Source organism: Streptomyces nymphaeiformis (genome assembly GCF_014203895.1).
Taxonomy (GTDB): Bacteria; Actinomycetota; Actinomycetes; order Streptomycetales; family Streptomycetaceae; genus Streptomyces; species Streptomyces nymphaeiformis.
Map to the genome: position 1 here is coordinate 56608 of NZ_JACHJY010000015.1, position 83512 is coordinate 140119.

The 83512-nt window shown below is 72.2% G+C and carries 72 protein-coding genes and 2 pseudogenes; 35 read left to right on the forward strand and 39 right to left on the reverse strand.

Going from position 1 to position 83512, the window contains the following annotated elements; translation table 11 throughout:
- Positions 1-69 precede the first annotated feature (69 nt).
- The gene (locus tag GGE06_RS38550) at positions 70-486 is read left to right on the forward strand and encodes a type II toxin-antitoxin system PemK/MazF family toxin (protein ID WP_116157612.1); all 417 of its coding nucleotides are present in this window, start codon (positions 70-72) and stop codon (positions 484-486) included.
- Between the two features lie 21 nt (positions 487-507).
- Here the strand turns inward: GGE06_RS38550 and GGE06_RS38555 are convergent, their stop codons facing one another.
- Entirely contained in the window at positions 508-1338 is an 831-nt protein-coding gene (locus GGE06_RS38555; protein WP_184933007.1) for a TIGR02452 family protein, read from the reverse strand.
- A 200-nt stretch (positions 1339-1538) separates the two neighbouring features.
- Here GGE06_RS38555 and egtA point away from each other — a divergent pair, with 200 nt between their 5' ends.
- From egtA to egtD, 4 genes are read left to right on the forward strand one after another with little or no spacing between them, the layout of a single operon-like run.
- The gene (gene egtA / locus GGE06_RS38560; protein ID WP_184933008.1) at positions 1539-2798 is read left to right on the forward strand and encodes an ergothioneine biosynthesis glutamate--cysteine ligase EgtA; all 1260 of its coding nucleotides are present in this window, start codon (positions 1539-1541) and stop codon (positions 2796-2798) included.
- Positions 2795-4120 carry an ergothioneine biosynthesis protein EgtB gene (egtB, locus tag GGE06_RS38565; RefSeq protein ID WP_116157615.1) on the forward strand — a complete coding sequence of 442 codons (1326 nt, stop codon included), beginning with the start codon at positions 2795-2797 and terminating at the stop codon, positions 4118-4120. The genes egtA and egtB overlap by 4 nt, the downstream gene beginning before the upstream one ends.
- Positions 4120-4872 carry an ergothioneine biosynthesis protein EgtC gene (gene egtC, locus GGE06_RS38570; protein ID WP_184933009.1) on the forward strand — a complete coding sequence of 251 codons (753 nt, stop codon included), beginning with the start codon at positions 4120-4122 and terminating at the stop codon, positions 4870-4872. The genes egtB and egtC overlap by 1 nt, the downstream gene beginning before the upstream one ends.
- The gene (egtD, locus tag GGE06_RS38575) at positions 4869-5834 is read left to right on the forward strand and encodes an L-histidine N(alpha)-methyltransferase (RefSeq protein WP_184933010.1); all 966 of its coding nucleotides are present in this window, start codon (positions 4869-4871) and stop codon (positions 5832-5834) included. The genes egtC and egtD overlap by 4 nt, the downstream gene beginning before the upstream one ends.
- Here egtD and GGE06_RS38580 read toward each other — a convergent pair.
- The 3 genes from GGE06_RS38580 to GGE06_RS38590 all read right to left on the reverse strand — a co-directional run bounded on the left by GGE06_RS38580 (position 5729) and on the right by GGE06_RS38590 (position 8892).
- A complete protein-coding gene (locus GGE06_RS38580; RefSeq protein WP_116157618.1) occupies positions 5729-6688 on the reverse strand; it encodes a lysophospholipid acyltransferase family protein in 960 nt (319 codons plus the stop codon). The two genes, egtD and GGE06_RS38580, sit on opposite strands and share 106 nt — an antisense overlap.
- The gene (locus GGE06_RS38585) at positions 6685-7503 is read right to left on the reverse strand and encodes a GNAT family N-acetyltransferase (protein WP_181924427.1); all 819 of its coding nucleotides are present in this window, start codon (positions 7501-7503) and stop codon (positions 6685-6687) included. The genes GGE06_RS38580 and GGE06_RS38585 overlap by 4 nt, the downstream gene beginning before the upstream one ends.
- Before the next feature lie 138 nt (positions 7504-7641).
- Positions 7642-8892 carry an extracellular solute-binding protein gene (locus GGE06_RS38590; protein ID WP_116157619.1) on the reverse strand — a complete coding sequence of 417 codons (1251 nt, stop codon included), beginning with the start codon at positions 8890-8892 and terminating at the stop codon, positions 7642-7644.
- A gap of 278 nt (positions 8893-9170) precedes the next feature.
- Here GGE06_RS38590 and GGE06_RS38595 point away from each other — a divergent pair, with 278 nt between their 5' ends.
- Complete coding sequence (locus GGE06_RS38595) at positions 9171-9386, forward strand: dodecin (RefSeq protein WP_116157620.1); 216 nt, start codon at positions 9171-9173, stop codon at positions 9384-9386.
- A gap of 16 nt (positions 9387-9402) precedes the next feature.
- Here the strand turns inward: GGE06_RS38595 and GGE06_RS38600 are convergent, their stop codons facing one another.
- Positions 9403-9891, reverse strand: coding sequence for a phosphatase domain-containing protein (locus GGE06_RS38600; RefSeq protein WP_116165190.1), 489 nt, complete (start codon positions 9889-9891; stop codon positions 9403-9405).
- A 99-nt stretch (positions 9892-9990) separates the two neighbouring features.
- Here GGE06_RS38600 and GGE06_RS38605 point away from each other — a divergent pair, with 99 nt between their 5' ends.
- From GGE06_RS38605 to GGE06_RS38615, 3 genes are all read left to right on the forward strand, one after another.
- The gene (locus GGE06_RS38605; RefSeq protein WP_116157621.1) at positions 9991-11019 is read left to right on the forward strand and encodes an MsnO8 family LLM class oxidoreductase; all 1029 of its coding nucleotides are present in this window, start codon (positions 9991-9993) and stop codon (positions 11017-11019) included.
- Positions 11020-11084: 65 nt separating this feature from the next.
- Positions 11085-13442 (forward strand): ATP-binding cassette domain-containing protein, encoded by a 2358-nt coding sequence (locus tag GGE06_RS38610; RefSeq protein WP_116157622.1) that lies wholly within the window; start codon positions 11085-11087, stop codon positions 13440-13442.
- A 44-nt stretch (positions 13443-13486) separates the two neighbouring features.
- Positions 13487-15697, forward strand: coding sequence for a serine/threonine-protein kinase (locus GGE06_RS38615; protein WP_181924428.1), 2211 nt, complete (start codon positions 13487-13489; stop codon positions 15695-15697).
- Positions 15698-15700: 3 nt separating this feature from the next.
- Here the strand turns inward: GGE06_RS38615 and GGE06_RS38620 are convergent, their stop codons facing one another.
- From GGE06_RS38620 to GGE06_RS38630, 3 genes are read right to left on the reverse strand one after another with little or no spacing between them, the layout of a single operon-like run.
- Entirely contained in the window at positions 15701-16447 is a 747-nt protein-coding gene (locus GGE06_RS38620) for a succinate dehydrogenase/fumarate reductase iron-sulfur subunit (protein ID WP_116157623.1), read from the reverse strand.
- Positions 16444-18426, reverse strand: a complete 1983-nt coding sequence (locus tag GGE06_RS38625) for a fumarate reductase/succinate dehydrogenase flavoprotein subunit (RefSeq protein WP_184933011.1) — start codon at positions 18424-18426, stop codon at positions 16444-16446. Before GGE06_RS38625 ends, GGE06_RS38620 begins: the two co-directional genes overlap by 4 nt.
- 1 nt (position 18427) lies before the next feature.
- Positions 18428-19159, reverse strand: a complete 732-nt coding sequence (locus GGE06_RS38630) for a succinate dehydrogenase (protein ID WP_184933012.1) — start codon at positions 19157-19159, stop codon at positions 18428-18430.
- 96 nt (positions 19160-19255) lie between these two features.
- On the opposite strand from GGE06_RS38630, the gene GGE06_RS38635 reads away from it, so the two are divergent.
- Positions 19256-20134, forward strand: coding sequence for a LysR family transcriptional regulator (locus GGE06_RS38635; RefSeq protein ID WP_116157626.1), 879 nt, complete (start codon positions 19256-19258; stop codon positions 20132-20134).
- Between the two features lie 164 nt (positions 20135-20298).
- Here the strand turns inward: GGE06_RS38635 and GGE06_RS38640 are convergent, their stop codons facing one another.
- Together GGE06_RS38640 and GGE06_RS38645 are read right to left on the reverse strand one after the other, a co-directional pair.
- Complete coding sequence (locus tag GGE06_RS38640) at positions 20299-22464, reverse strand: putative bifunctional diguanylate cyclase/phosphodiesterase (RefSeq protein ID WP_116157627.1); 2166 nt, start codon at positions 22462-22464, stop codon at positions 20299-20301.
- Complete coding sequence (locus GGE06_RS38645; RefSeq protein WP_116157628.1) at positions 22461-23273, reverse strand: SAM-dependent methyltransferase; 813 nt, start codon at positions 23271-23273, stop codon at positions 22461-22463. Before GGE06_RS38645 ends, GGE06_RS38640 begins: the two co-directional genes overlap by 4 nt.
- A gap of 544 nt (positions 23274-23817) precedes the next feature.
- Between GGE06_RS38645 and GGE06_RS38650 the strand changes: the two genes are divergently transcribed.
- The 3 genes from GGE06_RS38650 (at position 23818) to GGE06_RS38660 (ending at position 26071) form a co-directional block, all read left to right on the forward strand.
- Positions 23818-24534 carry a hypothetical protein gene (locus GGE06_RS38650; RefSeq protein WP_184933028.1) on the forward strand — a complete coding sequence of 239 codons (717 nt, stop codon included), beginning with the start codon at positions 23818-23820 and terminating at the stop codon, positions 24532-24534.
- Positions 24535-24584: 50 nt separating this feature from the next.
- A complete protein-coding gene (locus GGE06_RS38655) occupies positions 24585-25349 on the forward strand; it encodes a bestrophin-like domain (RefSeq protein ID WP_116157630.1) in 765 nt (254 codons plus the stop codon).
- A 164-nt stretch (positions 25350-25513) separates the two neighbouring features.
- Positions 25514-26071 (forward strand): hypothetical protein, encoded by a 558-nt coding sequence (locus GGE06_RS38660; protein WP_116157631.1) that lies wholly within the window; start codon positions 25514-25516, stop codon positions 26069-26071.
- A 139-nt stretch (positions 26072-26210) separates the two neighbouring features.
- Here the strand turns inward: GGE06_RS38660 and GGE06_RS38665 are convergent, their stop codons facing one another.
- Positions 26211-26738: a hypothetical protein gene (locus tag GGE06_RS38665; RefSeq protein ID WP_116157632.1), complete on the reverse strand. Its 528-nt coding sequence runs from the start codon at positions 26736-26738 to the stop codon at positions 26211-26213.
- A 391-nt stretch (positions 26739-27129) separates the two neighbouring features.
- On the opposite strand from GGE06_RS38665, the gene GGE06_RS38670 reads away from it, so the two are divergent.
- The gene (locus tag GGE06_RS38670) at positions 27130-27789 is read left to right on the forward strand and encodes a class F sortase (protein WP_116157633.1); all 660 of its coding nucleotides are present in this window, start codon (positions 27130-27132) and stop codon (positions 27787-27789) included.
- 65 nt (positions 27790-27854) lie between these two features.
- Here GGE06_RS38670 and GGE06_RS38675 read toward each other — a convergent pair whose 3' ends face one another.
- The gene (locus tag GGE06_RS38675; RefSeq protein ID WP_246533019.1) at positions 27855-28730 is read right to left on the reverse strand and encodes a polysaccharide deacetylase family protein; all 876 of its coding nucleotides are present in this window, start codon (positions 28728-28730) and stop codon (positions 27855-27857) included.
- 90 nt (positions 28731-28820) lie between these two features.
- Between GGE06_RS38675 and GGE06_RS38680 the strand changes: the two genes are divergently transcribed.
- The gene (locus tag GGE06_RS38680) at positions 28821-29282 is read left to right on the forward strand and encodes a universal stress protein (protein WP_116157635.1); all 462 of its coding nucleotides are present in this window, start codon (positions 28821-28823) and stop codon (positions 29280-29282) included.
- 15 nt (positions 29283-29297) lie between these two features.
- Here the strand turns inward: GGE06_RS38680 and GGE06_RS38685 are convergent, their stop codons facing one another.
- Entirely contained in the window at positions 29298-30506 is a 1209-nt protein-coding gene (locus tag GGE06_RS38685) for a CapA family protein (RefSeq protein ID WP_184933013.1), read from the reverse strand.
- A gap of 261 nt (positions 30507-30767) precedes the next feature.
- On the opposite strand from GGE06_RS38685, the gene GGE06_RS38690 reads away from it, so the two are divergent.
- From GGE06_RS38690 to GGE06_RS38700, 3 genes are all read left to right on the forward strand, one after another.
- Entirely contained in the window at positions 30768-31316 is a 549-nt protein-coding gene (locus GGE06_RS38690) for a sigma-70 family RNA polymerase sigma factor (RefSeq protein ID WP_116157637.1), read from the forward strand.
- Positions 31317-31371: 55 nt separating this feature from the next.
- On the forward strand, positions 31372-31794 hold the full coding sequence (locus GGE06_RS38695) for a PaaI family thioesterase (RefSeq protein ID WP_116157638.1): 423 nt from the start codon (positions 31372-31374) through the stop codon (positions 31792-31794).
- A 195-nt stretch (positions 31795-31989) separates the two neighbouring features.
- Positions 31990-32487, forward strand: coding sequence for a hypothetical protein (locus GGE06_RS38700; RefSeq protein ID WP_116157639.1), 498 nt, complete (start codon positions 31990-31992; stop codon positions 32485-32487).
- 6 nt (positions 32488-32493) lie between these two features.
- On the opposite strand, the gene GGE06_RS38705 is transcribed toward GGE06_RS38700, so the two are convergent.
- From GGE06_RS38705 to GGE06_RS38740, 8 genes and pseudogenes are all read right to left on the reverse strand, one after another.
- Positions 32494-33702, reverse strand: a complete 1209-nt coding sequence (locus GGE06_RS38705; RefSeq protein WP_116157640.1) for a histidine kinase — start codon at positions 33700-33702, stop codon at positions 32494-32496.
- Positions 33699-35438 carry a sodium/solute symporter gene (locus GGE06_RS38710; protein ID WP_116157641.1) on the reverse strand — a complete coding sequence of 580 codons (1740 nt, stop codon included), beginning with the start codon at positions 35436-35438 and terminating at the stop codon, positions 33699-33701. The genes GGE06_RS38705 and GGE06_RS38710 overlap by 4 nt, the downstream gene beginning before the upstream one ends.
- A 19-nt stretch (positions 35439-35457) precedes the next feature.
- Entirely contained in the window at positions 35458-35844 is a 387-nt protein-coding gene (locus GGE06_RS38715) for a DUF485 domain-containing protein (RefSeq protein WP_181924429.1), read from the reverse strand.
- 117 nt (positions 35845-35961) lie between these two features.
- Complete coding sequence (locus GGE06_RS38720; RefSeq protein WP_116157642.1) at positions 35962-36711, reverse strand: LytR/AlgR family response regulator transcription factor; 750 nt, start codon at positions 36709-36711, stop codon at positions 35962-35964.
- A 71-nt stretch (positions 36712-36782) separates the two neighbouring features.
- Positions 36783-37655, reverse strand: a pseudogene (locus GGE06_RS38725) (Fpg/Nei family DNA glycosylase).
- A gap of 36 nt (positions 37656-37691) precedes the next feature.
- A complete protein-coding gene (locus tag GGE06_RS38730) occupies positions 37692-39071 on the reverse strand; it encodes a wax ester/triacylglycerol synthase family O-acyltransferase (protein ID WP_116157643.1) in 1380 nt (459 codons plus the stop codon).
- A gap of 165 nt (positions 39072-39236) precedes the next feature.
- Positions 39237-41324 carry a SpoIIE family protein phosphatase gene (locus tag GGE06_RS38735; protein WP_116157644.1) on the reverse strand — a complete coding sequence of 696 codons (2088 nt, stop codon included), beginning with the start codon at positions 41322-41324 and terminating at the stop codon, positions 39237-39239.
- Between the two features lie 49 nt (positions 41325-41373).
- Positions 41374-42543 carry a DUF6777 domain-containing protein gene (locus tag GGE06_RS38740; RefSeq protein ID WP_221518994.1) on the reverse strand — a complete coding sequence of 390 codons (1170 nt, stop codon included), beginning with the start codon at positions 42541-42543 and terminating at the stop codon, positions 41374-41376.
- Positions 42544-42778: 235 nt separating this feature from the next.
- Between GGE06_RS38740 and GGE06_RS38745 the strand changes: the two genes are divergently transcribed.
- From GGE06_RS38745 to GGE06_RS38755, 3 genes are read left to right on the forward strand one after another with little or no spacing between them, the layout of a single operon-like run.
- The gene (locus tag GGE06_RS38745; protein ID WP_116165193.1) at positions 42779-43642 is read left to right on the forward strand and encodes a YndJ family protein; all 864 of its coding nucleotides are present in this window, start codon (positions 42779-42781) and stop codon (positions 43640-43642) included.
- Entirely contained in the window at positions 43639-44190 is a 552-nt protein-coding gene (locus GGE06_RS38750) for a DUF1990 domain-containing protein (RefSeq protein ID WP_184933014.1), read from the forward strand. Before GGE06_RS38745 ends, GGE06_RS38750 begins: the two co-directional genes overlap by 4 nt.
- A 22-nt stretch (positions 44191-44212) precedes the next feature.
- Positions 44213-45640, forward strand: coding sequence for a lipase maturation factor family protein (locus GGE06_RS38755; protein WP_184933015.1), 1428 nt, complete (start codon positions 44213-44215; stop codon positions 45638-45640).
- Positions 45641-45696: 56 nt separating this feature from the next.
- Here the strand turns inward: GGE06_RS38755 and GGE06_RS38760 are convergent, their stop codons facing one another.
- From GGE06_RS38760 to GGE06_RS38770, 3 genes are all read right to left on the reverse strand, one after another.
- Positions 45697-45867 (reverse strand): hypothetical protein, encoded by a 171-nt coding sequence (locus GGE06_RS38760; protein ID WP_181924430.1) that lies wholly within the window; start codon positions 45865-45867, stop codon positions 45697-45699.
- A gap of 286 nt (positions 45868-46153) precedes the next feature.
- Complete coding sequence (locus GGE06_RS38765; RefSeq protein WP_116157647.1) at positions 46154-47638, reverse strand: SDR family NAD(P)-dependent oxidoreductase; 1485 nt, start codon at positions 47636-47638, stop codon at positions 46154-46156.
- 60 nt (positions 47639-47698) lie between these two features.
- The gene (locus GGE06_RS38770; RefSeq protein ID WP_116157648.1) at positions 47699-48421 is read right to left on the reverse strand and encodes a (2Fe-2S)-binding protein; all 723 of its coding nucleotides are present in this window, start codon (positions 48419-48421) and stop codon (positions 47699-47701) included.
- Positions 48422-48657: 236 nt separating this feature from the next.
- Between GGE06_RS38770 and GGE06_RS38775 the strand changes: the two genes are divergently transcribed.
- Complete coding sequence (locus tag GGE06_RS38775; protein WP_184933016.1) at positions 48658-49656, forward strand: DMT family transporter; 999 nt, start codon at positions 48658-48660, stop codon at positions 49654-49656.
- Here the strand turns inward: GGE06_RS38775 and GGE06_RS38780 are convergent.
- Positions 49537-50910: a transglycosylase family protein gene (locus GGE06_RS38780; protein WP_116157650.1), complete on the reverse strand. Its 1374-nt coding sequence runs from the start codon at positions 50908-50910 to the stop codon at positions 49537-49539. The two genes, GGE06_RS38775 and GGE06_RS38780, sit on opposite strands and share 120 nt — an antisense overlap.
- 415 nt (positions 50911-51325) lie before the next feature.
- Complete coding sequence (gene panD / locus GGE06_RS38785; protein WP_116157652.1) at positions 51326-51751, reverse strand: aspartate 1-decarboxylase; 426 nt, start codon at positions 51749-51751, stop codon at positions 51326-51328.
- Between the two features lie 835 nt (positions 51752-52586).
- Here panD and GGE06_RS43595 point away from each other — a divergent pair.
- From GGE06_RS43595 to GGE06_RS38795, 3 genes are all read left to right on the forward strand, one after another.
- Entirely contained in the window at positions 52587-52718 is a 132-nt protein-coding gene (locus GGE06_RS43595; protein ID WP_281402414.1) for a hypothetical protein, read from the forward strand.
- A 1355-nt stretch (positions 52719-54073) separates the two neighbouring features.
- The gene (locus tag GGE06_RS38790) at positions 54074-54916 is read left to right on the forward strand and encodes a PP2C family protein-serine/threonine phosphatase (RefSeq protein ID WP_116157654.1); all 843 of its coding nucleotides are present in this window, start codon (positions 54074-54076) and stop codon (positions 54914-54916) included.
- 117 nt (positions 54917-55033) lie between these two features.
- Positions 55034-56053, forward strand: coding sequence for an MASE1 domain-containing protein (locus tag GGE06_RS38795; RefSeq protein WP_116157655.1), 1020 nt, complete (start codon positions 55034-55036; stop codon positions 56051-56053).
- 139 nt (positions 56054-56192) lie between these two features.
- On the opposite strand, the pseudogene GGE06_RS38800 reads toward GGE06_RS38795, so the two are convergent.
- Positions 56193-57215 (reverse strand): annotated as a pseudogene (locus tag GGE06_RS38800) (transposase); the annotation flags it as partial.
- Positions 57216-57866: 651 nt separating this feature from the next.
- Between GGE06_RS38800 and GGE06_RS38810 the strand changes: the two are divergent.
- Positions 57867-59255: a hypothetical protein gene (locus GGE06_RS38810; RefSeq protein ID WP_116157656.1), complete on the forward strand. Its 1389-nt coding sequence runs from the start codon at positions 57867-57869 to the stop codon at positions 59253-59255.
- Positions 59256-59324: 69 nt separating this feature from the next.
- On the opposite strand, the gene GGE06_RS38815 is transcribed toward GGE06_RS38810, so the two are convergent.
- The 3 genes from GGE06_RS38815 to GGE06_RS38825 all read right to left on the reverse strand — a co-directional run bounded on the left by GGE06_RS38815 (position 59325) and on the right by GGE06_RS38825 (position 62814).
- Positions 59325-59762, reverse strand: a complete 438-nt coding sequence (locus tag GGE06_RS38815) for an NUDIX hydrolase (RefSeq protein WP_184933017.1) — start codon at positions 59760-59762, stop codon at positions 59325-59327.
- A gap of 30 nt (positions 59763-59792) precedes the next feature.
- Positions 59793-60413, reverse strand: coding sequence for an SDR family oxidoreductase (locus tag GGE06_RS43185; RefSeq protein WP_246533020.1), 621 nt, complete (start codon positions 60411-60413; stop codon positions 59793-59795).
- A gap of 337 nt (positions 60414-60750) precedes the next feature.
- Complete coding sequence (locus GGE06_RS38825; protein WP_184933018.1) at positions 60751-62814, reverse strand: SpoIIE family protein phosphatase; 2064 nt, start codon at positions 62812-62814, stop codon at positions 60751-60753.
- A gap of 548 nt (positions 62815-63362) precedes the next feature.
- Between GGE06_RS38825 and GGE06_RS38830 the strand changes: the two genes are divergently transcribed.
- The gene (locus GGE06_RS38830; RefSeq protein WP_116157659.1) at positions 63363-66029 is read left to right on the forward strand and encodes a SpoIIE family protein phosphatase; all 2667 of its coding nucleotides are present in this window, start codon (positions 63363-63365) and stop codon (positions 66027-66029) included.
- A gap of 122 nt (positions 66030-66151) precedes the next feature.
- Positions 66152-67294 carry an ABC transporter substrate-binding protein gene (locus GGE06_RS38835; protein WP_116157660.1) on the forward strand — a complete coding sequence of 381 codons (1143 nt, stop codon included), beginning with the start codon at positions 66152-66154 and terminating at the stop codon, positions 67292-67294.
- Between the two features lie 308 nt (positions 67295-67602).
- On the opposite strand, the gene GGE06_RS38840 is transcribed toward GGE06_RS38835, so the two are convergent.
- From GGE06_RS38840 to GGE06_RS38855, 4 genes are all read right to left on the reverse strand, one after another.
- Positions 67603-67893 carry a hypothetical protein gene (locus GGE06_RS38840; RefSeq protein ID WP_147321051.1) on the reverse strand — a complete coding sequence of 97 codons (291 nt, stop codon included), beginning with the start codon at positions 67891-67893 and terminating at the stop codon, positions 67603-67605.
- A gap of 281 nt (positions 67894-68174) precedes the next feature.
- Positions 68175-70319: a ribosome-inactivating family protein gene (locus tag GGE06_RS38845; protein WP_184933019.1), complete on the reverse strand. Its 2145-nt coding sequence runs from the start codon at positions 70317-70319 to the stop codon at positions 68175-68177.
- On the reverse strand, positions 70313-70807 hold the full coding sequence (locus GGE06_RS38850) for a hypothetical protein (RefSeq protein WP_184933020.1): 495 nt from the start codon (positions 70805-70807) through the stop codon (positions 70313-70315). The genes GGE06_RS38845 and GGE06_RS38850 overlap by 7 nt, the downstream gene beginning before the upstream one ends.
- Before the next feature lie 82 nt (positions 70808-70889).
- Positions 70890-71393 carry a hypothetical protein gene (locus tag GGE06_RS38855; RefSeq protein ID WP_116157663.1) on the reverse strand — a complete coding sequence of 168 codons (504 nt, stop codon included), beginning with the start codon at positions 71391-71393 and terminating at the stop codon, positions 70890-70892.
- A gap of 758 nt (positions 71394-72151) precedes the next feature.
- Here GGE06_RS38855 and GGE06_RS44190 point away from each other — a divergent pair.
- The 5 genes from GGE06_RS44190 to GGE06_RS38880 all read left to right on the forward strand — a co-directional run bounded on the left by GGE06_RS44190 (position 72152) and on the right by GGE06_RS38880 (position 76344).
- A complete protein-coding gene (locus GGE06_RS44190; RefSeq protein WP_116157664.1) occupies positions 72152-72538 on the forward strand; it encodes an SUMF1/EgtB/PvdO family nonheme iron enzyme in 387 nt (128 codons plus the stop codon).
- 226 nt (positions 72539-72764) lie between these two features.
- A complete protein-coding gene (locus GGE06_RS38865) occupies positions 72765-73601 on the forward strand; it encodes an SAM hydroxide adenosyltransferase (RefSeq protein ID WP_184933021.1) in 837 nt (278 codons plus the stop codon).
- A gap of 208 nt (positions 73602-73809) precedes the next feature.
- Positions 73810-74685, forward strand: coding sequence for an ABC transporter substrate-binding protein (locus GGE06_RS38870; protein WP_116157666.1), 876 nt, complete (start codon positions 73810-73812; stop codon positions 74683-74685).
- A 10-nt stretch (positions 74686-74695) separates the two neighbouring features.
- Entirely contained in the window at positions 74696-75604 is a 909-nt protein-coding gene (locus GGE06_RS38875; protein ID WP_312883461.1) for an amino acid ABC transporter permease, read from the forward strand.
- Positions 75601-76344 carry an amino acid ABC transporter ATP-binding protein gene (locus GGE06_RS38880; protein WP_116157668.1) on the forward strand — a complete coding sequence of 248 codons (744 nt, stop codon included), beginning with the start codon at positions 75601-75603 and terminating at the stop codon, positions 76342-76344. The genes GGE06_RS38875 and GGE06_RS38880 overlap by 4 nt, the downstream gene beginning before the upstream one ends.
- A gap of 67 nt (positions 76345-76411) precedes the next feature.
- Here GGE06_RS38880 and GGE06_RS38885 read toward each other — a convergent pair whose 3' ends face one another.
- Together GGE06_RS38885 and GGE06_RS43915 are read right to left on the reverse strand one after the other, a co-directional pair.
- Positions 76412-76663 carry a hypothetical protein gene (locus tag GGE06_RS38885; RefSeq protein ID WP_181924432.1) on the reverse strand — a complete coding sequence of 84 codons (252 nt, stop codon included), beginning with the start codon at positions 76661-76663 and terminating at the stop codon, positions 76412-76414.
- Between the two features lie 192 nt (positions 76664-76855).
- Positions 76856-77347 carry a tyrosine-type recombinase/integrase gene (locus GGE06_RS43915; RefSeq protein ID WP_312883462.1) on the reverse strand — a complete coding sequence of 164 codons (492 nt, stop codon included), beginning with the start codon at positions 77345-77347 and terminating at the stop codon, positions 76856-76858.
- A gap of 798 nt (positions 77348-78145) precedes the next feature.
- On the opposite strand from GGE06_RS43915, the gene GGE06_RS38895 reads away from it, so the two are divergent.
- Complete coding sequence (locus GGE06_RS38895; RefSeq protein ID WP_221518996.1) at positions 78146-78802, forward strand: VOC family protein; 657 nt, start codon at positions 78146-78148, stop codon at positions 78800-78802.
- Positions 78803-79225: 423 nt separating this feature from the next.
- On the opposite strand, the gene GGE06_RS38900 is transcribed toward GGE06_RS38895, so the two are convergent.
- Entirely contained in the window at positions 79226-79750 is a 525-nt protein-coding gene (locus GGE06_RS38900; protein ID WP_246533021.1) for a peptidylprolyl isomerase, read from the reverse strand.
- 443 nt (positions 79751-80193) lie between these two features.
- Here GGE06_RS38900 and GGE06_RS38905 point away from each other — a divergent pair, with 443 nt between their 5' ends.
- The gene (locus GGE06_RS38905) at positions 80194-81465 is read left to right on the forward strand and encodes a competence protein CoiA family protein (RefSeq protein ID WP_184933023.1); all 1272 of its coding nucleotides are present in this window, start codon (positions 80194-80196) and stop codon (positions 81463-81465) included.
- A 374-nt stretch (positions 81466-81839) separates the two neighbouring features.
- On the opposite strand, the gene GGE06_RS38910 is transcribed toward GGE06_RS38905, so the two are convergent.
- Together GGE06_RS38910 and GGE06_RS38915 are read right to left on the reverse strand one after the other, a co-directional pair.
- Entirely contained in the window at positions 81840-83333 is a 1494-nt protein-coding gene (locus GGE06_RS38910) for a peptide MFS transporter (protein ID WP_116157672.1), read from the reverse strand.
- A gap of 11 nt (positions 83334-83344) precedes the next feature.
- Positions 83345-83512, reverse strand: a 168-nt coding sequence (locus GGE06_RS38915) for an adenosylhomocysteinase (protein ID WP_184933024.1), incomplete at its 5' end; no start/stop codon positions are given.

Here is an 83512-nt window from a genome sequence, read left to right on the forward strand (position 1 = left end):
GGGCCGGAGAGCCGCACGTCAGAGGGGGAGCGCGCGGGAGCGGTCCCCGCAGGCCCTACGGTGACCCCCATGACGACGTATCCGCACTCCACGACCGAGGCCGATCCGCACCTCATCGGGCCCGTCCGCACCTCCTACGCGCCGGACTGCGACGGTGCCCCCGACCCCGGGGAGATCGTCTGGACGTGGGTGCCCTTCGAGGAGAACGACGGCAGGGGCAAGGACCGGCCGGTGCTCGTGGTGGCACGGGAGGAGTCCGGCACCCTGCTGGCCGTCCAGCTGTCCAGCAAGCGCCACGACCACGACCGGGAGTGGGTGGCCATCGGTACGGGGTCCTGGGACAGCGAGCGGCGCGAGTCCTGGGTGGACCTGGACCGGGTCCTGCGGGTCTCCGAGTCGGGAATGCGACGCGAGGCCTGCGCTCTGGACCGACCGCGGTTCGACCGGGTCGTGGGGCGGCTCGTGGAGCGGTACGGCTGGTCCTGAGCGCGCCGGCCGGCCGTCCGGTCAGCCGCTCGCGCCGAGCACCCGCCGGAAGGCCGCGAGCGTCGGCGTGCCGGAGGAGCGGTCGAGGACGGCGAAGACGACCTCCTCGAAGTGGCCGGCGAAGCGGCCGTCGCCGGTGAGGAGGGCCTTGAAGGTGCCCGCGACCTCCGCCGGGTCGTTCTGGAAGACCCCGCAGCCCCAGGCGCCGAGGACGAGCCGTCGGTATCCGGCCGCGGCCGCCGTCTCCAGGACGCGCTCGGCGCGGGAGGCGAGGGCGGCGGGCAGGCGGTCGGCGAGCTCGGGGGTGTTGCGGCGGACGGCGCCCGCGTTGGGCGCGGGCGACGTGAGGAAACCGACCGTGAAGGGCTCGGCGAGCAGCGCGCCCCGGTCGTCGCGGAAGACCGGGACCCCGGGCGAGTGGATGACCCGGTCGGTGTAGAGGGCGTCCCGCCGGGCCCGGTGCTCGGCGTAGTAGTCGGGGGCGCGCAGCAGGGTGGTGTGGAGGGCGGAGGAGCGGCAGAGCGCCTCTTCCTGTGCCTGGGCGCCGTTGAGGTAGCCGCCGCCGGGGTTGCGGGCCGAGGCGAAGTTCAGGACGGCGACCGGGCGGGTGGGGTCGGCGCCCGTCATGCGGCGGGCAGCCGCCAGGCTGCTCTCGGGGGTGACCGTGAGGGTGGGTGTGCGGTCCGTGTCCGGCGTGACCGGGACCGGCTCGGGGCCGTGGAGGCGGGTTCCGGACAGGGCGGCGGTCAGGTTCTCGGTGAGGGAGACCGTTCGGCCGTCGGGGGCCCGGTAGTGGCCCGCCGCGACGATCTCCTCGGTCTGTCGCGCGAGGGCGCGCAGTCGTGCACTCATGTTCCTCAGGATGATCGTTTCGTTCCGTCGGGGACAAAGGGTTTTCCGGGGCTGGGGGGAGATTCGGACGAGCCGGGGCGCAGGGGGCGCGTGCGGGGCGGGTGGGGCGCTCTTGCACGCCGGTCGGCGGTGGCTTTAGGTGGAAGCAGCGGCTCATCGGACGGGTCCCCGCGGGGACCCGAGGACCAGGAGGTGCACGGATGTCGCCCAGCGGCATACCGCGTGGCGGGCCCCCTCTCACCGAGGGGGAGGCGGAGGACCTGCTGCGATGTATCTGCTTCAAGACCGGCCCGCCCCGCACGGTGGGGGTGGAGCTGGAGTGGCTCGTGCACGAGCTGCGCGATCCCCGGCTCCCCGTACGGCCGCAGAGGCTCGCGGCCGCGCTGGACACCGTGCGGGCCCTGCCGCTGGTGTCGGCGCTCACGTTCGAACCCGGCGGGCAGCTGGAGCTCAGCTCGCGCCCGGCCGGTTCCCTCATGGAGTGCCTGGACTCCCTCGCCGCCGACCTGACCGCGGTGCGGGCGGCGCTCGGGCCGCTCGGTCTGACCCTCAGCGGGTACGGGGTGGACCCCTGGCACGCGCCGCGCGGCCGGGTCCTGCACGAGCCGCGGTACGACGCGATGGAGATCGCGCTCGACCGGACCGGTCCTGCCGGGCGGGCGATGATGTGCGACTCGGCCTCGGTGCAGATCTGCCTCGACGCCGGCCTGGAGGAACCGGGCCCGCTCGGTTACCACCGGCGCTGGCAGCTGGCCCATCTGCTCGGCGCGGTGCTCGTGGCCGCCTTCGCCAACTCGCCCGTGCACGGCGGGCGCCGGACCGGCTGGCGGTCCACGCGACAGGCGCTGTGGACGGATCTCGACCCGCGGCGGGCGCTCGCGCCGTCGTCGGACGGCGAGCCGCGCGCGGAGTGGGCGGCGCACGTCCTGGACACCCCGGTGATGTGCGTACGGGCCGAGGAGGGGCCGTGGGCGGTGCCGGAGGGGCTGACGTTCCGGGAGTGGCTGCGGACCGGCCTCCCCCGTCCGGCCGATGCCGACGACCTGCGCTATCACATGACGACCCTGTTCCCGCCGGTGCGGCCGCGCGGGCATCTGGAGCTGCGGATGGTGGACGCGCAGCCGGGCCGGGACGGCTGGATGGTGCCGGTGGCGGTGACGACGGCCGTGTTCGACGACCCGGAGGCGGCGGAGACCGTGTACCGGGCGGTGAAGCCGCTCGCGGAGCAGGCGGGTCCCGGTCCGGCCCCGCGCAATCCGCTGTGGCGGGCGGCGGCCCGTGACGGGCTCGCCGATCCGGAGCTGCACGCCGCCGCCCAGGTGGTGTTCTTCGCCGCGCTCGACGCGCTGCCCCGGATCGGGGCGAGCGAGGAGGTGCGGCGGATGGTCGCCGCCTTCCACGAGCGGTACGTGATCCCCGGGAGCTGCCCGGCCGACAACCCCCAGGTGGTGACGTCATGACCGCGACCGAGACCGGGACCGGCCCCGAGGCCCTGCGGCGGCGGGCCCTCGACGCCCTCACCACCGCACGGGAGCGCACCGCGCTCCTCACCTCCTGTGTGGAGGAGTCCGAACTCACCGCTCAGCACTCGCCGTTGATGTCGCCGCTCGTCTGGGACCTGGCGCACATCGGGAACCAGGAGGAGCAGTGGCTCTGGCGGGCCGTCGCCGGCCGTGAGGCGCTGCGTCCCGAGATCGACTCGCTGTACGACGCCTTCCAGCATCCGCGCGCCACCCGTCCGTCGCTTCCGCTGCTCGCGCCGGGCGAGGCGCGGGCCTATGCCGCCGACGTAAGGACCCGGGTGCTCGACATCCTGGCGAGCACCCCGCTGGAGGGGCGGCCGCTGCTCGACGCGGGCTTCGCGTTCGGCATGATCGCCCAGCACGAACAGCAGCACGACGAGACGATGTTGATCACCCATCAGCTGCGGAAGGGGCCCGCCGCCCTGACCGCTCCCCCGCCTCCGGTCCTGAGGTCGGGTCCGCTGCCTCCCGAAGTCCTCGTCCCCGGCGGCCCGTTCACCATGGGCACCTCGGACGAGCCGTGGTCCCTGGACAACGAGCGGCCCGCACATCAGCGTGTCGTCCCCGCCTTCCACATCGACACCACGCCCGTCACGAACGGCGCCTACCTCGCCTTCATCGCCGACGGCGGCTACACGGACCGCCGCTGGTGGCGGCCCGAGGGCTGGGCGCAGATCCGGGAGCACGACATCGGGGCTCCGCTGTTCTGGCGCCGTGACGGCGGACAGTGGCTGCGCCGCCGGTTCGGGGTGACGGAGCCGGTGCCCGAGGAGGAGCCGGTCCTGCACGTCAGCTGGTACGAGGCGGACGCCTACGCGCGCTGGGCGGGGCGCCGGCTGCCGACCGAGGCGGAGTGGGAGAAGGCGGCCCGCCACGACCCGGTCTCCGGGCGCTCCCGGCGCTACCCGTGGGGCGACGCGGACCCGGGTCCGGAGCACGCGAACCTCGGACAGCGGCACCTGCGGCCCGCGGCGGCCGGCAGCTATCCGGCGGGTGCCTCGCCGCTCGGCGTACGGCAGCTGATCGGTGACGTGTGGGAGTGGACGGCCAGCGACTTCCTGCCGTACCCGGGGTTCACGGCCTTCCCGTACAAGGAGTACTCGGAGGTGTTCTTCGGTCCCGAGCACAAGGTGCTGCGCGGCGGTTCGTTCGCGGTGGACCCGGTCGCCTGCCGGGGCACCTTCCGCAACTGGGACCTGCCGGTGCGGCGCCAGATCTTCTCCGGCTTCCGGACGGCGCGCAGCGCGGAGCTCGACTGATGTGCCGTCATCTCGCGTACGTGGGCGGTCCGGTGGCGCTCGGCGAGCTGCTCGTCCGGCCGCCGCACGCCCTGCTGCGCCAGTCCTGGGAGCCCCGTACGCAGGACAGCGGCGTGGTGAACGCCGACGGGTTCGGCGTGGGCTGGTACGCCGAGGGGGATCCGGTGCCGGCGCGGTACCGGCGGGCCGGCCCGATCTGGGGCGACCTGTCCTTCGCGGACCTCGCCCGGGTGGTGCGCTCCGGGGCCTTCCTCGGGGCGGTGCGGGGGGCCACGCTCCCCGGCGCCGACGGGGAGGCCGCGGCGGCGCCGTTCACCGCCGGACCCTGGCTGTTCAGCCACAACGGCGCGGTCGGGGGGTGGCCGGACTCCGTCTCGGCGCTCGCCGGGGGGCTGTCGGCCGGGGAGCTGCTGCGTCTGGAGGCGCGCACCGACTCGGCGCTGCTCTGGGCGCTCGTGCTGCACCGGCTGCGGGCCGGGGACGCGCCGGGGGCGGCGCTCGCCGACACGGTCCGGGAGGTCGCGGCCGCGGCCCCCGGCTCCCGGCTGAACCTGCTGCTCACCGACGGCGAGCGGATCGCCGCGACCGCCTGGCGGAACAGCCTCTGGTACCTGTCGGGCCCCGGCCGGGTGGCCCTGGCCTCCGAACCGTACGACGACGATCCGCGCTGGCGGGAGGTGCCCGAGTACACGCTCGTCACCGCCGACCGCGCCGATGTCACCCTCACCCCGCTCAAGGAGCCGTCCGCGTGAGCCCGTTCCAGCTGACCCGCACCCTCGCCGCGGACGCCGCCGGCGCCGATCTCCGTGCCGACGTCCTGCACGGTCTGACCCGCTCCCCCAAGGAGCTGCCGCCCAAGTGGTTCTACGACGCCCGGGGCAGTGAGCTGTTCGAGGAGATCACCCGGCTGCCCGAGTACTACCCCACGCGCGCGGAGCGGGAGATCCTGGTCACGCGGGCGCCGGAGATCGCCGCCGCGACCGGGGCCCGGACCCTGGTGGAGCTGGGTTCCGGTTCCTCCGAGAAGACGCGGTTCCTGATCGACGCGCTGCTACCGGGTCTGGACGCGTACGTGCCCGTGGACGTGTCCGAGTCCGCGCTGGTCGGGGCGGCGGAGTCGCTGCTCGCGGACCGGCCGGAGCTGCACGTGCACGCGCTCGTCGCCGACTTCACGCGGGGGCTCGCGCTGCCGGGGACGCCGGGGCCGCGTCTGGTGGCCTTCCTCGGCGGCACGATCGGCAATCTGCTCCCCGCCGAGCGGCGCACCTTCCTGCGTTCGGTCCGTGCCATGCTCGCGCCGGGCGACGCGCTGCTGCTCGGCACGGACCTGGTGAAGGACGAGGCGACGCTCGTGGCCGCCTACGACGACGCGGCCGGGGTGACGGCCGCGTTCAACAAGAACGTGCTGTCGGTGATCGACCGGGAGCTGGGGGCGGACGCCGATCCGGCCGCCTTCGACCACGTGGCGGTGTGGGACGCCGAGCGGGAGTGGATCGAGATGCGGCTGCGCGCCCGCCGCGCGCTGACCGTGAAGATCCCGGAGCTGGATCTCGTGGTGCCGTTCGCGGCGGGCGAGGAGATGCGGACGGAGGTGTCCGCGAAGTTCCGTCAGGCGGGCGTACGGAAGGAGCTGGCGGCGGCGGACCTGGAGCTGTCCCGCTGGTGGACGGACGGCGAGGGCAGGTTCGCGCTGTCCCTGGCGACGGTCGGCTGAGGGACGGTCGGCTGAGCGGCGGCCGGGCGGGCGGCGGCTGACTGAGCGACGGTCCGCTGAGCCGCGGCCGCCAGGGCTCGGCGGTCCGGATACCGAATACTGGATATCGGATCCATTATTCGAATATTGGCCACCATCCGCCGCGCGGTGACGACCCGCCACAAGGACGCGCCCAGCGGATCGTCCCCGACGTACGCGGCGGCCCCGGTGGGCCGGTAGTCGATCCGTACCGGCAGCACGGCGCTTCCGCTGTCGAGCGCCGCCTGGAACGCGGCCGGGCGGAAGCGCCCCCGGGCCCGCCCGCACCAGGTGGACCCCTCGGGGAAGACGACCACCCGGCCGCCGCCGGCGAGCACCGCGGACATCTCCCGGACGGTGCCGGGCAGGGCCCTGAGCCGGTCGCGGTCGATGAAGAGGGTGCCGCCGAGCGCGGCGAGCGGGCCCAGGACGGGCCAGTGGCGGACCTCGGTCTTGGCCACCATCCGGCCGGGCAGCACGGCCGCGAGGAGCGGGACGTCCAGCCAGGAGACGTGGTTGGCGACGACGAGGAGCGGGCCGGTGAGCCCGTCGGCCGTCCCCTCGTACCGTACGCGCACGCCGAAGGCGCGGACCACGGCCCGCACCCAGCTCCGGACGAGGGCGAGGCGCCCGGCCGCGGGGAGCAGCCCCGCGGCCGGGGCGAGCAGGACGCCGAGGAGGACGGTGCCGATCCCGGCGGTCAGCCGGGCCACGGCGAGGACCGTGCCGGCCCGCTCGTCCGGCCGCCCGGGCCCGGTCTCGGGGTGGGCCGTGCAGCGGCCGGGGGTGCAGGGCGCCGTGGGGAGCCACGGCGAGAGGGCCGTGGACCCGTTCACCGCGCCGGGACGAGCGAGAGGAAGTGGTTGAGGTAGCGCGGGTTGGTGCGGCGCATCGAGAGCAGGACGTAGAGGTCGGCGGTGCCGAAGTCGGGGTCGTGCGCGGGCGCGCCGCAGACCCAGGCGCCGAGCCGCAGGTAGCCGCGGAGCAGCGGCGGGAGCTCGGTGCGGCCCTCGGGGCGGGCGATGCCGTCGGGGCTCCACAGCTTGTGCGGGGTGACCCAGTACTCCTCGGGGGCGAGGTGCTTGGCCTTGACGGTGTCCCAGGTGGCGGCGGCGAGGGTGCCGCCGTCGGCGAGCGGGATGGAGCAGCAGCCGGCGAGCCAGTTGTGGCCGGTGCGGGTCATGTAGCGGGCGAGGCCGGCCCAGATGAGGGCGATCACGGCGCCGTTGCGGTGGGCGGGGTGGACGCAGGAGCGGCCGACCTCCACCAGGTCGTGCCGGACGGGCGCGAGGCGGGTGAGGTCGAACTCGGTCTCGGAGTAGAGGCGTCCGGCGACGGCGGCCCGGTCGGGCGGCAGGATCCGGTAGGTGCCGACGACCTCGCCGGTGCCCTCCTCGCGCACCAGGAGGTGGTCGCAGTACGCGTCGAAGGCGTCGCCGTCGAGGCCGGGCTCGGGGCCGTCGAGCAGGGCGCCCATCTCGCCGGCGAAGACCTGGTGGCGCAGCCGCTGGGCGGCCCGGACGTCCTCCTGGTCCCGGGCGAGGCCGACGACGTACCGGGGCGCGGGCTGCTCCGCCGGGGCCTGGGGCTGTGCGGGGACGGACACGGGCGCGGGGACGGGGACGGCGAGCGCGTGCGTCGGTGCGGTCATGGCGGGCTCCTCCGGCGGACGGAAGGGAAAGGGGCGGGACCGGGCCGCGTGAGCGGTGGCCCGGCTCCTTGTTTCTTCCGTCACCGGCTGGATTCGACATGACCGTCCGGGGGCTCGCGGGTGTGCGAACGCTGAATGCTATTCGGCGAGGGTGTCCGTGATCGCGGTCGAGGCCTCCTTGGCCGCCTTCACGGGGTCCTCTCCCTGGAGGACCGCCGTCATGTACGGCTTGATGGGGTTGTCGGCCTCGACGTCGGCCCACTGCGGGGAGTTGGGGGTGGCCCGGCCGCGTGCGGCGCCCTTCGCCATGACGGCGGTGGCCTCCTGGCCGGCGACGACGGTGGCGAGGCTCTTCTTGTTGGGCACGTAGCCCATGGCGCGGGCGAGTTCGGACTGCCACTTCTCGCCGGCGAGCGCCTTGACGACGTCGAGGGCGGCGCCGCGCTGGGGGGCGTTCTCGGGGATGATGAGGTCGGAGCCGCCGGTGAAGACGGCGCAGGGCCGGCCGGCCTTCTTGCCGGGTATCGGGAAGTAGCCCAGCTTGTCCTCGAGGTCGGGGTTGGCCTTGAGGATGGCGGCGACGGCGCTGGGCGTGGCGATGAGCTGGGCGACGTCGCCCTTGGCGAAGACGTCGGCCTGGGGCGGGGTCTGCTCGTCGGCGTTCTTCGGGCCGGAGCCGAGGGCCTGGAGCTTCTTGTAGAAGGTCATGCCGCGCTGGGCGGCCGGGCTGTCGAGCGCGCCGGTCCACTGGCCGCCCTTGTCGACGGCGAGTTCGCCGCCCTCGTCCCAGATGAAGCCGGCGAGGGTGTACCAGTCCTGTCCGGCGAGGTAGATGCCCTGGGAGCCGTTCTTGTCGAGCTTCTCGGTGTCGTCGAGCCACTCGGCCTGGGTGGCCGGCGGCTTGTCGATGCCGGCGTCGTCGAACAGGTCCTTGTTGTAGATGACGATGCGGTTGGCCGCGTACCAGGGGATGCCGTACTGGGCTCCGGCGATGCTGCCGGGCTCGGCGAGACCGGGCAGCCAGTCCTGGCTGCCGAGGTCGCGGACCGACTCCAGGGTGAGGTCGAAGAGCTTCTCGGTGTCGGCGTACTGGGCGACCTGGGTGTTGCCGACCTCGATGACGTCGGGGCCTCCGGAGCCCTGGATGGCCTCGGTGACCTTCTTCCCGATGCCGGTCCAGTCCTGGATGGTGAACTTCAGCTCGACCCCGGCGTGCTCCTGCTCGTACGCCTCGGTGAAGCGCGTGAGGAAGTCCTCGCTGACGCTGTCCCGCATGAGCCAGACGTTCACGGTCTTCGTCCCGCCGTCGCCGCCCGGCAGCATCCCGCAGCCCGCGAGGGCGAGCGCGGTGGCGGCGGCCAGGGGGCAGGCGAGTGAGCGGTTCTTCACGTGGGTCACCTTCTGCTCAGGTTCAGCACAGGGTCGTGCATGGGGGGCTGACCCGGCATGGGGGGACCGAACGGGGTGTTCGCGCGGGTATGTGGCCTGGATTCTGGTCTGGACCAACGGGATGGTCAAGTCCTTGACGATCCCGTTCCGTGCCCGGATGGACGACCCCTTCCGTTACCCACGGTAGTTACTCATGAGTCGCACGGCCCCCGTCGTGTCGCGCGCCGACGCGCCCTGGGGCACCGTGGAGGGACCGCACCGAGAGGAGTTCGGCCCCCATGTCGAATCACACCTACCGCGTCACCGAGATCGTCGGCACCTCCACCGAGGGCCTCGACGAGGCCATCCGCAACGGCATCCAGCGCGCGTCGCAGACCCTGAGGGGCCTCGACTGGTTCGAGGTCACACAGGTGCGCGGCCACCTCGTCGACGGCTCGATCGAGCACTACCAGGTCGGTCTGAAGGTCGGCTTCCGCCTGGAGGACGAGACCTGACCGACGCCGGTACGCGTCAGGTGCGGCCCTCCTTCTCCTGAGCCTCCCTCAGCGCCTCGGAGGGCTCCGCCCAGCGGGCCCGTACGACACGGAAGCCCGCTTCCTCCGCCGCGTCGCACACCGCCGTGTCGTCGTCGACCAGCATCCTGACCGTGCGGTCGGCGGCGAGGCGGCGCAGGATCTCCACCTTGGTCACCCGGGCCGGCCGGAAGTCCCTGTTGCGCCGCATGTGGACGTCACCCTCGGGGAGCCCGTACGCGGCCAGCCACTCCAGGGTCGACCGGCGGCAGCGCTCGGGCCGCCCGGTGAGGTAGACCACCTCGCACTCCCCGGCCGCCTCGCGGCACAGCGCGACGCCCTCCTCCAGCGGCGGATCGTCGGGTGCCGCCGCGAAGAAGCCCTCCCAGTCCTTGGGCCTGCGCTCCAGGAAGTGCTGGCGGTGCGCGGTGGCGGCGAGCGTGTTGTCCAGGTCGAAGACGGCCAGGGGCCTGTTGTCAGATATCACGGGCCCAGCGTAGGAGGAGCCCTCGGAACCCACCCCGGGAACACCTCACTGGGAATCCCTGTCCGGGAATCCCTGTCCGTCCCGCGCGTTGAAGCCTCTGTGAGCACCTTCCTCGACGGCATCCGCTTCTCCGTCCTCGACCGCTCCCGCACCCGGGAGGGCGAGGACGCCCCTCAGGCGCTGCGCGACACCGTGCGCCTCGCCCAGGAGGCGGAGGCCCTCGGCTACCACCGCTTCTGGGTGTCGGAGCACCACGGCGTGCCCGGGGTGGCCGGATCGGCGCCCACGGTGCTCGCGGCCGCCGTCGCCGCCGCGACCTCCGCCGTCCGGGTCGGTACGGGAGGGGTGATGCTCCCGAACCACCGGCCGCTCGTCGTGGCCGAGCAGTTCGGTGTGCTCGAGGCCCTCTTCCCCGGCCGGATCGACATGGGGGTCGGCCGCTCGGTGGGCTTCACGGACGGCATCCGCCGGGCCCTCGGCCGGGCTAAAGAGGACGCCGACCGGTTCGCGGAGCAGCTCGCCGAGCTCCTCGGCTGGTTCACCGGCGAGCAGACGGCCCATCCGCAGGTGCACGCCCGGCCCGCCGAGGGGCTGCGGGTGCCGCCCTTCGTCCTCGCGACCGGGGAGGGCGCCGGGATCGCCGCGGCGGCCGGACTCCCCCTGGTCATCGGCGACCTGCGCCGCCGCGACCGGCTCCTCGCGGCCGTCGACACGTACCGCACCGCCTTCCGCCCGTCCCCGTGGGCGGCCGAGCCGTACGTGGTCGTCGCGGGGACGGTCGCGGTGGCCGCCACCGAGGCGGAGGCGCGGCGGCTGCTGATGCCGGAGGCCTGGTCGCTCGCCTACTCGCGCACGCGCGGGGTCTTCCCGCCGCTCGCCGCGCCCGAGCGGATCGAGGAGCTGGCGATGACGTCGATGACGGAGAAGCAGCGCGGCTTCTACGAGTCGGGTCTTGACGGGCACCTGCACGGCACGGAGGAGCAGGTGGCCGAGGGGCTGGAGCGGGCGGTGAAGGAGACGGGGGCGCAGGAGGTCCTGGTCACCACGAGCACCTACGACCGGACGGCACTGAGCGACTCGTACCGGCGCCTCGCCCGGGCGGTCGGCCTGACGCCGCGGGGCGTCTGAGGGCTCGGGGCGCGGTCGTAGGGGCGCGACCAGGGCAAACGCGGACCATTCGATAAAGTCGCCCCATGCAAGACGCCCCCCACGATCCGTACGTCCGTGTCCGAGGTGCCCGCGAGCACAACCTCGTCGGTGTCGACGTCGACATCCCGCGCGACGCGCTCGTCGTGTTCACCGGGGTCTCCGGCTCCGGCAAGTCGTCGCTGGCCTTCGGGACGATCTACGCCGAGGCCCAGCGCCGCTACTTCGAGTCGGTCGCCCCGTACGCGCGGCGGCTGATCCACCAGGTGGGGGCGCCCGCGGTCGGCGAGATCACCGGGCTGCCGCCGGCGGTCTCCCTGGAGCAGCGCCGCTCCACGCCGAACGCCCGGTCCTCCGTCGGTACGGTGACCACGCTCTCGAACTCGCTGCGGATGCTGTTCTCCCGGGCGGGCCGCTACCCGGAGGGTGCGGAGCGGCTCGACTCCGACGCCTTCTCCCCCAACACGGCGGCGGGCGCGTGCCCTTCGTGCCACGGACTCGGCCTGGTCCACGACACCAGCGAGGAACTCCTCGTGCCCGACCCGAGCCTGTCGATCCGTCAGGGGGCGATCGCCGCCTGGCCGGGCGCCTGGCAGGGGAAGAACCTGCGGGACGTGCTCGACACCCTCGGCCACGACGTCGACCGGCCGTGGCGGGAGCTCGACGCGAAGGACCGGGAGTGGATCCTCTTCACGGACGAGCAGCCGGTCGTCACCGTCCATCCGGTGCGGGAGGCGGAGCGCATCCAACGCCCCTACCAGGGCACGTACATGAGCGCCCGCCGCTACGTCATGCGCACCTACTCCGACTCGAAGAGCCCGACCCTGCGGACGAAGGCGGAGCGCTTCCTCACCAGCGCGCCCTGCCCGGCGTGCGGCGGCGGCCGGCTGCGGCCCGAGGCGCTCGCCGTCACCTTCGCCGGGCGGAACGTCGCCGAGCTCGCCGCGCTGCCGCTCACCGCCCTGTCCGGTCTCCTCTCGACGGCCGCGGCGACGGAGAGGGACGCCTCGGAGACGGCACGCGTCCTCACCGAGGACCTCGTCGCCCGGATCGGCACGGTCACCGAACTCGGCCTCGGCTACCTGAGCCTGGACCGCGCGACCCCCACCCTGTCCAACGGCGAGCTCCAGCGGCTGCGGCTCGCCACGCAGCTGCGCTCCGGCCTCTTCGGCGTGGTGTACGTCCTCGACGAGCCCTCCGCCGGGCTGCACCCGGCCGACACCGAGGCCCTGCTCGTGGTCCTCGACCGGCTGAAGGCGGCCGGGAACTCGGTCTTCGTCGTCGAGCACCACCTCGACGTCGTCCGGCACGCCGACTGGCTCGTGGACGTCGGCCCGCGCGCCGGCGTGCACGGCGGGCGGGTCCTGCACAGCGGCCCGCCGGACGGTCTCGCCGATGTCGAGGCCTCCGCGACCCGGCGGTTCCTCTTCGACCGGGGGCCCGCGCCCGACCGGACGGTACGGGAGCCGGCGGGCTGGCTGCGGCCGGGGCCGGTCACCCGGCACAACCTGCGGGCGGTGGACGCGGCCTTCCCCGTCGGTGTCCTCACCGCGGTCACGGGCGTCTCGGGCTCCGGGAAGTCCACCCTCGTCGACGCGCTGACCGGGGAAGTGGCGGGCGTGGGCCGTCTGGTGACGGTGGACCAGCGCCCGATCGGCCGTACCCCGCGCTCCAACCTCGCCACGTACACGGGCCTCTTCGACGTCGTGCGCAAGCTGTTCACGGAGACCGAGGAGGCCAGGGCGCGCGGGTACAAGGCGGGACGCTTCTCCTTCAACGTGCCCGGCGGCCGCTGCGAGACCTGCCAGGGCGAGGGCTTCGTCTCCGTCGAACTCCTCTTCCTGCCCAGCACGTACGCCCCCTGCCCCGACTGCCACGGCGCCCGCTACAACCCCGAGACCCTCCAGGTGCGGCTGCGCGGCCTCACCATCGCCGAGGTCCTCGACCTGACCGTCGAGTCGGCCGCCGCCTTCTTCGAGGACACCCCCGCCGCCGCGCGAAGCCTGCGCACCCTCCTCGACGTGGGCCTCGGCTATCTGCGGCTCGGACAGCCGGCCACCGAGCTGTCGGGCGGCGAGGCGCAGCGCATCAAGCTCGCCTCCGAGCTCCAGCGGCCGCACCGCTCCCCCACCACGTACGTCCTCGACGAGCCGACGACCGGTCTGCACCCGGCGGACGTCGAGGTCCTCATGCGCCAGCTCCACGGCCTCGTGGACGCCGGGCACTCGGTGATCGTCGTCGAGCACGACATGGACGTCGTCGCCACCGCCGACTGGGTCCTCGACCTCGGGCCCGGCGGCGGAGACCAGGGCGGCCGGATCGTCGCGGCGGGCCCGCCGGCGGAGGTCGCCGCGGTCCCCGGGAGCCGGACGGCCCCGTACCTCGCGAGGGCGCTGAGCGGCTGACCCGGTACGCTCTCCCGCACACCAGCCGGGGGGACGGGGACAACGTGGCACTGCGGGACAACGACCCACGCGAGATCGGTGGTTACGCGCTCCTGGACCGGCTCGGCTCGGGCGGCATGGGCACCGTCTTCCTGGCCCGGGCCGAGTCGGGGCGGCCGGTGGCGCTGAAGATCGTGCACGAACAGTTCGCCGCGGACGCCGAGTTCCGCACGCGCTTCCGCCAGGAGGTACGGGCGGCCCGCCGGGTCAGCGGCGCCTTCACCGCGCCCGTCGTCGACGCGGACCCGGATGCCGCGCGGCCGTGGATGGCGACGGCGTACGTCCCCGGGCGCACCCTCCGGGACCGGGTCGAGTCGGAAGGCCCGCTGTCCGGGGCCGAGTTGCGGGTCCTCGCGGTGGGACTCGTCGAGGCGCTCCGCGAACTGCACCAGGTGCGGGTGGTCCACCGCGACCTGAAGCCCGACAACGTCCTGCTCACCGAGGACGGCCCCCGGGTCATCGACTTCGGCATCTCCCGCGCGCCCGACCACCAGACGCTGACCGTCACCGGCCGGATCCTCGGCACGCCCCCGTACATGTCCCCGGAGCAGCTCTCGACCCCGCACCGGGTCACCCCGGCGTCGGACGTCTTCTCTCTCGGCGCGGTCCTCGTCTACGCGACGACGGGCCGGGGTCCTTTCGACGCGGGCAGCCCGTACATGACGGCGTACAACGTGGTCCACGAACCCCCGGAGATCGCGGAACTCTCCGGGACCGTACGGGAGATCGTCCAGTGGTGCCTGACGAAGGAACCGGGGGAACGGCCGGGTCCGGAGGATCTGCTGTCGGCGTTCCGGGCGGCGCCGGAGGAGGAGTGGGGTGCACCCCGGGGACCTGGCGTCACGGGAGCGTCCCCCGTGCCGACGGAGGTCTCGCGCCGCCACGCCCGCCGAAAGCCCCGGCTGGTGGCTTTGGCTACGGCGGTGGCGTTGATCGCGGGAACAGGTGTGTACCTCCTCTGGCCCGAGGGGCAGCCGCGTGGGACCGCAGAGGTGGTCTCAGCCGGGCCGTCCTCCTCGACCACGCCGTCGAGTCAGGCCAAGGGGCGTCCGACGCCGCCGGACGCAGCCACGCTGGCGTCCGGGAACCCCTACACCCCTGTGTACGGCGGGGATCCCGGCGGCCTGCACGTGTACGCCGACTCGCCCAGCCGTCGTCCCAAGGGCTGGCGACCGTGGACTGCTGCCGCCGGTGCGGGGGCGTGCGTCTTCGCCGCCGCGTCCCTGGTGTGCGTGGCCCCGGGAGACACGCCGGGGCGCGGGCGTGTCTCCCGCATCGACGCCGCCACGGGGAGGACGCTCTGGTCGAAGCAGGCGGACATCCAGTACGACAGCGTTCCCGCCGTGGCCGGTGTGACGGTCGCCGTCTCATCCGTCAGCGGGGTGCGCGCCTTCGCGCTCTCCGACGGCCGCGCCCTTTGGGGCCCGACAGACAAGGACGCCATCGGTCAACTCACCACCGACGGCCGGAGCATCTACGGCACGGGGCAGGACGGCACGGTGGTCTGCTTGGACCCCGCCACCGGCAAGCCGCGCTGGCGGCGGCCCGGAGTCTCCCACGGGATCGCCTACCCTCGTGTCCGCGTCTCGGGCAGCGGGGTGCATGTGCTCTCCGTGGAGGACGGGGAGGTGGACGCCGGGTTGGTCCTGAGCCTCCGCGCGACCGATGGCAAGACCGTCGGGACGACGAGGCTCTCCCGGCCCTGCGCCCCCTGGAGCCTTGCGGTCGTGCCGTCGGACGCCGGAGACGGCTTCGGGCTCCTTGTCTGCCGTGCCTCCCCTGGCGAGGGGTACCACATGCAATGGGCCAGGGCCGGGGCCGCCTACACGGATCTGGAGAGACCCGGCATCGCCTCGTTGACGGCCTCCGCGCGAGGCACGTTCGGGGTGATCGCAACCCCGCGGGCGGACGATGCCTTCGCCGAGTTCGACGTACAACGGGAAGGCGGTGTCCCCTGGCAAGTGCCGTTGGGCTTCGCCTGTGACGCGGTGGCCCTGCCACCGGTCGTGACCGGTCGCCGGGCCTATGTGGTCTGCGGTCAGTCCGGCGTCGTGGTCGATCTCACCCGCCACCTGGTGGTGAACCGGTTCGATCTGCCCTCGCCGGCCTCCCAGGCGGGCAGCCTGAACCCAGGGGTGATCGTGGCCGGCGGAATCCTGTACGCCCAGACCATGACGGGCTGGGCCTCCGTCGACCCCTACGCCACGCCCGTCTGACGCCTACCCCTTCACCTTCCTCCGCGCCCGCAGCCACTCCCGGTTCATCGCCGCGATCGACGGCAGCGGAATGCCCTTCGGGCAGGCCGTGGCGCATTCGCCCGTCAGGGTGCAGCCGCCGAAACCCTCCGCGTCCATCTGGGCCACCATGTCGAGGACGCGGGTCTCGCGTTCCGGGGAGCCCTGGGGCAGGACGTTCAGGTGGTTGATCTTGGCGGAGGTGAAGAGCATCGCCGAGCCGTTCGGGCAGGCCGCCACGCACGCGCCGCAGCCGATGCACTCCGCGTGCTCGAAGGCGGAGTCCGCGTCGGCCTTCGGGACCGGTGTGGCGTGGGCCTCGGGGGCCGAGCCCGTCGTGGCCGTGATGTAGCCGCCGGCCTGGATGACGCGGTCGAAGGCGGAGCGGTCGACGACGAGGTCCTTGACGACGGGGAAGGCGGACGCCCGCCAGGGTTCGACGTCGATGGTATCGCCGTCGCGGAAGGAGCGCATGTGGAGCTGGCAGGTCGTGGTGCGTTCCGGCCCGTGCGCGTCGCCGTTGATGACGAGGCTGCACGCGCCGCAGATGCCCTCGCGGCAGTCGTGGTCGAAGGCCACGGGGTCCTCGCCGCGCAGGATGAGGTCCTCGTTGAGGGTGTCGAGCATTTCGAGGAAGGACATGTCGGGCGAGATGCCGTCGACCGCGTAGGTGGCCATGGCGCCCTCGCTGCCGCCGTTCTTCTGGCGCCAGACGCGCAGGTTGAGCCTCATGCGTAGCTCCGCTGGGTGGGGTGGACGTACTCGAAGGTGAGGTCCTCCTTGTGGAGGACGGGGGCGGCACCGTCGGGGGTGCCGTGCACTCCCGGGGGACGACCCCCGGACCCCCGGAATTCCCAGGCCGCGGCGTACGCGAACTCCTCGTCGCGGCGGGCGGCTTCGCCGTCCGGGGTCTGGGACTCCTCGCGGAAGTGACCGCCGCAGGACTCGGCGCGGTGGAGCGCGTCGAGGCACATGAGCTCGGCGAGTTCCAGGTAGTCGACGATCCGGTTGGCCTTCTCCAGGGACTGGTTGAACTCCTGTCCGGTGCCGGGGACCTTGATGCGGCGCCAGAACTCCTCGCGGATCTCGGGGATGCGGCGCAGGGCCTTGGTGAGGCCCTCCTCGGTGCGGGCCATGCCGCAGTACTCCCACATGAGTTCGCCGAGTTCGCGGTGGAAGGAGTCGGGGGTGCGGTCGCCGTCGACGGAGAGGAGGAGGTGGAGGCGGTCCTCGGTCTCGGCGAGGACGTCCTGTACGGCGGGGTGGTCGTCGGTGACGGGCTCGCCGTGCGGGTGGCGGGCCAGGTAGTCGTTGATGGTGGCCGGCAGCACGAAGTAGCCGTCGGCGAGGCCCTGCATGAGGGCGGAGGCGCCGAGCCGGTTGGCCCCGTGGTCGGAGAAGTTGGCCTCGCCGATGGCGAAGAGGCCGGGGATCGTGGTCTGGAGGTCGTAGTCGACCCAGAGTCCGCCCATCGTGTAGTGGACGGCGGGGTAGATCCGCATGGGGACCTCGTACGGGTTCTCCGCGGTGATCCGCTCGTACATGTCGAAGAGGTTGCCGTACTTCTCCTCGACGGCCTTGCGGCCCATCCGCCGGATCGCGTCGGCGAAGTCCAGGTAGACGCCCTGGCCGCCGGGGCCGACGCCCCGCCCCTCGTCGCAGACGTTCTTCGCGGCGCGGGAGGCGATGTCGCGGGGGACGAGGTTGCCGAAGGAGGGGTAGATGCGCTCCAGGTAGTAGTCGCGCTCGTCCTCGGGGATGTCGGCGGCGGGACGGGTGTCGCCCTGCGCCTTCGGGACCCAGATGCGGCCGTCGTTGCGCAGCGACTCGCTCATCAGGGTCAGCTTGGACTGGTGGTCGCCGGTGCGCGGGATGCAGGTGGGGTGGATCTGGGTGAAGCAGGGGTTGGCGAAGTACGCCCCGCGCCGGTGTGCGCGCCAGACGGCGGTGGCGTTGGAGTTCATGGCGTTCGTCGACAGGTAGAAGACGTTGCCGTAGCCGCCGCTGGCGAGGACGACGGCGTCGGCGTAGTGGGTGGAGATCTCGCCCGTGATCAGGTCGCGGGCGACGATGCCGCGGGCCCGTCCGTCGACGACGATCAGGTCGAGCATCTCCGTACGGGCGTGCATCTCGACGTTGCCGGCGGCGATCTGCCGGGACAGCGCCTGATAGGCGCCGAGGAGGAGCTGCTGGCCGGTCTGGCCGCGGGCGTAGAAGGTGCGGGAGACCTGGACGCCGCCGAAGGAGCGGGTGTCGAGGAGGCCGCCGTACTCGCGGGCGAAGGGGACGCCCTGGGCGACGCACTGGTCGATGATCTCGACGGAGATCTGGGCGAGGCGGTGGACGTTGGACTCGCGGGCCCTGAAGTCGCCGCCCTTGACGGTGTCGTAGAAGAGGCGGTGGATGGAGTCGCCGTCGTTGCGGTAGTTCTTGGCGGCGTTGATGCCGCCCTGGGCGGCGATGGAGTGGGCGCGGCGCGGGGAGTCCTGGAAGCAGAACTGGACGACCTGGTAGCCCTGTTCGGCGAGGGTGGCGCCGGCGGAGCCGCCGGCGAGGCCGGTGCCGACGACGATGATCCGGTGCTTGCGGCGGTTGGCGGGGTTGACCAGCTTGGCCTGGAAGCGGCGGGTGTCCCAGCGTTCGGCGACGGGCCCCGCGGGCGCCTTGTCGTCGGCGACGGGCTCGCCGGTGACGTAATCGAGGTAACTCATGTCAGCTCACCACTCCGGTCATGACGGCGACGGGGACGGAGACGAAGCCCGCGGTCAGGACGAGCGCGAGGGTGTTCGCGAGCAGCTTGAGGAGGCGCTCGCGGCGGGCGTTGCCGACGCCCAGGGTCTGGGCGGCGCTCCAGAAGCCGTGGCGGACGTGGAGGCCGAGGGCGAGCATCGCGACGATGTAGACGACGTTGCCGTACCAGGTGGAGAAGGTGTCGACGACGTTCTGGTAGGGCTTGCCCTCCTCGAAGCCGCCGGGGTGGAGGGTGCCGGTGGTCAGGTCGAGGAGGTGCCAGACGATGAAGAGGCCGAGGATGATCCCGCCCCAGCGCATGGTGCGGGTGGCGTACGAGGCGCGCTTGCGGCGGTGGACGTACGCGGTGGGGCGGGCCTTCAGGTCGCGCCGGCTGAGCTGGTACGCGGAGACGGCGTGGGCGACGACGACGGCGAGGAGCACGATCCGGACGATCCAGAGGGCCCAGTGGTGGTGCAGGACCGGGGCGCCCATGACGCGCAGCCAGTGGCCGTAGGCGTTGAACTCCTCGGGGCCGAAGAAGACCTTCAGGTTGCCGGCGACGTGGGCGACGAGATAGCCGAGCATGATCAGCCCGCTGACGGCCATGACCGTCTTCTTGCCGATCGTCGACGACCAGAAGCCGCGGGACGGTGTCGGTGTGGGGGACGGCGGGCGGGAGGCCGTCCGCTCCCTCGTGGGTGCCAGAGCCATGTTCTCGACGCTAGGGCCGAAGGGTCCGAGAGGTCCAAGACATGGTCTGGCTGATCTCAATAGGCTGCACCTATTCATATCCCCTACGCTGGGAGCATGCAGTTCCAGCAGCTCCTCTACTTCGTCGCCGTGGCCGAGACCCGGCACTTCACCCGGGCCGCCGAGCGGGTCCACGTCTCGCAGCCCTCGCTCTCCCAGCAGATCAAGGCGCTGGAACAGGAGTTGGGCGCGGAGCTGTTCAGCCGCGCCCGGGGGAACATCACCCTCACCGACGCGGGCGACGCCCTGCTGCCGCTCGCCCGCCGGATCCTCGCCGACACGGAGACGGCCCGCCTGGAGGTGCAGGAGCTGGCCCAGCTCAAGCGGGGCCGGGTGCGGCTCGGCGCGACGCCGAGCCTGTGCACGGGGCTCCTCCCCGACGTGCTGCGGGCCTTCCACGACCTGCATCCGGGGATCGAGCTCCTCATCGAGGAGGGCGGCTCGCACGATCTCGTACGGGAGCTGGCGCGCGGCGCGCTCGACCTGGCGCTGGTGGTGCTCCCCCTCCCCTCCCCCTCCCCCGCCCTGACGACGGTCGAACTGCTCCGGGAGGACCTGGTGGTCGTCTCCGCCGCCTCGGAGCCGGCACCGCGGCGGCCCGTGCGGATCGCGGACCTGCGGGATCAGCCCCTGGTCATGTTCCGGCACGGCTACGACCTGCGGGAACTGACCGTGGCGGCCTGCCGGGCAGAGGGCTTCGAGCCCACGTTCACCGTCGAGGGCGGGGAGCTGGACGCGGTCCTCGGTTTCGTACGGGCCGGTCTTGGGCTCGCGGTCGTGCCGGCGATGGTGGCGGCGCGGGCGGGGCGGGACCTGCGGGTGACGGCGCTCGCCCGTCCGGGCCTGCGCCGCACGATCGCCCTGGCACACCGCAGCGACGTGGCCCCGCCGAGAGCGGCCCGCGAACTCCAGAACCTGCTGCTACGCCGCACCTGAGCCGGCTACGGGGCTGTGCCCGCCCCGTTGTGGTCGGCGCTTCCGCGCCCTGTTGTGGGCCTGCGCCCCGCCGTTGTGGGCATGCGTTCCGCCGGGGCGAGGGGGACCCCCCCCTCGCCCAGCGGGACGATTGCCCACACGGCAGCGGGCGCGGCCCCCTGGCGTCAGACCGCGTCCGCCAGGAGCAGCGAATGGATCCGGTCCGGCGCCCCCGGGCGGGCGTAGTACCAGCCCTGGGCCGTGTCGCAGCCGAGGTCACGGAGCTGACGGGCCTGCGCCCCCGTCTCCACGCCCTCGACCGTGACCGCGAGCTCCAGGCTGTGCGCCAGCGAGACGATCCCCTCGACGATCTTGAGGTCGACCGGGTCCACGGGGTGCTGCTGCATGCCCCGGGTGAAGGACCGGTCGAGCTTCAGGACGCTCACCGGCAGCCGCCGCAGGTTCGCCAGGTTCGAGTAGCCCGTGCCGAAGTCGTCGAGGGCGATGTCGACGCCCATCTCGGCGAGCTGCCGCAGCGGCTTCAGGAGGTCCTCGTCGGCGCCGATGAGGGCCGACTCGGTGACCTCCAGGCACAGTGCGCCCGGTTCGAGCCCTGAGCGCTCCAGGACGTCGACGGTGTCGGCGACCAGGCGCGGGTGGTGGAGCTGCGTCGGCGAGAGGTTGACGTTGATCCGGAGCGGGCCGCCGTCGGAGTGCCGGGTCTGCCAGAACCGGGCCTGGCGCACGGCCTCCTGGAGGACCCAGCGGCCGAGCGGCACGATGAGGCCGGTGTCCTCGGCGAGCGGGATGAAGCGGTCGGGGCCGAGCACCCCGTGCTGCGGGTGGCACCAGCGGACGAGGGCCTCCGCGCCGTGCACGCTGCCGTCGTCGAGGTGGACCAGCGGCTGGTACTCGATGAAGAACTCGCCGCGCTCCAGCGCGGTCGGCAGCGCCGTGGTGAGCCCGTGCCGGGTGATGGCGCGGGCGTCGGCCTCCGGGTCGGCGAGTTCGAAGCGGTTGCCGCCCGCCGACTTGGCCCGGTACATGGTGATGTCGGCGCTGCGGAGCACCTCCGCCGGGGTGCGTTCCCCCGCCGGGCCCTCGACGACGCCGAGGCTGCCGCGCACGGTGAGTTCGCGGCCGTCGATGCGCAGGGGGGTGGCGAGGGCGGCGAGGATGCGGTCGGCGAGGTCGGTGACCTCCCGCTGGCCGCCGACGCCGGTGGTGAGGGCGACGAACTCGTCGCCGCCGAGCCGGGCGACCATCTCGCCGGCCCCGGTGACGCAGGTCTGCAGCCGGTCGGCGACCTCGACGAGCAGCCGGTCGCCGGTGGAGTGGCCGAGGCTGTCGTTGATGACCTTGAAGCCGTCGAGGTCGAGGTAGCAGAGGCCGAAGCGGGCGTTGTCGCCGGGGGCGAGCGCCTTCTCCAGGCGTTCGAAGAACAGGGTCCGGTTGGGCAGTCCGGTGAGCGCGTCGTGGGTGGCCTCGTACCGCAGGCGCAGGTGGAGCAGGCGCCGTTCGGTGGTGTCCTCCATGAGGGCCAGCTGGTACTGGGGGCGGCCGTCGGCGTCGCGGAGGAGCGAGACGGTGAGGTTGGTCCAGAGAACCGTTCCGTCGCCCCGGTAGTACGGCTTCTCGACGCGGTAGTGCTCGCGCTCGCCGCGGACCAGCTCCTCGTACAGCTTCCAGACGTGCGGGCCGTCCTCCGGGTGCACCCACTCGCTGACGTTGCGGCTGCGGAGCGGGCCCTCCATCCCGCCGAACATGCGGGTGAGGGTCTCGTTGACCTCCAGGACGTTGCCGTCGAGGTCGGCGATGCCGATGCCGATCGCCGCCCCGTCGAAGACCGCGCGGAAGCGGCTTTCGGTGGCGTGCAGGGCGATCTCGGCGGCGCTGCGGGCGGCGAGCGCGGAGCGGGCGATGGCCTCCTGCTCCGTGAGGGTCCGCTCGCGCAGGGCCTGCGCGTAGCCGGTGGCCATGGCGTGCTGGAGCCGGGCGCAGCGGGCGCGCAGTTCCTCGGCGCCGAGGTCCGACTCCGTACCGCAGTAGAGCACCAGGTACGAGTCGACGACGCCGAGGCTGCGGCCGAGTGCGTCCGGGTCGGTGCAGTGGGCGTCGACGAGGGCCGCGCCGGTGCGCTGGGCCGGTGCCGTGTCGAAGGGCCGGGCGTGCAGGGCGTCGCACAGGGTGCGGGCCAGCGGCAGCAGGTGCCCCTCGAACTCGGTGCGGGTCAGCGAGGTGGCGGTGACGGGGAAGATCGCCCGGCTCCAGATGGTGACGAACCGCCTGAGTCTGTCCTCCGGGCCGTCGGCTTCGGCGACGGCGCCGGACGGCTGCGACGGGACCTTCACGCCTTGCGCCCCACCCCTGCGAACCCGGAGAAGGCGTACGGATCCTCCTCCTCGGCCGGATTGTCCGGCCGCCAGAGCGGCATGGGGACGAGTCCGGGCTCGACCAGTTCGGTGCCCTCGAAGAAGCGGGTGATCTCGGCGCTCGACCGCATCACCAGCGGGTTGCGGATGTTGCGGTAGACGCCGACGGTGCCGCCGGCCTGCTCCTCGGGGAGCGGGATGCCCTCGTACGAGGCGTGGGTGAGGACGACGAGGCTGCCGGGCGCGAGGGCGTCGATCAGCTCGGCGACGGCCTCGTACGGCCGGTCCTGGTCCTCCAGGAAGTGCAGGACGGCGACGAGCAGCAGGGCCACCGGCCGGTCCAGGTCGAGGAGCCGGGTCACCTCGGGGCTGTAGAGGATGTCGGCCGGCTTGCACAGGTCGGCGGAGACGACGGCCGCGCTGTCGTCGCCCTCCAGAACGGCGCGACTGTGGGCCACGGCGACGGGGTCGTGGTCGACGTAGACGACCCGGGCGGCGGGGTCGGCGGCGCGGGCGACCTCGTGCACGTTGCCGAAGGTCGGTATGCCGGAGCCGATGTCGAGGAACTGGATGACGTCGTTGTCGACGGCGTGGCGGACGGCGCGCCGCATGAAGGCGCGGTTCGCCTGCATGACCTTGGGCAGGCCAGGCATGAACTCCATGGCCTTGCGCGCCGCTTCCCGGTCCACTTCGAAATTGTGCGAGCCGCCCAGATAGAAGTCGTACATACGGGACACGCTCGGTACCGAAATGTCGATACCGGGCGGAGCCCAGGCGGGACGCTCCATCGATGTCTCCAACAAGTCGCCATGGGGGATGCGGCCATGTGTTCGCGGCCGGTGTTCGAGGTGAGGCTACTGATCACCCGCCGAGAGAGCGAGTAGAAACGGAAATTAGCGGTCCGTTCTTGGTCACACGCCTTTGGCACGTGCTCCTGGAACGCAGAGTTCACGCCTTCAGGCTGTGCAAATTCACGTGCATATGATCGTGCGTCGGCTTCCGGGGGCGGTGCCGGTCGCGCCCGACGGAGCCCCAGGTCCCGTCCGTACCTCGGCTGTTGCCGCGTCCGGGCCCGGTCGCCGGTGCAGGATGCCCTGCCGTTCGTCCCCTCCGACAGGGCGACAACCGGACAGTTCTTGCACGGAAGGCCTGAACGAGCCCTGTCGGCCATCCGTCCGGAATCAACACGCCCGGCAATACCGGGCATTGCGCCGAATCCACCTCCGACACCCCGGCGAAACGTCAAACCCGCACATCCGGAGATCCCCTCCATCTGGCGAATCCGAGCCGTTTCCGCCCCGGCGCGCCGTCTCCGTGATCAAGCTCGACGGCGTGTCTCTGTACGGATCACTCCTCGCGCGGCTGCTGGCGACCCTCGGACTGGTGTGGCTGATCGCCACACCGGTGCCCGTCGCCGCCGACGCCTGCGCCTACGCCTCGACCGACTCGGGCGGTTCCCTGATCGTGGTGGCCGTCGCCGGCGGCGGCCACCACGACGGCGAAGGGAACGGCGACGACCGGGGGAACGGTGGCGGGAAGGGCCACGGGAAGGGCAAGGGCCACGAGCACCACGGCAACGGCAAGGGCAAGGGTCACGACCATCACGACCACCCGAAGCCCTGCCACCCCGAGCCGCCCCCGCCGTGCCCGTCGCCGACGCCGACGCCGACGCCGTCGCCGACGCCGAAGCCCGAGCCCCCGTCTCCGTCCCCGAAGCCGACCCCCAAGCCCACTCCGACGCCGAAGCCGACGCCGAAGCCGGAGTCGCCCCCGCCGCCCGAGCCGGCTCCGCCGCGCCCCGCGCCGCCGTCCTCCGCGCCTCCGGCCACGAGGCCGCCCGAGCCCGCGCCCGCGCCGCCCGCGCCGGCCCCGACCCCGCCGCCCACCGTGCGGCCCCGGCCGCCGTCCCCCGTCCCCGTGGCGCTGCCCCACTACCGCCCCGCGACGCACACCAAGCAGAAGGGGGGCACCTCCGTCGTCACGGCGACGCTGATGATCACCGCCCCCGCCGTGCTCGCGACGGCGATCCTGCGCCCCCGGTCCAGATGACCCGCCGTCCCCTTCCCCTGTCGACCCTCTGAATCCCGCCGGAGGAATCCATGTCCGAATGGCTTGTTCTCTCCATCGCGATGGCCGCCGCCTGCGCCGTCGTGCTCACCATCGTCGTCATCAACAACCGCCGGCTCCCCGAGGACGACGACCCCAGCGAGACTCCGGACGTCATCGAGTACATGACGATGATGATCGGCGTGATCTACGCGATCGTCCTCGGTCTGGCCATCGCCGGCGTCTGGGAGGCCCGTGGGGCCGCCCAGGAGACCGTGCGGCAGGAGGCCCAGGCCATGCACGAGATCTCGGCGCGCGCCGAGGTGTACCCGCCGGCGGTCCGCGACAGGATCCGCGCGGACGTCGACGCGTACGTGTCGTACGTGGTCCACGACGAGTGGACGCACATGTCCGAGACGGGCGAGCTCAGCGACGAGGGCACCGCCCTCCTGGAGAAGGTGCGGCGCAGCGTCACCGACTACCAGCCCGCCAACGACTTCGAGGGGCAGGCGTACCAGCCGCTGGTGGACCAGGTGGGCGTCGCCGACGACGCCCGCGGCGCACGCGGGCAGAGCGCCGGGGAGACGATGCCGGGCGTCGTCTGGTTCGGTCTGATCATCGGGGCGCTCGTGACGGTCGGCCTGATCTTCACGCTGCAGATCCGCAGGACCGGCCGGGAGCTGCTGCTCGCCGGGCTCTTCAGCGTCCTGATCGCCTTCCTGCTGTTTCTCATCTGGGACTTCGACGCGCCCTTCGGCCGGGGCATCTCGGCCACCGCCGCGCCGTTCCTCGATCTGTTCCCGCAGATCACCCAGTGAGCCGACACGTACGAGTGGGCCGTCCGGGGGACATCGGTGCCCCATTCGCACGTCTGGGATCGCGGCTGTGGTAGTGCACTCCTAGCGTTTCGGGCATCGAGGGGCACGGTCCTTTCGCGGGAACCCCCTTCCGCGGCTGCCCCTCGGGACCCGGAGGATTCACCATGCGCGCGATACGTGCCGCGTCCACTGCCCTGTTGGGGGCGGCCGCCCTCGCCCTGGCCGCCCCCGCCGCCCTCGCGGCGGACGGTGCTCCCGCGACCGGTTCGCGGGTGGCCAGGGCCAAGGCACCGGGCGATTTCGTCGTGTCGCCCTCGGTCGTCGCCCCGGGGGGCCGGCTGACGCTGAGCGCCCCGGGCTGCGCCAGTACGGCGACGGCCTCGGCCGGCATCTTCGACACCGCGACCATCGCGCCGGGTGCGTCGGTGACCGTCACCGTGGACGCGGACGCCAAGCGCGGCGCCGTGTACACGGTGCTGTTCAACTGCACGGGCGGCGTGCAGGACACCGTCGCCCTGTCGATCAGCGGCACGTCGACCGCCACTCCCACCATCAGCGCCACGGTCCTCGCTCCCCCGCGCGGGGTGCAGGGCGGTCTCGGCGGCTCGATGGCCCCCAGCACCACCGAACTGGCGGCCGGCGGGACGCTGGCCCTGGCCGCGGCCTCGGGCATCGTCTTCTTCGTGGTCCGCCGCCGCTCCGGCGCCGGCCGGCGTCACTGAGCGGGGAACGGGCGGACCGGACGATGCCGGCGGCCCGGACCGGAGCGGCGCGCGGCGTCCCCGGACGCCCGCCGCCCCCGGGTCCCTGCCGGGACTCGGGGGCGGCGGGCACAGCGGGCCGACCGGGAGGTTCGGCCGGTCAGACCCCTGCGCCGGTCACACGCCGGCGGCGGACGATGAAGAGCCCGCCGCCGAGGGCCGCCGCGGCGACGAGGCCGCCGCCGACGGCCATCTCCGTGGAGCTGGGAGCCATCGAGCCGCCGAGCCCGCCGGCCGCGCCCTGGCCGGCGATGACGCGGAACGGCTGCGTGAGCGTACGGCCGTTGCACTGGACGGCCAGGTTGTACTGACCGGGCGTGGCGTTGTCGAAGATGCGGGCGGTCGCGGTGGACACGCCGTTGACGGCGGGGCCGAGCGTGACCGTCGCGAAGGCGTTGGACGTGACCGTGCCACCGGCGCAGCCCCGGACGGTGATCGTGAGGATCCCGCCCTGGTGGACCGCGAAGGGGGACACGGTGACGCCGTTGGAGCCGTCACCGCCCCGCTCGGGCTGGAACTGGTTGATGGTGACGTTGCTCGGCCCGTTGGTGGCGGTGGCGAGGGGGGCCGCGAGCCCGACCGCCGCGAGCGCGGTGGCGGCCACCGCCAGAGTGCGTGCAGCACGCATGGTTGAACCTCCAGTGGAAGACGCCCCAAAGCGGTGCTCCGGGAGATTCGACGAGTACGCCTTCCATGACGAACCATCACAAGCCGGTGCGAGCCGTGCATGTCGGCACTGGGCCACCCCGGTGAGGCGACACGCCGGGGACGGAGCCGCCCGAACCGACGGAATCGCAGGTCACAGCCATCTGGGGCGCTTATCTGACGATTACTCGGATGGGTCAGCCCGGCTGTCACCCGCCTGCCCCGCGCGCCCGCTTCCGCCGGGCGGCCGCCGCGCGCCCGCGCCGGGGCCGCCCGACACCCGTCCGGCGGCGGCCCCCACCCGTTCGCCCCGTCCGGCGCGACGGCCCGTACGACCGCCCTTACCGTTCTGACGACGCCGAGAAGGGAGAACCATGCCCCCGAAGGACTTCCGCGTCTTCGAGCGCAGGAGACGCCAACCCTGGGGCGTCCTGGCCCTCGCCATGCTGTCCGGCCTCGCGATGATGCGCAACGGGGTGGACGTCAACCTCGGACCGCCGCAACCCGCCGCGGCGGCCCGCCCGGTCGCCCGCCCGGTCGCCCCGCCGCCGGCCGCGAGCAACGGCCTGGAGCCGCTGCCCTACGCCCCGGCGTCACGGGTCAAGATCCCGGCGATCCAGGTGGCGGCCCCCATCATGGACGTGGGCCTGGACGAGAACGGCTGGGTGGCGGCCCCGCCCCCGGAGGACCCCAACCTCGCCGGCTGGTACCAGAACGGCATCGCCCCCGGCATGCGCGGCACGTCCGTCCTCGTCGGCCACGTCGACAACACCAAGGGCCCCGCGGTCTTCTACGGCCTGGGCTCCCTCCAGAAGGGCCAGCACATCGAGGTCGAGCGGTACGACGGCCGGGTCGCGGTCTTCGAGATCTACGGCGTCGAGGTGTACGCCAAGGACAACTTCCCCGGCGTGCAGGTCTACGCCGACAACGGCGAGCCGGAGCTTCGGGTGATCACCTGCGGCGGCGGCTACACGCGGGCGCGCGGCTACGACGGGAACGTCGTCGTCTACGCGCGCATGGTCGGCTCGCGCTGACGTTCCGTCAGGACGGAAGGGCCCCGGCACCTTGTGTGCCGGGGCCCTTCGGTCGTGACGGGTGGTCAGCGCCGGGGGACGGTGATCTGGTAGCCGGCGTCGAGGAGTTCGGGCAGATAGCGGCGGAGCGCGGCGACGCTCTGGGAGCGGTTGCCGCCGGCGTCGTGGGAGAGGACGACGACGCCGGGCGCGGCGCCGTCGAGGACGCGGCGGACGATGCTGCCGGTGCCGGGTTCCGTCCAGTCCAGGGTGTCGACGGTCCAGGCGAGCGGCTCCATGCCGAGTTCGGCGCCGATCTCGAACGACAGCCGGTTCCAGGCACCGTAGGGCGCGCGGTACCAGAGCGGGGCCGCGCCGAGGGCCTTCTCGATGACCTCGCTGGTGGATCCGAGCTCCTGGCGGATCCGGGAGGGCCGCAGCTTGGGGATGAGCGGGTGGGACCAGGAGTGGTTGCCGACGACGTGGCCGTCGTCCTGCATCTCCCGCAGCAGGTCCTGGTTGTCCACGGCCATCTCGCCGCAGACGAAGAACATCGCCCGGCAGTCGTAGTGACGCAGGGTCTCCAGGATGCCCGGGGTGTACCGGGGGTCGGGTCCGTCGTCGAAGGTCAGCACCATCGAGCGGCCGACCCCGGACATGCTGAGGAAGGGCCGGCGGCGCACCGGCGGCAGCGCGCGCTTGAAGGCCGGGGGCGCGTACTCGGTCATGGGCTGGAGCCGGTACGCGGAGGGGCTCAGGCGGGCGGCGTGCGCCTGCGGCCCGGCGGCCGGGCCCGCGCGTCCCGCGCCGGACGGGCCCCGGGGCGTGGCGGCGGGGCCGGTGGCCGGGTCGGGCGTGGCGAGCCGGTCCGCCGCGAGGGCTCCGACGGTGGCGGTGGCCCCGAGGGCGGCGGCGAGCCGCAGCACGGCGCGACGCCCGCTGAGCATCTGATCCTTTTTCATGACCAATGGTCCCTACGGGCGAGGGTCCGGGCGGCTCAGCGACACCGCCCACCCGGCCGAAAGCACCCGATGAGCCGATAGCCTCGAAGGGTGAGCGAACAACAGCCCGACCGGTTCGAACGCGGTACGGACGGCCCGAAAGTGATCATGGCGGGGATCGACGGCTCGGCCTCCTCCCTGCGCGCCGCGGCGTACGCGGCCGGGCTCGCCCGGCGCCAGAACGCCCTCCTCGCGCTCGTGTACGTGCAGCCGGTGATCCCGGCGGGCGTCGCGCTGGGCGCGCCCGTGACCGGGACGACCCAGGAGATCGCCGACGAGCTCGTCGAAGAGATCCGGACGTCCGCGGAGCGGGTCAAGGACCTCTGGCGGGTGCGGTGGGAGTTCCACACCTTCCGGGGCGACGCGTACGCGGGCCTGGTCCAGGCGGCCGAGGAGCTGACGGCGGACGCCGTGGTGGTGGGCGCCTCGGAGTCGGCGGGCCACCGCTTCGTCGGCTCGGTCGCCGTCCGCCTGGTGAAGGCGGGCCGCTGGCCGGTCACGGTCGTCCCGTGATCTGAACCGCCCCCCTTACCGCCCCATCACCAGGCCGTCCCTGGCGGCTCCCCGGCCGAGGACCACCTGCCGGATCGTGTCGCGGATCTCCTCCTGGTGCGCGTCCCCGCCCTCCGCCGCACCGAGGTTCACCACACGGCCGCTCGCGGTGTCGAACCACTGCGGGAGGAACTCCGCCTTGGTGACCTCCCAGCGCCCGCCGGGGGTCCTGGGCGGGGTGAAGGTGAAGCGGCCGATGCTGCTCTGGTTGCCGCGCGGGTCGTGGGCGCCCTCGTGGTTGATCATGTCCCCGGCGATCTGGTCGCCCATCCCGTAGATGATCCAGGTCCCGTTGACCTTCTCGTAGGGCTGGGGGACGTGGGCGTGCGTACCGATGATCAGATCGATGTCCGGGCGGCCGCCGCTCTGCGAGGCCGTCAGCGCACGGCCCAGGGAGAGCTGCCGCCGGTCGGGTTCGGTCTGCCACTCGGTGCCCCAGTGGACGCTGACCACCACCACGTCGGCCCCGGCCGCGCGGGCGGCGCGCGCGTCGGCGATCACCTGCTTCTCGTCGAGCAGCTTCACGGCCCAGGGCTGTCCCTCGGGCAGGGGGTAGCCGTTGGTGTCGTAGGTGTAGGCGAGCTGGGCGACCGTGGCGCCGCCGGCCTTGAGCAGGGTGGGCCGGGCCGCCTCCTCGGCCGTACGGGCGGAGCCGGCGTGCCGGACGCCGGCCCGGTCGAGCGCGTCGAGGGTGCGGCGCAGACCGGCCGCGCCGTCGTCGAGGGTGTGGTTGGAGGCGGTGGAGCAGGAGTCGTAGCCGGTGGCCTTGAGCGCGGCGGCGATCTCGGGGGGCGACTTGAAGGCGGGGTAGCCGGTGTAGGGCCCGCCCTTCTCCCCGTACACGGTCTCCATGTGGCAGATGGCCAGGTCGGCGCCGGAGACGACGGGCTTCACGCCGGAGAGCATGGGCCCGAAGTCGTAGCCGCCGCCGTCCGCGTCCTCGGCGGCGCGCCGGATGATCGAGTCGTGCGGGAGGACGTCGCCGGAGGCGACGAGGGTGAAGCCGGCGGGTGCGGAGGCCCCGCCGGGGGCGGCGGACGGCACGCCGGGGCGCACGGCCCCCGTCGCCGCCCCGGGGGTGGGACCGCCGGCGGCCGGGCCGCTCCCGCCGGTGCAGCCGGTCGCCGCCGCGAGCAGGAGTGCGGCGAGCGCCGCCGCCCCCGCGGGTCTGGTGCGTGAGGTCATGTACGGCACTCCGCCCGAATCATGCGATGAACATCTGTTCTGATGAATTGATCTCCTGGGAAAGCCGCAGTCAAGGGTCAAGGCCGCACGGGCGACGAACCCCGCTGAAACGGACGCACCGACTCCGTCCGACCGTTCGCCGTACCGCTCGCCGCTCGGTGCGACCGTTCGTCGCAGACCGGTGTCCGTTCCCTGTCCCTCGCCGTCCGGATGCGCTCGTATACGCCCCGGACGACGAGGCGCGGGAGAGGCGGGCGGAACATGACGACGGCGACGGCGAGAGCGAAGACCGACGAGCGGACCCTGGAGGAGCTGCAGCGGGACCACGGTCCCGCCCTGCTCGCCTTCCTGCTCGGGCTGACCTACGGGGACCGGCAGCGGGCCGAGGACCTCGCCCAGGAGACCCTGGTACGGGCCTGGCTCCACCCCGAGGCCTTCGACGGCCCCTACGCCTCGATGCGCCCCTGGCTCTTCACCGTGGCCCGCCGCCTCGCCATCGACGCCCGCCGCTCACGCCTCGCCCGGCCCGCCGAGATCGGCGACGGCGTCCTCGCGGCGACACCCGACCCCGCCGACGCCACCGCCTCGGCCGAGGCCGCGCTCGACGTACGGGCGGCCGTGCGGGAGCTGAGCCCCGAGCACCGCGCGGTGCTCGTCCGGCTCTACTTCCACGGCCTCACGGTCAACGAGGCCGCCGTCGAGCTCGGCATCCCCGCCGGGACCGTCAAGTCCCGCTCGCACTACGCCCTACGACAGCTCGGCCGCTCCCTGCCGGGCTACCGGCCGCGCCGCGTGGCGGCGGCGGCATGATCCCGCGCCCCGGGGGCCGTTGCCCGGGCGCGGGCCGGGGCCCCACAATGACGCCGTGACGCTGACACTCACCGCCGCCGAAAAGGTCCTCGCCGACAACTTCGCCCCCTGGGTGCTCGATCTGGGACTCACCGTCGAATCGGTCGCATCCGCCGACGGGCACGAGGCCGTGCTCCGGCTGCCCTGGTCGGACCGGCTCGCCCGGGAGGGCGGCGGCCTCTCCGGCCAGGCCCTGATGGCCGCCGCCGACACCGCGACGGTGATCGCGGTCGCCGCGGCCCGGGGCGGCTTCGTGCCGATGACCACCGTCCAGCAGTCGATCAGCTTCCAGCGCGCGGTGATCGGCGCGGACGTCCTCGTACGGGCCCGGCTCACCAAGGCCGGCAAGCGGATGGCCTTCGCCGACATCACCATGACCGCCGAGGGCACGGAGGAGACCGCCGCCCACGCCACCGCCGTCTACGCGCTCCTGGGCTGAACCGCCCCACCCCTCCCGCCACCCGCGCCCCGCCGAGTATCAGGAATCCCACCCGCACCGATCCGGCCGGGAAACGTATCCGAAACCACACGGGCGAGTTGAGCAAAGCGGGACCCGCGGGCGCCCTTCACGGAGGAGGCTCTCCCCCGGGCCCCTGACGTCCGGGGCCCTCACGTCCGGGAGAAGGTGGGAGCGTTGCTGCCCGAGAGCACGAACGACGCCGGCGGCACGAGCGGCGGCGGCCTCGCCGTCCCGATGGCCTGGCTGTGCGCCGAGTACCTGGCCGACGAGGTGCTGCGGGCCGCCGCGCTCGTGGCGCCCGGCTCACTGGAGTACCGGGCCGGCCTGCAGGCCCTGGCCCTCACGGTCCATCTCGCCGAGGAACCCGGCGGGCCGGCCGGCGCGTGGGCCCCCTGCCGGGTCGACGAGTGGCTGCGGCACACCGCGTACGACCGCCCCTGGCCGCCCTGGGTCGAGGAGCGGCTCGCCGCGCGGCAGGCGGCCGTCGGCGACGGCCCCGACCTGGCGCTCGCCCGGACCGCCTGGAGCCGGCTGCGGGACACCTGGATCCGCGCCGCCGACCTCGACGGCAGGACCGACCCGGAGGGCCCGGTCGACGAGGCCGAGCAGATCTGGCTCCCCGCCTGGAAGCTGGGCCTCCCGCTCGCGCACCTCTCGCTGCACCTGCGCTGAAGGCCGCTACGGGGCCGAAGGATGCACCCCCGGACGGTACTTGGGGACGCGTACCGTCACCTTCATCCCCGCACCGACCCCGGTCTCGATGACGAGCCCGTGCTCCGCCCCGTACACCTGGCGCAGCCGCTCGTCCACATTGGACAGGCCGATGCCGGAGCCCGCCGGGTGCTCCCCGCGCAGGACGGCGCGCAGCAGCTCCGGGTCCATGCCGATGCCGTCGTCCTCGACCGTCACCACCGCCTCCGCGCCCGCGTCCCGGGCGGCGATCGTGACCCGGCAGCCCCGCTCGCGGTCCTGGAGGCCGTGTTTGACGGCGTTCTCGACGAGCGGCTGGAGGCAGAGGAACGGCAGGGTCACCGGAAGCACCTCCGGGGCGATCTGCAGGGTCACCTTCAGCCGGTCGCCGAAGCGGGCCCCGGCCAGGGCCAAGTACTGCTCGATGGAACGCAGTTCGTCCGCGAGCTGGGCGAACTCGCCGTGCTTGCGGAACGAGTACCGGGTGAAGTCGGCGAACTCCAGGAGGAGTTCCCTGGCCCGCTCGGGGTCGGTGCGCACGAACGACGCTATGGCCGCGAGGGAGTTGAAGATGAAGTGCGGGGAGATCTGGGCGCGCAGGGCACGGATCTCGGCCTCCACGATCCTGGTCCGCGAGCGGTCGAGCTCGGCCAGCTCCAGCTGGACGGAGACCCAGCGGGCCACCTCGGTCGCGGCCCGCACGAGGACGGCCGACTCCCGCGAGCCGTAGGCGACGAGCGCGCCGAGGACCCCGTCCTCCCCGGTGAGCGGGGCGGTCACCGCCCAGCGCAGCGGGCACGCCGGGTCGTCGCAGCCGCTGTGGGCGGAGCGGCTGCGGCCGGTCGCCAGGGTCTCGGCGGCCTGCTCGGGGACGTGCGCCCGGTGGTGCTCCTCGCCGGGCCCGTCCCAGGCGAGGACCGCGCCCCGGTCGGTGAGGCAGAGCGCCTCGGTGCCGAGCAGCGAGCGGAGCGTGCGGGCCGCCTTGCGCGCGGTCTCCTCGGTGAGTCCGGCGCGCAGCGGGGGCGCGGCGAGCGAGGCGGTGTGCAGGGTGTGGAAGGTGGCCCGTTCGACGGGGGTGCCGAGGTCGGGATCGGCGGCGCGGCCGCCGCGCCGGGCGGCGAACCGGCCCAGGACGAAGCCGGCGGCGAGCAGCACGGCCCCGGCGGCGGCCGCGGCGGCGAGGGCGATGCCGCTCATCGGCGCACCTCCTGGACGGGGACGGGGACCGTGCCGGTGATCTCCTCCGGGAGGTGGAGCCGGGCGAGGATGGCGGGGGTGCCGGGCGGGATCCGGCGGGGGGTGGCCAGCGAGACGAGCACCATCGTCAGGAAGCCCAGGGGGACGGACCAGACGGCCGGCCAGGCCATCAGGGTGTGCGGCCAGCCCCCGGGGGCGAGTCCGGCCCGGGTCGCCATGACGGCCGCGAGGGCGGAGCCGCCGCCGAGCAGGAGGCCGGCCATGGCGCCGGGCGGGGTGAGCCGCCGCCACCAGATCCCGAGGACGAGCAGCGGGCAGAAGGAGGAGGCGGAGACCGCGAAGGCGAGACCGACGGCGTCGGCGACCGGGACCTTGGAGGCGACCACACCGACGGCGAGCGGGACGGCGGTGGCGAGCAGGGTCGCGAGGCGGAAGTGCCGTACGCCGCGCGAGGGCAGCACGTCCTGGGTGAGGACCCCGGCGACCGACATGGTGAGCCCGGAGGCGGTGGAGAGGAAGGCGGCGAAGGCACCGGCCGCGAGGAGCGCCCCGAGGAGGTCGCCGAGGAGTCCGCCGAGGATCCGGTCGGGCAGGACGAGGACGGCGGCGTCGGCGGAGCCGGTGAGGGCGAGTTCGGGGGCGTAGATCCGGCCGAGCGCTCCGTACAGGCCGGGCAGCAGGTAGAAGGCGCCGACGAGGCCGAGCACGACGAGGGTGGTGCGGCGGGCGGCGCGGCCGTGCGGGCTGGTGTAGAAGCGGACGGCGACGTGCGGCAGGCCCATGGTGCCGAGGAAGGTCGCGAGGATCAGTCCGTACGTGGCGTACAGCTGGTGTCCGTCGCGGCCCCCGGCGAGCGGCTGGGACCAGCCGAGGGGGTCGGAGCCGGTGGCGGCGCGGTCGGGCAGGGGCGCGCCCGGGGCGAAGGCGAGCGAGGTGCCGCCCTGGACGTGGTGGGTGCCGGGGGCGAGGGTGACGGTGCGGTCGGTGTACGCGACGGAGTCGACGCTGCCGGTGACGGTGACCGTGAGCGGGGCGTCGAGCCCGATCCGTACCGTGTCGGCCAGCTTCACGACGGTGTGGCCGCGCAACACGGCCGGGGCGTCGAAGCGGGCCCGGGGCGCTCCGTCCCCGTACCAGGCGGCGAGCAGGAAGAGGACGGGGACGAGCAGGGCGGTGAGCTTGAGCCAGTACTGGAAGGCCTGGACGAAGGTGATGCTGCGCATCCCGCCCGCGGCGACGGTGCCGGTGACGACGAGGGCGACGAGCAGCCCGCCGACCCAGTCGGGGGCGCCGGTGAGGATCTCCAGGGTGAGACCGGCGCCCTGGAGCTGTGGCAGCAGGTAGAGCCAGCCGATGCCGACGACGAACAGGCTGGCGAGCCGCCGGGCCTGCGGGGATTCGAGGCGGGCCTCGGCGAAGTCGGAGAGGGTGTACGCCCCGGAGCGGCGCAGCGGGGCCGCGACGAGGACGAGCAGGACGAGGTACCCGGCGGTGTAGCCGACCGGGTACCAGAGCATGGCGGGGCCCTGGACGAGGACGAGTCCGGCGATGCCGAGGAAGGAGGCGGCGGAGAGGTACTCGCCGCTGATGGCGGCGGCGTTGAGGCCGGGCCGGACGGTCCGCGAGGCGACGTAGAAGTCGGAGGTGGTGCGGGAGACGCGCAGGCCGAGGGCGCCGATGAGGACGGTGGCGAGGACGACGGCGGTGACGGCGGCGACGGCGTAGGTCTGGTTCATGCGGGGCGGTCCACCGTGCTCATCGCTCCACGAGGCCGGTGAAGTCGCGTTCGTTGCGCTCGGCGCGGCGGACGTACCAGTGGGCGATCGCCCAGACGACCGGGTACACGCCGAAGCCGAGGGCGGCCCAGACGAACGCCTCGGGCGCGGGCAGCGCGAGCAGCAGCGGCAGCGAGCCGACGAGCAGGGCGAGGGCTCCGAGGGCGGTGAGGCCGGCGCGGAGCTGGCTGCGCATCAGGGAGCGGACGTAGGTGTGACCGAGGGTGGTCTGCTCGTCGATCTCGGAGCGGGCCGGAGGATGCGCGGGGCGCCTCCCGGCGGGTCCGGGTACGGCTCCCGGGCCGTGGGCGGAGGCGTACGTGACGGTCTCGCGCCGGGGTCTGCGCGGGGGATGCTGCTCGGACATGCGCGTCCGCGACCGCCTCTCTCGACGACTTCCGGCCGTGCGCACGGGCGGCTCACCGGCCCGGCGGACGCGTGGAGTCTACGCAGCGGGATCCGGGCGCGGTAGACGTACGGGAGGTCAGCCCCCGGCCCGGCGCATCAGGAGGTCCCGCAGGTGGCGGGCGTGGCGGCGGCTGACGGCCAGGTCGGTGTCGCCGAGCCGGACGGAGGTGGCGCCGCCGTCGAGGCGGAGTTCGTCGATGCGGGCGAGGGCCACGAGGTGGCTGCGGTGGATGCGGACGAAGCCGCGGGAGGCCCAGCGCTCCTCCAGGGTGGAGAGCGGGATGCGGACGAGGTGGCTGCCGTGGTCGGTGTGGAGGCGGGCGTAGTCGCCGTGGGCCTCGACGTACGCGATGTCGTCGACGGGGACGAAGCGGGTGACGCCGCCGAGCTCTACGGGTATCTGCTCGGGCGCGGCCGGTGCGGGGGCGGCGGTGGCGTGGACCAGTTCGTGGACGCGGCGGACGGCCTCGGCGAGGCGCTCGCGGCGGACGGGCTTGAGGACGTAGTCGACGGCCTTCAGGTCGAAGGCCTGGAGCGCGAAGCCCTCGTGGGCGGTGACGAAGACGACGAGCGGCGGGCGGGCGAAGCCGGCGAGCAGCCGGGCCACGTCGAGGCCGGTGAGGCCGGGCATGTGGATGTCGAGGAAGACGACGTCGATGCCGTCGTCGCCGTCGGGTCCGGTCTCCAGGGCGCGCCCGATCCTGCGCAGGGCCGCGGTGGCGTCACCCGCGCCCTCGGCGGTCCGCACCCGGGGGTCGGCGCGCAGCAGGTAGAGCAGCTCGCCGAGGGCGGGCTCCTCGTCGTCGACGGCCAGGACGCGCAGCATGCGGCGGAGTCTATGTGAGCGGTGGCGCGCCCTCTTCGGGCAGTGGCGCTCTCCACGTGGGCCTTCAGTCGCTATGTGAGCAGTCTCGACAGGCGTCGGTCGGCGAGGGGCTTCCCGCCGGTCTGGCAGGTGGGGCAGTACTGGAGGGAGGAGTCTCTGAAGGAGACCTCGCGGATGGTGTCGCCGCAGACGGGGCAGGGTTCGCCGGTGCGGCCGTGGACGCGCAGGCCGCTCTTCTTCTCGGCTTTCAGCTTGCCGGCGGCGAGGCCGTGGGAGCGTGCGACGGCCTCGCCGAGGGGTGGTGCGCATCGCCGTGTACAGGGCGGCGGTCTCGTCCGGGGTGAGGTTCCGGGTGGGTTTGAAGGGCGACGTCCTCGCGGCGTGGAGGATCTCGTCGCTGTAGGAGTTGCCGATGCCGGCGATGAGGCTCTGGTCGCGCAGGGCGCCCTTGATCTGCCGCCGTTCGCCGGCGAGCAGGGCGGCGAACTCCTCGGGGCCGAAGTCCTCGGCGAGCGGGTCGGGGCCGAGGCGGGCGACGCCCGGCACCTCCTGGGGGTCGTGGACGAGGTGGACGGCGAGGCGTTTGGTGGTGCCGGCCTCGGTGAGGTCGAAGCCGTCGCCGCCGGTGAGTGCGGTACGCAGCACCAGCGGGCCCTTGCCGGGTCTCGGCGGTCCGGAGGGCAGCGGGTCCTGCCGGCGGAGCCGGCCGGCGCGGGCCAGGTGGATCAGGAGGTGGAGTTCGCCCGCCGCCCCCCGGGTGGTGAGGTCCAGGAACTTCCCTTGCCGGCCGACCGCCGTGCCCCGGCGCCCTCGACGGCGCTCAGGGGCGGGTCGTACGTCTTGAGGACGCTGATCGCGACGGGCAGGACGCGGGCGATCTCCTTGCCGACCAGGTGCGTGTCGAGGAACTCGCGGAGCGCCTCCGCCTCGGGGAGTTCGGGCATGGCCCCACCCTGCCGCACGGGCGGCGGGGACGCGCGTCAGACGGGGGTTCCGGCGCCTCCGTCCTCCGGCGGGTCGAGCAGGTCGAGTTCGGCGGTGAGCGCGGCGGCCAGGGCGTCGAGGTCGGGGACGGCCCGGCCGTCGGCGACGAGGCCGATGTGGACCTGGCCGCCGTACGGGGACATGGCGACGGCGAGGGACTGGCCGCGGGCGAGCGGGGCCATCGGGAAGAGCGCGCGCAGCGGGGCGCCGCCGAAGGAGAGCGCGGAGCGGGGCAGCGGCACCTGGGTGACCAGGAGATCGAAGAGGAGGCGGGCGGCGCCGGCTGCGAGGGGGGCGCCGAAGCGGTGGGCGAGCGGGTGGAGCTGGTCGGCGAGGAGGGCGACGGCGCCCGCCCCGCGGTGGGGTCCGGCGGCCTTGTTGCGGTCCATGGCGCTACGGACGGCGGTGAGCCGGCCGGCCGGGTCGGCTTCGGTGACCGGCAGGTCGAGCAGGTATCCGGAGAGGCTGTTGCCGGGTCCTGCGGGGGTGCCGGGGCGGCGGCGGGAGACCGGGACGAGGGCCCGCGGGTCGGCGTCGGGCAGGGGCAGGCCGCGCCCCTCGAACCAGCGGCGCAGGGCGCCGGCGACGAGGGCGAGGAGGACGTCGTTGGCGGTGCCGCCGGTGGTGCGGCGGATGCGGTGGACGCGGTCGAGGGGCAGGCTGGCGGTGGCGATCCGGCGCGTACCGCTGGGGTCGGCGGCGAGCGGGGTGGTGGGGCGGGGGTCGAGGCGGCCGGCGCGGGCGACCGAGGAGCCGACGACCGAGGCGCCGACCTCGACGGCCCGGCCGAGGTCGCCGAGGCGGTCGCGGGCGATGCCGAGGAGGCGGCCGGGGCCGGGGATCCAGGAGCGCGGGGGGACGGGGTGCGGGCGGCGCGCCGGGCGCCGGCCCGCGGCGATCTCGTCGAAGATCCCGGCGCCGATGGCGACGGCCCGCATGCCGTCGGCGAGGGCGTGGTGGAGTTTGACGAGGACGGCGAAGGAGCCGTCGGGGGCGCCGCTGAGCAGGTACATCTCCCAGGGCGGCAGGCCGCGGGCGACGGGGCGTTCCATGAGTTCGGCGGCGAGCCGGGCGGCTTCGGCGGGGAAGTCGGCGCCGTGCAGGGTGATCTCGTGGACGTGCCGGCTCACGTCGAAGTCGGGGTCGGCGCTCCAGGCGGCGCCGCCGACGGGGAACAGGACGTCGCGGACGCGCATCCGGAGCCGGGGGACGGCCGCGGCGCGGCGGGCGAGCAGTTCCCGTACGTCGGCGGGCTCCTGCCCGGCGGTGGTGGGTGGGGGGCCGAAGTGGGCGAGGGCCCCGAGGTGCAGGGGGTGCTCGGTGGATTCCAGGTGCCAGAAGGCCAGGTCCAGGGGTGCCAGTAGCTCGCTGCTCAAGGTGTCCTCTTGTCCGGCGAAGTGCTGCGGAGTCCTGCGAAGTCCTGTGAATTCCTGCGATGTCCCATGAACTGACAGTGGCCGAAGTCCACTGACAGTGGCTGAAGTCAATCGCACACCGTCAGTTACGGTCAAGTACGATCAGTTCACGCTCAGTTAACAAGTTCAACGCTCCACGGTGAACTCGCACCACACGCACTTCCCGCCACCCCGCGATTCCACGCCCCACGCGTCGGAGAGCCGGTCGACCAGGAGCAGTCCGCGGCCGGAAACGCCCGCCTCCCCCGCCTCGCGGCGCCGGGGCAGCGCGCTGGACCGGTCCTCCACCTCCACCCGCAGCCGCCGCGGGGGCCCGGTCAGGATCCGCAGGGTCACGATCGCCCCGCCGTCGGTGTGCATCAGGGCGTTGGTCATGAGCTCGTCGGCGACCAGTTCGATCTCGTCCGCGCGCTCCCCCGCGCCCCAGGCGCGGACGGCGGCCCGGATCATGTGCCGGGCCGAGCTCAGCGCCTCCGGGTCGTTCTGGGCCACGTGCTGCTGGAAGCGGCCGGTGCCCTGCGGGTGGTACGTGCCGTGGCGGCGCAGCAGCAGGATCGCGACGTCGTCCTCGCCGCCCCGGTCGGCGACGACGTCGCAGAGGTGGTCGGCGAGCTGCTGGAGGTCGGAGGGGCCGCGCCGGACGAGCGAGGAGAGCCACTGGAGGCCTTCGTCGAGGTCGGCCCCCGGCTTCTCGACGAGCCCGTCGGTGTAGAGCATCAGCGTCTGGCCGGGGTCCAGTTCCAGGGTGGTCACGGGGTAGTCGAGGCGGCCGAACTCCGCCGAGAGCCCGAGCGGAAGACCGCCGACGACCGGGAGTCTGCGGCAGCCGCCGTCGAGCTCCCGGATCAGCGGGTCGACGTGGCCGGCGCGCACCACCTGGACGACCCCGGTGGCGAGGTCGACCTCGGCGTACGTGCAGGTGGCGAAGCGTTCGGTGTCGAGCTCGTGGAGGAAGACCGAGGCCCGGGCCATCACCGTGGCCGGGGGGTGTCCCTCGGCGGCGTAGGCGCGCAGCACGATCCGCAGCTGCCCCATGACGGCGGCCGCGTGGGTGTCGTGGCCCTGCACGTCGCCGATGACGCAGCCGACCCGGCCGCCGGGCAGCGCGATGAGGTCGTACCAGTCGCCGCCGATGTCCCGGCCGAGGCGGGCCGAGCGGTAGCGGACGGCGGTCTGGGCGCCGGGCACGTCGGGGATCCGGCGCGGCAGCATCGCCTGCTGGAGCCCTTCGGCGAGGTCGTGCTCCTGCTCGTAGAGCATGGCCCGCTGGAGGCTCTGGGCGATGCTGCTGCCGAGGGCGACGAGCAGGGTCCGCTCGTCCTCGCTGAAGCCGGTCCTGTCGCTGTAGAGCAGGCCGAGCGCGCCGATGGGCCGGGCCTGGGCGATGAGCGGCAGATAGGCGGCGGCGGTGATGCCGAGGCCGCTGATGTGCGGCCAGAGCACCGGGAAGGATTCGGCGAAGTCGCGGGCCGAGTCGATGAACCGGGGGCGCAGGGTGCGGATGACCTCGCTCATCGGGTACGGCTCGTCCACGCGGGTGAACCGGGTGCCCGGCACGAAGGCGCCGTCGGGCCCCTCGGCGACGAGGTGGATGCGCCCGGCTTCGAGGAGGCCCATGACGAGACTGGCCGCGCCGAAGTGTTCGAGCGCGCGCGAGTCGTTGAGCAGGTCGATGACGTCCTGCACGGTCCTGGCGTGGGCGAGGGCCGCCGTGGTGCCCTCGACGACGCCGGCGCGCCGTCGGCGTCCTTCGTCGAGGCCGAGGCGGGCGGCGGACTCGGTGAGCTCGTGGGTGGCGTCGCGCAGGATGCCGATGATGCGGACGGGCCGGCCGGTGTCGTCGCGCCGGACGAGGCCCTGGGTGTGGGTCCACTGGTGGCTGCCGTCGCGGCGGCGGATGCGGAAGTACGCGCCGTACTGCTCGCTGCCGTCCTTGAGCGCCTGGGCGACGAGGGTGTCGAGCTGGCGGCCCTCGTCCGGCAGCACCCGCGGGGCGAGGCTCTCGGGTCTGCCGTCGTAGTCCTCGGGGTCCATGTCGAAGACGTCGAGGGCGGCGGCGTCCATGGTCATGGTCCCGGTGACCAGGTCCCAGTCGAAGCCGCCCATGCGGAAGGCCGCGCCGTAGTCGGCCAGGATCCTGGTCCCGGCCGCCGGCCCGTCCGGCACGCGGCGCAGCCGCGCACTCACCTCCCCGCCCCCGCTGCCCGCGTTCATGGGGCCACGCTAGGCGCAGCTCCGCCGGAGCGCACCAGGAAGATCCGTTTCACCCCTGGAAGGTCTCCGGCCGGTCGGGCAGCGGACCGGCCGGGAAGAGCTCGTCGGTCGGCGGCGTCCCGTCGGGGACGGCGGGCGGTTCGGAGGGGGGCTCCGCGAAGGGGTCGGGGACGGTGCCGGGATCGGTGTACGGGTCGGGGGCCGGTTCCGTGTACGGGTCGGGGGCGGGCGGCAGCGGTGCCGTCGGGTCGGTGCCGGTGCCCCCGGTGCCGGAGGGGTCGGGGGCGTCGGGCAGCGGGGTCGCGGGCCGGGCGGGGTCCGGGGGCACCGGCGCCGGGGAGGCCGGGTCCGAGGTGGTCCCGCGGTCGGGGGCGGTCGGGTCGGGGGCCGTCGGGTCGGGGGTGCCGGTGCCGGAGAGGGCGCAGGTGTCGGGGTCGCAGGCCGGCGGCACGTCGGGGGTCCTGTCCTCGTCCCCGTCGGTGCCGGTGCGCCGCTCGATCCAGCTGCGGTCGGTGGTGTTGACGATGACCAGGCCGGGGACGACGGAGCCGGCGGGCCGGACGGTGATCACGCGGTCGGGGTCGAAGCCGTCCCACTGGTCGCCCTGGTGGACGCCGCCGCGGTCGGCGGCGGGGCTGCGGAGCGGGTTGCCGCAGGCGCAGCGGACGCGCGGGGAGCCGTACTGGTCGACGAGGACGGCGGTGCCGGTCTGCAGGACGGCCTGGAAGGCGTTGGCCCGGCCCTCGCGGTAGCCGTGGTCGGTGACGCGGGTGTCGGCGCGCAGGGCGACCGGGGTGAGCCCGCGGAGCCAGTCGGCGAGGTTGGTCTCGGGGATGCCGGAGGCCTCGGCGAAGGCGCGGGCCTTGGTGCGGTCCCCGGTGAGCAGGGCGACCTGCCGTTCGACGTCGCAGCTGCCGATCGCGCGGGTGCCGCCGTAGAGGCCGGGGGTGGAGCCGCTGACCTCGCGGACCTGCTGCGCGTCCTCGCCGGGTGGCCGGTCGGGGGCGGCGGGCGGTGCGGTGTTGCGGACGGTGGAGGCGGTGAAGGGGTCGGGTCCGTGGGCGCCGAGCGGCTGGAGGAAGACGTCCTGGATGGGGGTGGCGGCCGGTTCGCCACCCGCGCCCTCCCACACGTTCGAGCAGCCCGTGAGCAGCAGGGCCGAGACGAGGCCCGCGGCCGCGGGGCGGGTTCGCCGCGCACGGCGGAGGGATGAGCGCACCTGGTTCTCCCGACTTCTTTCTCTCCCCCGGGCGCGGCGCCCGGTTGCGGCCAGTGCCTCATGTCTGTCGCAGTGCGGGAGGCCCTGCAAGCGGAGAGCGGCCGAGCGGGTCGGACCGCTCGGCCGGGGCGGTGACGGGCGACCCTCCACACCCCCCACTTGAACACGTTCAAGAAAGGCTCTACGCTCGACCCGCCAGTTGAACACGTTCAAGTGGGGGTGTCGGATGACCGCGCTGTCGGTCCTGGTGAATTCGGTCGTGATGATCGGCATGTTCTGGGTGGTGCCGACGGGGCTCGCACTCGTCGACGGACCCCGGCCGCCCGGGTGGGACCCGCTCCGGCGCGCCTGGCCCCTGCTTGCCGTCCCCGGCGCCCTGGCCCTCTGGCTGCCCCGCTCCGGAACGGCCACCGCGCTCGCCGGCGCCTACGCCCTCGCCACCCTGGCGCTCGCGCTCCAGGCCCCGGCCCGGCTGATGCTGACCCGCTCGCTCCGGCCGAGCGAGATCGCCGTCCTCTCCGCCCTGGTGGCCCCGTCCGTCGCCGGCCTGGCGCTGGTCGCCGAACGGGCCTCGTACCCGCTGTTCGGCTTCGACCTGGACATCCTCGCGCTGACCGTCCCGCACTTCCATTTCGCCGGCTTCGCCGCCGCCCTGGTCGCCGGACTCGTCAGCCGCACGTCCGACGGCCCCGCCGCCCGCCTCGCCGCGCTCAGCGTCCCGGCCGGCACCCTGCTCGTCCTGCTCGGCTACTTCGTCGACGACTGGGCCGAGCTCGCGGGCGCCGTCGTCCTGACCACCGGCATGGCCGCGGTCTCCGTGCTGACCCTGCGCGAGCGCCGCGAGCTCGCCGGCGACCGTCTCACCCGGGGCCTGCTCGCCGTCTCGGCCCTGGTCCTCGTCGCCACCATGCTGCTCGCGCTCAGCTGGGCGCTCGGCGAGGCGACGGGCCTCCCGCACCTCTCCCTGACCTGGACGGCGGCCACGCACGGCCTGGGCAACGCCCTCGGCTTCGCCGTCTGCGCGCTCCTCGCCCGCCGCCGCCTCGCCACGGACCCCACCTCTCCGGCCCTTCTCCCCCGAACGGAGCTTCCGGCATGACCCGCCTCATGGACAGCCTCTCCGGCCCCGGCCACCGCCGCCCGAGCCTCACCTACCGCGAGGTCGGCGCCACCCGCACCCCGGAGACGCTCCCGGCCGGCTACCACCACCTGCGGCACAGCGCGGTCGTCGGCCACGGCAGGGCCGCCTTCGAGACCGCCGGGGCCGCCGTGACCACCTGGCGGATGCACCGCGCCTCCCGGGCGCGCGTCCGCTCCGACGCCGAGCGCGCCGAGCCCGGGGTCCGCCTGGAGGTGGCGCTGGGCGCGGGCCCGCTGCGGATCGGCGTCCCGTGCGAGGTGATCTGGACGGCGTACGAGGAGAACCGCACCGGTTTCGCGTACGGCACCCTGAGCGGGCACCCGGAGTGCGGCGAGGAGTCCTTCGTCGTCGAGCTCGAACCGGACGGCACGGTCCGCTTCACGGTCACCGCCTTCAGTCGCCCCGCCGCCTGGTACACGCGGCTCGGCGGACCCGTGATCCCACCGCTCCAGCACGCGTACGCGCGACTCCTCGGGCGGACCCTCGGGCGCCTCGTCAAGGCGTGACCCCGGGCCGATACTGGAGGGGATGGAGTGGTTCACCGCACCCGACCAGTGGCTGAGCCGGATCGTCTTCCAGCGGGGCCTCGCCGGGCTGTACTGCGTGGCGTTCCTTTCGGCAGCCCTCCAGTTCCGGGCGCTGATCGGGGAGCGCGGCATGCTCCCCGTGCCGGAGTACGTGCGCCGGACCCGCCCCCGGCACACGCCCTCCCTCTTCCACTGGCGCTACTCCGACCGCCTCTTCGCGACCGTCTCCTGGTCCGGCGCGGCCCTCGCGCTCGCGCTCGTCGCGGGCGCCGGGGACGCCGTGCCGCTGCCGGTCTCGATGCTGCTCTGGCTGGTGCTCTGGGGCCTGTACCTGTCGATCGTGAACGTGGGACAGACCTGGTACGCCTTCGGCTGGGAGTCCCTGCTCCTGGAGACCGGGCTCCTCGCGGTCTTCCTCGGCAACGACGACACGGGCCCCCCGGTCCTCGTCCTGTTCCTGCTGCGCTGGCTGCTCTTCCGCGTCGAGTTCGGCGCCGGTCTCATCAAGATCCGCGGCGACCCCTGCTGGCGGAACCTGACCTGCCTCTACCACCACCACGAGACCCAGCCGATGCCCGGCCCGCTGAGCTGGTTCTTCCACCATCTGCCCCGCCCGCTGCACCGGGTGGAGGTCGCGGCCAACCACGTCGTCCAGCTGGGCGTGCCGTTCCTGCTGTTCACCCCGCAGCCGGTGGCGACGGTGGCGGCCGGTCTGATGGTGGCGACCCAGCTGTGGCTGGTGCTCTCCGGCAACTTCGCCTGGCTGAACTGGATCACGATCGTGCTCGCCCTGTCCGCCGTGGACGCCTCCCCGCTCACCGGCGAGCACCCCCAGCCGGACCCGCCGCTCTGGTACGTGGTCGTGGTCGTCGCCTTCACCGCGTTCGTCCTGGTACGGAGCTACCGCCCGGTGCGCAACCTGCTCTCCCGGCACCAGGCGATGAACCGCTCGTACGACCCGTACCACCTGGTCAACAGCTACGGCGCGTTCGGCACGGTCGGCCGGATCCGGGACGAGATCGTCGTCGAGGGCACCGATGACCCGGTGGCGCACCCGGACACGGTGTGGCGCGAGTACGGCTTCAAGGGGAAGCCCGGCGATCCGCGCCGGTGGCCCCGCCAGTTCGCCCCGTACCACCTGCGGCTCGACTGGCTGATGTGGTTCGCGGCGCTCTCCCCCGGGTACGCGCGCGAGTGGTTCGGCCCCTTCGTCGAGCGGCTGCTCGAAGGCGACCGGGACACCCTGCGGCTGCTCGCCCACAACCCGTTCCCGGACGCGCCACCGGTCCTCGTCCGCGCCCGGCTCTACCGCTACCGGTACACGACCTGGCACGAGCTCCGGACCACCGGGGCCTGGTGGCACCGCACGCTCGTACGGGAGTACCTGCCGCCGATCCGCCTGCGGGAACCCACGGACACCGCCCGCTGAACGCACCGGCGCCCCCGCGCCGCGAACGGCCGGGGGCATCCGGGTGAGGCGGAGGATCAGTCGATGCCGGGCAGGATGTGGGGCTCGGCGAGGTCCTCCTCGTAGCCCGCGAGGCGGATCGGGGCGGCGTGGGCCCAGACGTCGAGGCTGCCCAGTTCGCCGTTCCTGCGGGGCCGGTCCGTGCGTTCGGCCGGTCGCGGTTCCTGCTTCGTCAGTTCGGGTGTCACCGCGCACTCCTTCGTGTCGCGTCGATGTGGGAGAGGTGCCTGGCGGTCGCGGTGGCGCCGTTCATGGCGGGACCGCGGCCTTGGTGGCAGGCCTGTCCCAGGAAGGCCGTGAGGATGGTGTGGCTCCTCGGTGGCCGACCGTGAGCATCACATTAACCAAATGAGCGCGCCTGCGCTCTACCGGGCTCCAAAGTGTGACGCAATCGGGTGAAGCAAGACGGAAAAGCGCCCCACCGGGCCGGTGGGGCGCTCTTGCCGAACGTGCGGGAACCGCGGTACTCCGGGCCTACCAGTTGGCGGGGGCGTAGTCCTTCAGGAAGCAGCCGTAGAGGTCCTCGCCCGCCTCGCCGCGCACGACCGGGTCGTACACGCGGGCCGCGCCGTCGACGAGGTCGAGCGGGGCGTGGAAACCGGCCTCGGCCAGGCGCAGCTTGTCGAAGTGGGGACGCTCGTCGGTGATCCAACCGGTGTCGACCGAGGTCATCAGGATGCCGTCGGTCTCGAACATCTCCTGGCCGCTGGTCCGCGTCACCATGTTCATCGCGGCCTTGGCGGCGTTGGTGTTCGGGTGGCCGGCGCCCTTGTAGCCGCGGCTGAAGACGCCCTCCATCGCCGACACGTTCACGACGTAGGCACGGCCGCTGGCCGCCTTCTTCGCCGCCTCGGCCATCGCCGGCCGCAGCTTGCTGATCAGGATGAACGGCGCCGTGTAGTTGCACAGCTGGGTCTCGAGGAGCTCCACCGGGGAGATCTGCTCGATGCTCTGCACCCAGGTGTTGGACTCGACGACGTCCGGCACGAGGCCGCCGGCGTCGATGGCGGTGCCGTCGAGGTGCCGGGCGATGCTGGCGTTGCCGGCGACCAGGGCGAGGTCGGCGACCTGCTGCGCCTCCAGGTCCCGCACGCCGACGGGCAGCTCGGACGATCCGACGAGCTCGCCGACCGCGCCCGAGTTGAACGCGCCGATCACGTGGTGGGCGGGCAGCTCACCGGCGGGCAGCGGGGCCGTCTCGCCCTCGACGAGCGCGGCGTACGCCGACGGCAGACGGCGCACGGTCTGCGTCGCGTTGTTGATGAGGATGTCGAGCGGGCCGGCCTCGGTCATCTGGTCGGCGAGCGCGACGGCCTGCGCGGGGTCGCGCAGGTCGATGCCGACGACCTCCAGGCGGTGCATCCAGTCCGCGGAGTCCTCCATCGCCTTGAAGCGGCGGATGGCGTCCTTGGGGAAGCGGGTGGTGATGGTGGTGTGGGCACCGTCGCGCAGCAGCCGCAGCGCGATGTACATGCCGATCTTGGCCCGGCCGCCGGTGAGCAGCGCGCGCTTGCCGCTGAGGTCGGCGCTGGCGTCGCGCTTGGCCCGGTTCAGCGCCGCGCACGGCTGGCAGAGCTGGTGGTAGAAGTAGTCGACCTCGACGTACCGCGTCTTGCAGACGTAGCAGGAACGCGGGCGCTGGAGTATCCCCGCGATCCGCCCCTCCTCGGTGACCGAGGTGGGCAGCAGGCCCTCGGTCTCGTCGTCGATGCGCTGCGCGGAACCGGTGGCCGTGGCCTCGGTGACCGCCTTGTCGTTCGCGGTCTTCGCGGCCCGGCGCTCCTGGCGGCGGCGCTGCTTCACGGTCCGGTAGATCCCGGCGGTGGCGCGCCGGACGGTGATCGCGTCCGGGTGGTCGACGTCGATCGCGTCGAGCTCGTCGAGGACGCTCAGGCAGACGGCCAGGCGCTCGGGGTCGATGCCCGGCCCGTATTCCTGGTTTTCTTCGGTCACCGTCATGGCCTTCGGGATCCTCGTTCGCTCGTACGTCGCCGCTCGCGGGCATTCAAAGACCCAACTTTACGGAGCGGGGGGCCGCGCCTCCAAACCCGTTCGGGGTGCGTGGTCGAAGACACAGTCGCCGCACAGCCCTCCGCCCGGGGCGCGGTAGTAGAGGCAGCAGCTGGTGCGCCGCAGCCGGGGGCCGCGGACCGTCCCGGCGAGGTCCGGGTGGGCCAGCAGCCCGGAGACCAGGGCGGCGGCCCGCTCGGCCGCCTCCGGCCGCCCCCGGGCGCGTGCCCAGCGGATCAGCTCGCGCAGGGCGCCGGCGAGGGCGGAGCCGGCGTTGCCCCACAGGAGCCGCGGGGAGACGGCGCCGTCGCGGCGCAGGGCCGCGTGCAGCGGGACGAGATGGGCGTCGAGCACGGCCGCGCTCAGCTCGTCCACGGTCGCGGGGCGGGTCGCGGAGCCGGCCCACCACAGGTCGTCGGGCGAGGTCAGCGCCCCGTCCCAGAACAGCTCGGCGGGGTCGAGGGCCGGGAAACGGCCGTGGAGGGCGGCGGGACCGAGGGCGGTGGACCAGAGCCGGGCGGCGAGCCCGAGGTGGGCGACGGAGGCGCCGACGCGCCGCTCGCGGGCGCCGATCCGGGCGGTGACGTGGTCCACGCGCGCGGTGAGGGGGCCGTCCTCCCCCGCGTACAGGCGGGCGAGCGGGCGGTGCGCGCCGCCGGTCACGGGGGCGGTGGTCCGCAGGACGAAGAAGCCGCCCGGCTCCCCGCCGTCACCGCTCGCGCCGAGTCCCATGCACGCCCCCGCCCTCACGTCCTGTCGTCGGCCCCCACCGTAACTTCTCGAAAGTCTCCGAAAGCACTCCGGCGCCCGCCGCGATCCGGGCGGAAAGGGCGCTTTGCACCCCTTCTGACCTGCGCGGGCGTACATCCGAGGTCGTATGCGGGGCCCGTGTACTGCGTCGGCGGTAGGGGCGAATCCGTCCCCTGGTACGACGACGCGAACGGCTGATCGGAGAGATCGTGGAAGGTATGAGTCCACTCATGCTGTCCGTCGTCCTGGCCCTGGCCTCCGCGGTCGCCTACGCGGCCGCGGCGATCGTGCAGGAGCGCGTCGCGGCCTCGGTCACGGGTCCGCGCTACGCGCCGCTGCGCAGCCCGGCCTGGTGGGGGTCCGTCCTGCTCAACGGCGTCGGTGCGACGCTGCACGTCGCCGCCCTGGCGTACGGGCCGCTCAGCCTGGTCCAGCCGCTGGGCGCCCTGACGATCGTGTTCGCGCTGCCCATGGCGGCCCTGTTCGTCGGCCGCAGGGCCGGGCGGCGGGCCTGGCGCGGCGCGCTGATGGCCACGGTGGGCCTCGCCGGGCTGCTGAGCCTCACCAGCGGCGACGAGGCCGGGTCCCTGGCCGACGGGGAACGGTGGCTGCTCGCGGGAGCCGCCTTCGGCGCGGTGGCCGTCCTGTTCACCGCCGCGCGCCTCGTGGGCCGGTCCGTGCTGCGCAGCATCGTGCTCGCCGCGGCGGCGGGCGTCTCCTTCGGCATCGCCTCGGTCCTCACGAAGGCGGTGGCCGAGGAGTGGACGCCCCGGTCCCCGCTCGCCGAGTGGACGGGGCTGCTCGTCCTCTCCGTGTTCGCCGTGACGGGACTGCTGCTCTCCCAGGCCTCGTACCGGGGCGCGGGGCTCGCCGCACCGCTGGCCACCGTCACCGTGGTGAACCCGGTGGTCGCGGCGGCCGTGGGCCTGACCCTGTTCGGCGAGAGCTTCCGCTACGGCGCGGCGGGCACCGTCGCCGCGCTGATCTGCGGCACGGTCGCCGCGGCCGGCCTCGTCCAGCTCACGCTGGACCGCATGACGGCCGCGCCGGACTCCCTGACGGTGTCATCCGCCCCGATGGAGTCTTCCTTTCCGGCGTCAGAGGGCGACTCCCCGCGCGCGGAGGTAGGCCAGCGGGTCGATGTCGGAGCCGTACCCGGGACCCGTCCGAATCTCGAAGTGGAGGTGCGGTCCCGAGCTGTTGCCGGTCGATCCTGAGCGCGCGATGCGCTGACCGGCGTGCACCCGCTGACCCTCGCGGACGGTGAGCGCGGAGAGGTGCCCGTACTGGCTGTAGCGGCCGTCGTCGTGGCGCACGACGATCTGGTAGCCGTACGCGCCGCCCCACCCCGCGGAGACGACCCGGCCGCCGGCGACGGCCTTGACCGAGGTGCCGGTGGGGACGGGGAAGTCGACGCCGGTGTGGTAGCCGCTGGACCAGGAGGAGCCGCGGGTGCCGTAGCGGGTGCCGATGTCCGCGGAGACGGGCGCGGAGTAGCTGGGGGCGCTCGGCCGGGAGGCGGGCTTGGGCGCGGGTCTGGTCGCGGGCTTCGTCGCGGGTTTCGCCGCCGGCTTGTGGCTCGTCCTGGTGACCGGCTTGGGGCTCGCCTTGGTGTGCGATGCGGCGGCCGGGGGCTTCCGTGCGGGGGCGGCCTTTGCGGGGGCGGTCCGGGGAAGGGCGCCCTGCGTGGACGGGGCGGCCTTCTTGGGAACGGCCTTCTCGGGAACGGCCTTCTTGGGGGGCGCGATGTCGGCCGGCCGGGCGGCCCTGGGGGCCGGAACGGCCTTCTTCGGCTTCCCCGGTGCGGTGATGCGCAGGGTCAGGCGCTGGCCCGGGATGATGAGGTCGGGGTCGTCGCCGACGACGGCCCTGTTGTTCTCGTACAGGCGCTGCCAGCCGCCCTTGACGTGCTCCTCGCCGGCGATCTTCGACAAGGAGTCGCCCGGCGTCACCGTGTACATCTCGCGCACGGTGGGAACGGTGGTCGGCCCGGCGTTCCGCGTCGCCCGCTCGGGTAAGACGCGCTGCCCGGGCAGCGAGGCCGTACGGACGTCGTTGCCGCCTGCGGTGCGCAGCGCCGTGACGTCCGGGGACTCCCCGCCCCGGGCCAGCCCCGCGCCGGGGCCGCAGGACGGCCACGCTCCGGGTCCCTGGCCCTTCAGGACGCGCTCGGCGATCGCGATCTGCTGGTCCTTGGAGGCGAGGTCGGCGCGCGGCGCGTAGTGCGTGCCGCCGTACCGCTCCCAGGTGGACTGGCTGAACTGGAGGCCGCCGAAGTAGCCGTTGCCCGTGTTGATGTGCCAGCTGGAGGAGGACTCGCAGGACGCGACCTTCTCCCAGACGTCCAGCGAGGCGGCCTGCGCGGCGCCGGCACCGATCAGCGGCAGCGCGGCGCCTCCCGCGGTGACGGTGAGCGAGGCGCGGTTGATCCGGCTCGGCTGGTGGCGGCGGTGACGTCCGCGTACGGCCATGGGCCCCCCCTTGAACACAGCAGCGGCCGTCCAAGTTAGGGGTGGCGCACGCTCCGTGACAAGGGTCGCGCGGAAGCACGGGCCTCTTCTGTCAACTCCGCGCCGCCTCCGGTCCCCCACCGGCGGGCCCGGGCTCGGGCCGGGGCTCGGGATCCGGCACGGGCCCGCCCGGCTGGGGCTCGGGCGGGGGCGCGGGATCCGGCGGGGTCGGCACCGGGTTGGGCGGGGGCACGGGCGGCGGCGAGGGCACCGGCGGCGGTATCGGCGAAGGGGGAAGCGGATCGGGGAAGGGGTGAGTCATGACGGACCTCTCGGTCGACGGGTCTCCCCTGTACGAGGCTCGCCGCACAGGGTCTCCCCTTCCAGGGTCGCTCCGCCGCCTCGCCCGTGCCCGCCGGATCCGGCGCCCCTCGACTCAGACCTGCGCGGGCACGGCGTGCGGGGGGCGCACGGTGTCGGTCCCGGGAACGGGCGCCGAGGCGTCGCCGCCCAGCTCCACGATGCGGTTGTCGCCGTCGACGTGCACGACGCGCGGCACGAAGGTCCGCGCCTCGGCGTCCTCCATCTGCCCGTAGCTGATGAGGATCACCAGGTCGCCGGGGTGCACGAGGTGGGCGGCCGCGCCGTTGATCCCGATGACACCGGAGCCGCGCTCGCCCTCGATGACGTAGGTCTCGAGACGGGCCCCGTTGTCGATGTCGACGATGTGGACCAGCTCACCGGGCAGCAGGTCCGCCGCCTCCATCAGCTCCGCGTCGACGGTGACCGAACCCACGTAGTGCAGGTCCGCCTGGGTCACGGTGGCGCGGTGGATCTTCGACTTGAACAGAGTGCGCAGCATTTAGGACTCCTGGGTGACGGCTCCCTGCCTGCTTTGTGCAGGTCAAGGGCGTCCTCGACCTTACACCGGCACCCCCGTCCGATGTTTGTGAGGAACATCGCTCCGGTCGGGCGAGACGTCCCCCTACCTGGGATTTCCCTTCGCTCCAGCGTCCGTTGGGACCATCGCCCCGGAACGCGCGGGGACCCATGCTGACCAGATGCCGACTTACCTGATGTTCCATCAGACATGTGGGAGGTCCCTCTGCACACGGACGACGTGCGCCCACGCACCACCGAACTGTCGGGCACCGACATCGCTCCGGTTCACGGAACACGGCCTCTTTGGCCATCAGCCGGTGGACGCTCGACCGCTCCGGAAGTCGGCTCGCCGCCTACCGCCCGCCCGAGGCCCCTCGGCAGCGTGGAACCCGCGAGCGACGGCTTCCCGCCCGGCGGCCTCGCGGGCCGGAGGCACGGCAGGAAACCGACCCCGGCCGGCGGCGCACGGGCCCCCTCGACGAGGGCCGCGTGCCGTCCGGTCGCCGACATGATGAGCGTGCGCCCTCTGCACCCGCGCGAGGCCATGGTCTGGGCGACGATGAAGCCCGAGGGCACGCCGACCGGCGCCACACCCGGCAGTCTGACCCTGACCAGCCACGAGGAGGAGGTCACCCGGGCGTGGACGGCCGAACTCAAGCAGGCCATGACCGACTGCACCGCTTTCACCGTGGTCTCCCGCCGTGGCTGGACCCACCGGTTCGGCCTGCGGCCCCTCGCTCCCACCCGGGCCGGTGACGGGTCCGTCAGCTACGCGCTGACCAGTGCTCTGGCGCCGGACGGGCCGGGGGAACGTCATGACCGTCGTGCGCACGGGAGGCGTCTTCGCCACCTGTCTCGCACATCAGGGATCCGGCAAGTCCGCGTCGATGTCCGCCGAGGTGACGAACCGGCTGCACGAGAGGGTGCGGGCCGCGTCCGGCTCCTGAGCCGGACGGCAGGCGCCTCGGGCCCAGACGCCGGTCGAACGCCGAGCCGGCCGTGCCGACGGTGCCGGCCTCGGTGCCGGCGCCGGACGGCAGGGACAGGACCTGGTCGGTGGGGTGCCCGGGGCGGTATCACCGGTGATCCGCGCGCTCTCCGCTGAGGCGGCGTCAGCCCCGTTGGCTCGCGGCCGCGGACGCCGCGGACGACTCGGGCGGCACGATCACGGTCCGGGACGCCGCCGACGGCACGAAGCTGCGGGTGCTGAACCGGGGGAAGAACGACGGGGTGGACGGGGACGACGGAGCCCTGGTCGCCGTCTCCTCCGACGGCGGCACGGTCCTGACGGACACGGGCGCCCTCGTCCGCACCACGGGAAACGGCCACGAGCGCACCGCGCTGGAGAACCGCGCGTGCCGCACCGTCTTCAGCCCCGCCGGTGACCGCGCCGCCGTGATCGGGTCGGGGGCCGGCATCACGCTGTGGGACCGGGCGGCTGCGCACGCCGCTCGGGCTGCTGTCCGGCGGTCTGTCCAAGGGGATGCCGGGCGTCCCGGAGGAGACCACCGCCGTGGCCTTCTCGCCCGACGGCTCCGTCCTCGCCGCGGCCGGGTCGTACGGCACCGTGCGGCTGTGGGACGTGGCCTCCCAGCAGCCACTGGGCACGCCCTGCCCGGTGCGGGGGACGCCGTCCTGTCGCCCGCGTTCGGCGCGGACGACCTCACCCTGCACGCGGCGGGGTGCGCGTCCCCGTCCAGACGTACGGCATCGACCCGGCGCGGGCGGTCACCGAGGTGTGCCGCCGCGCCGGAGGGCCACTCTCGCCCCCCGAGTGGCGGACGTACCTGCCCGGCATCCCCTACCGGAAGGTGTGCTGAGCGGCGCCCGCGAGACCGGCCGGCGCGCCCGGCAGCGCGTCGAGCAGGCCGACGGCCGCGCCGGCGGCGAGGAGGACCGGCGCAGAACGCTTCGCGCCCGGGGACGAGGGTGCGGTTCGTGGTCGTGCCCGGCGCCCTTGGGGGCGCCGGTGCCTTGCCGCCAGGTCAGGCAGGCACCGGGCGCCGGGACCCCGGGTGCGGCTGGTGACCGCCGGGCGAGTCGCGCGGCGTCGGCCTGCTCGGTCCGGACGGAGGTCAGGGGGCGGGGCGATGCCTTCGACATCGCCGAACTGCTGTTCGCTTCCGGCAGTGTGGGGTGGCCCCGCTGGGATCCGCCGCGTTCTCCGCCGATGAGATGCGGACGCCGTCCCCTCCGGGCAGAGTGGGGAAGGACCTGTTCGTACCGAGGTGGTCCCCCGTGGTCCCGCGTGCTGGAGACGGGACGGACTGATGCGAGGATTGTCGTGACGTCGGAGTGATCGATGTTCCGCAGACGGCCGGCCGACAACAGCGAGGACCTTCTGGTCCGGCTCGGGTCGCTGACCGCCAGGGCTCGAGAGTTGGCCGAGACGCAGCGTTCCCGTGTTGAGCTCGCCGTGGCCCTGCAGCGCGACATGCTTCCCTCGGACCTGCCCAGTTTTCCGGGCGCCCGGCTGGCCGTCCGCTATGAGCCCGCCAACCACGGGCTCAACGTCGGCGGTGACTGGTACGACGCCTTCTCCCTGCCCGGCGGCCAGATCGGCATGTCCATCGGTGACGTGCAGGGGCACAACATCGAGGCCGCCGCCTTCATGGGACAGGTCCGCGTGGCACTGCGCGCGCTGGCCTCCGTCACCGGAGACCCGGGAGAGCTGCTCAGTCGCACCAACGACCTGCTGATCTCTCTGGGCGCCGACCTCTTCGCCACCTGCACCTTCCTGCGGCTCGACCCCGCTGCCGGCACCCTGGAGTGCGCCCGGGCCGGCCACATCCCCCACATCTGGGCCACCACCGACGGCCGCTCCGGCATCGACGACAGCGAGGGCGGGCCTCCGCTCGGTGTGCTCCGCGACGTCGACTACCCGGCCACGCGCCACCGGCTCACCGCCGACGGTGTCTTCGTCCTCCTGACCGACGGGGTGGTGGAGGGGCCCTCGCTCCACGTCGACGAGGGTCTGGACCGGGTGACGCGGCTCGCCGGGATCACCGCCGTCGCCGGGCTGGACGTCGACGGGCTCGCCACCGCCGTCATGAAGCTGGCGGCCACGGTGGGGCACGAGGACGACGCGGCCGTCCTGGTCGTCGGCCACGACGGCGGTCCGGCCCGGTCGGCGGCTGAGGAGTGAGGAGAGGGGGCTCGCCTCGGGCCGGGTCGGTCCTCGGACCGGCCCGGGCCCGTACCGTAAGGCGGCGCCCGACACGCAGGGATCCTTGCCCGGTCGTGGCGGCCCGGCCGGTGTCTGATGGCTGACGTGTTGGATACTCGGCAGTTCCGGCCCTCTACGGAGGCGGCTTTGACGTCGCTGGCCGTGACGGTTTGCTACTACGCGGCCGGACGACTCGGCCTGATGGGCCGCTTCGTCGTCGAAGGCGTGGTGGTCACCCCCATCTGGCCGCCCACCGGCGTCGCCGTCGCCGCCCTGCTGCTGCTCGGCGCGCGGGTCTGGCCCGGGATCGCCCTCGGCTCCTTCCTCGTCATCGCCTCCCTCACCGCTCCGGGGCCCACCACAGTGGTCACCGTGGTGAGCAACACCGTCGCGCCGCTCTGCGCCTTCCTGCTGCTGAGACGGGTCGGCTTCCGGCGCGACATGGCGCGGCTGCGGGACGGACTCTCCCTGGTCTTCCTCGGCGGGTTCGGCGCCATGCTGATCAGCGCGACCGCGGGGGTCGGACTGCAGGTGGCGAAGGGCTCCCTGGACAAGAGCGAGTTCTGGCCCGCCTGGCTGGCCTGGTGGGTGGGCGACACGATGGGGGTGCTGCTCGTCGCCCCGCTCCTGCTCGTCCTCGCGGGGCCGGCCGGACGGTTCCGGGTACGGCGCTGGAAGGAGGCGGCCTTTCTGGGGCTGACGGCCCTGGTCCTCGTGCCCATGGCCGTGCTCAGCCCGATGAGCATGCTGTTCCTCGTCTTCCCCCTGCTGATCTGGGCAGCGCTCCGCTTCCAGCTCGCCGGAAGCATGCTGTGCGCGCTCTTCGCCTCCGTGCTCGCCACCTTCGAGGCGACCTCCGGGCGGGGTGCGTTCCTCCACCTGACGGACGTCGAGATCATGCTCAAGCTCCAGGCGTTCAACGGTTCCGCCGCCCTGACCGCCCTGCTTCTCGCCTCCGTCATCACCGAGCAGCGTGCGACCCGCCGATCGGTGCGCCGCGCCTGCCAGGAACTGGCGGAGGTTCTGGAGCACCTCGCGGCGGGCGAGCCCTCGCCGGGTCCACCCCGCACCACCGAGAGCCGGGCAGCCCCACCCGGCGGGCACCGGGATCCGTGACACCCGCGCCGGAGCCGGAGCCGGCGCAGGGATCAGGAGCCGTACGACGACCGCAAGGCATGGAAACTGTCCGGCGCTGACGAGCTGGTACGTGATTGCGTTGGGGAGGCACGGTCCTGATCTGGTGTTTTTGCCAGGTGGTGGTGTTGCGGTCGGAGACGAGGCGGGCGATGGCCCGGTAGGTGTCGGGCAGGACCTCTCGCCGGTGGATCCATCGGATCAGCTGCTTCCAGCGTTCGTGGTCGGCGAGGGCGTACTCGACGGTGGTGCGTTTCGATGAGTTGTTGTGCCGGGCCTCTTCTCCGGCTGCGCGCACGTGCGGCAAAGCGATCTTGTTCGGTTTTCTGGGTGGCGCGATGGCCTGTCCGGGGCGGTCGCGTCTGAGACCGAGGTAGCCGTCATCCAGAAGCACTTCCACCTCCGGGAAGTACTGGAAGCAGACGACGGTGCCTTCGTTGCGTGCGGCGGTCGCATCGCGCATCCGCCCCGGCCGCAGGACATCGGCACACAGCGTGCGGCTCCGGGCATCAGCAATGACGGTGGCCTTCATCGTGGTCTGCTTCTTCTTGCCCGAGACGAACGCCCGACGTCCGCCGCGGCCGGCTGCGAGACGCCGGACCTGGACCTCGGTGGCGTCCAGCCGCAGCTCGATGCCCTCGGCCCGGGCACAGGCGAACACGTCCGCCAGGGTCCGCAACCGCAGGCCGGGCCGATCGGGACCCGCGCATCCCCGCTCGGCCAGGAGCCCGCGTATCTCACCGATCGCGCGGGGGACGGTGGAGCGGTCGACACCGAACAACAGGGCGAGGACCGAGTGCGGCAGATCGTGCCGCAGATGGATCAATGTGGCGACCAGCCGGTCGATGAACGCCAACTGGTGCCGGGCACCGGCTCCTGCGGCCCGCTTCCTGGCTCCGCCTCGTACTTCGTGACGGCGTCCCTCGACCGTCTTCCGGCCCAGCTCACGGCGGGCTTCGGCGACGGATGGCGCCGTGCTCTTCTTCTCTGCATGGATCGCCGTGAGGCGCTCGATCGCGTCGTCCTGCGTGTCGTACCCGGACTCCTCGCGCTGCTTGCCGAGCGCGTCTCTGAAGCGAATCTTGTACGGATGCGGGCAGCGGGTGGGCTTGATGCAGCCGCATTCCTTGAAGAATGAGCTCATGCCGCGGGCGAGCTGTCGAATCTTCCGAGCGGGAGCGATGAACCATTCACAGGCGCTGCGCAGAAGGCGGAAGGTCAGCAAGTGGAGACAAGACTGCGACGTTTGCTGACCTGGGGGCCTCTATCATACCCCTGACCTGCGCAGACGCCTAAGTCCTAGATCTTGGACTCGAACAGAGTACGCAGCACTTGGGACTCCTCGAAGACGGCTTCCTACCTGGGGTTTCGCGCCACACCGGCGCCTGTCCGGGCGATCCTCCGGGGATGCCCGGCGGCTCATGCTGACCGGATGCCGACTTTCCTGATGAGCCATCAGGCGTGCGGGAGCCCCCCCTCTGCACATGCTGACGACGTGCGTCCACGCACCACCGACCTGTCGGGCACCGACATCGCTCTGGTTCATGGGAAAAGGCACCTTTGGCCATCTACCGATCAACGCTCGGCCGTCCCAGAAGCCGGCTCGCTGCCTGCCGCCCGCCCGAGACCCCTCGGCCGCGTGGAACTCGTGAGCGAGGCGGGGCCAAGGCGTCGACGCCGACCCGACCGAGCCGAGGTCCAGGTCACGTGCCCCTGCGCACTTGCGTGCGCCGCTCCTCCCTTCCGTACGGTCCGGCCGATGGTGAACCACCCGCGCACGCCGTGAGGAGAGCTGTTGAAGCCGACCGAGGAAGTGCTCCAGGAACTGACCCAGCCGTCGAACATCTCCGTCCACTCCGACGACGCACTCGTCGGCAAGGTGAAGGCCGCCGTCGCGGCAGACGACAAGAAGCGGAAGGAGAATGAGGACGAGCCGCTCCGCAGGAAGCCCGACCTCGCCTCGATCCCGCAGACGGAACTGCCCCGGCAGTTCGAAGTGACCCTCTGGGACGTCCTCCACACGCTCGCCCGAGCCACCGCTCTGTCGTGGCGTGGTGCAGGGCGAGGGCTGGCGGAACACTGGGGCGCGCTCAAGTACACCCAGGCCCTGGCGGGCGGTCGCAATTCCTTCCTCGGCCTCACCGACGAGGGCCACCGCATCGCGGACCACTACAAGTCGCTGCAGTCCGGCGAACTCGGCATCGGCTTCGCGCTCACGCTCACCGAGCACATGCTGGGCAGCCGCTTCCCCGGCCACTCGGTGACGATCGTCCCCGCCGACACGGCGTTACGCGCGGGCTGGGCCCTCACCACCAGGGACAGGGGCGAGAAGGTGAAATACCGCTACCGCCCCCAGTACTTTGCCGAGGTCTGGCGGCCGGAAGAGCCGTCCCTCGTCATCCCCCTCGCGTGCAAGGGCAACCACAGCGACGCCGCCACCTCCGCCGAGCAGTTGGCCTCCGCCTCGGCCCACGCCGAAGCGGTCCACATCGGCGCGTGGAACGAGACCCCCGGCCTGCTGTTCAGCACGCAGCTCCCGACGGACGGCGGCACGATGACCGTCCACGCCCTCCAGGCACCCGGCAGCGGAGGTCGGCTGTCCCCGGCGGAAGGCCGTGAGCCGAACCTGAACGCCCCACCATTCCAGGCGAACGTGATGCCGGACATCCACCCGCCGACCGAGGGTCTGGTGGCACCGGAACCCGTACGGGGCTGCCACGTGCAGGCGAAGGACTACGCCTGGTTCCAGGAGTCACTGGCCCACACCACGGCGGCCGGGCTTATGGCCTTCACGGGATCCGGCCACGCCACCGCCCGGCACCTGACCGATCGGCAGGGCCGCAAACGGTTCACCGGCCTCGAGCACGCGGCCAGCATGAGCGTCCAGGACGCCGCCCACACCCTCTTCGGCAACGAGTACGTCGGCACCGACCACGTCTTCCGCCTGAACGGGCCTCGCGTCGAGGCGTTCTCCGGCGTGGACGAGGAGGTCTTCCGACTTCTCGCCAGGGGCGACATCGAGGAATATCGCGCCCTCGTCCACGCGAGCCGCCACGTCCGCCCCCGCCTCACCTTCGACAAGGATTGGGGCGGCCCCGTCTCCGTCCACGCCGACGGATCGGTCCTCGCCCTGCGGCTGCTGCCGGGGCAGGACGAGGAGCCGCGTCCGGGCTCCCCGCGCTGACCTCGGAAGGCTGCCGGGACCGGCTCATCTCAGAGCCGGTCCCGGCGGCAGGACGACGTACGCGCTGGCTCAGAGCGACGCCTCGACTCCGAGGCTTCCGTCGCCGACGGCTCCCCTCAGCACGTGGGCGATCTCCTCGGGCTTGAGGTCGATGCCGTCGAGCCCCTCCAGGGTCAGCGGGACCTCCTCCAGTGCGTACTCGCCGCGGCCTTCGGCACTGAACTCGGGGCCGGTACGGTCGTCGAAGGACCAGGTCGCGATCCGGGCGAGGTAGAAGAGCTGGCGCTCGTCGTCGGTCTCCATCGTGTGGAGGAGGCGGACGATGTCCGCCTTCCCCGCGATCTCCTCGTGGATCTCCCGGTGGAGGGCGGCCTCCCGGGACTCGTCGCCGGGCTCGACACCGCCGCCGGGCAGGACCCAGTACTCGGGGATGCCGGGCCGGGTGCGGCGGATGACCAGCATCGTGTCGTCGGCGGTGACGAGGACGGCGCGGACTCGTTCGATCATTTCGGTTCGTCTCCTTGCTTGTTGACGGTCTCAGTGGAGCAGCCAGCCGCCGTCGACGTGGACGGACTGCCCCGTGATGAACGAGGCGGAGGGGCCCACGAGGAACGCCACCAGGGCCGCGACGTCCTCGGGCCGGCCACGGCGCGGGACGCACTGGCGCTTGATCTGGTCCTCCGGCCGCGCACGGTGCCGGTCCTGAGTCTCCTCGACACCCGTCCCTTCGCCCGCTACGGCTACGTCGAGTACGCCGACGCCCGCGCATACGGGCAGCAGGCGGCGGAGGCGGTCACCGCCCTGCGGGCGCTGACGGCGAGCGGCCGGGCCGCCGACGCGGTGGAGGTGGCCCGCGAGGCCCTGCGGGCCTTGGAGCGGACGTACGGGGAGACCGACGACTCGGACGGACTGATCGGGGAGGTCGCGAACGGCCTGGCCGAGGCCCACCCGGAGGGCCTGCCCGACCGCCCGGCCCGATCCGGTGGAGACCGCCGGGTGGCTCTTGAGCCACCTGCTGGACGACGTCGACGACGCCACGGACACGGACCTGTTCGACCACCGGTAGGTGCCGGGTGAGCCGGGCATGGCCCGGGCCCACCCCTGGGTGGTGGCCGCCTGGCGGGCCAACCCCGAGGGGTGGGCGGAGAAGTCCCTCATGGAACGTCTCCTGAAGGCGGACGGCGGCAGCGTGGACGCGCTGGTCACGATCCACGCTGCGGGCCTCGCCCCGAACGGCCACGCCCACCTCTTGATCGCCAGGGAGCTGGAGGCGGCGGGCCGCACGATCGAGGCCCTGGAGTGGGCCGAACGCGGCCTGCGGGAGGCCGAGTCCGCCTGGGGACCGGACGAGGAACCGGCCACCTTCGTCTGCGAACGGTACGCGCGGGCCGGCCACCCGGCTGACGTGGTCACCGTCCGCCATGACCTGCGGCGGGCCCGCCTCCCGCCGACCGCGTACCGGCAGCTGCCAAGACAGACCAGACCCGATGCCTCCTCAACGGGCGCGGCGGACGCGGGCGAGGACCAGAACCGCGTCGTCGGCCGGCGGGGCGGGCAGCAGGCTCGCGAGGATGCGGTCCGCCGTTGCTTCCAACGGGCCTGGGGACCTGCCCAGTTCGGCGCGCAATGCCTTCAGACCGACCTCGAGGTCCGCGCCTCGTGTCTCGATGAGGCCGTCGGTATACAGGGCGAGACTCGCGTTCCCGGGGAGTTCGATCTCGATCGTCCGGAAAGGACAGCCGCCGACGCCGAGAGGGATTCCCAGGACGTCGTCGATGGTCTCCACTGTGCCGTCCGGCCGGAGTACCAGGGGCGGGGGGTGGCCGGCGCTGGCGATGCGGGCTCCTCCGTTTTTCGGGTCGTAGACGATGTACAGGCACGTCGCCAGCTCGATGTCGGCCTCCCGGGCGCATGCGTCGAGCTCGGTGAGGAGGTCGTCGGGCTCGCTGTCGTGCCTGGCCAGAGCCTTGGTGGTGATACGAAGGCGGCCCATGGCTGCGGCGGCCGACACACCGTGCCCCATCACGTCGCCCACCACTAGGGCGACTCGGCCGTCGGACAGGCTGATCACGTCGTACCAGTCTCCGCCGACCTCGGTGATCCGACTGCCGGGTACGTACCGGTGGGCCACGTCCACGTACGGGCTGGTCGCCAACGCGCTGGGCAACAACGCCCGCTGCAGGGTGAGGGCGATGTCCTGGACGCGGCTGTACAGACGGGCGTTGTCCAGGCAGATCGCAGCCCGTGAGGCGAGCTCACCGGCCAGGCTGACATCGTCCCGGGTGAAGGCCGGCCGGCCCGTGGACCGGCCGAACATGGCGATTCCCTGGACCGTACCCCTGGCGATGAGCGGGGCGACGAGGACGCAGGCCAACCCGCTCTCGGCGAAGAGCCGTGAGCGTGACTCGATGAGGACGGTCCGGGCCAGGAGCTCCTCGTCCACCACGGCGGAGACGGCGCGACCGGTCCTCAGCATGTCGTGGATGACGGAGCCGGGCGGATACCGCACCGTCTCCACCCCGCTCACGAGTTCGGTGGCCGGAGGGGGCAGGATCGTCCCGGAGGCGATCCTGCGGGTGAACAGCGGTCGCGCCGGGTCGAAGTCCTCTGCCTCGTCCATCCACTCCACGACTTCGACCACGGCGCCGTCGCAGAAGTCCGGCATCGAAGCGTCGACCAGCTCCTGGGCGGTGACGTTCACGTCCAGGGTGGTCCCGATGCGAGTGGAGGCCCCGTCCAGCAGAGCCAGCCGTCGACGGCTGGCGGTGGCTTCCAGGATGGCCTGTTCCCGGTCGGTCACGTCCAGCATCAGCCCGCCCACTCCGGGGCGCGAGCCGACCGCCTGGCTCAGGGGGAAGAAACTCACCGACCGCACCTGATCACGGTCCGGATGCCCCCGCGGACGCATGCCCACCAGGGTCCCCACGACCGGTGCTCCGCCCAGGGCGACGCCGCGGAGCATGCGCTGGTACTCGCCACCGTCGGACATGATCATGATTTCGTCCATGCGCCGCCCGAGGTGGGCCTCGATCGGCAGACCGTCCATGTCGGCGAGCGCCTGGTTGAGGTGGACGTACCGGAGGTCCTGGTCGAGCATGACCAGACCGATGGGGCAAGTCTCGAAGAGGGCGTCGAGGAAGGCGAGGTTGGTCTTGACCCGATCGAGCTCGTCACTACGGCTCGCCAGGACCATCACCACCGAAGGTCCGCCGGATCCGGTCACGGAGAAGGCCCGGAAGCCGCAGTCGAAGACGGTGCGGTCACGATGCCGGGCCGGCAGCCGCCCCCTCCAGTAACCCTGGGTCCGGCCTCGCTCGGTCAGCCGGGAGCACGGATCGGGGGCACCCGGGGGCCCGTCGGCGAAGAGAACGGCGCCGGGCCTCGACAGGACGGCGGTGGCGTCATATCCGAAGAGGTCCCGCGCGCCGGGCCCCCAGTAACAGACGAGGTCCCCGTCATCGAGGCCGAAGACGGCCACGGGCACGTGCTCGAGCAGCGTCCCCGGCTCGGACCAGAACGGGCCGTGGATCTCCTCGCCCCCCGGCCGAGCCGATGGCACGAGATGTCCCCTTCCACTCGCGGTTCCATCCATTATCCGGACACCACGGGCATTCCGCGGCGCGAAGTGCGCCGTGGCGAGGACTGAGCCGAGAGAAACGCCCCCGGCCGCCGGTGGCCGGCTCAGCACAGCAGGGCGGAAACGGCGGCCGTCACCTCGTGGCGCCCGTCCCGTCCACCCCTCCACTTCCCTGAACCAGCATGACTTCCTGCACGGCGTGTGGGCGTGGGGGATCCACATCAGCGCGGCGGCGGCCCGGATCCCGCCCGCGCCCCCCACGCGCCACGCCACACCCTCGCTCTGCGGAGGGGACCCAAATCGCCGGCTCGGCGACCGTCCCTCCCCGCTGCCGACGGCCCATAGAGGTTAGAAAATAAAGTATGAGCGCCCTACTTGGACACATCCGACGTCGGCTGCTCGGCTCGACCACGAGCTCTTCCTCTCCCCCTCGGCGTCCCCGCTCAGAAAGCCACCAGGAGCGTCAGGAGCACGCCCAGCCCCCCAAGGGAGGGGCGCGGCGGCCGCAGCGTCTGTCCTCCCTTCTGAGCGTGCGCAGCGTGGCCGGCGAGGTGTTCCTCCTGCAGCTGGCCGTCGTGGTGCTGCTCGTCGCCGCCGCGGTGGTGGCGCTCGTGGTGCAAGCCCGGAGCGCCGGCATGGTGGACGCCCGGCACCGTACGCTCGCCGCCGCCGGAACGTTCGCGGAATCTCCGGGAATCGTCGCGGCCCTCCGCAGCCCCCATCCGAGCGCAGCGCTACAGCCGAGCGCCGAGGCGGCCCGGAAGATCGCCGGGGTCGACGGCATCAACGTGTACACACTCTCCGGGGTCACCCTCGCCCACAGCGACCCACGGCAGATCGGGAAGCACGTCGTCGGCCCCTTCTCCAAGGCGGCGGCCGGCCAGTCCTTCACCGAGACCTTCGAAGGGTCCCTGGGACAGTCCGTGGTGTCGGTGGTCCCCGTCAAGGACTCCGACGGCCGCGTCATCGCCATCGTCTCCTCCCCGGTCACGGTCCAGAACGTGCAGAGCATGGTGAACCGGCAGCTGCCGGTCGTCCTCGGCAGTGCAGCCGCGGTGCTCGCCCTGTCCGCGGGCGGAACCGCTCTGGTGAGCCGTCGGCTGCTGCGCCGGACCCATGGCCTGGGACCGGCCGAGATGACGAGGATGTACGAGCACCACGACGCGGTGCTGCACGCGGTGCGAGAGGGCGTGCTGATCATCGGCGGCGGCGGACGGCTGCTGCTGGCCAATGACGAGGCGCGGCGGCTGCTGCGTCTGCCCGTGGACGCGGAGGGCCTCACCGTCACGGACCTGGGCCTGGAGGAGGGAATCGCCGAGCCGATCGCATCGGGCCGTTCCGCGACCGACGAGCTGCACATGGCAACCGATCGGCTGCTGTCGGTGAACATCCGGCCCACCGCTCCCTACGGGCAGGCCGGGACCGTCGTCACGCTGCGGGACACCACCGAGCTGCGGGCGCTCTCCGGCAGGGCCGAGGTGGCCCGCGAGCGGCTGAAGCTGCTCTACGACGCGGGGGTGCGGGTGGGAACGACGCTGAACGTCGAGCGCACCGCGGAGGAACTGGCGGAGGTGGCGGTCCCGCGGTTCGCCGACGTGGTCACGGTCGACCTGCTGGACCCCGTGCTGCGCGGCGAGGAGCCGACCGAAGCGAGCACCGAGATGCGCCGCACCGCCGCCGTCGGCCTTCAGGGCGACCATCCGCTCTACCCCGTCGGCGAGCTGATCCGGTTCGTTCCCACCAGCCCCATGGCGGCTGGGCTGGCCGACGGCCGTGCGGTCCTGGAGGCGGACCTGCGCGTCACCCACGGCTGGCGGACCCAGGACCCGGCCAACGCCCTGCGGATCCTGGACCGCGGCATCCACTCCTTGATCGCCGTGCCCCTGCGGGCCCGGGGCGTGGTGCTGGGGATGGCCGGCTACTGGCGGGGGCAGGACTCCCCGCCGTTCGACGAGGAGGACGTGTCCTTCGCCGAGGAGCTGACCGCCCGGGCGGCACTGGCCGTCGACAATGCCCGCCGCTACACCCGCGAGCACACCATGGCCGTCACCCTGCAGCGCAGCCTGCTGCCCCGGGGCGTACCGGAGCAGTCCGCCGTCGAGGTCGCGCACCGCTATCTGGCTGCACAGGCCGGTGTGGGGGGTGACTGGTTCGATGTCATCCCGCTGCCCGGCACCCGGGTGGCCCTGGTGGTCGGCGACGTCGTCGGCCACGGTCTCCACGCAGCCGCCACCATGGGCCGCCTGCGCACCGCCGTGTACAACTTCTCCACCCTCGACCTGCCCCCGGACGAACTCCTGAGCCACCTGGACGAGCTGGTCGCCCACATCGACACCGACGAGCAGGAGTGGCAGGGGATCACCGGAGCCACCTGCCTGTGCGCCATCTACGATCCCGTCTCGGGGCAGGTGACGGCCGCCACCGCCGGGCATCCGGGCCCCGCTCTGGTCCGCCCCGACGGGACCGTGTCCTTGCCCGAGGTGCCGATCTCCCCGCCGCTGGGCCTGGGCGAGGGCCTGCCCATGGAGACCATGACGGTCACCCTGCCCGAAGGCTCCCGGCTGGCACTCTTCACCGACGGGCTGATCGAGAGCCGCGACCGCGATCCGGACGCGGGCCTGGCAGCGCTGCGCGCCGCCCTGGCCGGGCCCGCCCGCACCCCGGAGGAAACCTGCACCGCGGTGATCGACGCGATGCTGCCCACCAGGCCCAGCGACGACGTCGCGCTGCTGGTGGCCCGCACCCGCCGACTGGACCCCGCTCGGATCGCCGAGTGGGACGTGCGGCCCGACCCTGCGGCGGTGTCCCCGGTGCGCAACGCCTGCGCCCGCCGACTGGCGGACTGGGGCCTGGAGGAGATCGCCTTTACCACGGAACTCATCCTCAGCGAACTGATGACCAACGCCATCCGCTACGGCACCGAGCCCATCCGGGTGAGGCTGCTGTACGACCGCAGCCTGATCTGCGAGGTCTCCGACGGGTCCAGCACCTCCCCGCACCTGCGCCGGGCCGAGGCCACCGACGAGGGCGGTCGCGGCCTGTTCCTCGTCGCGCAGTTCGCCGAGCGCTGGGGCACCCGCTACACCGCCCGCGGCAAGATCATCTGGAGCGAGCAGGCCCTCCTCGACGGGGCCGCACCGCCCGCGATGGATCTCGGGGAGGCGCTCCTGGCCGGGTGGGACGACGAGGGGTTCTGAGAACGCGCCGGTACGGCAGCCGTAGGGAAGACAGCGGACACCACCGTCTGGGACTGCGCTGCCGAGGCCGCCGCACGTACGCTGGCCTCGATCAGTACGCGACCGCCCGTTATGGAGCCTTTGTGCCCGCACCTCGTCTCCGGACAGCCTTCGTCGCCGCCTGCCTGGTCCTCGCGGCGCCCCTCGGCGCCTGCGGAGACAAGTCCACCACCGCGCCCAGAGCACCCGCGGTGGCCACCTCCGCCGCGGACGCCGGCGGCATGGCGGCACTGACCACAGCGGCGAAGAAAGAGGGCTCGCTCCACACGATCGCGCTCCCGAGCGACTGGGCCAACTACGGCGCAGTGATCGACGGCTTCGAGAAGAAGTACGGGATCAGGGTCACGAGGGAGAACCCGGAAGGTACCAGCCAGGACGAGATCAACGTCCTGAAGGAGCACAGGGGCGGAGGCCGCGCCCCCGATGTGATCGACGTGGGGGGCTCGTTCGCGCAGTCCGCGGCACGTCAGGGCCTGCTCGCTCCGTACAAGGTCGCCGCGTACGACGAGATCCCCGAGGAACAGAAGGACGACCGGGCCCGCTGGTACAACAACTACGGCGGTTACATCTCGATCGGCTGTGACGCCAAGCGCGTCAAGACCTGCCCCGCGACCTTCGCCGACCTGCGCAAGCCCGAGTACAAGGGCAAGGTCGCGCTCAACGGCAACCCCACCAAGTCCGGCTCCGCCTTCGCCGGGGTCTACGCGGCGGCCCTGGCGAACGGGGGTTCCTTCGACGACGTCCAGCCCGGCATCGACTTCTTCGCCGAGCTCAGCAAGAACGGCAACTTCATCCCGGTCGAATCCACCCCGGCCACGATCGCGAAGGGCCAGACACCGATCAGCATCGACTGGGACTTCCTCAACCTCGGATACGCCGACGAGTTCCGCGAGAATGGCACGGACGTCGACTGGCAGACCGCCATCCCCTTCGACGGCAGCTTCGCTCAGTACTACGCGAACGGGGTGAACAAAGACGCTCCGCACCCCGCGGCGGCACGTCTGTGGCAGGAGTACGTCTTCAGCCCGGAGGGCCAGAACCTCCGGCTCGGCGCCTATGCACGCCCCGTCCTCATGGACGCCATGGAGAAGGACGGCACCCTCGACAAGGCCGCCGCCGAGAAACTGCCGACGGTCGAGGGCACGCCGACGTTTCCGACGGAGGCGCAGAGGGAGAAGGCAAGAGAGACCGTCAACCGCGGCTGGGCCGAGGCCGTCTCGAGCTGAGGGCCAAGCGCGCTCCTGACCAGGCGTGCACCCGCTGGTCCGGGCCTCACACCGGTGACCACGGCACTCGCGGCCGCTGGCCGGCCCGACTACAGGCCATGCTCACCGTTTGACGATCAGATCGAGGAGCTCGGCGAGCCGGTCCCTGACCGCCTCACGGTGGTGAAGGGCGTCCGGTGTCGACTCAGCGCTCGGCGGCACGCCCCGTCCGCGAAGACATGGAGCATGCGCAGCGTGCGCAGGCAGTTGCCGATGCGCCGGGGCTGCTCCTTCAGGCTCCGGATGCCGGCCCGATCGTTCTCGATCGGCTACCCGTCCGGCGTGGGCCCGACCCGTCCTTCCGCACGTGTGAAACGCAGCAGTCGGGGGCGGTCGGTGAGCCCGCGGTGGAGCTGCTGGGCAAGGGCCGCCCACAGAGCGCGCTCCGCGTCGAGGTTCTCCGGCAGGATGAGGCCCATCTCCTTCAGGAGGTCACGCCGGTGCACGTCGAACGCCGCGCGTACGAGTTCTCCGTAGCCGAGGGCCGCCCGTACCGCACCGCGGTACGCCTCGACGCTGCATCGAAGTCCGGGATCCGACGAAGTGGATGCATGGACCACAGCCTGGTTGCGCACTTCAGTCAGCCCCGAGCTGTCGCCCGACCGACAGTGCATGTCGGGCGCCACAGCCGCCGATGCCGGCCGGGCTCCATGTCTGCGACGAGGACGTGACCGCTCCGGGAAGCGCCGGTGCGGCCTGGGAGGACACCGGCGCTTCCCGGCCAGCCGACGCCGGCGCCCACAGGACACTGGCGCGGGTTGCCCGGATTCGCCGACGCGTGACCCGGATACGGACGGAGGGCCGCCCACCGGCATGGTGGGCGGCCCTCGTCGTCATACGGTCAGAGGCGGAAGGGGTTGGCACCGACTCCGGCCAGGAGGTACCAGGCGGTGGCGCCGGTGTGGCGGGAGGCGTAGTAAAGGTCGCCCTGCCCTGTGTCGAGGCCGTCGCCGGAGGCTGCGACGATGGCGCGACCGTCGTTGTGGGGAGCCGAGGTCTGGGCGTTCTCCAGGGTCTTCTGGAGGACAGCGGCCTTGGCCGCGTCACCGGTCCCGTTGCGGACGTGGTAGGCGGTCAGGAGGTGAGCGGTGCCTTCGAACCAGACCTTGGAGGTGTCCATGGCACCGAAGCTGACCCCCTTGAACATGGGTTCGCCGGTAGTGGCGTCCGCCGGACCGTCAGTGGCGGCCATGCGTCCTGCGGCCCAGTCGACGACCCGCTCGTAGGCGGGGTCGAGGGTTGCCAGGTAGCTCCAGGTCTGGACGTCCTCCGGTACGGCATCCTCGTTGACGGTGACCCCGTCGAGGCCCGTACCGGTCCACAGGTGGTTGCCGTCGGCACTGAGCATGGTCTTGACGAACGCGAACGCGTGGTCGGATCGGTCCTTCCATGCCTGGTCACCGGTGAGCCGGTTCAGCATCGAGAAGAACGCGCCGACGTCGATGTTGTGCTCGGTGGCCTTCCAGGTCCGCTCGACCATGCCGCTGCCGTCCTCCGCGGCGGAGGTGTCCGCGTATCCGCCGGTGTACCCGCCCGCTCCGCGGTCGTCGGCCGAGTTGCTCTGGATCCAGTCGGCGGCCCGCAGTGCGCCGTCGAGGTAGTCGCCGTTGCCGGTGGCCTCGTAGAGATGACAGAACGCCATGCCTGCCCAGGCCATGTTTCCGGTGTACACCGACCAGCCGCCGATGTAGGGCGTGCCGGCCGGGTAGTCCCGGCCGAGGGTGGTGACGAACGGATCGGGCAGGTAGGAAGCCCGGATGCGGCCGTCGTTCTCCGGATCGTGGCCCTGGGCGTACAGCAGGCTGTCACCGAGCCGGGCCGCGCGGGACAGGTCCGGACGGGCGCCCTTCACCAGAGCGATGATGGTGACCGCGTTGTCGTAGGTGAACGACGACTGGTAGCCGCCGTCACCGAACCTGTCGCCAGGACCGAAGAAGCCGCCGGTATAGCTGCGGGGAACTCCGAGCCCGTCCGTCCCGAACTCGTCCTGGTCGTCGGCGATGTAGGAGTACGCGGCATCCGTCGACGCCTTCGGCGCGTCGGGAACATCCGGGCCCGGTTGCGGGCATTCCGGGGAGGAACCGGTGGACGGATCGCCGGAACACATCGGTTGCGATGTGCGATTCGGGTTCGCCAGCAGGGCCAGCCACAAGCGCATCATGTGGAGCGTTACCGTCCGTATGACGCCTTGGTCGTTGAAGGTCCAGGAGCTTCCTGCACGGAATTCTCGGGACATGTGCTCCCACCCCCGGATGACATCCGCCCACCTCCTCGTGTCAAACGACTCCCTCGAGGTATTCGCTTCACTGGTGATGGATCGGTGGACCTGTTGCTGAACCCCCCTGTTCCGGGCGGCTTCGACGATCGCCACGACCATGATCGCCAGGGAGTTCCCCATGGCGAAGGACGAGGGCGGACTGTCAGGGTTCGACTGCGCCAGTTGGGATATCGCTGTTTGTATGCGCCCGCCGTTGATGGTGAGCGCCAATTCGCTGTTTCCCATGCCCTGGTACGAGCTTGCGAACCCGAGCATGACCTGCCGTGGAAGACGGTTCTGATCGAAGGCCGTCGAGGAATCCAGCCGGGCATCGCTGAACCAGAAGACCGTTCCGTTCTGCCCTGCGTCGGGAAGATAGTATCCCTGTACGTAGAGATCCGAGCTGCTGACGACGAGCTGGACGTGGTCGCCCTCGAAAGCGAGGGTGTCGAGGGACACCAGGAGGTAGCGGCCCGATTGGCCGAGATCTCGAGGGGTGAAAGCTCTGGATCCCGTACTGGAGGTCGCCGCACTCCCTTCGGCGGCAAACCTGTTCCGGACGCTCTCGATGAGATTGGCGTACCGGCTGCCGAGCTCGCTGTAATAACCCTCCGTGGCGTAGGCGGGGCCCACCAGGGCAGTGGGGACCAGCGTGAAGGCGATGACGAGGGCGAGAAGGCCGCCGACGGCCCTCCTGAAACGGTGCAAGATCATGAAGCGCGTCACCACGGCACCACATAATCGATGGTCGCCACCGGGGTCCCGCTCGACTCCTTGGCGTCATCGGCCCAGTAGGCCACGGTGTAGGTCGCCCCAGGTCTCATGCCGTCGTCTCCGGCCGGTACGACCGCGGAGCCGTGCGACAGGCATCGCTCGTGCTCGTTCGGGCAGACCCAGTCCCAGTCGATTCGATGACCGGTGTCGAGTTGCCCCTTCTCGTAGATGCCGATCCAGTCACCGTGACTGGACGGGACTCGGCCTGCCGGGGTGAGGTAGGTGACCACCAGCCCGGTGTCGGACGTACCGATGAGCGCGCCCTTCTGATAGACGTGCGCGGTGGTCCACATCGCATCCGTCAGGATGTACTTGTCGCCCGCCACCGGCCCTTCGTCCGACGCGAAGGCGTTCACACCCGCGGCCGCCGCGACGCACGTCAACACCGTCGCCGGGAGGATGAATCTTCGTCGGAAATTTTCCCGACGCCAAGAGAAGCCCATGCTGAATTCCTTGCAGATTACCGATTAGCCATCGGGAACGACGGCTTTGACTTTTCATTCCGAGGTGTCACCGGAAGCCCGCTCACCACGGCACGACGTAGTCGACTCTCGCCATCGGCCTGCCGTTCGACTCTTTCGCCCCATTGGCCCAGTAGGCCACGGTGTAGACCTTTCCGGAGACCATGCCGTTGTTGCCCGCGGGGATGATTGCGGCGCCGAAGGACATGCACCGAGTCGGCTCGTTCGGACAGACGTAGTCCCAGTCGATGCGGTGGGCGGTGTCCAGCTGGTCCTTCTCGTAGATCCCGATCCAGTCACCGCGCCGGTTGGGGTTCCAGCCGGAGGGAGCCATGTAGGGCACCACCAATCCGGTGTCCTTGCCGGTGAGGAATGGGTGGAATCCCTTCTCGTTGATATGAGCGGTGGTCCACGTCGGCTCGTCCAGCGCGAAACCGCCGGATGACAGGGAGAACGGATCGTCATCGGCCGAGGCCGAGGAACTCTGCACTCCCAGCACGACGGCGGCAGCAAAGGCAACCGCCGCCGCATGGAAAAGAAGCGCGGGCCGGCGCTTCGAGAACCTCATACCATCCCATCCCATCTCTATTTTTCGATGCGTGCCTGCAGGCAAGGAAGTCACACCACCGGAAGCAGCGGTACGCATAATCCTGCAGACCCCTCCCCGCATGCGGGAGACCTCATGCAGGGCGCCAATTTTTCAATCCCAATCCCCGGCGCACACAAGATCCCGCAACAAAAGATCGGAGCCGTCCAAAAATACGCCGGAGGAAAGCATCCCGAAATCCCGTTCGTACGATGCCGTGTCGTTCCCCCATGCGCCCCGCAGGAGGCGAACCACCAAAATAGTCTCGTTCATCACTAGTGATTCGCTAACGATGCGCTGTTGCAGGATCACCTTTTCGCGTTAGAGCTCGCGACGCGAGCGTGGGCGGTGCATCTTGAGGCGTCTTCGACAGATGAGGCCGCGGGCGAGGGAGGGGAAGGCGGGGCGGAGTCCGGTCCTCCGCTCCCGGCGGACGGGGAGACGTTCGAACCGGTGCGGCAGGGCGAAGGGCTGCTCGACGGCGTACCGGAGCCTGCCCAGGCCCTCGTTGCTCGGGGCGCCCCCGCGGCGAGAACCACGTCCGGCAGGTCACCACCACGTACGAGGGCGAGAGGTAGGCCCTCGCCGAGTTCCAGCGGTCGGCACCGTCCAGCAGGCCGTGTCCCGGGACGACGCCGCCGCCTGCTGCGCCGGGTCGGGGCGGCGGCTGCCCACCGAGGCCGAGTGAGAGTACGCCGGGGGGCGGGGCGGAGGGCCGGCGCTTCTCGTGAGGCGGCGGGCTGACGCCAGAGGGGCGGTGGCGATGCAGCATCCGGCAGGGCCCCTTCCCGTACGCCCGCACCGGCGCCGACGGCTGGTGGGCGATCGCCCCCGTCCGCTCGTACCCGGCGAACGGCTTCGGCCTGTACGAGGTGAGCGGCAGCGTGTGGGATCGGTGCTCCGACCGGTTCGCCGCGGACTACTGCGCGCGCTCACCGCACCAGGACCCGCAGGGCCCGAAGGAGGGCGCCCGCAGGGTCGTGCGCGGCGGACCGGGGAAGCGGTCGGAAGACGTGCTCGCCGGTCACGGCTCGCAAAGCGCTGAGCGCCCCTCCCCACCAAGCAGGAAGCAGAAAATCATGTCCACTATCTGGAAAGACGCTTCAGGCGATTCCAGCCGGTGCTAGCGTGCACCTCATGCAGCACACCGCCACCCTCGCCATGATGCGAATGATGCCCCCGCCCCCGGAGGCGCTTCGCTAGCGAAGCCGTGTGCGCGAAGGACGCGACGGACCCTCCGGAGACGGAGGGTCCGTTTTTTGTCGTCCCGGCCCGCCACCGAGCCCGTCGACCCCTGCGCCTCGAACCCCACCCACCCCGTGTCCTCCCTCGACAGAAGGACGAAGTACCGCCATGTCCCTTCCCCCGGTCGTCTCCCTCACCGACTGCGCCGACCCCAACGCGCTCGCCCGCCAGTCCGCCCGGATCGCCACCCTGTTCGGCTCCACGCCGACCGTCCTGCCGCTCGACGGACCGGACCCGGAGGGCGCCGCTGCCCTCACCCTGCTCGACCTGCTCCGGTCCACGGACCTGATCGGTGGCCCGAGCCGACCGGTCGTGGTACTCGTCAACATCGCGCCGAGGGACGGGCACTGGCCCAACGGCGTGCCCTTCTGCTCTTTCCAGCACGGGAACCACCTGGTCGTCAGCACGCTGAACCAGCGGGTCCTCGCCCCGCTGGCGACCTACCTGGGCCTGAAGGAGGTCCAGGTCACCGATGTCCGCGAGGTACTGGAAGCCGCCGCCGACGACTGGGCCGAGCTGACGCCGGCCGAGATCGAGGAGATGGTACGGACCCAGTTCCGAAGCCTCTGGTACGCGCCCCTGCTGGCCCGCTGGCTGGTGGACGGCCACCCCGTTCCCGCACAGCCGACAGCGGTGCGCCCGTCCGTCGCCGAAGACGTGCGGATCGCCGTCGTCGACAACTTCGGCAACTGCAAGCTGGACCGCCCGGCCGCCGAACTGCCCGGTTACGACACCGCCGAGAGCCTTCTCGTACGCAACCGGCTCGACGGCCGCGACATCCGGGTGCGCTGTTACGACCGACTCCCCGACGTCCCGCTCGGCGAGCCCGGAATCACCGTCGGGAGTTCCGGGGTCGGATTCGCCGAACTGGTGATCCGCGGCGGCTCCGCGGCGGAGGCATTCGGACTGCGCCAAGGCGACCATGCATTCCATCTCACCAGCTGACATGTTATCAACGCGTTACCCCGGCAACGGTCTTCCCGATTGACGCCGGTCTCCGTGAGCCGGAATGCTGAAAAGCATGTCCGGAACTCTCCTGCTGGTACGCCGCCGCCACGTGGACAACGTGCGCTGTGCGGCCGATCTGTGTCGCTGAGCGCACAGCACCGGCCCTCCCTCCCGTACCTTTCCCGGACCTCTCGAAGGACCTCTGATGTCCCGTACCCGCATATCCCTGACGACCTCCGCCGTCGCCCTCGTCGCGCTGGCGGCGGCCGGCTGCGCGCCGCAGCCGCAAAGCACCCCCGAAGCGGCCGGATCCAAGAACGCCGCCCGGTGCACGACCGACAACCCGAGCCTCCACAAGCGCGGCCAGCTCACCGTCGCAACCGACTCCCCGGCCTATGAGCCGTGGTTCGACAGCAACACCCCGTCGAACGGGAAGGGCTTCGAAAGCGCCGTGTCCTATGCGGTCGCCGAAAAGCTGGGGTTCGAACGCGACCAGGTGAAATGGGTCATCGAGCCTTTCGCCCATTCGTACGCCCCCGGCCCCAAGCCTTTCGACTTCGACATCAACCAGATCTCCATCACGCCGCAGCGCGCGAAAGCCGTCGATTTCTCCACCAGTTACTACACGGCCAATCAGGCCATCCTGGCACTCGACGGATCCGTGTTCGCGAAGGCCAGGTCCCTGAGCACCTTCAAGGACGCCAGGATCGGCGTGCAGGTCGCCACGACCAGCTACCAGGCCGTGCTGGACCAGATCAAGCCCTCGAAGCAGCCGAGCGTCTTCAGCACCACCAAGGACGAGGTGACCGCGCTGCGGAACGGTCAGATCGACGCGATCGTCACCGACCTGCCCACCGTCTTCTACCTGGCCGGGGCGGAGCTGGAGAACGGCGAGATCGTCGGCCAGTTCGGCTACGCGGGCGGCACCCCCGAGGAGTTCGGTCTGCTGCTGCCGAAGAACAGCGGGTACACCTCCTGCGTCAACCAGGCCCTCGACGAGCTCAGGGCCGACGGCACGCTCGCCAGGCTCACCACGCAGTGGCTCTCCGCCTCGGCGAACGTCCCCGAGCTGAAGCGATAACGGGCCGGCTGTGGACATCGGCAAGACGGCCGTACCGGACCGGTCGGCCACCTCTCCGGGCACGCTCGTCACCGGCTACCGACCCAGCGACCACGAACGGGAGCGACAGCGGTACCGCCGCTCCCGCAAGCGCCGCCACACCTGGCTCTCCACCCTCTGCACCCTGCTCGGCCTGGTGGCGGTGGGCGCGGCCGCGGTCGCCTCACCGGGCTGGGAGCGCGTCGACAGTCTGTTCTTCAACGGCGCCGAGCTCCGCTCCGCCTTCCCCGACCTCCTCCGGGGCTTCTGGCTCAACATCCAGATGTTCCTCGTCGCCGAGGTGCTGATCCTCGTCCTGGGACTGCTGATCGCCCTGGTGCGGGTGACCCGCGCACCGGGTCTCCAGCCGCTGCGGCTCGCCGCCACGGTCTACGTGGACGTCTTCCGCGGCGTACCGACCCTGCTGCTGGTCTTCCTCGTCGGCTTCGGACTACCGGCGCTGCAACTGCAGGGCACCCCCTCCGAGCCCTGGATCCTGGGCGTGATCGCCCTCACCCTCTCCTACACCGCGTACGTCGCCGAGGTGTTCCGGGCGGGACTGAACTCAGTCCACCCGGCCCAGCGGAACGCCGCCAGGGCCCTGGGCCTCAACGAGCGGCAGACCGTGCGGCACGTCGTCCTGCCCCAGGCCGTGCGCAACGTGCTGCCGCCCCTGCTCAACGACTTCATCGCCCTGCAGAAGGACACGGCACTGGTCGCCGTCCTCGGTCCGCTCGAGGCGCTGCGGGCCGCGCAGATCAAGGCGGACTACGATTTCAACTACACCCCGTATCTGGGAGCGGCCCTCTTGTTCATCGCGGTGACCATCCCGCTGACCCGCTTCGCCGACCGGCTCCAGCGGCGGGCGACCCAGCGCACCTGGGCGGGGGCGGGCCAATGAGCGAGTCGCTGCTGCGCATCCGCGGCCTCCGCAAGCAGTACGGGGAGCGGCTGGTGCTGCGCTCGATCGACCTGGACGTCGCCGAGCACCAGGTCGTCTGTCTGATCGGCGGCTCGGGTTCGGGCAAGTCGACCCTGCTTCGCTGTGTGGACCTGCTGGAGGTCGTCGACGACGGGACCGTCCACCTGAATGAGACCGAGCTGACCGATCCCCGGCTCGACCCCGACGTCGCCCGCCGCCGGATCGGCATCGTCTTCCAGGCGTACAACCTCTTCCCGCATCTGAGCGTGCTGGACAACATCACGCTCGCACCCCGCCAGGTCCACGGCGTCCCGCGCAGGAAGGCCGAGGCCTCGGCCCGCGAGCTACTCGACCGACTCGGGCTCGCGGACAAGGCGCACGAACACCCCGACCGGCTCTCCGGCGGACAGCAGCAGCGGGCGGCGATCGCCCGCGCCCTGGCCACCGAGCCGGAGCTGCTGCTCTTCGACGAGATCACCTCGGCCCTCGATCCCGAACTGGTCGGCGAGGTCCTGGACGTCGTCGCCGACCTGAAGCGGCGCGGCCTGACCATCCTGATGGCGACCCACGAGATGGACTTCGCCCGGCGGGTCGCGGACCGGGTCTGCTTCCTGGAGGGCGGCGTGATCGTGGAGCAGGGCACTGCGGAGCAGGTGCTCACCGCTCCGCGGGAGCAGGCCACGCGGCGCTTCCTCGCCCGCGCACTCGACCGTTCCTAGCGCCGATTCCCGCGGATCGCGGAAGCCGGTCCCTCCTCCTGCCACGGGGAGGGACCGGCTTCCTCCGTCAGTGGTGGAGCGCCGGTTCCGATGTCGTTTCCGATGCGGACTTCCTGCCCAGGTGGTTGAAGGCGAGGCTGAGCAGGACGGCGACGACGCAGCTGGTGCTGATGCCCGAGTCCGGGACGATCCGGGCGCTCTCAGGGAAAGCGCGGTAGGAGTCGGGCGTGGCGGTGGGGATGATGCCGGCGCCGAGCGGGATGGCGACCATGAGGACGTTGTCGCCACAGCCGGCGAGCGCCGGGGACATGCAGGGCATGGATCACTCCCAGAACTTCCCGTCCCACGCCGGCTTCTCCACCTGGGGACCACCAGGACCAAGATCCGGGCCCATTACGGACCAGCCCCCTCCGAGGAGCCGCACCAACTGCCTTTTCCACTGGTCAGCGTGGGTGCAGCTGCTGTACCCACAGCAGACCAAGAACCTGCTGTTCCGCCAGAAGCGGTGAAGTCAGGCCGCTTGCCAGATGCCGGTGCCCAGGATCCGGGCGGCCTTGGTGATACTGCCCGGCATCAGGTGCCGGTAGGTGCGGTACGTCTCCTCGATGGACTTGTGCCCCATCCACTCCGCCACGTCGGTGATGGGTATCCCGTTCCCGAGGGCGTTGGAGGCGAAGTAGTGCCGGAAGCCGTACATCCCCACCCCCTCCTCCGGCGGGAGGTCCGCGAAGAGCCTCCTCACCCGGCGCCGCCCCATGCCCTCGATGAAATAACCGCCCGGACCGCGCAGCGGGTAGCCGTCCTTCGTGGTGCCGTGCTTCTCCATGTAGCGCTCGACCACGATCGGCGTGACCGAGTTCAGCTTCCGCGATCCCCGACGCGGGACGATGTGCACGCTGATCGAGTTGTCGACGTGCCAGCCGGTGGAGTAGTCCGTCATCCGGCGCTGCTTCGCGTACTCCTCGACCGTCAGCTGCCCCAGCTCACGGCGGGCCGCCGCCACCGACGGTGCTGTGGTCCTCTTCTCCGCATACAACTGCGTGAGGCGTTCGATCGCGTCGTCCTGCGTGGCGTATCCGGATTCCTCGCGCTGCTTGCCGAGTGCGTCGCGGAAACGGATCGAGTACGGGTGAGGGCAGCGGGTGGGCTTGGCTCAGCCGCAGTCCTTGAAGAAGGGGCCCATGCCACGAACGAGCTGTCGGGCCATGGAGCGAACCATCCGATCCAGCCCAAGAATCATGTTCAGGCACCTGTTGCGGGTCGACGGTCGGCAAGCGCGGACACCATTCCGACGGCGAACCTGATGCAACGACCCTTGGCTACGGAGAGGCCACTGACGGCTGCATCTCGGAAATAGCCGGCCAGTGGCACGGCAATTGCCGACCGTCTCATGCTGGATCCCACCGCCGTAACCAGCGACGCCTGCCGCGCCTACGTCGAAGCCCACGCGTCGGCGGAATTCACCTGGAGCGGCATACGCCGTCCTCGGGTGGTCGGGCGGCTGGTGAAGACCGCCACATGGACTCAACGGCATTCTGTTCCGGGTCCGGCCCAGTGTCCTGTGACTGGAAAGGCATAGAGCCTGCCTCTTGGAGTTGCCTGCGCATGGTGCTGCATGCCGGCTCGAAATCGTGTGGCAGCAGCTGATCGAGCGGGTCGTGGGCCTCGACGAGGCTGCGGTGCTGCTGCCCGGCCTCGACCGGGCCTCCCCAGCCGGGATGACGATGATCGATCCGCTCCACGGCTGAATCCACGGCGGACGCGGCCGGGGCGGCGGGCGTGGCGTCGGGATTCGGACGGGTTGTCGGGTGATGATGCCGAAGTGCGACTTGATCACGTGTCCTATGCGGTGGCCCGCGACAGCTTCGTCTCGACCGTCCAGCGGATCGGATCGGCCCTCGGCGCCGGGTTCGTCGACGGGGGCGTGCACCCGCGATTCGGCACCCGCAATTTCGTTCTCCCCCTGAGCGGCGGCACCTACGTCGAGGTCGTCACCACACTCGACCACCCCGCCGCCGACCGCGCACCCTTCGGGCAGGCGGTCGCGCGCCGCGCCGCCGAGGGCGGCGGCTGGCTCGGTTGGGTGGTCTCCGTCGACGACATCGCCCCAGTCGAGGCCCGCCTCGGCCGCACCTCGACCGAGGGCCACCGTGTCCGCCCCGACGGCCTCGACCTGAGGTGGAAGCAGATCGGCCTGCTGGAGCTACTGGATGACCCGCAACTGCCCTATTTCCTTCAGTGGTTGGTCCCCAGCGAGGAGCGCCCGAGCGCCGACCCGCGCACCTCCACCACCATCCACGGAGTCTCCATCGCCGGCGACGCCGCCTCCATCGCCGAATTCCTCGGCGAACCGGCCGACCACCCCCTCGACCAGATTGACGTCACCTGGGTCGAAGACGAGGAACCGGGCCTGGTATCGGTCGAGTTCGCCACCGCCCACGGCCCGGTCACGATCTGACCAGGGCCCGACTGCCCCGCGGGAGCAGCCGGCTGGGGTCTCCTGGCCAGCGCGTGTCTCTTTGACGGGAGGCGCGTCGCGGCGGACGATTCGGGGCCTCCCGGACGCCAGCCGGGCAGCCGGGGGTGCATCGGCGACGTCCGGTGGCTGAATACGCTCGGAGTTACGCGGGTCGGGCCGCCCGTACGCCCAAGACGGAGTCCGGCCCCGGCAGGGATCCGGGACCGGACAACTGGTGCGATGTCCACGGGCAGCATCGTACGAAGTGCAGAGGTTGGGCCTTGGGCGCTTCACGTAGTCCGGGCACAAGGTCCAAAGCCCTCCCCTTCCGCACCCGGACGCTTCACCCGGTCGGCGTAGTCCGCCTGGGGCGGCCGTAGGCGCCGGGCATGCTCATCGAGGACGTGGCCACGTCGCGGTGCGTCAATGCCGGCAGGACGGCCGGACGCGGAGCAGCTCGGTCCGCAGGACGGGTGTGCCGTCGACCGGTGCCGGGTTCTCCGCGGTCGGCTCGATGCCTGCGGCGGCGATTTCGTCGAGTGTCGTCAGGCCGTCGGGGCCGACCGTGCCGAACACCGTGTAGTTCGGTCGCAGTGCGGAGTCGCCGTAGACGACGAAGAACTGTGAGCCGTTCGTGTTCGGACCGGCGTTGGCCATCGCCAGCAGGCCGCGCCCGTAGAGGCGGCGCGTGCCGGTGGGATCGGTGGGTGCGGGCGGCAGGTCCACCGGCAGCTCGTCCTTGTACTTGTACCCGGGGCCGCCCTCACCGGTACCGGTCGGGTCGCCGCACTGCAGGACCTTCAGCGTCGGATACGCCGTCAGACGGTGGCACACCGTACGGTCGTAGAACCCGTGTCGTGCCAGGTGCAGGAAACTCTGCACCGTGCACGGCGCCTTGGCCCGGTCCAAGTGCAGCGGGAGCGAGCCCTGGCTGGTCGGAACTGCCATGTCCACCGTGCCACGACCGGGGGTGCGCCGCGGGTCGGGCGGCAGCGGAACGGGGCGCGCCGGCGGCTCGTCCGGGGTCTGCGTGTACTGGCAAGGGCCGTGCGTGGTGCGTGGCGGAGCGCTGTCGGAAGCGGTGGCGACACTCCCCCCGGACACGACTAACGCCACGGCCGCGAATGCGCTGATCAGTGCTCGTCTCATCTTGCACGCCCTCCCGATGATCTCCAGGTCTTGGAGCGGTCGCAGTCTAGGGCGTGGTGTGGTCTGCGGGAGTGGGAGTTCCGGCCGATCAGCGTGGCCACAGCCCAATGCTTCAGGAAGACACACCCTTGGCCGTGCCAGGACAATGGGATCCGCTGCGTGGACGCCGACCATCAGGACTGCTGCTCCGCCAACCATGGGCGCTCTTCCCGCACTTCGCGCGAGTGCTTATCGTCTTTTCCATGGCCAACGGGGTGTACCACACCAAGTACGGCATCACGATCAATCTGACCTTCGAGGACTTGGGCCACCCGGACCGCCCTGGACTGCTGGAAGAAATCACCCGGCCCGTCGGGGAGCGGGACCGTGATCTTCTGCAGTGCCTGACCGACTACCAGGGCGGCGATTGCCGGTGCGCACTCGCCGACAAGACGCCGTGGATGTTCGTACGTCGGCAGCGCCGCGCAGGCCGTGTCGTGTGGGTGGCCGCACACTTACCGCTGACGCACGCCGCGACGCCCGAGGAAAGCGACAAGCACAAGGCCATGAAGGAGCGCATAGCCCGCTCCGCCTTCCGTCACGGACTCGACGTCCAGGTCGAGGCTCGGTCGTCGGACGGCCGGATCGTCACCGACGTCCTGGTGTCGGGTGCCGGCGGACGGGTGGGGTGGGAGGCGCAGTACTCCCCTATCAGTGCGAGCCGAGTACGGCGGCGCTCCGGGCGAGCCCGGGAGAACGGCATAGCGCCCCTCTGGGTGACCGGCGACGCCTCGTCGGAGATCATCGATCGCGCACCATGGACGAGGGTCGACGACGTGCCCTGGCAGCGCATCGCCTCGCCCCTGGCGATGATCGTCCGAGGTGGTGTGCGGCACCTCCAAATCTGGAAGTGCACCGCGAGCAGCGAGCGGTCCTGCCCTGAAACGGGTTCCCACTGCGGCAAGTTCCACAGCGGCTGGTTCCTGCCCGCCCTGTGCGTCCCGCAGGAACGCGCCACCGCTCTGGATGAACTCGTCGTCACCAGTGCCGACGGCGAACACGTAGCCGTGCGGGTCCGCAACACCCAGGACCCAAGGCGCGCCTCCTACCTCTGGGCGCTTGCCGAAGACGTGCAGCGGTGGCGCGACCTCACCGGCCACGGCGAAGGCGAGTCGGAGGACCTGCCGGCGGATGACGAGCCGGTCACCTACACCGAAGAGGAACTCGACAGCTCCTGCCGCTACGGCAACCAGGACCGCCAGTACTTCAGCGACCCGCGGCCCCGGCGGGACATGATGTCCGCTACGGGCCTCCACACCTTCGACACCGCCCCCGATCACCCCTACCGAGCCCCCAGCCGGCCGGTGCAGATGCGCCGCCTTTCCACCCGCGAGCGCGCAGTCATCGCAGACGAACTGGGCTGTCCGGTATGGGAGATCGGGCCATGCGCGCTCTGCGCGGAGCCGATCCACCGTTACGGCCGGTCGAGTGGCCTCGCCTGCGTCAGTTGCAGGGCCACAACCCTGAGCAGGTGACTGGTCAGCGCCGCGGACGACGGCCCGTCCCTACAGCACCACGTTCCACAACGCCCGCATGCAGGCTCACGTACCTGGAGCCCGCCTTCGGAGCAGCGGTGCCGGCCATTGCCGGGAGATCCGCCGTCCGCCGAAGTCGCCAGGTCAGAACGGAGGTACTCCTGAATATCAGCTCCCTGCCTGTGTTTTTGCAGGTCAAGGGCGGTTTTCCACCCTGCGACGAGTCGCGTGTCCGGGCAGTGTCCCCCAGCCTACGCAGCACGCCCTCAAGAGCCCTCGTGATCACCGTCACTCTGTCTGTCTTCGAGCCGCACCGGGTCCGGTTCACCGAACGCGGCGCCGCCCCAGGAGGGGCGGCTCCCTCCGCGCCCGGCTCAGACTCCCAGTCGCCGGGCCAGAGCCCGAGTCCCGAGAAGCAACAGCGCCCCCGCCCCCACTGCCACTCCACCCAGCACCAGGAACAATCCGGCTCCTGGAGTCGACGTCCCCGCGAGCTTCATGGCGTTGCCGCCGAGCCCCGCGCCCAGGGCCGCGGAGAGCCAGAAGACGCCGACCACCTGGCTGAGGAAGGGCGCCGGCGCGATGGCCGTGGCGACGCTCATGCCCACCGGGGCGAGGGCTGCCTCGGCGGCGCCGGTGAGGAGGTACGTGCCGATGAGCCAGAGGGGGGAGACCCGGCCGACGGAGTGGGCGTGCCAGGCGGCCAGGGCCATGAGGAGCATGGAGGCGCCCATGGCGAACATGCCGAGCGCGAACTTCGCGGTGGCGCTGATGCGCGCGCCGAGGCGCACCCAGAGCCACGCGAAGAAGGGCGCGCTCAGCAGGATCGCCAGCGGGGTGGCCGACTGGAACCAGCTGGCCGGGAGGTGCAGGCCGAGGATGTCGCGGTCGGTGGCGTCCCGGGCGAACAGGTTGAGCAGCGAGCCCCCTTGGACGTGCAGGGCCCAGAAGAGGGCGGAGGCGAGGAAGAGCGCGATGTAGGCGCGCAGGCGGGTCCGTTCCGGTGCGGAGATGTCCCGGTGGCTCAGGAGGGTCCGGAAGCAGCCGATGGGTACGGCGAGGCTGAGGACCGCGACCAGGGCGAGGACGTGACGGATGGTGAAGGTGCCGGCCAGCACGTCCGCGGTGAAGAGTGCGGTCGGTACGGCGATCGCGGCCGTGGAGAGGCGGAGGAAGCGGCGGCGTTCGGCCGGCGGGAGCGGGCGGGTGGCGGCGCGGCCGACCTCGCCGAAGGAGGCCGAGCCGCGGACGTACTGCCAGACTCCGAGCCCCATGCCGACCGCGGCGACGCCGAACCCCGCGTGCCAGTTGAGGCCCTCGCCGATGCCGCCGACGACCAGGGGTGCGATCAGGCCGCTGATCTGGATGGAGGTGTAGAAGATCGCGAAGCCGGCGTCCCGCTCGGCGGTCGCCTCGCGTGGGTAGAAGGCGCTGAGCAGGCCCGCCATGTTGGGCTTGAGCAGACCGGTTCCGACGGCGATGAGGAGCAGCCCGACGTAGACCGTCGGCACCGTCGGCAGCGCCATCAGCAGGTGTCCGGAGGCGATGACCACGGCGCCGTACAAGGTCGCCCGGTAGCTGCCGAAGACGCGGTCGCCGAGCCAGCCGCCGGGGAGGGAGGCGAGGAAGATGGCGGCGGTGTAGATGCCGAAGAGCATGCCGGCGTCGGAGTTCGACAGCCCGAGGCCGCCTTCGGCCGCCGGGGCCGAGGCGAACAGGAAGAGGATGGCCAGCATTCCGTAGAAGCTGAACCGCTCCCACATGTCCGTGGCGAACAGGGTGACGAACCAGCGGGGTCTGCCCAGCAGGGTGGGCGGGGCGGTCCGGGACGGATCGACAGCGGGCCGGACGGTTGAGGACGAGGTCATGGCGCTCTCCGTCAGTAGCGGTAGTGGTCCGGCTTGAAGGGGCCCTCCACCGGGACCCCGATGTAGGCGGCCTGCTCCGGGCGGAGGGTCGTCAGCTTGACGCCGAGCGAGTCCAGGTGGAGGCGGGCGACCTTCTCGTCCAGGTGCTTCGGCAGGACGTAGACGTCGGTCGGGTACTC

Bases quoted from the DNA above. Each gene is read 5' to 3' on its own strand.
- GGE06_RS38550 (WP_116157612.1), top strand. From the start codon at position 70: ATGACGACGTATCCGCACTCCACGACCGAGGCCGATCCGCACCTCATC.
- GGE06_RS38555 (WP_184933007.1), bottom strand. From the start codon at position 1,338: ATGAGTGCACGACTGCGCGCCCTCGCGCGACAGACCGAGGAGATCGTC.
- egtA (WP_184933008.1), top strand. From the start codon at position 1,539: ATGTCGCCCAGCGGCATACCGCGTGGCGGGCCCCCTCTCACCGAGGGG.
- egtB (WP_116157615.1), top strand. From the start codon at position 2,795: ATGACCGCGACCGAGACCGGGACCGGCCCCGAGGCCCTGCGGCGGCGG.
- egtC (WP_184933009.1), top strand. From the start codon at position 4,120: ATGTGCCGTCATCTCGCGTACGTGGGCGGTCCGGTGGCGCTCGGCGAG.
- GGE06_RS38585 (WP_181924427.1), bottom strand. From the start codon at position 7,503: ATGACCGCACCGACGCACGCGCTCGCCGTCCCCGTCCCCGCGCCCGTG.
- GGE06_RS38595 (WP_116157620.1), top strand. From the start codon at position 9,171: ATGTCGAATCACACCTACCGCGTCACCGAGATCGTCGGCACCTCCACC.
- GGE06_RS38610 (WP_116157622.1), top strand. From the start codon at position 11,085: ATGCAAGACGCCCCCCACGATCCGTACGTCCGTGTCCGAGGTGCCCGC.
- GGE06_RS38620 (WP_116157623.1), bottom strand. From the start codon at position 16,447: ATGAGGCTCAACCTGCGCGTCTGGCGCCAGAAGAACGGCGGCAGCGAG.
- GGE06_RS38625 (WP_184933011.1), bottom strand. From the start codon at position 18,426: ATGAGTTACCTCGATTACGTCACCGGCGAGCCCGTCGCCGACGACAAG.
- GGE06_RS38630 (WP_184933012.1), bottom strand. From the start codon at position 19,159: ATGGCTCTGGCACCCACGAGGGAGCGGACGGCCTCCCGCCCGCCGTCC.
- GGE06_RS38635 (WP_116157626.1), top strand. From the start codon at position 19,256: ATGCAGTTCCAGCAGCTCCTCTACTTCGTCGCCGTGGCCGAGACCCGG.
- GGE06_RS38645 (WP_116157628.1), bottom strand. From the start codon at position 23,273: ATGGAGCGTCCCGCCTGGGCTCCGCCCGGTATCGACATTTCGGTACCG.
- GGE06_RS38655 (WP_116157630.1), top strand. From the start codon at position 24,585: ATGTCCGAATGGCTTGTTCTCTCCATCGCGATGGCCGCCGCCTGCGCC.
- GGE06_RS38660 (WP_116157631.1), top strand. From the start codon at position 25,514: ATGCGCGCGATACGTGCCGCGTCCACTGCCCTGTTGGGGGCGGCCGCC.
- GGE06_RS38665 (WP_116157632.1), bottom strand. From the start codon at position 26,738: ATGCGTGCTGCACGCACTCTGGCGGTGGCCGCCACCGCGCTCGCGGCG.
- GGE06_RS38670 (WP_116157633.1), top strand. From the start codon at position 27,130: ATGCCCCCGAAGGACTTCCGCGTCTTCGAGCGCAGGAGACGCCAACCC.
- GGE06_RS38675 (WP_246533019.1), bottom strand. From the start codon at position 28,730: ATGAAAAAGGATCAGATGCTCAGCGGGCGTCGCGCCGTGCTGCGGCTC.
- GGE06_RS38685 (WP_184933013.1), bottom strand. From the start codon at position 30,506: ATGACCTCACGCACCAGACCCGCGGGGGCGGCGGCGCTCGCCGCACTC.
- GGE06_RS38690 (WP_116157637.1), top strand. From the start codon at position 30,768: ATGACGACGGCGACGGCGAGAGCGAAGACCGACGAGCGGACCCTGGAG.
- GGE06_RS38705 (WP_116157640.1), bottom strand. From the start codon at position 33,702: ATGAGCGGCATCGCCCTCGCCGCCGCGGCCGCCGCCGGGGCCGTGCTG.
- GGE06_RS38710 (WP_116157641.1), bottom strand. From the start codon at position 35,438: ATGAACCAGACCTACGCCGTCGCCGCCGTCACCGCCGTCGTCCTCGCC.
- GGE06_RS38715 (WP_181924429.1), bottom strand. From the start codon at position 35,844: ATGTCCGAGCAGCATCCCCCGCGCAGACCCCGGCGCGAGACCGTCACG.
- GGE06_RS38720 (WP_116157642.1), bottom strand. From the start codon at position 36,711: ATGCTGCGCGTCCTGGCCGTCGACGACGAGGAGCCCGCCCTCGGCGAG.
- GGE06_RS38735 (WP_116157644.1), bottom strand. From the start codon at position 41,324: ATGAACGCGGGCAGCGGGGGCGGGGAGGTGAGTGCGCGGCTGCGCCGC.
- GGE06_RS38750 (WP_184933014.1), top strand. From the start codon at position 43,639: ATGACCCGCCTCATGGACAGCCTCTCCGGCCCCGGCCACCGCCGCCCG.
- GGE06_RS38755 (WP_184933015.1), top strand. From the start codon at position 44,213: ATGGAGTGGTTCACCGCACCCGACCAGTGGCTGAGCCGGATCGTCTTC.
- GGE06_RS38765 (WP_116157647.1), bottom strand. From the start codon at position 47,638: ATGACGGTGACCGAAGAAAACCAGGAATACGGGCCGGGCATCGACCCC.
- GGE06_RS38770 (WP_116157648.1), bottom strand. From the start codon at position 48,421: ATGGGACTCGGCGCGAGCGGTGACGGCGGGGAGCCGGGCGGCTTCTTC.
- GGE06_RS38775 (WP_184933016.1), top strand. From the start codon at position 48,658: ATGAGTCCACTCATGCTGTCCGTCGTCCTGGCCCTGGCCTCCGCGGTC.
- GGE06_RS38780 (WP_116157650.1), bottom strand. From the start codon at position 50,910: ATGGCCGTACGCGGACGTCACCGCCGCCACCAGCCGAGCCGGATCAAC.
- panD (WP_116157652.1), bottom strand. From the start codon at position 51,751: ATGCTGCGCACTCTGTTCAAGTCGAAGATCCACCGCGCCACCGTGACC.
- GGE06_RS43595 (WP_281402414.1), top strand. From the start codon at position 52,587: ATGACCGTCGTGCGCACGGGAGGCGTCTTCGCCACCTGTCTCGCACAT.
- GGE06_RS38790 (WP_116157654.1), top strand. From the start codon at position 54,074: ATGTTCCGCAGACGGCCGGCCGACAACAGCGAGGACCTTCTGGTCCGG.
- GGE06_RS38795 (WP_116157655.1), top strand. From the start codon at position 55,034: ATGGCTGACGTGTTGGATACTCGGCAGTTCCGGCCCTCTACGGAGGCG.
- GGE06_RS38815 (WP_184933017.1), bottom strand. From the start codon at position 59,762: ATGATCGAACGAGTCCGCGCCGTCCTCGTCACCGCCGACGACACGATG.
- GGE06_RS43185 (WP_246533020.1), bottom strand. From the start codon at position 60,413: ATGAGGGACTTCTCCGCCCACCCCTCGGGGTTGGCCCGCCAGGCGGCC.
- GGE06_RS38850 (WP_184933020.1), bottom strand. From the start codon at position 70,807: ATGGGCTTCTCTTGGCGTCGGGAAAATTTCCGACGAAGATTCATCCTC.
- GGE06_RS38855 (WP_116157663.1), bottom strand. From the start codon at position 71,393: ATGAGGTTCTCGAAGCGCCGGCCCGCGCTTCTTTTCCATGCGGCGGCG.
- GGE06_RS38865 (WP_184933021.1), top strand. From the start codon at position 72,765: ATGTCCCTTCCCCCGGTCGTCTCCCTCACCGACTGCGCCGACCCCAAC.
- GGE06_RS38870 (WP_116157666.1), top strand. From the start codon at position 73,810: ATGTCCCGTACCCGCATATCCCTGACGACCTCCGCCGTCGCCCTCGTC.
- GGE06_RS38880 (WP_116157668.1), top strand. From the start codon at position 75,601: ATGAGCGAGTCGCTGCTGCGCATCCGCGGCCTCCGCAAGCAGTACGGG.
- GGE06_RS38885 (WP_181924432.1), bottom strand. From the start codon at position 76,663: ATGCCCTGCATGTCCCCGGCGCTCGCCGGCTGTGGCGACAACGTCCTC.
- GGE06_RS38900 (WP_246533021.1), bottom strand. From the start codon at position 79,750: ATGGCAGTTCCGACCAGCCAGGGCTCGCTCCCGCTGCACTTGGACCGG.
- GGE06_RS38905 (WP_184933023.1), top strand. From the start codon at position 80,194: ATGGCCAACGGGGTGTACCACACCAAGTACGGCATCACGATCAATCTG.
- GGE06_RS38910 (WP_116157672.1), bottom strand. From the start codon at position 83,333: ATGACCTCGTCCTCAACCGTCCGGCCCGCTGTCGATCCGTCCCGGACC.